The organism is Variovorax paradoxus NBRC 15149 (assembly GCF_001591365.1).
Taxonomy (GTDB): Bacteria; Pseudomonadota; Gammaproteobacteria; order Burkholderiales; family Burkholderiaceae_C; genus Variovorax; species Variovorax paradoxus.
The window spans coordinates 1-111,304 of record NZ_BCUT01000001.1 but is presented as its reverse complement, the minus strand read 5'-3'; the positions used below and the strand labels follow the sequence as shown (position 1 = coordinate 111,304).

Genomic DNA, 111,304 nt, shown 5'->3' with positions numbered 1-111,304 from the left:
GCATGCGAGGGCAGGCCCAGGCCCGCATCGACCAGCATCGGCACGCTGAGCCGCTCGCGCAGCAACTGCAGCGCATAGGGATTGACGGGCCCGCGGCCGGTGCCGATGGGCGCTGCCCAGGGCATCACGGCCTGGCAGCCGACGTCGACCAGCCGCTGGCACAGCACGAGGTCTTCGGTGCAATAGGGCAGCACCTGGAAGCCGTCGCGGATCAACTGCGACGCGGCATCGACGAGGTTCAGCGTGTCGGGCTGCAGCGTGTAGTCGTCGCCGATCAGTTCGAGCTTGATCCACGGCGTGTCGAACAGCTCGCGCGCCATCTGCGCGGTGGCGATCACCTCCTGCACGCTGTGGCAGCCGGCGGTGTTGGGCAGCACCGGCACCGCGAGCCGGCGCAGCAGCTCCCAGAAGCCGTTGCCGCTGTCGCTTGCGCCGGGGCTGGCGGACTGGCGGCGCAGCGAGGCCGTCAGCATGGCCGGCTTGGCGCGATTCACCGCGGCTTCGAGCAGGTCCGGCGAGGGATAGCGCGCGGTGCCCAGCAGCAGGCGGCTCTGGAAGGTCTGGCCGTAGAGAACCAGCGGATCGTTGTCCGGAATTGCAGATGCGGTCGTCATGGTGCGTGTTGTCTCCATCTCTGTGGGGTGCTTGTTCAGCCGCCGGTCACGGGGCGGATCACTTCGATGCGGTCTTCGGGCTGCAGCGCGCGCGCCGCATGGGCCGAGCGCGGCACGAACTCGCGGTTCACGGCCACCGCGAACGGCGGCACGGCGTTCAGTGCGGCCAGCGCGTCGAGCACGGTGGCGCGGTCCGGCAGCGTGTAAGGCTTGTCGTTGATCAGGACATTCATCGTCATGCTTCGGATGTCTCCAGGCCGAGCTTCTGCGCGAGCGCAGAGCGGCCGTGCACGAGCAGCTCCATGGCGGCGTCGAGCACGGCGGGCGCGATCATGAAACCGTGGCGGTACAGGCCATTGATCTGCAGCACGCGCGGCTGCGGCTGGCGGATGGCGGGCAGGTTGTCGGGCAGCGTGGGCCGGCATTGGGTCGCGATCTCGAGGATGCGGGCTTCGGCGAAGCCGCTGTGCACCGCATAGGCCGCGCTCAGCAGCTCGAGTGTGGAGCGCACGCTGGCGGGCGACATGTCGTCGGATTCGATCTCGGTCGCGCCGATCACGAACACGCTGCCGGGCTTGGGTGCGATGTAGAGCGGATAGCGCGGATGCACCAGCCGCGTGGGCCGCTGCAGCGCCACCTCGGGCGCATGCACGCGGACGACTTCGCCGCGCACGCCGCGCAGCGCGTTCCACTGCGGCTTGGCGCCGAGGCCGCGGCAGTCGATCACCCAGTCGGACTGGCCCGGCGTGCCCGGAGAAAAATCGCCGGGCGTGCGCGGCGACTGCCAATGCAGCTTCACGCCGGGGCTGGCCTGCAGCGTGGCCAGCAGCGAGGCGAGCAGTGCACGGTTGTCGAGCTGGCCTTCGCCCGGAAGGAACAAGCCCTGTGCGAAGCGCTGGCCGAGCGACGGCTCCAGCGTGGCAATGCCGGTGCCGTCGAGCGTCTCCATCGGGGCGAGCTCGGGCACCTGCGTGCCGGTGCGCGCCAGCACGCGCGCGAGCCGCGCGGCCTCGGCGGCGTCCTGCCGGTGCCACAGCACCAGCGTGCCTTCGCGCTGGAAGAACACCGGCTGCGCCAGCGGCGACAGCAGCTCGGGCCAGCGGCCCAGCGCGTACTGTCCCATGCGCACGAGCGGCACCGGCGCCACGGCCGATTCGGCCAGCGGCGCGAGCATGGCGGCCGCCACGCGCGCGGCCGCGCCTTCGGCCTCGGGACTGCCCGCCTCGAACAGATCGACCTTGCAGCCGGCCCGCGCCAGCGTGACCGCGAGCAGCCGGCCCATGAGGCCCGCGCCGAGGATGGCGGCGGATTGGAATGGGAGGTTCATGGCCTTGCTCCTTCCCCTGCCGGGGGAAGGCCGGGATGGGGGTGGGCAGAGCGCTTGATGGATGCGCCGCTTGCCAGTCGCCGATAATTTTCAGCATGACCCAAGCACTTTCCGACGCGCCGCAGGCGCCCCTGCGCTATGCACGCGTGCTCTCGATCGCCGGCTCCGACAGCGGCGGCGGTGCCGGCATCCAGGCCGACCTGAAGACCTTCGCGGCGCTCGGCTGCTACGGCATGACGGCCATCACGGCGCTCACCGCGCAGAACACGCTCGGCGTGTCGGGCATCCATGGCGTGCCGCCGGCTTTCCTCAAGGCGCAGATCCAGGCGGTGGTCGAGGACATCGGCGTGGATGCGGTCAAGCTCGGCATGCTGCATGCGCCCGAGGTGGTCGAGGTGGTGGCCTGGGCCATCGATCACTACCGGCTGCCCAACGTGGTGCTCGATCCGGTGATGGTCGCCACCAGCGGCGACCGCCTGATCGCCTCCGAAACCGTGCAGGTGCTGGTGCGCGAACTGTTCCCGCGCGCCGTGGTGGTCACGCCCAATCTCGACGAAGCGGCCTTGCTGATCGGCCATGCGATCGGCGGCATCGATGCCCTCGACGATGCGGCCAACGAACTGCTGGCGCTCGGCGCGCAGGCCGTGCTGCTCAAGGGCGGGCACTTGCCGGGCGACGAGGTGGTCGACGTGCTGCTGCAGACGGGCGGCGCTCGCAAGCGGCTGGCCTCGCAGCGCATCGCGAGCCGCAACCTGCATGGCACGGGCTGCACGCTGTCGTCCGCCATTGCCGCGCACCTGGCGCTGGGGCTTGCGTTGCCCGAGGCCGTCGAGCGCGCGCGCGCCTACATCCTCGGCGCGATGGCCGCCGGCGCGCAGGTGAAGACCGGCGCGGGACACGGCCCGCTCAACCACGGTTTTGCGCCAGTGCCGACGCACCGCCTGCCGCCGTCGGCGTAGCCTTGGGCCGGCTGGCCCAGGCCAGCAGGAAGGTCGCGGCCAGTGTCGGCAGCGCCGAGCCGAATTGCGGCGCCCACTTGGCGAGCGCGTGGTAGGCCGCGATGCCCGCAATCCAGATCAGCGCAGCGCCCAGGTCAACCCGGCGCATGCCCACCGACAAGACCGCCTGGCCCGTGCCCAGCCGCCCCAGGATCACGCCGTAGAGCGGCACGAACACCGAACTCAGCATCAGCAGGAACGGCTCGAGCGTGTGCATCGGCAGCACCAGCGCGAGCGCCGTGCACAGCGCCGCGAGCAGGAGGCCCCAGCGCCGCACGCTCCAGTGCGGCAGCAGGCTGTGGGTGGACACCGAGCCCGAATACACATCGCCATACGCGTTGTCGAGCTCGTCGATCAGTATCAGGCCCAGCGCCACCAGGCCGCCTTGCGCGAGCAGCAGCGCGGTGACCAGGCCGGTGCCCGGTTCCGCCACGCTCACCACCATCACGCCGAGCGCATAGCACCAGACGTTGGCCAGCGCATAGCCGATCCAGGTGCCGCTGAAGGCGCTGCCGAGGCCACCTGCGCTGCGCTTGCCGTGGCGCGCGTAGTCGGCCACCAGCGGCAGCCACGAGACCGGCATCGCAATCACCAAGTCGAGCGCGCCGAACATGCCCATAGTGCCATCGCCGGGGCGCGCCCAGAAGGCGTCGAGGCCCTTGGCTTGCAAGCGCGTCGCGAACTGCCAGGTCAGCCAGAGCAGAGAAAGCACCACCAGCGGCAGGCCGAAGCGGCTCACGAAGCGCCGCACCAGCTTGACCATGGAGCCGGCCAGGAGCGCCAGCAGCACTGCGCCCCAGAGCAGCGTGGTGAGGGCGCCGCCCAGCGGCCCGCCGAGCGCCAGGCCGAAGGCCTGCTGGCCGATCGCCTGCGTGCCTTCGCGCATGATGACGAGCTCGAAGGTGGTCCAGCCCACCAGCTGCACGATGTTGAGCAGCACCGGCAGCCGTGCGAACGCGCTGCCGTAGGTGGCGTGCATCAGCCCGGCGCTCGCCAGGCCGCTCTCGCAGCCGATCCGCGCGGTCCAGGCCAGCAGGCCCGCGCCGAGCAGCGAGCCCAGCACGATCGCGATGGCCGCGTCGCGCGTGCCTACTGCCGGCACCAGGTAGGCGCCGATCTGCATCACCAGCAGCCCGACGCCCAGGCTGAACCAGAGCGATGCGTGGTCGTGCCAGCCGAACACGCGCTGCGATGCGGGCAGCGGCGCGAGCGCCTCGTTGGCGGAAGAAGCTTCGTTGTCGTGTGCCATCCAGTTGCTCCAGTGCAAAAGGTTTGGCAGGTGGGCGAGGCTCCGGCGGTGGAGCCATCGCGCGAGACAACGCGACAGGCCGCCGGACCAGCTTCCCTGCGCGAGGATTACCTCAGTCAGGTTCAAAGGGACTCTCTCAGTCAGCCCCGGAACGGATCCCGGTTCGACACCCCTAGCGGTGGTGCTCCGCGCCGTGGCGCAAAGCGGAAACTATTGTACGAGCCTGTGCGCCCAGCCTCCAAACCATGGATGATGGTCCGGATATGGCAATCCGCATGCCGCCACTTCGAGGATGTGTTCCATGAGCGATTCCGCAATCGACCAGTCCCTTGCCCAGGCCTTCCAGCGCTTCACCGAGGCCAACCCGGCCAGCCGGCGCCAGTTCGAGGCGCAGGTGCGCTACATGCCCGGTGCCAACAGCCGCTCGGTGCTGTTCTATGCGCCGTTTCCGCTCACCATCGCCAAGGGCGAGGGCGCTGCGCTCTGGGATGCCGACGGCCACCGCTATGCCGACTTCATCGCCGAATACACGGCCGGCGTCTACGGCCACTCGGCACCCGAGATCCGCGATGCCGTCGTCGAGGCAATGCAGGGTGGCATCAACCTCACGGGCCACAACCTGCTCGAAGGAAGGCTCGCCAAGACCATCTGCGAGCGCTTTCCGCAGATCGAGCAATTGCGCTTCACCAACTCGGGCACCGAGGCCAACCTGATGGCGCTCACGGCCGCGCTGCACTTCACGGGGCGGCGGAAGATCGTGGTGTTTTCGGGCGGCTACCACGGCGGCGTGCTCGGGTTCGGCGCCAAGCCGCTGCCGACGACCGTGCCCTTCGACTTCCTGGTGCTGCCCTACAACGATGTGCAGGCTGCGAGGGAACAGATCGAGAAGCACGGGTCGGAGATCGCCGCGATCCTGGTCGAGCCGATGCAGGGTGCGAGCGGCTGCATTCCGGGGCGCCTCGACTTTCTGCAAGCACTTCGCGAGGGTGCGACGAAGGTGGGCGCGCTGCTGGTCTTCGACGAGGTCATGACCTCGCGCCTCGCACCGAACGGCCTCGCCAACAAGCTGGGCATCCGGTCGGACCTGACCACGCTGGGCAAGTACATCGGCGGCGGCATGTCGTTCGGCGCTTTCGGCGGGCGCTCGGACGTGATGGCGCAGTTCGATCCGCGCACCGGGTCGCTCTCCCATTCGGGCACCTTCAACAACAACGTGATGACCATGGCGGCCGGCTATGCGGGCCTCACGAAGCTGTTCACGCCCGAGGCGGCAGGCAGGCTGGCCGAGCGCGGCGAGGCGATGCGTGCGCGGCTCAATGCGCTGTGTGCGAAAGAGGATGTGGCAATGCAGTTCACCGGCGTCGGTTCGCTGATGAACGCACATTTCGTGCGCGGGGAAGTGCGGCGCGTGGACGACCTGGCGGCGGTCGACGGGCGGCTGCGGCAGTTGCTGTTCTTCCACCTGCTGGGCGAGGGCATCTACGCCTCGCCGCGCGGCTTCATCGTGCTGTCTCTGCCGCTGACCGATGCGGACATCGACCGGTTCGCCGCCGCCATCGGCCGCTTCATCGGCGAATACCGCGCGCTGCTGCCTAGCGCGAAGTAGCCACGCCCAGCAGCTCGTGCAGCCGCGTGCTGGTGGTCGTGTACTGCAGCGGAATCGCCTTGCCCGGGAACACGATGGCGGTGGCGCCCCAGGCCGCCAGCGTGGCTTCGTGGAAGCCGCAGACGATGAGCTTCTTCTTGCCCGGATAGGTGTTGATGTCGCCCACCGCGAACACGCCGCGTTCGCGGGTTTCGTACTTCTCGGTGTCGACCGGCACCTGCTTGCGCTCCAGTTCCAGGCCCCAGTCGGCAATCGGGCCGAGGCGCGGGGAGATGCCCAGGCAGGCGATCAGCGCGTCGAGCGGCAGGTCGACGGTGGTTGCATCGGGCGTGGTGATCTGCAGTTGCCTGCCGTCGAAGGCGGTGGGTTGGCCGACCTTGAACGCGAGTTTGCCTTCGGCGACCAGCGCGCGCATCGAAGCGACCAGCCCCTCGTCGGCCTGGAAGCCGTCGCGGCGGTGGACCAGCGTGACCTGCTTTGCAATATCCACGAGCGCGATGGCTGTTGCCAGCGCCACGTCGTCGCCGCCATTCACCACCACCGCCTGCCCGGCAAAGCGGTCCAGCGAATCGGGGTGGTAGAAAAGCGAGCGGCCCTCGAACTGCGCAATGCCTTCGAGCGCGATGCGCTTGGGCACGAAGGCGCCGACACCGGCCGCGATGAACACCGTCCTGGCAAGGAAAGCCGTGCCGGCCGAGGTGGTCAGCAGCAGCCGCTCGTCGGCCTGCCTTTCGAGCGTGGCCACCTGCTCGCCAAAATGGAATTGGGGCCTGAAGGGTTCGACCTGCTTCAGCAGCGATTGCGCGAGTTCGCTTCCGCTGGTGACGGGCGTGCCGGGAATGTCGTAGATCGGCTTGCCGCCGTAGAGCGCCACGCACTGGCCGCCCGCGGCGGGCAGCGCATCGACGATGTGGCAGGAGATCTCGAGCAGGCCGAGCTGGAAGGCCTGGAACAGCCCGACCGGACCGGCGCCGATGATGAGCGCGTCGGTTTCGACGGGGGCTCGGCCTTCGGGGTTCAACGGACCAGTTCGCCGACCTTGTCGGTCTTGTCTTTCCATTCTTCGGCGTCGGGCAGCGCGGGCTTGCGCTTGGTGATGCTCTTCCAGCCATCGGCCACCGCGAGTTCGGCGTTGAGCTTGATGAACGCGATCTGGTTGGCCGGGAGGTCTTCCTCGGCATAGATCGCATTGACCGGGCACTCGGGGATGCAGACGGCGCAGTCGATGCATTCGTCCGGGTCGATCACCAGCATGTTGGGGCCTTCGCGGAAGCAATCCACGGGGCATACGTCCACGCAGTCGGTGTATTTGCAGCGGATGCAGGCTTCGGAGACGACGTGGGTCATTTGTCTTCTAACGTCAGTGTGAGGTCGGGGAAAACCCCAGATTTTAGGCCTTTGCGGCGGCAGGCTGCACGAGCACGGCCGCAGCGGTCTTGTGGGAGGCCGTATCGACCAGCACCAGCGAGCCCAGGGCGCGCGATTGCGTGAAGGGCAGCACCGCCAACGGCTGCTGCAGCGAAAGCACCACGTCGCCGATGGAATTGGCTTCCAGCTGCGTGGCGGGCTCCGATTCGAGCGTGGTGATGTTCACCCGGTCGACGATGCGCGCCACCTTGGCCTTGACCCAGCGGTGGCCCTGCAGCGCCCAGTAGACGCGGCCCGCGACCAGCGGCTCGTCGTCGAGCCAGGCCACGGTGGCGGTGATCTCGCGTACCGGCTCGAAGGCGCCGGGCGCCAGCAGCCAGTCGCCGCGCGAGACGTCGACTTCGCGGTCGAGCACGATGCCGGCGCTGTGGCCCGCATGCACCACCTTCGGCTGCCGCGTGTGGCTCAGCACCTGCGCGACCGTGGCGGTCTGGTTGCTCGGCAGCACGGTCACGCGCTGGCCCGGTTCCACATGGCCGGAAGCCACGCGGCCCCAGAACACGCGGCGGCCCTGCGAGGTGTCGGCCGAGGCCGAGAACTTCTCGACCCACTGCACCGGGAAGGCGAAGGGCACGTCCTCGTCTTGCGCGGTGACCGGCAGCTCCTCAAGCAGTTCGAGCAGGCTCGGGCCCTCGTAGCCGACCCAGTCGGCATGGCGCGTGGCCACGTTCCAGCCCTTGAGCGCCGAGATCGGCACGATGGCGGCCACCTGCACGCCGGCCGCTTCGGCAAAGGCGTTGAGCGCGGTCGAGATGCGCTCGAAGGCCAGGCCCGCGTCGTCGATGGCGTCGAGCTTGTTGACCGCGAACACGATCGACTGCACGCGCAGAAGGTGGCACAGCAGTGTGTGGCGGCGGGTCTGCGGCAGCAGCTCGCGCTTGACCACGGTGCCGTCTTCCACTTCGGCGGCCCAGGCCAGCTTGGTGGCATCGACCAGCACCACGGCGGCATCGGCAGCCGAGGCGGCCGTGACCATGTTGCGGGTGTACTGCTCATGGCCCGGCGCGTCGCCGATGATGAACTTGCGCTTGGCGGTCGAGAAGTAGCGGTAGGCCACGTCGATCGTGATGCCCTGTTCGCGCTCGGCCGAGAGGCCGTCGGTCAAAAGGGCCAGGTCGGTTTCGCCGCCGCGCTGCACGCCGGCGAGCTGGTCCTGCAGCACGGTCTTGCTGTCGACCAGCAGGCGGCCGATCAGCGTGCTCTTGCCGTCGTCGACCGAGCCGCAGGTGATGAAGCGCAGGGCGGTGCCGGTGTCGCCGTGGAGGGCGGTGTTGTCAAGGGTTGCCGTTGTCGTGCTCATCAGAAATACCCGTCTTTTTTGCGCTTCTCCATCGAAGCTTCCGAAGTCATGTCGTCCATGCGGGTGGCGCCGCGCTCGCTGACGTCGACGCTCAGCGTTTCGAGCACCACGTCGCCCGCATCGGCCGCCAGGCTCTCGACCGGGCAGGTGGTCGTGATGTCGCCCACGGTGCGAAAGCGCACGTCGCGCACCTGCACGGTTTCGCCATCGCGCGGCGGGGTCAGCGAGGTCACGGGCACCAGCAGGCCGCGGCGCTCGACCACTTCGCGCTTGTGCGTGTAGTAGATCGACGGCAGGCCGACGTGCTCGCGCTCGATGTACTGCCACACGTCGAGTTCGGTCCAGTTCGAGATCGGGAACACGCGGAAGTGCTCGCCCGGTGCGAGGCGGGTGTTGAACAGCGTCCACAGCTCGGGGCGCTGGTCCTTGGGCTGCCATTGGCCGAAGGAATCGCGGTGCGAAAAGATGCGCTCCTTGGCGCGTGCTTTCTCTTCGTCGCGGCGGGCGCCACCGATGAGCGCGTCGAAGCGGAATTCCTCGATCGCCTCGAGCAGCGTGACCGACTGGTGCGCATTGCGCGATTCGCCGGGGTGCGCGAGGCGCACGGTGCCGCGCGCCATCGAGTCTTCGACGCTGCGCACGATGAGTTCGGCGCCCAGTTCCTTCGCGCGCTGGTCGCGGTAGGCCGTCACTTCGGGGAAGTTGTGGCCCGTGTCGATCATCAGGAGCGGGTAGGGGATGCGGCCGGCGCCGAAGGCCTTTTCCGCGCACTTGAGCAGCACCAGCGAATCCTTGCCGCCCGAGAACAGCAGGGTGGGGCGCTCGAAGGCGGCCGCCACTTCGCGCAGGATGAAGACGGTTTCCTCTTCCAGCGCATCGAGATGGGTGTTGGACAGGCGCGCAGGAGAGTGCATGGGCGGCAGCAGCAGTTCGGTTTCGGTACGGGCGTTCATCGGGGTGGGTGCTGAATGCGGAGGATCGGCGAGGCGTGGGCGCTCAGTGCGAAAGGTGCAATCCGCACTCGCGGTTGTCTTCGCCCTTGGTCGGGTCCACGTAGTCGAAGTTGTTGGGCAGGCCATGCGCTTCGCAGTACGTGTACAGGTCCTTGGACGACCAGTGCAGGAGCGGCGCGACCTTGATCAGGCCGTCCGGATTGACGCTGACCGGGTCCATCTGCGCGCGCACGGCCGTGTCGGTGGCCCGAAGCGCGGTGAACCAGACCTGCGGCGCCGTCTCGCGCAGCGCGCGGGCAAAGGGCTCCAGCTTCACCTCTTCCGTGAAGGCGGCGTGGCGCGGATCGTCGAGCGCCGGGGTCGGGCCGTCCACGGCTTCGCGATGCGCACACGAACGGCGCGGCAGGTAGATGTGCAGGTCCAGGCCCAGCTGCTTGGTCACCTCGTCGGCAAAGCGGTAGGTGGCCTCGGTGTTGTAGCCGTTGTCCATCCAGACCACGGGAACATCGCGCTTGGCGCGCGTGACCATGTGCAGGATCACCGCCTCGAACGGGCGGAAATTGGTGGTGACGATCGCGCGCTGGCCCAGGCCGATGGCCCAGTCCACCAGGCCCTCGGCGTTGCGGCCGAGTTCGGCGTTGATGCGTGCGAAGTCGATGTTCGTGGCGATGCTCATGTCGATGGTTCCGTGCGGGCTCAGGTGCCGGCCGCGAAGTGCGGCGCGGGCTTTATTGCATCGCCCTGGTAGAAGGCCGAGAAGCGGTCGAACTGGCGCTGCGCGTCGGTGGCGTCCACGCCTTCCTTGAGCACGGCGCTCGAGAAGCCGGTGCGTTCCATCTGCACCAGCTGGTCGATCAGCACGTCGCCGGTGGCGCGGATGTCGCCCTTGAAACCGAGCCGGCGGCGCAGCAAAAAGGCCTGGCTGTAGGCGCGGCCATCGGTGAACTTCGGAAAGTTCAGGTCGATGCGCTCGATGTCTTCCAGGCACACCTCGATGGCGAGCGGATCGGCATCGTTGGGCAGCTGCAGCACCTTCGGGTCGCCGTCGTCGACATGCTCTTCGGCGGCAAGGATGTTGAGGCGCCGGTTCATGCTGCTTCCTCCACCTTGAAGCGCGCACCGTTGGCCGCGGCCTTGAACGGGTCGTGGCCGACGCGGCGCAGCGTGTCGATGAAGGTCTCGCCGCCTTCGCGGGTGTCGCGGTAGGTGGTGAGCACGGCCTCGATCACGCCCGGCACTTCGGCCGCCGAGAACGAGGGGCCGACCACCTTGCCGGCCTGCGGCGTGCCGCTGAGGGCCGAGCCGTCGGAGCCGCCAAGGGTGACCTGATACCACTCCTTGCCGTCCTTGTCGACGCCCAGGATGCCGATGTGGCCGCTGTGGTGGTGGCCGCAGGAGTTGATGCAGCCGCTGATGTGCAGGTCGATCTCGCCCAGGTCGTCGAGCTCGTCGAGGTCTTGATACCGCTCGGTGATGGCTTCGGCAATGGGAATGGAGCGCGCATTGGCCAGCGCGCAGAAGTCGCCGCCGGGGCAGGCGATCATGTCGGTCAGCAGGTGCACGTTGGCGCTGGCAAAGCCGGCCGCGCGGGCGGCAAGCCACAGCGCATGCAGGTCTTCGGCATGCACCCAGGGCAGCACGATGTTCTGGTCGTGCGTCACGCGGGCTTCGCCGGCCGAGAAGCGGTCGGCCAGTTCGGCGAGCGTGTCGAGCTGGTCGGCCGAGGCGTCGCCGGGCGCCTGCTTCAGGCGCTTGAACGAGAGCGTCACGGCACGCAGCGCGGGGTTCTTGTGCGCGGCCACGTTGCGGGCCAGCCAGCGCGCGAACATGACGTCGTCGGCGGCGTGGGCACGCAGCTCGGCGTCGGTCTTCTCGGCGCTTTGCAGCACCCGGGTGGCGAGCGTCGGCGGCACGAAGGAGGCGGCGACGCGGTCGAACTCTTCCTGCGTGATGGTGTGCGGCGCGCCGTCGTGCTCGATGATCTGCTTGTACTCGGCCTCGACATCGTCGATGTAGCGCTGGCCTTCGGCCTTCACGAGGATCTTGATGCGCGCCTTGTAGATGTTGTCGCGGCGGCCATAGCGGTTGTAGACCCGGATCACCGCTTCGAGGTAGTTCATGATCTGCTGCCACGGCAGGAACTCGCGCAGCACGGTGCCGATGATCGGCGTGCGGCCCATGCCGCCGCCCACCTGCACGCGGAAGCCGATCTCGCCCGCTTCGTTCTTCACGAGCTTCAGGCCCACGTCGTGCCAGCCGGTGGCGGCGCGGTCTTCGGCGGCGCCGGTGATGGCGATCTTGAACTTGCGCGGCAGGAACGCGAATTCAGGATGCAGCGTGCTCCACTGGCGCATGATTTCGGCGTAGGGGCGCGGATCGGCGATCTCGTCGACCGCGATGCCGGCGCGCTCGTCGCTCGTGATGTTGCGGATGCAGTTGCCGCTGGTCTGGATGCCGTGCATGTCGACCGAGGCCAGCAGGTCCATCACGTCGGCCGACTTCGACAGCGGAATCCAGTTGTACTGGACGTTCTGGCGCGTCGAGAAATGGGCGTAGTGCGTGGGCAGCTTGTGGCTGCCGAGCAGGCCCTGCGTCTCGACGGCCTTGCGGTAGACCTCGGCTTCGGGCTCGTCGTACTCGCGGGCGATGCGGGCGAGCACGCGCAGCTGGCGGCTCGAAAGCTCGCCGTAGGGCACGGCCACGCGCAGCATCGGCGCATAGCGCTGCACATACCAGCCATTTTGCAGCCGCAGCGGACGGAACTCGTCTTCGTGCAGGCGGCCCTTCTGCCAGCGCTCGAGCTGGTCTCTGAACTGGGCAGCCCGTTGATGGACGAACTGGCGATCGAATTCTGTGTATTGGTACATCGTGCGTGTGATCTTGAAGAAGTGCGGTGCCGCACGTACAACGGGGCGCCCCAGCAAGAAGCGGAGATTCTGAAACCGGGGCTTATGGAAGCAAACTATTTTTTGGTTCGGGCTTTATGCGGATAAGCTTATTCTTCAGTGTTCATGCGGGTTTGCGGGCGGTTGGATGCTTATTCTGGATAAGGGCGATAGGGGTTTTTTTGGGGCGACGTGGGTTGATTTTTTTCCGGGGCCGGGTCTCGCCCCGGCGGGCGACCTACTTTTCTTTGCTTCGCCAAAGAAACGTAGGCAAAAGAAAGGCGACCCCACTGTCTGCGACCTCCGCTTCGCTGCGGGCAACCTGCGGTGCTCGCGTTTCGCGGGGTCTCGCCCAAACTCGCTTCGCTCAAACAAGGGCGAGCCCTGATCCGCGAAACGCTGCGCTCCTCGGCGCATACAGAGGGGCTTGGGAACCGAACGGGCCTTTGCTTCGCTCGGCCACCAAGCCACTGCGGCGCTGCGCGCCGCAGTGGTTGGGATTGGCTGCTGGTATTGGCTGTTGGTATTGGGGCCGAGCGAAGCGAAGGCCGCCCGCTCCCACCCCTTCTGTATGCGCCGAGGAGCGCAGATGGAGGCGGGATCAGGGCCGCAGCTGTTTGAGCGAAGCGAGTTCTGCGGACCCCCGCCGGAATCGAGCACCGCAGGTTGCCCGTAGCGAAGCGGAGGGACGCAGACAGTAGGGTCGCCTTTCTTTTGCCTACGTTTCTTTGGCGAAGCAAAGAAAAGTAGGTCGCCCGCCGGGGCGAGACCCGGCCCCGGGAAAAAAACACCAGGCAAGCGTCAAGAAGACCGAGGAAGCCGAATCAACCAGCCGACCTCTCCACCAGATCATCATCAATATGCGGATCAGCCGGCTGCCCCCGCAGCTTCCGCACCGTCCGCCGCATCCAGTGCTCGATGTCGTCCACATAAGTGAACACCGCCGGCACCACCAGCAGGCTCAGCACGGTAGAAGTAATCAGCCCGCCGATCACCGCCATCGCCATCGGCGAGCGGAAGCTTGAATCCGCGGTGCCAAGGCCCACCGCAATCGGCAGCATGCCGGCGCCCATGGCCAGCGTGGTCATGATGATGGGCCGCGCGCGCTTGTGGCAGGCGTCGCGCAGCGCGTCCCAGCGGCTCATGCCGTGGTCGCGGCGCGCCACGATGGCGTATTCCACCAGCAGGATCGAGTTCTTGGTGGCAATGCCCATCAGCATGATCAGGCCGATCAGCGAGGGCATCGACAGCGCCTTCTGCCCGATCAGGAGGCCCACGAAGGCGCCGCCGAGCGCCAGCGGCAGTGCGCAGAGGATCGTCACCGGATGCAGGAAATCCTTGAACAGCAGCACCAGCACGATGTAGATGCACAGCACGCCCGTGAGCATCGCAAGGCCGAAGCTGTTGAACAGCTCGGTCATCACCTCGGCGTCGCCCACCTCGGTCACGCGCACGCCGGGCGGCAGCTTCTGGATCGAGGGCATCGCCGTGACCGCGGTCTTGGCATCGCCCAGGCCCACGCCCGACAGCTCGATCTCGAAGTTGACGTTGCGCGAGCGGTCGTAGCGGTCGATGACGGCGGGGCCGCCTTCCATCGTGAGCGAGGCCACCTGGCTCAGCATGACCGGGCCGCGCGCGCCGGGCACCGAGAGGCGGCCGAGCAGGTCGAGGTTCTGCCGCGCCGAGTCCTCCAGCTTCACCACGATCGGCACCTGCCGCTGCGCGAGGTTGAGCTTGGCCAGCGCCTGGTCGTAGTCGCCCAGCGTGGCCACGCGCAGCGTCTCGGCGATGGCCGAGCTGGTCACGCCCAGGTCGGCGGCGCGCGCGAAGTCGGGGCGCACGGCAATCTCGGGGCGGATCAGGCTTGCGGTGGAAGTGATGTTGCCGAGGCCGGGCACCGTGCGCAGGTCTTTCTCGACTGCGCTGGCGGCGCTGGCCAGCGCGGCGGGGTCTTCACCCGTGAGCGCGAGGATGTATTTTTCGCCCGAGCCGCCCAGGCCCACGGTGCTGCGCACGCCGGGCAGCGTTTCGAGCGCGGCGCGGATCTGGTTCTCGATCACCTGCTTGCGCGGCCGGTCGCCGCGCTCGTCGAGCTTGATGGTGAGCGTGGCCTTGCGCGTCTCGGGCGTGCCGAAGTTGGCGAACGGATCGCCGCCCGCGCTGCCGCCGGCCACGGTGGTGTAGACGCTGCGCACATGGTCGATCTTCATCACGCGGTGGCGCGTTTCCTCCGCGGCCGCGGTGGTCTGCGCGAGCGTGGAGCCGGGCGCGAGCGACAGGTAGATCTGCGTCTGCGAGTTGTCGTCGGGCGGAATGAAGCCGGTCTTCAGCAGCGGAATCATCGCCAGCGAACCGAAGAAGAAGAGGGTGGCGAGCACCATCGTCTTGAAGCGGTGGTGCGTGCTCCATTCCACCGCGCGCATGTAGGCCGTGAGCCAGCGCGGCTCCTTTTCGGCACCGACCACGGGCTTGAGGATGTAGGCCGCCATCATCGGTGTGAGCACCCGCGCCACCACCAGCGAAGCGAACACCGCCAGCGAGGCCGTCCAGCCGAACTGCTTGAAGAACTTGCCGGCCACGCCGCTCATGAAGGCGGTGGGCAGGAACACCGCGATCAGCGTGAAGGTGGTGGCGATCACCGCCAGCCCGATCTCGTCGGCCGCCTCCATGGCCGCCTCGTAGGGCGACTTGCCCATGCGCAGGTGGCGCACGATGTTCTCCACCTCCACGATGGCATCGTCCACCAATATCCCGACCACCAGCGAGAGCGCGAGCAGCGAGATCACGTTGACCGAAAAGCCCAGCAGGTGCATGCCGATGAAGGCCGGTATCACGGACATGGGCAGCGCCACGGCCGAGACGAAAGTGGCGCGCCAGTCGCGCAAAAACAGCCACACCACGATCACGGCCAGGATCGCACCCTCGTACAGCAGGTGCAGCGAGCCTTCGTACTCTTCTTCCACCGGCTCGACGAAATTGAAGGCCTCGGTCAGCTCGATGTCGGGGCGCTGCGCGCGCAGCTCGGCCAGCGCCTTCTGGATCGCGCGGCCCACCTCGACCTCGCTCGCGCCGCGGCTGCGCGCCACTTCGAAGCCGACCACCGGCTTGCCGTTGAGCAGCGCCGCGGCGCGCGGCTCGGCGATGGTGTCGCTGATGCGCGCCACCTGGTCGAGCCGGATGCGGCGGCCATCGGAAAGCGCGATCTGCATGTCGGCCAGCTGGTCGGCCGACTGCACGGTGGCCAGAGTGCGCACCGGCTGCTCGCTGCCGCCCAGGTCGATGCGGCCGCCCGCGCTTTCGGTCTGCACCTGGCGCAGCTGGCGCGAGATGTCGGCCGCCGACGCGCCCAGCGCCTGCAGCTTGGCCGGATCGAGGTCGACGTGCACCTGGCGCGTGACGCCGCCCACGCGGTTCACCGCACCCACGCCGGGCAGCGCGAGCAGCTTCTTGGTGATGTCGTTGTCCACGAACCAGCTCAGCGCCTCGGCGTCCATGCGCGACGAGGCGATGGTGAAGGCCAGCACCGGCTGCGCCGCGAAGTCGAGCTTGGTGACCACCGGGTCGCGCACGTCGGCCGGCAGGTCGGCGCGCACGCGTTGCACTGCGGAGCGCACGTCGTCCACGGCTTCCTGCACCGGCTTCTCGAGGCGGAACTCGACGATCAGCGTGGCGGCGCCGTCCTGCACCTTGGTGGTGATGTGCTTGAGGCCCTGCACCGTGGCAATGGAGTTCTCGAGCTTGCGCGCGACGTCGGTCTCCAGCTGCGAAGGCGCGGCGCCGGGCAGCGAGGCCGAGACGGTCACGGTCGGCAGGTCGATGTCCGGAAAGTTCTGCACCTTCATGGCGTTGAAGGACAGCAGCCCGCCGAAGGAGAGCAGCACGAACAGCATCACCGCCGGAATCGGGTTGCGGATGGACCAGGCGGAGACGTTCATGGGCGTGCCCTCGTTTCGCCGTTGCCCTGGCCACGCGCGGCGGCCGAGGCCGGCGCTGCGGCGGGCCGGGCGCCTGCGGCTGCCGGCGCCGGCGGCGCCACCACGCGCACCAGGTCGCCGTCGTTCAAAAAGCCCGCGCCCTGCACCACGATCTGCGCGCCCTCGGGCAGCGCGCTGGTGATCTCCACGCGCTCGCCGACGCGGCGGCCGGTCTGCACCTTCAACTGCACCACGCGGTTGTCGGGCTGCAGCACGAAGACGTTGTTGAAGCCGTCGCGCGGAACGATAGAGCTCTGCGGCACGGTGGGTGCGGAGCTGCGCCCCAGTTCGAAGTCGCCGCGCGCGAACATGCCGGCCTTGATGCCGGTGTTCTGCTGCACGTTCGGCAGGTCGACATAGACCAGCGCCGCGCGGGTCTGCGGATCGACCGTGGGCGCGATGCTGCGCACCTTGCCGCGCACCTGTGCGCCGCTCGCGCTCACCACGAAGGCGGTGGTGCCCACGGCAATGCGGCTGAGCTCGGCCGAGGTGACTTCGGCGCGCCATTCGAGCCGGCCCTGGCGGATCAGGCGGAACAGCTCGGTGCCGGCGGGCACCACGCTGCCGACCGTGGCGGTGCGCGAGGAGATCACGCCGTCGTCGGGCGCCAGCACCTGCGTGTTGCGGCCGCGCACTTCCTGCGCGGCAAGCACGGCTTCGGCGGCCTCGACGCGCGCCTTGGCGGTCTGCTCGGCCGTCTGGTACTGGTTGATCTGCTGCTGGCTCAACGCGCCGGTGGCCTGCAGCGTGCGGGCGCGCGCCGCGTTGCCCGCGGCATCGGCCGCGGTGGCCCTGGCCTCGGCGAGCGAGGCGCGCGATTGCGCGATGTCCGCGCGTACCGTCTCGGGCGAGAACACGGCCAGCAGCTGGCCCTTCTTCACCACGTCGCCCACGTTCACGCGCACCTCGGCAAGCCGGAGGCCGCTGGACTCGGAGCCCACGCTGGCCTCCTGCCAGGCCGCCACGTTGCCGTTGGCCGCGAGCGTGAGCGTCAGCTCGGTGGCTTCGGGTTTGGCCACGGTCACGGTCAGCGTCGGCCGGGAGGCGGGCGTGGCGGCCTTGCCCTTGGCGGCGGCCGGCGTGCCGGCTTCGTTCGCGGGCTTGCGGGTCAGCCACACGGCCGCGGCGACGATGACGACCAGCGCCAGCAGCGCGATGGCAAGGGTGGAGCGTTTGATTCTTTTCATGGCGACGTCGCGACCTTGGCGGCCGGGTTGGAAGTCATTGAGGGCGATTCGGGGCGGGTCCAGCCGCCGCCCATGGAGCGGTACAGCGCCACCCAGGCTTCGGTGCGCTCGCGCTGCAGCGAGACGCGCGCGGTCTGCGCGGCAAAGAGCGTGCGGCGTGAATCCTCGAGCTCGAACAGGCTGGCCAGGCCGCTCTGGTAGCGCGCCTGGGTGGCGTCGAACGAGGCCTGGTAGTTCTTCACCGCAGCATCGGCATCGGCTGCGCGCGCATCGGTGGCCTCGAGGTTGACCAGCGCTTCCTCCACCTCGCGCACCGCCTGCCGCACGTTCGCGCGGTAGAGCGACACGGCCTCGGTGTAGCGTGCCTTGGCCGCGTCGCTGTTGGCCGCACGGGCACCGCCGTCGAGCAGCGGCACGGTGAGTGAGACCGGTCCGATGGTCCAGGTGTCGAGCGACTCGCGGAAGCCGCTGGTGCGGATCTGCATGCGGCCGATCGAGCCCGAGATGCTGAGCCTGGGATAGCGCTCGGCCTCGGCGGAGCCCACGTCGGCGCTGGCCGACGCCACGCCGAGTTCGGCTGCGTACACGTCGGGCCGCTGCGAGATCGCCTCGGCCGGCACGCTGGCGATGCTGCCAACCGCGGGCAGCGTGCGCTGCGCGGGCGAGGCGGCGAGCTTGCGTTCAAGCGTGGGTTCGTCGATGCCGCTGAGCGCCACCAGCGCCTTGCGCTGCACCGCGCACACCGCGCGCTGCTGGGTCAGGCGGCCCGAGGCGTCCGAGGCGCTGGCGCGTGCGAGCGCGGCATCGGCCGGCGCGGTGAAGCCGGCGCGCGCCGACAGGTCGGTGAGGCGTGCGGTTTCGCCGCGCGACTTGGCGTCGGACTCGGACACGCGCAGCTGCTGCTGGCAGGCGCGTTCGGCGAAGTAGGCGTTGGCCGTTTCGGCCGCGACGGCCACGCGGGCCTCGTGCCACTTGGCGGTGGCGCTGCTCAGCTTCTGCTCGGCCGAATCGCGGTCGGCACGCAGGCGGCCGAACAGGTCGATTTCCCATTTGGACTGCAGGCCGGCCTGCAGCGTGGTGAGTGGCGCGATGGCAGCCGTGCTGCTGCTGGACGAGGAAGCCGCGCCCCCCGAGCCGAAGGAGGAGCCCGAGACGCCGCGGCTGGCTGATGCCGTAGCGTCCAGGTTGGGCAGCAGCGCCGCGCCGGCCTGCACGCGCGTGGAGCGCGCCTCGGCCACGCGCGCCGCGGCGCTGGCGAGGTTGGGGCTTGCGGCCTCGGCCGCGGCAATCAGCTCGACCAGCAGCGGATCGTCCAGCTGGCGCCACCAGTCGGCCAACGAGGCCAGCGAACCGCCGTGCGGCAGCGGTGCATGCCATTGGGCCGGGAAGGGCGCCTCGACCGCAGCCGGCGGACGCGTCAGGCCGCAGCCCGCAAGGCCGAGACCCAGGCCCAGCGCCAGGCCAAGGGCGGCAATCGATCGGAGTCGTCTCATGTCTTCTTTCTCCCGGAACGGGCGGGCGCGGCCGCGGGCTTGGCGGCGGTTTGGCGGCGCAGGGCTTCGGCCTCGACCAGTGCAACGGCATAGCCCGTGAGGCGCTGCGCCCAGGTGTCCACGCTGCGCGGCGTGTTCAGCAGCGAGGGGCGTATCGCCTCGACGAGGTCCTGGCTCACGAAAAGCTGCATCGCCAGGCCCGTGATGGCAAAGCTCAGGCGGTGCACGTCGTCGTCGGGCCGCGCGAGGCCCAGGCGCCGGCACAGGATGCGCGCAATGGCATTGTGCGGACCCTTGATGTCGCGCTCCATCTCCTCGGCCCACTGGCTGGTCGGCTCGAGCATTTCGCGCAGGTGCAGCTGGATGCACTGGCGCACGATCTCTCCCTGCTTGAGCGGCTCGATCATGCGCGTGAAGAAGATCTGCAGCGCCTCTTCCAGCGGCAGCTCGGGCGCGGCATAGAGCGAGATGAAATCGCCCGCATTGCCGCCCATCGGCTCGCCGAAGGTGGCGGCATACAGCCCGGCCTTGTCGCCGAAGTAGTAGCTGATGGCCGAGATGTTCACGCCCGCGGCGCGCGCGATCTCGCGGGTCGAGGTCTTGGCGAAGCCGTTGGCGGCGAACAGCGCGAGGGCGGCGTAGAGCAGGCGCTGGCGTGCTTCGACGCCGTCGCTGCGCGGTGCGCGGGCGGAAAGTGCTTGCAGGGCGGAGGCGCTCATGCCGGCGATTAGACCATGCAGCAAATCAAACGTTTGATTTACTTATGGCGGGATGAGGGCTTTCTTCGCATGGGCGGCGAATGTGCTTTTGACGCATTTCCGCCGGCCGCATCGATGCCGCCGCAAGCGGCCCCGGCGAGCGGCCGAATGAGGCGCGCTACGATCCGCCCATGTCCGCCGTTCCGCCCGCCGCCGCGTCGCCCGCCCTGCCTCTGGATGCCGAAAGCATTCTTGCGCTGGCCGCGCGCTCGATGTTCCATCTGTTCTCGAGCATCAGCCAGGGCATGTTCCTGGTGGACCGCAGCGGGCGCATCGTGTGGGTCAACGAAGGCTATCGCCGCTTCCTGCCGGCGCTGGGTTTTTCGTCGATCGACCAGTTCCTGGGCCACATGGTCGAGGACGTCATTCCCAACACGCAGATGCGGCGCGTGCTCGAGACCGGCGAGCCGATCCTGGTCGACCTGCTCGACAACAAGGCGGGCACCTTCGTGGTCAGCCGCATTCCGCTGCGCGCCGAGAGCGATGGGCGCGCGGGGCAGGCGGGCGAAGTCATCGGCGCCATCGGCATCGTGCTGTTCGACCAGCCCGAGACCACGCTGCAGCCGCTCATCAGCAAGTTCGCGCTGCTGCAGCGCGACCTCGACGACGCGCGGCGCGAGCTCGCCACCCAGCGCAACAACCCGCTCTACCAGCACGCGGCCGACGGGCAGCGCCGCTCCAAGTACACCTTTGCCAGCTTCATCGGCAGCAGCCCGGCCGCGGTGGAAGTCAAGCGCCATGCGCGCCGCGCCGCGCAGTCCACGAGCCCGGTGCTGCTGCTGGGCGAGACGGGCACCGGCAAGGAGCTGCTTGCGCATGCGATCCATGCAGCCTCGGCGCGGGCCAAGGGGCAGTTCGTCAGCGTCAACATCGCGGCCGTGCCGGACACCTTGCTGGAGGCCGAGTTCTTCGGCTTCGCGCCGGGTGCCTTCACCGGCGCCGACAGGCGAGGGCGCGAGGGCAAGTTCAAGCTGGCCGACGGCGGCAGCCTGTTCCTCGACGAGATCGGCGACATGCCGCTCGGCCTGCAGGCCAAGCTGCTGCGCGCATTGCAGGAGGGCGAGATCGAACCGCTCGGCTCCAACAAGCTGGTGCCCTTCGATGCGCGCGTGATCGCAGCCACCTCGCGCGACCTGCCCGAGCTGGTGCGCCGCGGCCAGTTCCGGGAAGACCTGTACTACCGCCTCAACGTGCTGCCCTTGCGCGTGCCGCCGCTGCGCGAGCGGCGCAGCGACATTCCGGCGCTGGTCGAGGCGCTGGGCGAAGACATGGCGCTGCGCAGCGGCGAGGCGCCGCCCGAGCTCACGCCCGATGCGCTCGCGCTGCTGGCCGGCCAGCACTGGCGCGGCAACATCCGCGAGCTGCGCAACGTGCTGGAGCAGGTCACGATGCGCAGCGACTCGCAGCGCATCGACGCCGCGCAGCTCGAGCGCATCCTGCGCGAAGCCGGGCTGGAGCAGATCGAATTGCCCGCCACGCTGCAGAGCGCGCACGACGCCGACGAAGAGGCGCTGCTGCTGCGGCCGCTCGCGCAGCAGGTGGCCGAGCTGGAGCGCAAGGCGATTGCCGCGGCGCTCACGGCCACCGGCGGCAACAAGCTGGCCACGTCGAGGCTGCTCGGCATTTCGCGCGCCACGCTCTACGAGCGCATGACGAACCAGGAGCGGCCGGCGTGAAGCCGCCGAGCCTCGCGCGCCGCATCGGCCCGGAGCGAGCGAACCCGTGAGCGTGCGCGCCCTGCGTTCCACCTTCGGCCCCAACTGCCATTGGTGCGGCTTGGCCATGGACTTCGAGGAACCGCACGGCCGGCCCGAGTCCGCGACCATCGAGCACCTGGTCGATTCGACGCTCGGCGGCGTGCGATCGCAGAAGCACCGCCGGCTCGCGCATGCCGCCTGCAACCATGCGCGCAACGAGTTCCGCATGCAGGCCGAACGCCAGTTCCAGAGCTGGATCGCGGCGCGCCAGGCCTCCGAGAAAACCCTGACCGATAAATAGACAGTTGATTGAAATTCATACACTCCAAGTGTTCTGAATTCAGTCGAAAGGCGCATCTTCCCAATGAAGAAGCGTTTGGTATCAAGGGGTTAGCAGATGGCACGAAGTGTGCAATATTCAGTCACCTATTTCAGGAGACACAGAATGAACCGTCGCCACCTCGTCGCCCTGGCTGCACTCGCCGCCGGCGCCGCCGCAGCCCCCGCCTGGGCCCAGTCCAACGAAATCCGCATCGCCCACATCTACAGCAAGACCGGTCCGCTCGAGGCCTACGGCAAGCAGACCCAGACCGGCCTGATGATGGGCCTGGACTACGCCACCGGCGGCACGATGATGGTCAACGGCAAGAAGCTCGTGGTCATCGAGAAGGACGACCAGGGCAAGCCCGACCTGGGCAAGTCGCTGCTCGCTGCCGCGTACTCCGACGACAAGGCCGCGCTGGCCGTGGGCCCCACGGCTTCGGGCGTGGCGCTGGCCATGCTGCCGGTGGCCGAGGAATACAAGAAGATCCTGGTCGTGGAGCCCGCGGTGGCCGACTCGATCACCGGCGACAAGTGGAACAAGTACATCTTCCGCACCGGACGCAATTCGAGCCAGGACGCGATCAGCAACGCGGTGGCCATCGACAAGCCCGGCGTGACCGTGGCCACGCTGGCGCAGGACAACGCCTTCGGCCGCGATGGCGTGAAGGCCTTCGGTGCCGCGCTCAAGAAGGCGAAGCTGGTGCACGAGGAGTATCTGCCGCCCGCCACCACCGACTTCACGGCCGGTGCGCAGCGCCTGATCGACAAGCTCAAGGACCAGCCGGGCCGCAAGATCATCTGGATCGTCTGGGCCGGCGCGGGCAACCCGTTCAAGATCGTCGACCTCGACCTGAAGCGCTACGACATCGAGATTGCCACCGGCGGCAACATCCTGCCGGCCATGGCGGCCTACAAGAACCTGCCCGGCATGGAAGGCGCGGCCTACTACTACTTCGGCATCCCGAAGAACCCCGTCAACGAGGCGCTGGTGGCCGCGCACTACAAGCAGTTCAAGGCACCGCCGGACTTCTTCACGGCCGGCGGCTTCTCGGCCGCAATGGCGGTGGTCACAGCGCTCAAGAAGACGGGCGGCGACACCGGCACCAACAAGCTCATCGGCGCCATGGAAGGCATGAGCTTCGACACGCCCAAGGGCAAGATGACCTTCCGCAAGGAAGACCACCAGGCGATGCAGTCGATGTACCACTTCAAGATCAAGGCCGACCCGGCCTTCGCCTGGGGCGTGCCGGAGCTCGTGCGCGAGATCAAGCCTGAAGAGATGGACATTCCCATCAAGAACAAGAGGTAGGGCTCGCCCTTTCAATTCGTGCGAATTCGCCCCGGCATGGCCGCCGGGCGAAGCGCCAGCCTGCGCGCCCAGTGGCCGATTCGTCAGCAATCCAGCAAGCGTTCGATAGACCTACAACAGAAGGAGACAGCGATGATGCGATGGAAAAACTGGAAGGGATGGGCCGCGGCTGCGGCGATCACGATGGCGGCAGGGCAGGCTGCGACGGCGGCGGTGCCACTGCCGTCGCTGGGCGCCAACCCGGCGGAGGTGAGCGTGTCCGGCCTCTCGGCGGGCGGCTTCATGGCCGTGCAGCTGCACGTGGCCTATTCGGCCACCTTCAAGCGCGGTGCCGGCGTGGTGGCCGGCGGACCGTACTACTGCGCCGAAGGCTCGGTGCTCAACGCCACCGGCCGTTGCATGGCGCACGGCAGCAGCATTCCGGTGTCGACACTGGTCAGCACCACCAACAGCTGGGCCGCCAGTGGCGCGATCGACCCGGTGTCGAACATGGCGGGCTCGAAGGTGTACCTGTTCTCGGGCACTTCGGACAACACCGTCAAGCCCGCGGTGATGGACGACCTCAAGACCTACTACCAGAGCTTCGTGCCCGCGGCCAACACGGTCTACCGGAACAACATCGGCGCCGGCCACGCGATGGTCACCGACGACTATGGCGGCGCCTGCAGCACCACCGCCGCGCCCTACATCAACAACTGCGGCTTCGACCTGGCGGGCGAGATCCTCACGCAGCTCTACGGTCCGCTGAACCCGCGCAACAACGGCACGCTGGGCGGCAGCTTCACCGAGTTCAACCAGTCGGAATTCATCACCGGCCACGGCGTGGCGGCCACCGGCTGGATCTACGTGCCGCAGGCCTGCACCACCGCGTCATGCCGCGTGCACCTGGTGCTGCATGGCTGCAAGCAGAACTACACCGACGTGGGCGACCAGTACGTGAAGAAGACCGGCTACAACCGCTGGGCCGACACCAACAACATCGTGCTGATCTATCCGCAGACCAGCACCGCCGCCACCAACAGCTGCTGGGACTGGTGGGGCTACGACAACGCGAACTACGCAAAGAAGTCGGGCCCGCAGATGGCGGCGCTCAAGGCCATGGTCGACCGCGTGACCGGCTCCGGCGGCGGCTCGTCGCTGCCCGCGCCCACCGGCGTAGGCACCTCGGGCGCGACCAGCAGCAGCATGGTGATCGGCTGGGCTGGCGTTTCGGGTGCGAGCGGCTACAACGTCTACCGCGGCGGCAGCAAGGTCAACGCGGCGCCGGTGGCCGGCACCAACTACACCGACACCGGCCTGGCCCCGTCCACCACCTACAGCTGGACCGTGGCGGCGCTGGACGCCGGCAATGCGCAAGGCGCGATGTCGGCCGCGGCCACGGGCACCACGCTCGCTGGCAGCGGTGGCGGCGGAACCTGCTACACCGCCAGCAACTACGCGCACACCGTGGCGGGCCGCGCCTATGCGCTGTGGGGCCTCACCTATGCCTATGGCTCGGGGCAGTCGATGGGCCTGTGGAACGTCTACGTGACCACCACGCTCAAGCAGACCGGCCCCGACTACTACGTGATCGGCACCTGCTGAGGCCGATCCGCACTACCTTTCTTATTTGCCATGACCCACGATGCTTGAGACCAAAGACCTGACCATCCGCTTCGGCGGGCACGTGGCCGTCAACGGCGTGAGCTGCGCCTTCGCGCCCGGCACGCTGACGGCCATCGTCGGCCCCAACGGCGCGGGCAAGACCACCTACTTCAACCTGATCTCGGGCCAGCTCAAGGCGAGCGCGGGCACGGTGTCGCTCGACGGCCAGCTGCTGTCGGGCCTGTCGCCATCGGCGCGCACGCACGCGGGGCTGGGGCGGGCCTTCCAGCTCACCAACCTGTTCCCGAACCTCACGGTGCTGGAGAACGTGCGCCTCGCGGTGCAGGCCACGCGGGAGGGCGCGCACCGGCGCGGCCTCAACCTCTGGAGCATCTGGAGCGACCACAAGGCACTGACCGAGCGCGCCGACCAGATCCTCGCGGACGTGGCGCTGAAGTCGCGCGAGCACGCGACGGTGGCGAGCCTGCCGCACGGCGACCAGCGCAAGCTCGAGGTGGCGCTCCTGATGGCGCTCGAACCCAAGGTCTTCATGTTCGACGAGCCCACGGCCGGCATGAACGCGGCCGAGGCGCCGGTCATCCTGGACCTGATCCGCAGGCTCAAGCAGGACAAGACCAAGACCATTCTCCTGGTCGAACACAAGATGGACGTGGTGCGCGAACTCGCGGACCGCATCATCGTGCTGCACAACGGCACGCTGGTGGCGGACGGCGAACCGGCCGAGGTGATTGCCTCGCCGGTGGTGCAGGAGGCCTACCTGGGCATTGCGAAGGAGGCCGCGGCATGAAGACAGCCCTGATGAATTTCTCCCTCCCCTCCCGGGGGAGGGCAGGGGTGGGGGCTCGCGGCCCTGACACCGCTGCCGCCTTCCAAGCACCGCTCGCCCCCATCCCAACCTTCCCCCGGAAGGGGAAGGAGCAAGACCGATGAGCACTCAGAATCTCCTGACCCTCGACGGCGTGCACACGCACATCGGGGCGTACCACATCCTCCATGGCGTCGACCTGGCGGTGCCGCGCGGCCAGCTCACCATGCTGCTGGGGCGCAACGGCGCGGGCAAGACGACCACGCTTCGGACCATCATGGGCCTGTGGCATGCGTCAGAGGGCCGGGTGCGCTTTGGCGACAAGGACATCGCTGCGATGCACACGCCGCAGATCGCCGAACTCGGCATTGCCTACGTGCCCGAGAACATGGGCATCTTCTCCGACCTCACGGTGAAGGAGAACATGCTGCTGGCCGCGCGCGGGGCCAAGAACGCGGCGCAGATCGGCGACACGCGCCTCAAGTGGATCTTCAAGCTGTTCCCGGCGGTGGAGAAGTTCTGGAACCATCCGGCCGGCAAGCTCTCGGGCGGACAGAAGCAGATGCTTGCGGTGTCGCGCGCGATCGTCGAGCCGCGCGAGCTGCTGCTGATCGACGAGCCCAGCAAGGGCCTGGCGCCCGTGATGATCAACAACATGATCGACGCCTTCGCCGAGCTCAAGGCCAGCGGCGTGACGATCCTGCTGGTGGAGCAGAACATCAACTTCGCCCAGCGCCTGGGCGACAACGTCGCGGTGATGGACAACGGCCGCGTGGTGCACAGCGGCTCGATGGCGGCGTTTTCCGCGGACGCGCAATTGCAGCAATCTTTATTGGGTCTCGCGCTATGACGTATTCGATGTCTTGTCCCCTCTCCCGCTTGCGGGAGAGGGCTAGGGTGAGGGCAGGCGGCCTGCGCAAAGGCCATGCCCTCACATCGGCGCTGCCGGCCCTCACCCCAACCCTCTCCCGGAGGGAGAGGGAGCAAGAAAGGAAAGCGCAGAAATGAAAGCACTCGACTTCGACTGGAAGCCGCTGCTTCTCGCCCCCATCCTCGCACTGGCCGCGCTGCCGCTCACGGGCTCGTTCTCGACCTGGCTCACGCTCACGGTCGCGGGGCTGGCGATGGGCATGATCATCTTCATCATCGCCTCGGGCCTCACGCTGGTGTTCGGGCTGATGGACGTGCTCAACTTCGGCCACGGCGTGTTCATTGCGCTCGGCGCCTTCGTGGCCAGCAGCGTGCTCGGCCTGATGGGCGACTGGACCGGTTCGGGCGAGCTGTGGCGCAACCTCGTTGCCGTGTTCCCCGCGATGCTGGTCGCCATGGCGGTGGCCGGCGCGGTCGGCCTCGCGTTCGAGCGCTTCATCGTGCGGCCGGTGTACGGCCAGCACCTGAAGCAGATCCTCATCACCATGGGCGGCATGATCATCGGCGAGGAGCTCATCAAGGTGATCTGGGGCCCGGCGCAGATTCCGCTGCCGCTGCCCGAGGCGCTGCGCGGCTCGCTGTTCGTGGCGGACGCGGCCATCAGCAAGTACCGGCTGCTCGCGGTGGCGGTGGGCGTGGTGGTGTTCGGCCTGCTCGCATGGACGCTTGCGCGCACCAAGATCGGCCTCCTGATCCGCGCCGGCGTGCAGGACCGCGAGATGGTCGAGTCGCTGGGCTACCGCATCGGCCGGCTGTTCGTCGGCGTGTTCGTGGTGGGCAGTGCGTTGGCGGGCCTGGGTGGCGTGATGTGGGGGCTGTTCCAGCAGAACCTGGTGCCGCAGATGGGCGCGCAGGTCAACGTGCTGATCTTCATCGTGATCATCATCGGCGGGCTCGGCTCGACGGGCGGCGCGCTCATCGGTGCGCTGCTGGTGGGGCTCATGACCAACTACATCGGCTTCCTGCTGCCCACGCTCACGCAGTTCGCGAGCATCCTGCTGATGGTGGCGGTGCTGCTGTGGCGCCCGCAGGGCGTATACCCGGTGGCGAATCGCTGAGGAAGAAGAGCCCGTCATGTTCCTGAAACGACTTCTCTCCAACGACATGCCCCGCAGCCGCCTGCTGGCGCTGCTGCTGGTGGCGCTGTTCATCGCGCTGGCCTTCGCGCCGTTCATCTTCCCGGGCGTGAAGGCGCTCAGCGTGGCGGCCAAGGTCCTGGTGTTCGTGGTGCTGGTCGCGAGCTTCGACCTGCTCCTGGGCTACACCGGCATCGTGAGCTTCGCGCACACCATGTTCTTCGGCATCGGCGCCTATGGCATTGCCATCTCGGCGTCGCGGCTCGGGCCCAATTGGGGCGCGGTGCTGCTCGGGCTCGCGGCATCGCTCGCGGTCTCGCTGGTGCTCTCGTTCGCGATCGGGCTGTTCTCGCTCAGGGTGCGCGCGATCTTCTTCGCGATGATCACGCTGGCCGTGGCCTCGGCCTTCCAGACGCTGGCCTCGCAGCTGTCGGACTTCACCGGCGGCGAGGACGGCCTGACCTTCAAGCTGCCCGAACTGATCTCGCCGAGCTTCGAGTTCTCCGAGGAGCCCTTCCTCGGCGTCTCGCTCGACGGCCGGCTGCTGTGCTACTACCTGCTCTTCGTGGCTGCGGTGGTGCTGGTGCTCGCGCTGCTGCGCATCGTGAATTCGCCCTTCGGCCGCGTGCTGCAGGCCATCCGCGAGAACGAATTCCGCGCCGAGGCCATCGGCTACCGCGTGGTGGTGTACCGCACCACGGCGGCCGTGCTGTCGGCGCTCTTTGCCACGCTGGCCGGCGCCATGCTCGCGATCTGGCTGCGCTACAACGGGCCCGACACCTCGCTGAGCTTCGAGATCATGATCGACGTGCTGCTGATCGTGGTGATCGGCGGCATGGGCACGATCTACGGCGCGGCCATTGGCGCGGTGCTGTTCGTGGTGGCGCAGAGCTATCTGCAGGACCTGCTGCGCGTGGGCAGCGAGGCCGCGAGCGGGCTGCCATGGCTCGCGGCGCTGCTGTCGCCCGACCGCTGGCTGCTGTGGCTGGGCGTGCTGTTCGTGCTCTCGGTCTATTACTTTCCGACCGGCATCGTCGGCAAGCTTCGGGCGAGGGCCGCGCGATGAGCAGCGATCTTCCGGTTCCGTCTTCCCACTACGCGCAGCTTGCGGGCCGCGAGATCCATTGGCTCGACTGGGGCGCACCGGACGCGCCGGTGGTCATTGCCTGGCACGGCCTCGCGCGCACCTGCCGCGACATGGACGAGTTGGCGCAGCACTTTGCAGCGCGCGGCTTCCGCGTGATCTGTCCCGACACCATCGGCCGCGGCCTGAGCCAGTGGAGTCCGCTGCCCGACGAGGAGTACCAGCTCTCGTTCTATGCGCGCATGGCCGGTGCGCTGTGCGACGAGCTGCGGCTGGACCGCGTGCACTGGGTCGGCACCTCGATGGGCGGCGCCATCGGCACGGTCTGCGCGTCGGGCCTGTTCGAGCCACGCATGAAGGCGCGCATTGCGAGCCTCACGCTCAACGACAACGCACCGCAGCTCGCGCAGGCGGCCATCGAGCGCATCCGCGCCTATGCCGGCGAGCCGCCCGCCTTCGGCACGGTGGCCGAGCTGGAGGCGTTCTTCCGCACGGTCTACAAGCCCTATGGCTGGCTCAGCGATGCGCAGTGGCGCCGCCTGACCGAAAGCTCCACGCGCCGCCTGCCCGACGGCCGCGTGACGCCGCATTACGACCCGGCGATGGTCCGGCAGTTCAGCGCGCACGACAACGACTACCTGATCTGGCCGCACTACGACGTGATCGAGGCGCCGGTGCTGTGCCTGCGCGGTGCCGAGTCGGACCTGGTGCTGCCCGAGGTAACGCAGCAGATGCAGCAGCGGGGGCCGGGCGCCGCCGGGCTGCTGAAGGTGGTCGAAATCCAGGGGTGCGGCCACGCACCCGCGCTCAACGTGCCCGAACAACTGCAGCTGATCGAAGGGTTTATCCGGTCCGCCGGCCGCTAGGCGCGCGTCGGCGAGACAATCGCCGCCGATTTCCAACCACAAGGATCCACGCCATGGCGCTTTCGATGTACGACCTTTCCGTGCCGGTCTTCTCCCGCGGACTCGGCCAGCTCACCCACCTGCTCGAGAAGAGCCTGGCGCACGCCAGGGCCAACGACATCGATCCGGCCACGCTGGTGGACGCGAGGCTCGCACCGGACATGCTCACGCTCGCCGGCCAGATCCAGCGCGCGAGCGATGCCGCGAAGCTCGGCGTGGCGCGCATCGCGGGCATCACGGCGCCGAGTTTTCCCGACGAGGAAAAGACCTATGACGATCTGCTGGCCCGCATCGCGAAGACGCAGCAGTTCCTCGCGACCGTAGAACGCACGCTGGTCGATGGCCAGGAGGAGCGCCCCGTGACCATCAAGACGCGCGAGGGCGAGGCGCATTTCACCGCGCAGCGCTACCTGCTGCAGTTCGCGCTGCCCAACTTCTTCTTCCATGTGACCACCGCCTACGACGTGCTGCGCCACAAGGGCATGCCGATCGGCAAGATGGACTATCTGGGCAAGCTCTGAGCGCTGGCGGCGGGCCGGGTGGGCCAGCCCGCGAGGTTGCGCTCGGCAATGCCCGCCAGCGCGGTGATCCACGCCGGGCTGTCGTTGAGGCAGGGGATGTAGCTGAAGGTCTGGCCGCCCGCATGCAGGAAGGCTTCACGGCCTTCCATGGCAATTTCTTCGAGCGTCTCGAGGCAGTCGGCCGGAAAGCCTGGGCACACCACGTCGACACGCTTCACGCCGCTTGCGCCGAGCTCGCGCAGGGTCGGCTCGGTGTAGGGCTCGAGCCACTTGGCGCGGCCGAAGCGCGACTGGAAGGTCACGCGGTATCCCGTCGCCGCAAGGCCCAGCCGCGCCGCGAGCAGGCGCGCGGTTTCGAGGCACTGCACCTGGTAGGGATCGCCAAGCGCGATGTTGCGCACCGGAATGCCGTGGAAGCTCATCAGCAGCAGCTCGCCGCGGCCCTCGCGCTTCCAGTGCGCTTCGATGCCGAGCGCCAGTGCCTCGACGTAGGCCGGATCGTCGTGGTACTGGTTGACGAAGCGGAACTCCGGAATGCGGCGCTGGCGGCGGCTCCAGTCGTTCACCGCATCGATCACGCTGGCCGTGGTGGTGGCCGAATACTGCGGATAGGCCTGCAGCACCAGCACGCGCGTGGCGCCTTCGGCCTGCAGCGCATCGAGCCGCGAAGCGATCGACGGGCTAGCGTAGCGCATGGCGTCCTGCACCGCCACGCGGTGGCCGCGCTCGCCGAGCCAGCCGGCGAGCAGCGTGGCCTGCTTGCGGGTCCACACCTTCAGCGGCGAACCCTCGGCCATCCAGATGCTCGCGTACTTGGCGGCTGATTTGGCGGGCCGCACGCGCAGGATGATGCCGTACAGGATCAGCGCCCAGAGCAGCCTGGGAATCTCGACCACGCGCGGATCGCCGAGAAACTCCGCCAGGTAGGGCCGCACGGCGGCCGCGGTCGGGGCATCGGGCGAGCCCAGGTTGCACCAGAGGATGGCGGTGCGTTCGATGGCGGGTTGGGGGTCGATGGAACCGCGGTTCCCGTTGTCTTGAGGCATGCGATATTCTCGGGCATGACCTCCGCTTCCACGGCGCCGGCAAGCGCCGCGCCCCTCGACATCAAGCGCATCTCGGCGATCTCGCTCGACCTGGACGACACCCTCTGGCCGATCTGGCCGACCATCGAGCGCGCCGAGACCGTGCTGCAGCAATGGCTGCTGCGCGAGGCACCCAAGACCGCCTCGCTGCTGCTCACGCCGGGCGTCTTGCGCGAGCTGCGCGAAGCCACCGCCAAGGAGCGCTCCGACCTGGCGCACGACCTGAGTGCGTTGCGCCGCGAGTCGATCCGCGCGGCACTCAGGCACGCGGGCGAAGACCCGGCGCTGGCCGATCCGGCCTTCGATGCCTTCTTTGCCGAACGCCAGCGCGTGACGCTCTACGAAGACGCGCTGCCGGCCCTCAAGTGGCTCAGCGAGCGCTATCCGCTGGTGGCGGTGTCGAACGGCAATGCGGACATCCACCAGACCGGCGTCGGCCGATGGTTCCGCACCGCGTTCAACGCGCGCGCCTTCGGCAGCGGCAAGCCGCATGCGCCGATCTTCCGCGCCGCGGCCGCATCGGTCGGCCTGTTGCCCAAGGACGTGCTGCACGTGGGCGACGACGCCGAGCTCGACGTGGTCGGCGCGCTCAACGCCGGCATGCAGGCGGCCTGGCTGGTGCGCGACGAGCGCCCGTGGGTGCATGGCGCGCGGCCCCAGCTGATCGTGCCGAACCTGCACGCGCTGTGCGTGGCGCTCGGCGCTTGAACTACGAAAAGACCGGCCGGAAGAAGCTGCGCTCGTAGCTCAGGATGCACCGGGTGTCCTCGGCGTACCTGAAGGCAGCCTGGCAGTCGGCGTCCTGCATCGAATCGCAGCGGTACTGCTCGTAGGCGGCCAGGCTCGGAAAGCTGAACATCGCGAGCGCCACGTTGTTCGCGCCTTCCGACGGCAGGAAGTAGCCATGGTGCTGGCCGCCGAACTTCTCGACCAGCGGAATCCACAGCTTGCCGTAGTGCTCGAATTCCTTGAGCTTGTAGGGATCGACGATGTAGCGCAGGTAGCAGGTGACCATGGTTCTTTCCTTGGAAACAGGCAGGCTTCAGTCCAGGCCGAAGTGCGCGCGCAGCGCGGCGCAGAAATCTGGCGTGCCGCTGAGCGAGAAGGTCACCGTGTCCAGCTCCGGCGCCTCGCGGGTCTGCTGCAGGTCGAAGTCCCAGGCCGCCCCGTCGTCGAGCGCGCCGCGCGCATCGGGAAAAGTGGCATCGGCCCAGGCCAGCACCCGCGCGATCTCGGCCAGCACTTCGTGTGTTCTTGTGGGCACGGTCGAGGCCATGGCATCGAAGGTGCCGTGGCCCTCGGTGTCTTCGCTGTAGTCGAAATCCAGGTAGCGCAGTTCGGTCATGGTGTTGTCGATGCCTTGGCGGCGGCCAGTCCGCTCAGGACCGCGCCTTCGAGTGTCGCAGGGTAGGGGCCTTCGGTGTAGTCGCCGCAGGCCTGCAGGCCCGGCGCGATGCGCATCGGCGGCCGCGCGAGCGCGGGCGTGCAGGCGAAGGTGGCGCGCTTTTCGACCACGGTCTGCACGATGTGCAACGCCGCCTGGCCGAGCTGCACGGCGGCTTGCGCAAGCGCCTGCTGCTCCAGCGTTTCGCGCGGCGTTTCGTTCGCGCTCACCACCATGGCGAGCACGCCTTCGGGCCCGCCGAGCTGGCCGCGATCGAACACGAATTGCGCCGGCGCGGTGGCGGGATGGCTGCGCAGCGCGAGCATCGGCTGCGCGAGCGGCGTGGCGCCGCGCACGTAGATGGTGGCAATGGCCTCGAAGCGCAGGGCCTCGGTGCTTTCGCACCAGCGCTGCGCGGCCACGCCGGACGCGCGCACGAGCCGAGCCGCGTCCCAGGGGGCGCACGCCAGAACGACCTGATCGAAGCGCTCGCCGTCGACCCGCCATGCCGCGCCCTCGGGCGAGATGGCGAGCACGCGCGTGCCGATGCGCAGCGTTGCGTCGTGCTGCGCGAGCCATGCCAGGGCCGCGTCGGGAAAGAGCGCGCCCAGGTCGACGCGCGGCAGCAGCAGGTCCGCGCCGCCGCTGCCGCTGAAGAGCGCATCGTGCAGCACGCGCAGGAACACCTCGCCACTCGACTGGTCGACCGGCGTGTTGAGCGCGGAAACACACAGCGGCTCGATCAGTTCCTCCATCACGCGCGGCGTGAGGCCGCCACAGAGCGCGGCCACGGTGGTGCCGGCGGCGCAGCGGAATCCGGCGAGGCGCCATTGCACGGCGGTGCGCAGCAAAGTGGACTTGTCCCGCCACGACCAGCCGCGCGCCGTGAAGATGCCGGCCAGCAGGTCGAGCGGTGCAGGCAGCCGCGGCAGTTTCAGGCCGCCGCCATCGGCAAAGCGCAGCGAAAGAGGCAGCCGCAGCAGCGCCTGGCCGGCATCGATGCCCACTTCGCGCATCAGCCTGAGCGTTGCGGCGTAGGCACCGATCAGGATGTGCTGCCCGTTGTCGAGCACCAGCCCGTGCATGTGGTCGACCCGCCGCGCGCGCCCGCCCGCCATGTGCGCTGCTTCGTACAGCGTCACGGCATGGCCGAGCCGCGTGGCTTCGACGGCGCAGGCGAGGCCGGCCCAGCCGGCGCCGACGATGGCTGTTCTCAAATGCGCCCCAATGCCTGGACTTTCCACGCCAGCCAGAACTTGCGCACCGGCGTCAGGCTCACGCGCTGGTTCAGCACCTGGAAGTTGTCGCGCTCGATCTCGCGCAGCAGCGTGCGGTAGATGCTGGCCATCATGAGACCGGGCTTCTGCGCGCGGCGGTCGGGGGCGGGCAGCAGGGCGAGGGCTTCGTCGTATGCCGCATGCGCGCGTTCGGCCTGGAACTTCATGAGCGCGACGAAGCGCTCCGAATGCACGCGGTTGAGAATCTCGTGCGCCTTGACGTCGAATTTCTGCAGCTCGTTCACGGGCAGGTAGATGCGGCCGCGCAGCGCGTCCTCGCCAACGTCGCGAATGATGTTGGTGAGCTGCAGCGCCAGGCCCAGCTTGTGCGCATAGGCGGTGGTCTGCGGATCGGTCTGGCCGAAGATGCGCGCCGCGACTTCGCCCACCACGCCGGCCACCAGGTGGCAGTAGCGCGCGAGGCCGGGAAAGTCGAGGTAGCGGGTTTGGTCGAGGTCCATCTGGCAGCCGTCGATCACCTCGTTGAGCTGGGCGGGCTCGATGCCGTAGGTGGCGGCATGCGGCACCAGCGCCTGCATCACGGGATGGCGCGGCGGTCCCGCAAAGGACTGCGCGACCTCGGTGCGCCACCAGGCGAGCTTGGTCGCGGCCACGCCGGGGTCGCTGACCTCGTCGACCACGTCGTCGATCTCGCGACAGAAGGCATAGAAGGCCGTGATCGCGGCGCGCCGCGGCTTGGGAAGGAACAGAAACGCGTAATAGAAACTGCTGCCCGAGGCGGCGGCCTTGTCCTGTACGTATTGCTCGGGAGTCATCGGAGGGGCGCTTTCATGGGCCGCAATTGTCTCCGCATCCGAAGGGCGCGCCAGGCCAGCAGCGGCGCATCGGCCTTCCCGATTTTCGGGCGCTGCGAAAAGGTGTCGAAGCCCAGGTCCTCGATCTTGTCGAGAATGCGCAGGCCGCCCTGCACGACGAAGCGCAGCTCCCAGCCGGCGCGGCCGGGCAGGCGATGGACCAAGGGCGCGCCCTCAGCCATCAGCTCCCGCGCCCAGGCGCTTTCGACGGCGATCAGGTTGATGGCTTCCTGCGGCGGCGGGGCTTCGGCCAGCGGCATGAAGACCTTGAAACTCTCGCGCGTCAGGCCGCGCCGGGCACAGTCGGCCAGCGGCGGATAGAAGCGGCCGCGCGGCAGGTCCACGCTCGGGTCCTGCCAGAAATTGATGAGTTGCAGCGCGCTGCAGATGGCGTCGCTTTGCGCCAGCGCCTGTGCATCGTTCACGCCGTAGAGGTGCAGCAGCAGGCGGCCGACCGGGTTGGCGGAGCGGCGGCAGTAGTCGAGCAGTTCGGCGCGGTCGGCGTAGGTTCCGCCGTCGCGGGTCTTCTCGATGTCCTGCATGAAGGCGCTCAGCAGGTCGGCGAGCAGTTGTTCCGGAAGCTTGAACTGCGCGATGCTGTGGGCGAGCGGGCCGAACACCTGAGGCCAGCGCGAGGAGGGTGCCACCTGGCCGCGCGCGGCGGCTGCCAGTTCTTCGCGGTAGGCACGAAGATCGGCCAGCCGCTGGCCGGGCGAGGCATCGCCTTCGTCCGCGATGTCGTCCGCGGTTCGCGCGAAATGGTAGATCGCTGCAATCGGCGGCCGCAGATGCGGCGGGCACAGCCAGGAGGCCACGGGGAAATTCTCGTAATGCGCCGGCGGCGCGGCAATATGGGGTGGTGCAGGCACGCCGCGATTGTCCGCGACACGCGGCGCGGACTATGCTCGCGGCGTCGCCAACATCTCACTTCCTTTTCATTCATGAATGCACCCACGCAGGCTCCCGCCGTCCCGAGTCCCGCGCCAGGCGAGGCGCCACATGCGGCGGGGCCGGGCCTGATGATCGCGGCGCTCGGGGTAGTTTTCGGCGACATCGGCACCTCTCCGCTCTACGCCTTCAAGGAAACGCTCAATCCCGAGCACGGCGTGGCGTTCACGCCCGATGCGGTGCTGGGCCTGCTTTCGCTGATCTTCTGGGGCCTGATGTTCGTGGTCACGCTCAAGTACGTGGTGTTCGTGCTGCGCGCGGACCACGACGGCGAGGGCGGCATCCTGGCGCTGCAGGCCCTCGCACGCAATGCGGTGGCGGGCCCGCGGACCCGGCCCTGGGTGCTGAACGTCATTGCGGGGCTCGGCCTGGTCGGCGCGGCCATGTTCTATGGCGACAGCCTGATCACGCCGGCGATCTCGGTGCTGTCGGCGGTCGAGGGGCTGGAGGTGCAGGCGCCGGTGCTGCAGCGCGTGGTGATCCCGATCACCATCCTGATCCTGCTCGGGCTCTTCGCGGTGCAGCGCAAGGGCACCGGCGCGGTGGGCAAGGTGTTCGGGCCGGTCATGCTGCTGTGGTTCCTGGTGCTGGCCGTTGCGGGCGGCTGGCAGGTGCTGCAGCATCCGCAGGTGCTGGCGGCGCTCGATCCGCGCCGGGCCGTCGCTTTCCTGGTCGAGCACCGGCTGCAGTCGCTGGCGGTGCTGGGGGCGGTGTTTCTTGCCTTTACCGGCGGCGAGGCGCTGTATGCCGACATGGGGCACTTCGGCGCGCGCTCGATCCGCTTCGCCTGGCTCTTCATCGCGCTGCCCGGGCTGGTGCTGAACTACTTCGGCCAGGGCGCGCTGGTGCTGGCGGAGCCGGCGGCGGTCGACAACCCCTTCTTCCGGCTCTTTCCTCCATGGGGCGTCGTGCCGATGGTGGTGCTGGCCGCGATGGCGACCGTCATTGCGTCGCAGGCCGTGATTTCGGGCGCGTTTTCACTGACTGCTCACGCGATGCGCATGGGCTACCTGCCGCGCATGCGCGTGGTGCAGACCTCGGGCTCGGCCATCGGCCAGATCTACGTGCCGGTCGTCAACTGGATGCTGATGACGGGCGTGCTGCTGCTGGTGCTGGGCTTTCGCAGCTCGGGGGCGCTGTCGGCGGCCTACGGCATTGCGGTATCGGTCACGATGGTGACCACCACGCTGCTGGCGGGCGTCGTGGCCTGGGGCCTCTGGCGCTGGAACAAGGTGGCGGTGGTCGTCGGGGTGGTGGCTTTTGCTGCCGTCGACCTGACTTTCGTGGCGGCCAACAGCCTCAAGATCGCCGAGGGCGGCTGGCTCACGCTGGCCGTGGCGGTGGCGGTGATGCTGCTGTTCACCACCTGGGCCAAGGGCCGCCGGCTGGGCCTGGAGGCCCTCGCGGCCGAGAGCATGCCGCTCAAGACCTTCGTCGAATCGCTGGCGCTCCACATGCCGCATCGCGTGCGCGGCACGGCCGTGTTCCTGAACGCCGATGCCACCGCCGTGCCCCATGCGCTGCTTCACAACCTCAAGCACAACCAGGTGCTGCACGAGCAGGTGATCGTGCTGCGGGTGCTGGCCTGCGACACGCCGCGCGTGGACGCGCGCCAGCGCATCGAGGCCGAGCAGCTGACGGACGGCATCTGGGTGGTCACCGCGCGCCACGGCTTCATGGAACGGCCCGACGTGCCCGAGTTCATCCGCATCCTGGCCTACCAGAAGACGCTGGCCATCGATTCGATGACCACCTCCTACTTCGTCTCGCGCGCCTCGGTGGGGGAGGAGCACCTCCCCGGCATGAACCCCGTGCGCCGCGCGCTCTTCGGCTGGCTGCAGCGCAATGCGGGCCGGGCGTCCGACTATTTCGAGCTGCCGGACAACCGGCTGGTCGAAATGGGCCAGAGGACCTGACAACCCCCGAATCTCGATTGACAGTCCCTGAGGTTTACCCTAAATTACTAACCAGTGGGTCAGTAATGACCGGGTTCGACCTTTCTAGGGTGTCTCATGACTGCCTCCTCCGGCTTTTCTCCTCTTGCCCGCAGTGCCGCCTGGCTGCTGCTCCCCGCCTTGTTCCTGGCCGGCTGTTCGCAGTCGAAGCCGGCCGAGGAACCCGTGCGCGCCGTCAAGCTGGTGACCGTGGGCACCAGCGATTTCGAGGCCCAGCCCGAGTTCTCGGCCGAGGTCCGGGCGCGCGTCGAATCGCGGCTGGGCTTCCGCGTGGCGGGCAAGATCACCAAACGACAAGCCGAGCTCGGCCAGCATGTGCAGGCCGGCCAGGTGCTGGCCCAGCTCGATCCGCAGGACTACCGGCTGGCCGCTGAAGCGGCGCGCGCGCAGCTGGCGGCAGCCCAGACCAACCGCGATCTCGCAGCGGCCGATCTCAAGCGCTATACCGAACTGCGCGCGCAGAACTTCATCAGCGGCGCCGAGCTGGAGCGCCGCGAATCCACCTGGAAGGCCGCGCAGGCGCAACTCGAGCAGGCGCAGGCCCAGCTTTCGTCGCAGGGCAACCAGGCCAGCTACACCACGCTGGTGGCCGACGTGGCCGGCATCATCACCGCCATCGAGGCCGAGCCCGGGCAGGTGGTGCAGGCGGGCACGCCGGTCGTGCGCATTGCGCAGGACGGCGCGCGCGACGTGGTGTTTGCGGTGCCCGAAGACCGCGCCGCGCTCATCAAGCCCGGATCGCCGGTCATGGTGCGCGGCTGGTCGGGCGGCAGCGAGCTGCAGGGCGAGGTGCGCGAAGTGGCGGCCAGCGCCGACGCAGTCACGCGCACCTACGCGGTCAAGGTGGCGATCGATGCCGCCACCTCGCCGGCGCTCGGCGCCACCGTGTATGCCCGCCCGCAGGCGCTGGCACGCACCGGCGGCGCGGTCATGAAGCTGCCGACCAGTGCCTTGCGCCAGGAAGGCAAGGGCACGGCGGTCTGGGTGCTCGACAAGTCGACCATGACGGTGCGCTCGCAACCGGTGCAGGTGGCCACGGCCGACGGCAACGAGGCCGTGATCGGCGCTGGCCTCGCGCCCGGCATGATGGTCGTGGCCGCGGGCGTGCATGTGCTCTCGCCGGGGCAGAAGGTCACCATCTACCAGTCGAAGGAGGCTGCCGCGGCAGCCGCCAACGCGAAGGAATCGGCGCAGCCGGTCGAGGCCGTGGCGGCCTCGAAGAAGGAGATCGCTGCAGGTGCTTCCAAATGACGGAAGGCGCAGCTACCACCGCCAAGCCCGCCGGCTTCAATCTTTCCAAATGGGCGCTGGACCACGCGCCCCTCACGCGCTACCTGATGGTGGTGCTGATGGTGCTGGGCGCCTTCGCGTACTTCCAGCTCGGCCAGGACGAAGACCCGCCGTTCACCTTCCGTGCCATGGTGGTTCGCACCTTCTGGCCCGGCGCCACTGCCCAGCAGGTGGCCGAGCAGGTCACCGACAAGCTCGAGCGCACGCTGCAGGAGGCACCGTACGCCGACAAGATCCGCAGCTACTCGAAGCCGGGCGAGTCGCAGATCATTTTCCAGATCAAGGACTCGTCCAAGGCCGCCGACGTGGCCAACGTCTGGTACACGGTGCGCAAGAAGGTCGGCGACATGCGCAACACGCTGCCGCCGGGCGTGCAGGGGCCGTTCTTCAATGACGATTTCGGCGACGTCTATGGCGTGATCTACGCGCTGGAGAGCGAAGGCTTCAGCCAGGCCGAGCTCAAGACCTTGGCCGACGAGGTGCGCCAGCAGCTGCTGCGCGTGAAGGACGTGGCCAAGGTCGACCAGTTCGGCGTGCAGGACCAGAAGGTCTACATCGAGATCTCGCAGAAGCGCGTCGCGCAACTGGGGCTGGACTTCAACGCGGTGCTGGCCCAGCTCGGCTCGCAAAATGCGATCGAAAGCGCGGGCACGATCCAGTCGCCGCTGGACGTGGTGCAGGTGCGCGTGGGCGGGCAGTTCACCAACGTGGAGCAGCTGCGCGAGATGCCGATCCGCGGCAGCTCGGGCAACCAGCTCAGGCTCGGCGACATCGCCGAGATCCATCGCGGCTACATCGATCCGCCGGCCGTGAAGGTGCACCACCAGGGCAAGGAAGTTGTCGCGCTCGGCGTTTCCATGGCCAAGGGCGGCGACATCATCGCGCTGGGCAAGGCGCTGCGCGCCACCACCGCGGAGATCGACCAGCGCCTGCCGGCCGGCGTGAAGCTTGCGCAGGTGCAGGACCAGCCGGTGTCGGTGTCCAGCTCGGTCAATGAATTCGTCGGCGTGCTGATCGAGGCGGTGGCCATCGTGCTGGCCGTGAGCATCATCTCGCTGGGCCTGCACAAGGGCGGGCGCTTCGGCTGGTACATCGACATCCGGCCCGGGCTGGTGGTGGCCATCACGATCCCGCTGGTGCTGGCCGTGACCTTCCTGGCCATGAACTACTTCGGCATCGGGCTGCACAAGATATCGCTGGGCTCGCTGATCATCGCGCTCGGCCTCCTGGTGGACGACGCGATCATCGCGGTCGAGATGATGGTGCGCAAGATGGAGGAGGGCTACGACAAGGTGCGCGCCGCCACCTTCGCCTACGACGTCACGGCCAAGCCCATGCTGACCGGCACGCTCATCACGGCTGCGGGCTTCCTGCCGATCGGCATCGCCAAGTCGGTCACGGGCGAATACACCTTCGCGATCTTCGCGGTGACGGTGATCGCGCTGGTGCTGTCGTGGATCGTCTCGGTGTACTTCGTGCCCTACCTGGGCACGCTGCTGCTCAAGGTCAAGCCGCACGACCCCGATGCGCCGCCGCACGAGCTGTTCGACACGCCGTTCTACAACAACTTCCGCGGCGCGGTGAACTGGTGCGTGCAGCACCGCTGGCTGACCATCGGTGCCACGGTGCTGATCTTCGCGCTCGGCATCTTCGGCATGGGCAAGGTGCAGCAGCAGTTCTTCCCGGATTCGAGCCGGCCGGAGATCATGGTGGACATCTGGTTCCCCGAAGGCACCTCGTTCGCGGCCAACGAAGAAGTCGCCAAACGCGTCGAGCAGCGCATCATGAAGGAAGAGGGCGTGAAGACGGTCAGCACCTGGATCGGCTCCGGCGTGCCGCGCTTCTACCTGCCGCTGGACCAGGTCTTTCCGCAGACCAACGTCTCGCAGCTCATCGTGCTGGCCAAGGACCTGAAGGTGCGGGAGACCCTGCGCATCAAGCTGCCCGCGCTCCTGGCGCAGGAGTTCCCCGAAGTGCGCGGCCGCGTGAAGCTGCTGCCCAACGGGCCACCGGTGCCGTATCCGGTGCAGTTCCGCGTGATCGGTACCGACCCTGCCCAGCTGCGTGGGCATGCCGACGAGGTCAAGGCCGTGCTGCGCGAGAACGCCAACATGCGCGGCGTGAACGACAACTGGAACGAATCGGTCAAGGTGATCCGTCTGGAGGTCGACCAGGCCAAGGCGCGCGCGCTCGGCGTCACCAGCCAGGCGATCGCCCAGGCTTCCAAGACCATGTTCTCCGGCACCACCGTGGGCCAGTACCGCGAGAACGACCTGCTGATCGACATCGTGCTGCGCCAGTCGGCCGACGAGCGCGAGGCCATCTCGGACATCGGCAACGCCTACCTGCCCACCACCTCGGGCCGCTCGATTCCGCTGACGCAGATCGCCCGGCCGGTGTTCAGCTGGGAACCCGGCGTGATGTGGCGCGAGAACCGCGACTACGCCATCACCGTGCAGGGCGACGTGGTCGAAGGCCTGCAGGGCGCCACGGTGACCGAGCAGCTGCTGCCGAAGCTGCGCCAGCTCGAGGCCGGCTGGCACGCGGCCGGCGAGGGCGGCTACCGCATCGAGGTGGCGGGCGCGGTCGAGGAAAGCAGCAAGGGCTCGGCCTCCATCGTGGCGGGCGTGCCGATCATGCTGTTCCTGGTGTTCACGCTCCTGATGCTGCAGCTGCACAGCTTCAGCCGCTCGCTGCTGGTGTTCATCACCGGACCGATGGGCATCGCCGGCGTGGCCGGTGCGCTGCTGCTGCTGAACCGGCCGTTCGGCTTCGTGGCGCTTTTGGGCGTGATCGCGCTGATGGGCATGATCCAGCGCAACGCGGTGATCCTGATCGACCAGATCGAGAGCGACCGCGAGGCCGGCGTGCCGGCCTGGGACGCGATCGTGGAATCGGCCGTGCGGCGCCTGCGGCCGATCGTACTGACGGCGGCCGCGGCGGTGCTGGCGATGATTCCGCTCTCCCGCAGCGTGTTCTGGGGGCCGATGGCCGTGGCCATCATGGGCGGGCTGATCGTGGCGACCGTATTGACCCTGCTGGCGCTGCCGGCAATGTACGCCGCCGCCTTCCGCGTCAAGCGGGAGCCGAAAGAGCTCCCGATTAGCGCTTAAAATACGCGGTTGACCGATTTCAGGCGGACGGTCTTTGGGCGGCGGGCATCCGGCAATCGGGGGTCCGCGGCACCAGGGCCGTCCGCCTTTGCATTCACCTGAAAAATTTGGCAAGCGCGGGTGGCGAAATTGGTAGACGCACCAGGTTTAGGTCCTGACGTTCGCAAGAACGTGCCGGTTCGAGTCCGGCCCCGCGCACCAGCCACACCCCTCACAAGGAAGACACCATGACCGTGACCGTTGAAACTCTCGAGAAGCTCGAACGCAAGATCACGCTGACCCTGCCGGTCGGCACCATCCAGTCCGAAGTCGATTCGCGCCTCAAGAAGCTCGCGCGCACCGTCAAGATGGATGGCTTCCGTCCCGGCAAGGTGCCGATGAACGTCGTGGCCCAGCGCTACGGCTACTCGGTGCACTACGAAGTCATGAACGACAAGGTCGGCGAAGCCTTCTCGCAGGCCGCCAACGAAGCCAAGCTGCGCGTGGCCGGCCAGCCCCGCATCACCGAGAAGGAAGAGTCGCCCGAAGGCCAGCTCGCCTTCGACGCGGTCTTCGAAGTGTTCCCCGAAGTCAAGATCAACGACCTGTCGAACGCCGAAGTCGAGAAGCTCTCGGCCGAAGTGGGCGACGACGCCATCGACAAGACGCTGGACATCCTGCGCAAGCAGCGCCGCACCTTCGCGCAGCGCGCCCAGGACGCCGTGGCCCAGGACGACGACCGCGTGACGGTCGATTTCGAAGGCAAGATCGACGGCGAGCCCTTCCCGGGCGGCAAGGCCGAAGACTTCCAGTTCATCGTCGGCGAAGGCCAGATGCTCAAGGAATTCGAAGACGCCGTGCGCGGCATGAAGGCCGGCGACAGCCGCACCTTCCCGCTCTCGTTCCCGGCCGACTACCACGGCAAGGACGTGGCCGGCAAGCAGGCCGACTTCATGGTCACCGTGAAGAAGATCGAAGCCTCGCACCTGCCCGAAGTCAACGAACAGCTCGCCAAGTCGCTCGGCATTGCCGAAGCCACGGTCGAGGGCCTGCGCGCCGACATCAAGAAGAACCTCGAGCGCGAAGTGAAGTTCCGCCTGCTGGCGCGCAACAAGAACGCCGTGATGGACACCCTGGTGGCCAACGCCGAGCTCGACCTGCCCAACGCGAGCGTGCAGTCCGAAGTCAACCGCATGGTCGAAGGCGCCCGCGCCGAGCTCAAGCAGCGCGGCATCAAGGACGCCGACAAGGCGCCGATCCCCGACGAAGTGTTCCGTCCCCAAGCCGAGCGCCGCGTGCGCCTGGGCCTCGTGGTGGCCGAGCTGGTGCGCGCCAACAACCTGCAGGCCAAGCCCGAGCAGATCAAGGCCCACATCGACGAGCTGGCCGCCAGCTACGAAAAGCCGGCCGACGTGGTGCGCTGGTACTTCAGCGACAACAATCGCCTGGCCGAAGTCGAAGCCGTGGTCATCGAGAACAACGTGACCGATTTCGTGCTCGGCAAGGCCAAGGTCAATGAAAAGTCGGTGTCGTTCGACGAACTGATGGCGCAACAAGGCTGATCCACTGCCGCCTGCGACGCCAATGGGGCTTGTGCTTTGCGGCACGAGCCCCATTTCACTCAGGCGTACAGTAAATTCGAACAGCGAACGAACCCTTTTCCGGAGAGCAATTCAATGAGCGCACAGGAAATCAAAGGCCTCGGCATGATCCCGATGGTCATCGAGCAGTCGGGCCGCGGCGAGCGGTCCTACGACATCTATTCGCGCCTCCTCAAGGAGCGCATCATTTTCCTGGTGGGCGAGGTGAACGACCAGACCGCCAACCTCGTGGTGGCGCAGCTGCTGTTCCTCGAGAGCGAGAACCCGGACAAGGACATTTCGTTCTACATCAACTCCCCGGGCGGCAGCGTGAGCGCCGGCATGGCCATCTACGACACCATGCAGTTCATCAAGCCCGACGTTTCCACCATGTGCATCGGCTTTGCGGCCAGCATGGGCGCCTTCCTGCTGGCGGCCGGAGAAAAGGGCAAGCGCTTCTCGCTGCCCAATTCGAAGATCATGATCCACCAGGTGCTCGGCGGCGCGCGCGGCCAGGCCACGGACATCGAGATCCATGCCCGCGACATCCTGCGCACCAAGGACCAGATGAACCGCATCCTGGCCGAACGCACGGGCCAGCCGCTCGAAAAAGTCAAGTCGGACACCGAACGCGACTATTTCCTCACGGCCGATGAAGCCAAGGACTACGGCCTGGTGGACCAGGTCATTGCGAAGCGCAGCTGAGGCATTGAGCCCCTGCCGCGGCGCCGGCGGCGCCAAAAAGGCAAAAACCGGCGTTTTCCACACGGGAAACGCCGTTTTTGTTTAGTTATCATTGTCCCCACCCCTTTACGAGGCACCTGTCCATGGCCGAAAAAAAAGGCTCCTCCAGCGAAAAAACGCTTTATTGCTCGTTCTGCGGCAAGAGCCAGCATGAGGTCAAGAAGCTGATCGCGGGCCCTTCGGTCTTCATTTGCGACGAGTGCATCGACCTTTGCAACGAAATCATCCGCGACGAGCTCCCGGCCGGTGAAGAGGCGCGCGAGGCGCGCAGCGACCTGCCCACGCCGCTGGAAATCAAGACCAACCTCGACAACTACGTGATCGGCCAGGAGCCGGCCAAGCGCATGCTGTCGGTGGCGGTCTACAACCACTACAAGCGCCTGCGCCACAAGGAAAAGGCCAAGGGCGACGACGTCGAGCTCAGCAAGAGCAACATCCTCCTGATCGGCCCCACGGGCTCGGGCAAGACGCTGCTCGCGCAAACGCTCGCGCGCATGCTCGACGTGCCCTTCGTGATGGCCGACGCCACCACGCTGACCGAAGCCGGCTACGTGGGCGAGGACGTCGAGAACATCATCCAGAAGCTGCTGCAGAGCTGCAACTACGAAGTCGAGCGCGCCCAGCGCGGCATCGTCTACATCGACGAAATCGACAAGATCTCGCGCAAGTCGGACAACCCGTCGATCACGCGCGACGTGTCGGGCGAGGGCGTGCAGCAGGCGCTGCTCAAGCTCATCGAAGGCACCATGGCCAGCGTGCCGCCGCAGGGCGGGCGCAAGCACCCGAACCAGGACTTCCTGCAGATCGACACGACCAACATCCTGTTCATCTGCGGCGGCGCCTTTGCCGGCCTCGAGAAGGTCATCGAGAACCGCACCGAGGCCTCGGGCATCGGCTTCGGCGCTTCGGTCAAGAGCAAGGCGCAGCGCAGCATCACCGAGGTGTTCCGCGAGGTCGAGCCCGAAGACCTGATCAAGTTCGGCCTGATCCCCGAACTGGTGGGCCGCATGCCCGTGGTGGCCTCGCTGGCCGAGCTCAGCGAAGACGCGCTGGTGCAGATCCTGACCGAGCCCAAGAACGCCGTGGTCAAGCAGTTCACCAAGCTGCTGCAGATGGAAGGCGTCGACCTGGAGATTCGTCCCGCGGCGCTCAAGGCCATTGCACGCAAGGCGCTGGCCCGCAAGACCGGCGCGCGGGGCCTGCGTTCGATCCTCGAACAGTCGCTGATCGACACCATGTTCGAGCTGCCGAATGCCACCAACGTCGACAAGGTTGTGGTCGAGGAATCCACAATTGATGAAAACAAGCCGCCGCTGCTCGTGTACCGCGAAGCGGCCAAGAAGGCCTGAGTGAACGCGGCGCCGGCACTTTCCAGCAAGGCGTCCGGCGCCTTCGACAAAGACCGGGTGCACGGGCTTGAAATGCCCGAACACCCATCCATCTTTGCCTGATCAATCAAAGGATATTCATGTCCGGTCATACCCCCCTGCCTGCCGACGCGATCGACCTGCCGCTGCTGCCGCTGCGCGACGTGGTCGTGTTCCCTCACATGGTGATCCCGCTGTTCGTGGGTCGCCCCAAGAGCATCAAGGCGCTCGAACTGGCCATGGAGGCCGAGCGCCGCATCATGCTGGTGGCCCAGAAGGCCGCCGCCAAGGACGAGCCCTCGGTCGAGGACATGTTCGAGGTGGGCTGCGTCTCGACCATCCTGCAGATGCTCAAGCTGCCTGACGGCACCGTGAAGGTGCTGGTCGAAGGCCAGCAGCGCGCCCGCGTGAACCGCATCGACGACGGCGAGACCCACTTCTCGGCCAACGTGACGCCCGTCGAGGCGGCCGCGAGCAGCGAGAAGGGCACCGAGGTCGAGGCGCTGCGCCGTGCCGTGATGCAGCAGTTCGACCAGTACGTCAAGCTCAACAAGAAGATCCCGCCCGAGATCCTCACGTCGATCTCCAGCATCGACGATCCGGGCCGCCTGGCCGACACCATCGCCGCGCACCTGCCGCTCAAGCTCGACAACAAGCAGGCCGTGCTCGACCTGGACGACGTCAAGTCGCGCCTGGAGAACCTGTTCGGCCAGCTCGAACGCGAGGTCGACATCCTCAACGTCGACAAGAAGATCCGCGGCCGCGTGAAGCGCCAGATGGAAAAGAACCAGCGCGACTTCTATCTCAACGAGCAGGTCAAGGCGATCCAGAAGGAGCTCGGCGAAGGCGAAGAGGGCGCGGACATCGAGGAGATCGAGAAGAAGATCAAGCTCGCCAAGATGCCCAAGGAAGCGCTCAAGAAGGCCGAGGGCGAGCTCAAGAAGCTCAAGCTGATGTCGCCCATGTCGGCCGAGGCCACCGTGGTGCGCAACTACATCGACGTGCTGGTCGGCCTGCCCTGGAGCAAGAAGACCAAGATCAAGCACGACCTGGCCAATGCCGAGGCGGTGCTCAATGCCGACCACTACGGCCTGGAGAAGGTCAAGGACCGCATCCTCGAATATCTCGCGGTGCAGCAGCGCGTCGACAAGGTCAAGGCGCCGATCCTGTGCCTCGTGGGCCCGCCCGGCGTGGGCAAGACCTCGCTCGGGCAGTCGATCGCCAAGGCGACCGGCCGCAAGTACACCCGCATGGCGCTGGGCGGCATGCGCGACGAGGCCGAGATCCGCGGCCACCGCCGCACCTACATCGGCGCGCTGCCGGGCAAGGTGCTGCAGGGGCTGAGCAAGATCGGCACGCGCAATCCGCTGTTCCTGCTCGACGAGATCGACAAGCTGGGCACCGACTTCCGCGGCGACCCGTCGAGCGCGCTGCTCGAGGTGCTCGACCCGGAGCAGAACCACACCTTCGGCGACCACTACGTCGAGGTCGACTTCGACCTGTCCGACGTGATGTTCGTCGCCACCTCGAACTCGATGAACATCCCGCCGGCGCTGCTCGACCGGATGGAAGTCATCCGCCTCTCGGGCTACACCGAGGACGAGAAGACCAACATCGCGATCAAGTACCTGCTGCCCAAGCAGATGAAGAACAACGGCGTCAAGGAAGACGAACTGCTCGTCACCGAAGAGGCCGTGCGCGGCATCGTGCGCTACTACACGCGCGAAGCCGGCGTGCGTTCGCTCGAGCGCGAGCTTTCCAAGATCTGCCGCAAGGTGGTCAAGGGCCTGCTGCTCAAGCAGATGACGCCCAAGGTCACGGTGGATGGCTCCAACCTCAACGACTTCCTGGGCGTGCGCAAGTACAGCTTCGGACTGGCCGAGAAGCAGAACCAGGTGGGGCAGGTGGTCGGCCTGGCCTGGACCGAGGTGGGCGGCGACCTGCTCACCATCGAGGCGGTCACCATGCCCGGCAAGGGCGTGATCAGCCGCACCGGATCGCTGGGCGACGTGATGAAGGAATCGGTCGAGGCTGCGCGCACCGTGGTGCGCAGCCGCTCGCGCCGCCTGGGCATCAAGGACGAGGTGTTCGAGAAGCGCGACATCCACATCCACGTGCCCGATGGCGCAACGCCCAAGGACGGCCCGAGCGCGGGTGCCGCAATGACCACGGCCTTCGTGTCGGCGCTCACGGGCATTCCCGTGCGTGCAGACGTTGCCATGACGGGCGAGATCACGCTGCGCGGCGAGGTCACGGCCATCGGCGGCCTGAAGGAAAAGTTGCTGGCCGCATTGCGCGGCGGCATCAAGACCGTGTTGATTCCCGAGGAAAACGCGAAGGACCTGCAGGACATTCCCGAGAACGTGAAGAACGGCCTCGAGATCGTGCCCGTGAAGTGGATCGACAAGGTCCTGGAGATCGCGCTCGAGAAGATGCCCGAGCCGCTGTCGGACGAGGAGGTTGCCGCCTCCGCGGCCGCCGTGGCCGAGCTGGCCAAGCAACGTGCGGGCACGCCGGCTTCAGAGGGTTCCGTCAAACATTGATCGGCAGAACTTGCCGAGCCCCGAAAAAGTGTTCTATAATTCGAGGCTCGAAACGCGGGAATAGCTCAGTTGGTAGAGCGCAACCTTGCCAAGGTTGAGGTCGAGAGTTCGAGACTCTTTTCCCGCTCCAGTTTTGAAAAAGGGAAGCACTGCTTCCCTTTTTTTCGCGAATTCGATTTCGTTTTCAGCAGCGTGGCGCGATAGCAAAGCGGTTATGCAACGGATTGCAAATCCGTCTAGCCCGGTTCGACTCCGGGTCGCGCCTCCACCCTCTCCCTCTCTGATCAAGCTCGATCCGCCCTCCACCGAAAAAACCAGCCCCGCCAACCTGCGTTGCCGGGGCCCGTTTCGTTTGGGTTATCGTCGATGTTCAACCCGAGGCCCGGATGGTGAAATTGGTAGACACATCGGACTTAAAATCCGCCGCTTCCTTAATCGGGGCATACGGGTTCGACCCCCGTTCCGGGCACCACATTTAGACAAGGGAGCACTCCATGCCTCGTTACAACGCTCCATTTGAAATCCATGTGCACGGCGACGTGCCCTTGCGCTCCGACGTCGGCTTCGACCAGATCCAGGAAGCGCTCAAGCCGCTGTGGGCCTACGCAGGCGCCAAGTCGCTGGCCGACGGCGCGACCAGCACCTACGAAGAAGAACCCGGCATCCGCTTCGAGCAGAAGGACCACATGCTCCAGATCTGCTGGACGGTGCCGGGCGACGAAGACTTTCGCCAGGCGCTCGACGAGATGTGCATGGCCCTGAACGAACTGTCCGAGCGCGGCGCCGCCATCGAGGTCACCTTCTACGACACCGACTTCGACGAGGAAGAGGGCGACCCCGACGAAGAGTCGCGCGACGATTTCCTGATGCTGTTTGTCGGCCCCAATCCGGCCGCGATCATGCAGGTGCAGCGCGACCTGCTGGTGGAAGACGTCGTCAACCTGATGGAGCGCCACTTCGATGGCGCCGAGCTCGGCGGCGTGGTGTCCGAGATCGACCGCCTTTTCAGCGACCGCTTCGATGCGCTCGTGAATTCGCTCGAGATCGGCAAGCGCCCGCGGGGCACCGGCGGCAGTGGCAGCGGCGGTGGGCATGGCGGCGGCCGCCGCCCGCGCCACCTGCACTGATCCGATCGGGCCAAGGCTGCGTCCGGCGCCCGGTCGATCATCCGTCGCCGCATGGCGCTGTTTCCGTCATCTGCCCTGAACGCCGGCGTGCGCAAGCGCGAGGTGTTCGGCTGGGCCATGTACGACTTTGCGAATTCCGGCTACACCACGGTCGTCATCACGGCCGTGTTTGCCGCCTACTTCGTGGGCGGCATCGCCAAGGGGGCGCCGTGGGCCGCATTTGCCTGGACTGCGGCGCTCAGCGCGTCCTATGCCGTCGTCATGCTTTCGATGCCCGCGATCGGCGCCTGGGCCGACCGGCGTGCCGCCAAGAAGCGCGTGCTCGCCGTGGCGACGCTGGGCTGCGTACTTGCCACGGCGGCGCTCGCATTCACGCCGAGGTTCTCGGGGGCCATGGGCGTTGCGGTTGCCATGGCGCTGATCATCGTCTCCAACACCTTCTATTCCTACGGCGAGTCGCTGACCGGCGCCTTCCTGCCTGAACTCGCGACCGCCGAGGGCATGGGCAAGGTCAGCGGATGGGGCTGGAGCTTCGGCTACGTCGGCGGCATGCTGGCGCTCGGGCTGTGCCTGGCCTACGTGCTGTCGGCCCAGGCCAAAGGCCTGCCTGCATCGCACTTCGTCCCGGTCACGATGCTGATCACCGCGGCCATCTACGGCGCAGCCGCCTGCGCCACCTTCGCGCTCCTGCCCGAGCGTGCGCAGCCCCGTGCGGCCGGCAGCGCAGTGGGCGCATGGCAGCAATTGCGCGCCACCTTCGGGCAGGCCCGCGCCTACCGCGATTTCATGCAGCTGCTGGTCTGCACCGTCTGCTACCAGGGCGGCGTGGCAGTGGCCATCACGCTCGCCGCCATCTATGCCGAGCAGGTCATCGGCTTCGTGGCGAGCGAGACCATGGTGCTGATCTTCGTGCTCAACATCGCGGCCGCTGTCGGCGCCTTCGGCTTCGGCTACGTGCAGGACCGCATCGGCCACAAGATCTCGCTGGCCGGCACGCTGGTGGCCTGGATCGCGGTCTGCGTGATTGCCGCGATGGCGACCACCAAGGGCACCTTCTGGTGGGCTGCCGCCATTGCAGGGCTTGCGATGGGCTCGAGCCAGTCGGCCGGCCGCGCGATGACGGGCTTCCTGGCGCCGCCGCGGCAGCTTGCGGAGTTCTTCGGGCTCTGGACCTTTGCCACGCGGCTCGCGGGCATCATCGGTCCGCTGATGTTCGGCGCCATCACCTGGGCCGCGGGCGGCAACCAGCGCATTGCGATTCTCTCGACCGCGGCGCTGTTCATTGCGGGGCTGCTGCTGTTGCTGCCGATCGACATGGCGCGCGGCAGGGCGGCCGCGCTGCGCGGCGCCTGAACCGGCCGGCTCAGGGCGGCTGCTGGCGCAGCGACTTGGGCACGCGGTAGCGCTCGCCGTCGTAGCGCAGCGTCACGGTATTGAAGCGCGCGGGCATGGCCTTCTCGGTGCAGCTCTGGTCTTCCTGCATCTGCGCGCGGCTCTGCACCAGCGTGCGCGACAGCTGCAGATCGGCATAGCCGTTGCTCGCCGACTTGCCGACCGAAAGCATGGTGCGAAGCTGCTCGAAGCGGCCGGTGCAGCTGCTGTCCCATTCGCCGCTGTCGTGGTCGAGCTCGACTTCCTGCAGCACCTCGCGCAGCTTGCTGCCGTGGTGCACGTAGAGGCGGATGGTTTCGCTGGCCACCGTGCTGCCCGGCGCCGTGCCCCGGTAGCGCACGCGCAGCCCGAAGGCGCGCGTGTCGGACGACAGCACGTAGCGCGAGGTGTCGATGCGGATGTCCTGGATGGCGGTGGCGGCGTCTTCGTCGAGCGCCTCGGGCTGGAAGATGCGGCCGATCACCGTGTCGCGCTCGGTGTTGCCGTTGTCGGGCCGCTGGATCAGCAGCAGCTCCAGGTCGAAGACCTTGGCGCCCGTGCTGCTGGTTTCGCGCGGCACGGGCAGCACCACGATGCTGCGGCCCGGAAAGGCGGGCCAGGGCTTGCAGGCGGCCAGGCGCTCGTCGAGCGGGCGGTTCGGATGGAGCTTGGCATGCATGCGCTCGGCAAGGCCGCTCTCGCAGGCCGCATGGCCGAGGCCTGCTGCCGAGAGGCCGAGCAGCAGCAGGGCGCAGCGCAAAAGACGAAGACGCATGTTGTTGTCGGATCGGCTTCAGGCAGCGGTTGCGGCAGCAGCCGGAGCAGCTTGGGGCTGTTGCAGCCAGTGCGCGGCGGCGGCTTCGAGCACGGCCGCATCGCCGCTGCCCTGCAGGACCAGCCCGCCTTCGCCGCTGTCCGCGAGGCGGCCGAGCGAAGCCAGCACGCGCCGGGCCTGCTGCGCGACCGGCGCGCCGGTGTCGATGAAGCGCAGCGCGGGCGGCGCATGGCGCTGCAGCTCGTTCTTCACGAGCGGGTAGTGGGTGCAGCCGAGCACGACGGTATCGACCTGGCCGGGTGCGTCGCCGAAGGGGCCGGCTTCGGCCATGTAGCGGGCGCAGAGTTCGGTGATGGCTGCGGTGTCGAAGCCCTCGATCGCCTTCACGAGCCCGTCGCAGGGCACGGCACGCACATTGGCTGTTCCTGCGAAGGAGTCGCGCAGCGCCGCGTATTTGGCGCTGGCCAGCGTTCCGCGCGTGGCCATCACCGCGATGTGGCCGGTGCGGCTGGTCGCCACGGCGGGCTTGAGCGCAGGCTCCAGGCCGACGATGGGCAAGGCCGGATGCTCGGCGCGCAGCAGGTGGATCGCGGCCGTGGTGGCCGTGTTGCAGGCCACCACCAGCGCCTTGATGCCGTGCTCGGCCATCAGTTGCTCCGCCACCTTGCGCGAGCGCTCGATCACGTAGGCATCGCCGCGCTCGCCATAGGGCGCGAACGCGGTGTCGGCAAAGTACACGAAGCGCTCGTGCGGCAGCTCGGCGCGCAGCGCGGCCAGCACGCTGAGCCCGCCGACGCCGCTGTCGAAGACGCCGACCGGGTTGTTCAAGCCTCTTCCATCATGATGGTCTTGAACTCGCCGCTGGCAATGCGCTTCTGCCACTCGGCCGGGCCGGTGATGTGCGCGCTGGTGCCGCCGGCATCGACCGCCACCGTCACCGGCATGTCGACCACGTCGAATTCATAGATGGCTTCCATGCCCAGGTCCTCGAAGCCCACCACCTTGGCGGTCTTGATCGCCTTGCTCACGAGGTAGGCGGCACCGCCCACGGCCATGAGATAGGCGCTCTTGTGCTTCTTGATCGCCTCGATGGCGACCGGGCCGCGCTCGGCCTTGCCGATCATCGCGATCAGGCCGGTCTGGGCCAGCATCATTTCGGTGAAGCCGTCCATGCGCGTGGCGGTGGTCGGGCCGGCCGGGCCCACGGCCTCGCCGCCGACCGGATCGACCGGGCCGACGTAGTAGATGACGCGGTTCGTGAAGTCCACCGGCAGCTTCTCGCCCTTGGCCAGCATGTCCTGGATGCGCTTGTGCGCGGCATCGCGGCCGGTGAGCATCTTGCCGTTGAGCAGCAGCGTGTCGCCGGGCTTCCAGCTCGCCACTTCGGCGGGCGTGAGCTTGTCGAGGTCGACGCGCTTGCTCTTCTTTTCATCGGGCGTCCAGTTGACGTCGGGCCAGAGGTCGAGCGAGGGCGGGTCGAGGTAGACCGCGCCGCTGCCGTCCATCACGAAGTGCGCATGCCGCGTGGCCGCGCAGTTGGGGATCATTGCCACCGGCTTGCTGGCCGCGTGCGTGGGGTACATCTTGATCTTGATGTCGAGCACGGTGGCCAGGCCGCCCAGCCCCTGCGCGCCGATGCCCAGCGCATTGACCTTCTCGTACAGCTCGATGCGCAGCGCCTCGACCTTGCTGAGCTCGGCGCCCGAGGCCTTCTTGGCCTGCAGCTCGTGCATGTCGAGGTCGTCCATCAGGCTTTCCTTGGCCATCAGCGCGGCCTTCTCGGCCGTGCCGCCGATGCCGATGCCCAGCATGCCGGGCGGGCACCAGCCGGCGCCCATGGTCGGCACGGTCTTGAGCACCCAGTCGACCACGCTGTCGCCGGGGTTCAGCATCACGAGCTTGCTCTTGTTCTCGCTGCCGCCGCCCTTGGCCGCGACCGTCACCTCGACCGTGTTGCCTGGAACGATCTCGGTGAAGATCACCGCGGGCGTGTTGTCCTTGGTGTTCTTGCGGTCGAACTGCGGATCGGCCACGACCGAGGCGCGCAGCGTGTTGTCGGGGTGGTTGTAGCCGCGGCGCACGCCTTCGTTGATGGCGTCGTCCAGGCTGCCGGTGAAGCCGCCCCAGCGCACGTCCATGCCCACCTTGAGGAACACGTTGACGATGCCGGTGTCCTGGCAGATCGGGCGGTGGCCCGTGGCGCTCATCTTGCTGTTGGTCAGGATCTGCGCGATGGCGTCCTTGGCGGCGGGGCTCTGCTCGCGCTCGTAGGCGCGGGCCAGGTGGGCGATGTAGTCGGCGGGATGGTAGTAGCTGATGTACTGCAGCGCGGCGCTGATCGATTCGATCAGGTCGGCCTGCTGGATCGTGGTCGTCATGGTGGGGGGTGTTTTTTGGAGTGTGAAAACGCCCCCCGATTATCTCAGCCGCCGCGTTCTACCTTGCGGCGGCCCGGGCTTGCTCGATCCAGCCGTCGAACAGCGGCCGGTGCGCCCGGATCCAGCCGTCAGTGTGGCGCTCCAGGTCTTGCTGCGTGTTGGCGCCCTGGCTCATGCGCAGGTTCTGGGCGTTGATGTCGCCGATCGGCAGTTTCATCACCTCGAACAGCCGGCCGGCGGCCGGGTTTTTCTCGACGAAGGCCCGGTTGGCGACGATCTGCTCCTGGTTGGCCTGGAAGCCGTAGTTCTTGCCGTTGGGAAGCTGCGTGTCCGCGTTGCCGCCCTGGGAGGACGAGAAGGGCACCTGCAGCCACACCACGTCCGCACCGGGCCGCAGCACCGCGCTGACCCAGTAGGGCGTCCAGGTGTAGTACAGCACCGGCTTGTCCTGCTTGAAGCGGGCGATGGTGTCGGCCATCAGCGCGGCATAGCTGCCCTGCTTGTGCGTGACGGTGTCGCGCAGCTGGTAGGCCGTCAGGTGGTTCTCGATCGCCAGTTCGCAGCCCCAGCCCGGGTTGCAGCCCGTCAGGTCGGCCTTGCCGTCGCCATCGGCATCGAACAGCCTGGCGATGGCCGGGTCCTTCAGCTGCGCGATGCTGCTGATGTTGTACTGCTCGGCCGTCTTGCGATCGATCAGGTAGCCCTGCACCGCGCCGTCCGAGTACACGCCCTTGCGCCACAGCTTGGCGTCGCCGCCGCTGTTCTTGTAGAAGTCGGCGTGCAGCAGGCTCCAGTGGTTGGCCATGAAAGTGGCGTCGCCATTGGCGATGGCCAGGTGCTCGGTGGCGGGTTCGAGGTCCTTCATGGGCTCCACCGTGTAGCCGAGCTTCTCGAGCGCGCGCATCACGAGCAGCGTCTGGAACGCCTCTTCGGCAAGCGAGCTCTTGAGCGGCTGCACGGTGATGCCCTGGCCGGGCAGGTCATTGGCGGCCTGTGCGCCCATGCCGAAGGCGGCGAAACCGAGGGCCAGCAGGCCGCGGACAAGGACGAGACTGGTTTTCTTCATGCGTTGATTTCCTGCGTGACGGCTCATTGCGCTTGCGTAGCGAGGGCGGGAACGGGCTCGTTCGCACCGTCACCGCGGGGCGGCGTGCCCACGAGGCGCTGCAGCAGGCGCAGTGCCAGGCCGGCCGGGCCGGTGTGCCACCAGCGGCGCCCGGCGCTGCGGCGCGACTTGCCCATGGCCTGCGTGAGCCGGTCGAGCGAAATCGCCAGCAGCACGATGCCCAGGCCGCCCACGGTCGCGAGACCCATGTCGAGCCGGCCGATGCCGCGCAGCACCATCTGGCCCAGGCCGCCGACAGCGATCATCGAGGCGATCACCACCATCGACAGCGACAGCATCAGCGCCTGGTTGATGCCCGCCATGATCGAGGGCATGGCCAGCGGCAGCTGCACCTTCACCAGCATCTGCCAGGGCGAGGCGCCGTAGGCACGCGCGGCCTCGATCAGGTCGGGCCGCACCTGGCGCAGGCCCAGGTTGGTCAGGCGCACCAGCGGCGCCAGCGCGAAGATGATGGTCACGATCACGCCGGGCACGTTGCCGATGCCGAACAGCATCACCACCGGCACCAGGTAGACGAAGGCGGGCGTGGTCTGCATCGCGTCGAGCACCGGGCGCATGAGGCGCTGCGCGCGGTCGCTGCTGGCCAGCAGCACGCCGAGCGGCAGGCCGATGATCATGCAGAACACCAGCGAGGTCAGCACCAGCGACAGCGTCACCATGGCTTCGGGCCAGATGCCCAGCATGGCCACGAGCAGCAGCGCCACCGTGGTGCCGATGGCGAGCGCACGGCCGGCGAACTGCCAGGCGAAGAGGCCGATCAGCGCGATCATCGCGAGCGTCGGCAGGCCGGTCAGCAGGCTCTGCACCCAGTTCAGCGTGCTGTCGATGGGCAGGCGCACGGTCTGGAAGAAGGGGCGGAAATGTTCGACCACCCAGCCCAGGCCCTGGTTGATCCAGGATTCGACGGGCAGGGAGCCGTCCCACAGGCGGTGCAGCTGCAAGCCGCTGGCCGTGGCATCGGCCGAGCCGGCCAGCTGATGGGCGGTGTCGGCGGGCGCGTCGAGCCAGGCGCTGGTGGTCGAGGTGTCGGGCGCGGCCGAGAGCGCTTCCCACGGATCGGCGAAGGCGGGAGTTGCGGGGGTGCTCAGGTCGGAAGGAAGTGTGTTGTCGTTCATCGTTCAGGGGGCCTTCGTGAATTCTTCAGTGCGGCTCGGCGGCGAGCGCGGGTGCGGCGTTGGGCGGGACGGGCTCGATCGGCGGCGTGTCGCGGTCGAGGAACTTGAGCAGCGTCGTCTTGCTGATCGCACCGCAGAAGCGGCCGTCGTTCGCCACCACCGGCAGCGCGCACGGCGCCTGCGCGAGCTGGCCGATCAGGCCTGCCACCGGAGCTTCGGCATCGATGCGCGGCAGGTCGCCGATGAATGCATGCTGCAGCCCCAGCGAGCCCGAATGCCCTTCGAGCGCGCCGCGCAGCGTGTCCGCCGACACCACGCCGAGGAAGCGCTTGTTCGGGCTCGTCACGTAGGCGAAGTCGCGGTCCTGGTCTTCCAGCAGCTTGAGCGCCGCGCGCGCACCGCGCTCGGGGTGCTCGCACACCACCGTGAGCGACTTGCGCGCGATGTCCGCCGCCTTGAACACGGCCGCCGCATCGACGCCGCGCACGAAGCTGCGCACGTAGTCGTCGGCGGGGCTGCGCAGGATCTCGTCGGGCGTGCCGACCTGGATCACCTGGCCATCCTTCATGATCGCGATGCGGTCGCCGATGCGCATGGCCTCGTCGAGGTCGTGCGAGATGAAGACGATGGTGCGCCGCTGCTCCTTCTGCAGCCGCAGCAGTTCCGACTGCATCTCGGTGCGGATGATCGGGTCGAGCGCCGAGAAGGCCTCGTCCATCAGGAGGATCGACGGGTCCGAGGCCAGCGCGCGCGCGAGGCCCACGCGCTGCTGCATGCCGCCCGAGAGCTCGTCGGGGTAGCTGTCGCCCCAGCCCGCGAGGCCCACCTGCGCGAGCGCCAGGTCGGCCTGCGCGAGGCGTTCCTTCTTGCTGGTGCCCGACAGTTCGAGGCCGAAGGCGGTGTTCTCGCGCACCGTCATGTGCGGCATCAGCGCGAAGGACTGGAACACCATGCTGATGTCCTTGCGGCGCAGCGCGCGCAGCCTGGCGTCGGAATGCTCGTTGATGTCCGCGCCGTCGATCACGATGCGCCCGGCGGTCGGCTCGATCAGCCGGTTCAGCAGGCGCACCAGCGTCGACTTGCCCGAACCCGAGAGGCCCATGATGACGAAGATCTCGCCGGCCTGGATCTCGAAGGTGGCATCGAACACGCCGATCGACTGGCCCGTTTGCGCAAGGATCTCCTTCTTCGAAAAACCTTGGCGGACGAGTTCGAGCGCCTGTTCGGGCGCGTCGCCGAACACCTTGAAGACATGGTCGATGAGAATTCCTTTGGCCATACGCCGGGGCTCCTTGTGTGAAGGTTGGACACAGCGCCGCTGCGACAAAGCGCGAAGCGGCAATGGTCACGCCATCAGCCGACAGGCTGCGAACACAGAGCGCGAGCGAACGCGTGCAATGGCCCGGCGAGCCCTGGAGGCTGCCGGCAGGCACTGAAGACGACGTGGCGACGAAACCAGTGCCCGCCGAAAGGGTGGCGTGGCAGTGGGGCCGGAACGATCCGGCCGGTTCGCCGGACAGGGCCCGGCGGGGAGAACCTCGCACCGCGACGGGATTCGGAGATCCGCGAGTAGTGCAGGGCCGACCAACCATGATTTACATGACTTGTTGGTCGTCTGAAGCTCACAATTATAACTTTTTGACATGACGCGAGTCAACCCGACGGGCGTAACGTGATGTCGGCGGCGGCTCAATGGCCCCGTCAGATGCGAGCTATTCTTGTTGGCCGATACTCGGGCCCGCGCCCGATCAGGCGGCGCGACCATCCAAGACTGCGGAGTTTTTTCACATGACGACTTCCCCCAAGACCCGTGCCGAGCGCGATACCTTCGGACCGATCGACGTGCCGGCCGACAAGCTGTGGGGTGCGCAGACGCAGCGCTCGCTGCAGAATTTCGACATCTCCGGCGAGCAGCAGCCGCGCGAGATCATCAAGGCGCTGGCGCAGGTCAAGCGCGCCTCGGCCGTGGTCAACCACGCGCTGGGCTTGCAGGATGAGAAAAAAACCAAGGCCATCGTGGCCGCGGCCGACGAGGTCATTGCCGGCAAGCACCCGGGCGAGTTTCCGCTGGTGGTGTGGCAGACCGGCTCGGGCACGCAGACCAACATGAACGTCAACGAGGTGCTGGCCAACCGCGCGAGCGAACTGCTCGGCGGCGAGCGCGGGGAAGGGCGCCTCGTGCACCCGAACGACGACGTGAACCGCAGCCAGTCGAGCAACGACGTGTTTCCCACCGCCATGCACGTGGCGGCGGTCGAGGCCATCACGCACAAGCTGCTGCCGGCCATCGCCAGGCTGCGCGGCACGCTCGAACAGAAGTCGAAGGACTTTGCCGACATCGTGAAGATCGGCCGCACCCACCTGCAGGACGCCACGCCGCTCACGCTGGGCCAGGAGTTCTCGGGCTATGTGGCGCAGCTCGCGCATGGCGAGGCGCATGTGCGCGCCGCGCTGCCGCACCTGTGCGAACTGGCGCTGGGCGGCACGGCCGTCGGCACCGGGCTCAATGCGCCCAAGGGCTATGCCGAGCAGGTGGCGGCCGAGCTGGCCAAGCTCACGGGCCTGCCGTTCGTGACCGCGCCCAACAAGTTCGAAGCCATGGCCAGCGTCGACGCGCTGGTGCATGCCCACGGCGCGCTCAAGACACTTGCCGCCAGCATGAACAAGATTGCCAACGACGTGCGCTGGCTCGCGAGCGGCCCGCGCAGCGGCATCGGCGAACTGAGCATTCCGGAGAACGAACCGGGCTCGTCGATCATGCCGGGCAAGGTCAACCCGACACAGAGCGAAGCCGTCACGATGCTGGCCGCGCAGGTGTTCGGCAACGACGTGGCCATCAACATCGGCGGCGCCTCGGGCAACTTCGAGCTGAACGTGTTCCGCCCGATGGTGGCGCACAACTTCCTGCAGAGCGTGCGCCTCTTGGCCGACGGCATGGTGAGCTTCAACGACCACTGCGCGGTGGGCATCGAGCCGAACCGCGAGCGGATCACCGAACTGGTTCAGCGTTCGCTGATGCTCGTGACCGCACTCAACACGCACATCGGCTATGACAAGTCGGCCTACATCGCGAAGAAGGCGCACAAGGAAGGCACCAGCCTGCGCGAAGCCGCGATTGCCTCGGGCCACCTCACGGCCGAGCAGTTCGACCAGTGGGTGGTGCCGGAGAACATGACCGGCCGTTGATCAGTAGCCGATGGTGTAGCGCTGGCGCGAGTGCGCCGGTTTTTCGAGCTCGTCGATGAACGCGATCGCGTAGTCCTCGAAGGTGATCCAGCTGCGGCCTTCGGCGCTCACGAGCAGGTCGTCCTTGCCCAGGCGGAACTTGCCCGTGCGCTCGCCTTCGACGAACTCGGCCGAGGGCGAGAGAAAAGTCCAGTCGAGTTCCTTCTCGTTGCGCAGCGCCTCCAGGAACACGCCGCCGGCCGTGGCCTCGGCCTTGTAGGCCTCGGGGAAGTTCGGCGTGTCGATCACCTTCAGGCCCGGCGCCGCGAACAGGCTGCCGGCGCCGCCGACCACCAGCAGGCGCTTCACGCCTGCGCGCTTGGCCGGCTCGATGATGGCCGCGGGCGGCACGGTGGAGAAGTGCGCGGCGCTGAAGACGGCGTCGTGGCCGGCCAGCGTCTTTTCGAGCGCGGCGCTGTCGAGCACGTCGAGGTCGACCGCCTTCACGTTGGCGCGGCCCGAGAGTTTTTCGCTCGCCTTGCGCGCAATGGTCGTCACGGTGTGGCCGCGGCGCAGGGCCTCTTCGAGAAGGCGGCCGCCGGCGCGTCCGGTGGCGCCGATGATGGCGATGTGGCTCATGGAATGGCTCCAGAAAGTGGTTGGGATGAAGCGCATCTTAGGTTTCTGCTTTCGAAAGAAATACCTCGAATTGCGCGCTTGTTTATTCCTAAAATCGTTCGAATGGACCGATTGAATGCAATGCGCGTGTTCGTCACCGTGGTGGATGCGGGCAGCCTTTCGGCCGCGGCCGACAAGCTCGACCTCTCGCGCCCGGTGGTCACGCGCTACGTGGCCGAGCTCGAGCAATGGACCGGCGCGCGCCTCTTGCACCGCACGACGCGCCGGCTGAGCCTCACGGCGGCGGGCGAGGAACTGCTGCCGCGCTGCCGCCAGGTGCTGGAGCTCGCGGGCGACATGCAGGAGGCCGTGCGGCAGCCGGCCGAGGCGCCGCGCGGCCAGCTGCGCATCACGGCCAGCACCTCGTTCGCACAGGCGCAGCTGGCCGATGCGGTGGCCGACTACGTGCGGCTCTATCCCGGCGTGGCGGTCGACCTGGTGCTGCTGGACCGGGCGGTGAACCTGGTGGACGAGCGCATCGACCTGGCGATCCGCGTGGCGGTGGAGATCGATCCCAACCTCATTGCGCGGCGGCTCACCGATTGCCGCTCGGTGGTGTGCGCATCACCCGGCTACCTGAAGGAGCAGGGGCGGCCGCTGCGCGTGGAGGAGCTGGCCCAGCGCAACTGCCTCACGCACTCGTACTTCGGGCGCAGCCTCTGGAATTTCACGCGCAAGGAAGACGGCACGCCCGTTTCGGTGGCCGTGGGCGGCAACGTGTCGACCAACGATGCCGCGAGCCTGATGCACCTGGCGCGGGCCGGGGCCGGCATCGCGATGCTGCCGACCTACCTGACCGCCGGCCTGCTGCAGGCCGGCGAGCTGGTGCGGCTGTTCCCGGAATTCGAGCCGCAGGTGGTCGGCATGTATGCGGTGTATGCCTCGCGCAAGCACATGCCTGCCACGCTGCGCACGATGCTCGACTTTCTTGCCAGGCGTTTCACCGGCGTGCCCGCCTGGGACCTGCCGCAGGCAGGCCCGGCGCTCAGTGCGAACCGCCGCCCTGCGGCACGGCGGGCGCCATGAGCCTGTCGGTGTAGGCGATGGCCATGGCCGAGAACAGGAAGGCGATGTGGATCACGGTCTGCGCAATCAGCACGCGGTCGGTGTAGTTGTCCGCGTTGATGAAGGTCTTCAGCAGGTGGATCGAGCTGATGCCGATGATGGCGGTGGCCAGCTTGACCTTGAGCACCGAGGCGTTCACATGGCTCAGCCACTCGGGCTGGTCGCGGTGGCCTTCGAGGTCCATGCGGCTCACGAAGGTTTCGTAGCCGCCCACGATCACCATGATCAGCAGGTTGGAGATCATCACCACGTCGATCAGCGCCAGCACCACCAGCATGATCACTGTTTCGTTGAGCGTGCCCACCGGCGCGGTGGTCTTGTAGCCGATGCTGGTGATCAGCGCCTGCAGCGCGTCCTTGCTGCCGAAGGCTGCCTCCACCAGGTGCAGCAGCTCGACCAGGAAGTGCACCACGTACACCGCCTGCGCCACGATCAGTCCCAGGTAGAGCGGCAGCTGCAGCCAGCGGCTCGCGAAAATCAGCTTGGGCAGCGGCCGCAGCGGCGAGCCGCGGGCTGGAACAGGCGTATTCGGGCGGTCGAAGGATTCGGGTGCGGACATGGAGAGGATGGTTGGAAACGACCGGCGATTCTAGAGGTGCCCCCATGTCCGACTCGTGATAACCCTGCGAACTAACATCGCAACCGTCAGTGGCCCGTAAGTGGGCCCGCCGACATTACGGCCGCACCTAGATCAAGGAGACAAGAAAATGAGCAGCAGCGCATCGAAGAACATCGAATCCGTCCTGGTCGAGAACCGCGTGTTCCCTCCCGACGCCCGCGCCAGCGCCGGCGCGCGCATTGCCGGCATGGCCGCCTACGAGGCCCTGTGCCAGGAAGCCGAACAGGACTTCGAAGGCTTCTGGAGCCGCCTGGCGCGCGAGAACCTGGACTGGACCCAACCCTTCAGCCGCACCCTGGACGAATCCAAGGCGCCGTTCTACGAGTGGTTCGGCGACGGCGAACTCAACGCCAGCGCCAACTGCCTGGACCGCCACATCGGCACCCCCATCGAACACAAGACCGCCATCGTCTTCGAGGCCGACGACGGCGCCGTCACCCGCGTCAGCTACAAGGAACTGCTCGCCCGCGTGAGCCAGTTCGCCAACGCCCTGAAGGCCGCCGGCATCGGCAAGGGCGACCGCGTCATCATCTACATGCCCATGACCATCGAGGGCGTGGTCGCCATGCAGGCCTGCGCGCGCATCGGCGCCACCCACAGCGTGGTGTTCGGCGGCTTCTCCGCCAAGGCCCTGCAGGAGCGCATCATCGACGCCGGCGCCGTGGCCGTCATCACCGCCAACTACCAGCTGCGCGGCGGCAAGGAACTGCCCCTCAAGGCCATCGTCGACGACGGCATCGCCCTGGGCGGCTGCGAATCCATCCGCACCGTCTTCGTCTACGAACGCACCGCCAGCGCCTGGGCGCGTGTCGAAGGCCGCGACAAGACCTTCGCCGAAGCGCTCCAGGGCCAGAGCACCGACTGCCCGCCCGTGCCCGTCAATGCCGAGCACCCCCTCTTCATCCTCTACACCTCCGGCTCCACCGGCAAGCCCAAGGGCGTGCAGCACGCCACCGGCGGCTACCTGCTGTGGGCCCGGCTCACCATGGACTGGACCTTCGACATCCGGCCCGAGGACGTCTTCTGGTGCACCGCCGACATCGGCTGGATCACCGGCCACACCTACGTCGCCTACGGCCCGCTCGCCGCCGGCGCCACCCAGGTCGTGTTCGAGGGCATCCCCACCTTCCCGCACGCCGGGCGCTTCTGGCAGATGATCGAGCGGCACCAGGTCAGCGTCTTCTACACCGCCCCCACCGCCATCCGCTCGCTCATCAAGGCCGCCGAATCGGACGAGAAGGTGCACCCGAAGAACTGGAACCTGGACAGCCTGCGCATCCTCGGCTCGGTCGGCGAGCCCATCAACCCCGAAGCCTGGATGTGGTACCACCGGAACATCGGCCATGAGAAATGTCCGATCGTCGACACCTTCTGGCAGACCGAGACCGGCGGCCACGTCATCACGCCCTTGCCGGGCGCCACGCCGCTGGTGCCGGGCTCGTGCACGCTGCCGCTGCCGGGCATCATGGCCGCCATCGTGGACGAGACCGGCAAGGACCTGCCCAACGGCGCGGGCGGCATGCTGGTCATCAAGCGGCCCTGGCCCTCGATGATCCGCACCATCTGGAACGACCCCGAGCGCTTCAGGAAGAGCTACTTCCCCGAGGAGATGGGCGGCACCATCTACCTGGCCGGGGACGGCGCGGTGCGCAGCGAAGACCGCGGCTACTTCCGCATCACCGGGCGCATCGACGACGTGCTGAACGTCTCGGGGCATCGCCTGGGCACGATGGAGATCGAATCGGCGCTGGTGTCCAAGACCGACCTGGTGGCCGAGGCGGCGGTGGTGGGGCGGCCCGACGACGTGACGGGCGAGGCGGTGTGCGCCTTCGTGGTGCTCAAGCGCGGGCGCCCGAGCGGCGAGGAGGCCAAGCAGATCGCCAACGAACTGCGCGCCTGGGTGGCCAAGGAGATCGGCCCGATCGCCAAGCCCAAGGACATCCGCTTCGGCGAGAACCTGCCCAAGACGCGCAGCGGCAAGATCATGCGGCGCCTGCTGCGCAGCATTGCCAAGGGCGAGGCCATCACGCAGGACATCTCGACGCTGGAAAATCCGGCGATCCTGGAGCAGTTGTCACAGACCAACTGATTCGATCTGTAGGACATGGCCGTAAGTGGGAAGCAGGGGCCATGGCGGCCCGCGGCCTGAGGTAAAACCGGCGCAGTTGCCATGCACCTCGACGTGCATGGCGGGTTCACTGTGTTCGATCTTTACGAAGGAGGCCCCCATGGGCGTGAGATCTGCTTTCCTTTTCGCCATCCTGCTGCTGATCGCGGCGCTCGCCGCGCTCAACTGGGGCACGCTCTCGGCACCGGTGCCGGTGTCGCTGGGCTTCATGACCGTGTCGGCGCCGCTGGGCCTCATGATGCTGGGCCTGACCGTGGCCCTGGGCGTGTTCTTCCTGGTCTACGTCCTGTACCTGCACAGTTCGGTGCTGCTCGATGCCAAGCGCCACAACAGGGAAATGCAGGTGCAGCGCGACCTGGCCGACAAGGCCGAGGCCTCGCGCTTCACCGAGCTGCGCAATTTCCTCGAAGCGCAGGAAACCAAGCACATGGCGCAGAACGCCGATCGGCATGCCGCGCTGCTGACGCGGCTGGGGCAGCTCGAGAGCGTGATCCGCCAGCGCTCGGAGCAGTCCGACAACACCGTGGCCGCGCACATCGGCCAGCTCGAAGACCGCATCGAGCGCAAGCCGCTGCCCACGGACATCGATCCGCGGATCTGACGAGCCGCCGCGTCAGCGCGCCAGCAGCACCCAGGCCGCGAGCTTCTTGGCGTCGGCTTCGCTCACCTGGGTGTTGGCCGGCATCGCCAACGGCCCCCACACGCCCGAGCCGCCCTTGATGATCTTTGCCGCCAGCATGTCGACGGCACCGGCGTTGCCCTTGTACTTGGCGGCCACGTCCTTGAAGGCGGGGCCGAGCACCTTGCGGTCCACCGCGTGGCAGCTCATGCAGTTCTTCGACGTCGCCAGTGCCAGGTCGGCAAAGGCGGGCGCCGCCAGGCCGAGGCCGAGAACCGCGAGTGACAGGAGTCTTTTCATGGGGCTTTGTTCGTAATGGCTGGGTTACATTCGATGCAACGCGATTGTAGGTAGCGCCGTGGACCGGCGTCCGGAAGCGTTGCCAACAAAAACCCGGAGGGATTCGCGATGCTTTTTCTGCTGTTGGGCCTGCTCGGCGTGGGCCTCAAGTATTTCGAGGTGGGCATGGTGGCCGGCTGGAGCTGGTGGATCGTGCTGTCGCCCTTTGCCATGGCCGTGGCGTGGTGGGCATGGGCCGACTCGTCGGGCTACACCAAGCGCAAGGTCGTCGAGCGCGAAGAGGCGCGCAAGCAGGCACGCATCGACCGCCAGCGCAGCAACATGGGCCTGCCCGGCAGCAAGGGCCAGCGCCCCAAGCGCTGACCCGGCAGGCGCTGGCCGGCCTCAGAACTTGTCGAGCACCGCGCCCGAGCTGGCGCTCGAGGCATTGAACGCGAACTTGGCCTGCACGCCGCGCGTGTAGCGCGGCGCCGGCGGCTTCCAGCCTTCGCGGCGCTTGGACAGCTCGGCTTCGGGCACGTTGAGTTCGAGCACCAGCTTGTGCGCATCGATGGTGATCGAGTCGCCCTCGTTCACGAAGGCGATGGTGCCGCCCGCGGCTGCTTCAGGCGCGACGTGGCCCACCACCATGCCCCAGGTGCCGCCCGAGAAGCGGCCGTCGGTGATCAGGCCCACGCTTTCGCCGAGGCCCGCGCCGATCAGCGCGCCCGTGGGTGCCAGCATCTCGGGCATGCCCGGGCCGCCCTTGGGGCCGAGGTAGCGCAGCACCATCACGTCGCCGGCCTTGATCTTGCCGTCCAGGATGGCCTTGAGCGCCGACTGCTCGTCGTCGAACACGCGCGCCGGGCCGGTGATGACCGGGTTCTTGAGGCCGGTGATCTTGGCGACCGCGCCTTCGGGCGACAGGTTGCCCTTGAGGATGGCCAGGTGGCCTTCTTCGTACATCGGCTTGTCGATCGGGCGGATCACGTCCTGGTCGGCGCGCGGCACGTCGGGCACGTCCTTCAGCACTTCGGCGATTGTCTGGCCGGTGATGGTGATGCAGTCGCCGTGCAGCAGGCCCGCGTTCAGCAGCACCTTCATGACCTGCGGGATGCCGCCGGCCTGGTGCAGGTCGACCGCGAGGTACTTGCCCGAGGGCTTCAGGTCGCACAGCACCGGCACCTTCTTGCGCATGCGCTCGAAGTCGTCGATGGACCACTCGACGCCGGCCGCATGCGCAATGGCCAGGAAGTGCAGCACCGCGTTGGTGGAGCCGCCGGTGGCCATGATCACCGCCACCGCGTTCTCGATGGCCTTCTTGGTGACGATGTCGCGCGGCTTGATGTCTTTCTTGATGGCCTCGATCAGCACCTTGGCCGATTCCTTGGCCGAATTGGCCTTCTCGTCGTGCGGGTTGGCCATGGTGGACGAGTAGGGCAGCGAGATGCCCAGCGCCTCGAATGCGCTGGACATGGTGTTGGCGGTGTACATGCCGCCGCAGGAGCCGGTGCCGGGAATGGCGCGCTTCTCGATCTCGTGCAGGTCCTCGTCGCTCATGTTGCCGGCGGCGTTCTGGCCCACGGCCTCGAACACGCTCACGATGTTGAGGTCCTGTCCCTTGTAGCGGCCCGGCAGGATGGTGCCGCCGTAGACATAGATGGCCGGCACGTTGGCGCGCAGCATGCCCATGAGGCCGCCCGGCATGTTCTTGTCGCAGCCGCCGACCACCAGCACGCCGTCCATCCACTGGCCGCCCACGCAGGTCTCGATGCAGTCGGAGATGACCTCGCGGCTCACCAGCGAGTACTTCATGCCTTCGGTGCCCATGGCCATGCCGTCGGAGATGGTGGGGGTGCCGAACACCTGCGCGTTGCCGCCGGCTTCCTCGATGCCCGCGATGGCCGCGTCGGCCAGCTTCTGCAGGCCCGAGTTGCACGGCGTGATGGTGCTGTGGCCATTGGCGACGCCGACCATCGGCTTCTTGAAGTCGGCCTTTTCGTAGCCCATGGCATAGAACATCGAGCGGTTGGGCGCGCGGCTCTTGCCTTCGACGATGTTGGCGCTGCGGCGGTTGATCTGGATTGGCTTGGTGTCCATGGTGTCTCTTGTGTCGTGGGGAGATCGAGGGGAATTCCAAGTATCGGACTTCTCATTGATTCATTCCAATCCATTCTTGTGCGCCGATTGATATGCTTGGCATATGAAAGATGCCTTGATCGACCTGCGCGCCTGGCGCCAGTTCGTGGCCGTGGCCGAGGAGCTGCACTTCGGCCGCGCCGCGCTGCGGCTGCACATGACCCAGCCGCCGGTCACGCAGGCCATTGCCCAGCTTGAAAAGACACTGGGTGTCGTGCTGTTCGACCGCACGCGCCGGCGCGTGGCGCTCACGCCGGCCGGCGAGGCGCTGCTGCCCGACGTGCGCGAGCTGCTGGCGCGCGCCCAGGCGCTGCCGGCGCGGGCCCGTGCGGCGGCGGCGGGGCAGGTGGGGCGCGTGCGCATCGCCTTTGTCTCGACTGTCGGCTTCGAGCAGCTGCCGGCCTGGGTGCGCGAGTTCCGCGTGCGCTGCCCGGAGGTGGCGCTCGAACTGGTCGAAGCCACGGGCGACGTGCAGCTCGAGGCTTTTGCGCGCGGCGAGATCGATGCCGGCCTGATGCTGCATTCGCCGGGCGCCGCGCCGCCCGGGCTCGCGCGCCTGCCGGTGGAGGAGGAAGCGCTGGTGCTGGCGCTGCCGTCGCAGCACCGGCTCGCGCGTGCGCGGCCCGTGCCGCTGGCCGAGGCGCTGGCCGAGCCGCTCGTGATCTTTCCGCGCCGCATCGTGCCGTCGCTGCACGATGCGGTCTTCGACCTCTATCACGCGGCGGGGCGCACGCCGCAGGTGGCGCAGGAGGCGATCCAGATGCAGACCATCGTCAACCTCGTCTCCGGCGGCATCGGCGTGGCCTGGGTGCCGCACAGCGTGATGCAGTTCCGGCGCGCCGGGGTGGTCTATCGGCAGGCCGGCGAGTTCAAGGGCACGGGCCGGCGCCGCGTGGCGCTGCCAGCCTGCGAAACCAGCCTCGTGTGGCCCGCGCAGGCCGCGCATCCGGCGCTCGCGCGCTTCGTGGAATTCGTGCGCGAGCGCACGGGGCGGGCAACGTAGGGCCGCCTACCTGCGCGGCGTTCGTGGGCCGGCCGGCCGCGGTGCTGCGGGCGTATCGAGCGAGGCGGCGAGCAGCGTCTCGAGCCAGCCCGCGAAGGCTTGCATGCGGCGCGAGAGATTGCGCCGGTGCGGATAGACCAGGTGCACCGGCAGCGGCTGGGCGCGTGCCTCGGGCAGCACCTCGGCCAGCTCGCCGGCCGCGAGGTGTTCGCGCACGTCGTAGGCCGGGATCTGGATCAGCCCGAGGCCTGCCAGCGCGCAGGCGATGTAGGTCTCGGCGTTGTTTGCGCTGACCTGGCTGCGCATGCGCAGTGTCGCGGTCTCGCCGTCGCGCTGCCACTCCCAGGGCGCCGCGCGGCCGCTGGTCGGGGAGGCGTAGTTGACCGCGATGTGCTCCGGCAGGTCCGCCGGCGTGCGCGGCGTGCCATGGCGCGCCAGGTAGGCCGGGCTCGCGCAATTGATCAGCGTGAAATGCCCGAGCGGCCGCGCGACCAGGCTGCTGCTGGCCAACGGACCCACGCGCAACGCGCAATCGACACCTTCGAGCACCAGGTCCACCGCACGGTCGCTGGAGCCGAGCTCGAGCTCGATCGCCGGGTAGCGCTCGAAGAAATCCGGCAGCGCCGGCGCGATGAGCCGCCGCGCGATGCGGCTTGGCACATCGATCTTGAGCCGTCCGCTCACCTGGCTGCGCGAGGGCAGGAACTGCTGCTCGATGTCTTCCATGTCGGCCACGAGCGTGCGGGCGCGTTCCAGCAGCACCTCGCCGTCGGGCGTGAGGCCGACGCGCCGCGTGGTCCGGTGCAGCAGGCGCGAGCCCAGCTTCGCCTCGAGCTGCTGCACCGCCGTGGAAATGGTGGCGCGCGGCAGCGCGAGCCGATCGGCCGCACGCGTGAAGCTGCCGGTTTCGGCCACGCGCAGGAACACCTTGAGAAGGTCGATGCGGTCCATGCGTGCCAGTCGAATTGTTCGTGGTTCTACGAACAGTCTAGCGCCGGATTGTTGATTTATTCCGGAACTTGCCATCAATAGACTGAAGCTTCCCGATTCACATCAACGCTCTTCAGCAGGAGGCCATTCCATGTCTGCACGCACTCTCCAGAACAAGGTCGCCGTCATCGCCGGCGGCGGCAAGAACCTTGGCGCGCTCATCGGCCATCAACTGGTCGACGGCGGCGCCCGCGGCATCGCCATCCACTACAACAGCGATGCCTCGCGCAAGGAGGCCGAGAAGACCGCCGCCGAGCTCGAGGCCAAGGGCGCCGGCACGCTGCTGGTGCAGGGTGACCTTGCCGTGGTGGAGAACAACGTCCGGCTGTTCGACCAGGCCGTGAAGCACTTCGGGCAGGTCGACATCGCCATCAACACCGCGGGCGTGGTGATCAAGAAGCCGATCCTCGATGTCACCGAAGCCGACTACGACAAGAGCTTCGACGCCAACGCCAAGGCCGCGTTCTTCTTCATCCAGCAGGCCGGACGCACGCTGGCCGATGGCGGCAGCATCGTGTCGCTGGTGAGCTCGCTGCTGGCGGCCTACACGCCGTTCTACGCGATCTATCCGGCCTCGAAGGCGGCGGTGGAGCACTACACGCGCGCGGCCTCCAAGGAGTTCGGCGAGCGCGGCATCTCGGTCAACGCGATCGGCCCCGGACCGATGGACACGCCGTTCTTCTACGGCCAGGAAAGCAAGGAAGCCGTCGAATACCACAGCAGTGCGGCGGCGCTCAGCAAGTTCTCGAAGAAGGGCCTGACCGACATCGAGGACATCGCGCCCATCGTCCGCTTCCTGGTCACCGAAGGCTGGTGGATCACCGGCCAGACCATCTTTGCCAACGGTGGCTACACCACGCGCTGATCCAGCCGGATCGCGCTCGGGGCCGGCTGCTCGGCGGGGTTTCGGGCACTGACATCGCCCTGAACGCCCCCGTGCCGGCCGCGACATTCGGGCCGGGCACAATCCGCGGATGCTCATGTATCCGCAGATCAATCCTGTCGCCCTGCAACTCGGGCCCGTGGCCATCCACTGGTACGGCCTGACCTACCTGGCCGCGTTCGCGCTGTTCTATTTTCTCGGCACCCGCCGGCTGCACCACGAACCGTACCGCTCGCTGGTCGGGCAGGGCGCCTGGCAGCGCAAGGACATCGAGGACATCCTCTTCCTGGGCGTGATGGGCGTCATCGTGGGCGGGCGGCTTGGCTATTGCCTGTTCTACAAGCCCGAGTTCTATCTCTCGCATCCGCTCGAGATCCTCTACGTGTGGCAGGGCGGCATGAGCTTCCATGGCGGCCTGCTGGGCGTGATCGGCGCGATGGTCTGGTTCGCGCATTCGCGCGCGCGGCCGTTCTGGCAGGTGATGGATTTCGTCTCGCCCTGCGTGCCCACGGGCCTGGCGGCGGGGCGCGTCGGCAACTTCATCAACGGCGAGCTCTGGGGCCGCTTCAGCAGCCCCGACCTGCCCTGGGGCATGGTGTTTCCGCAGAGCGGCTCGATGCTGCCGCGCCACCCCTCGCAGGTGTACCAGTTCCTGCTCGAGGGGCTTCTGCTGTTTGCCATCATGTGGCTGTACGCCCGCAAGGAACGCAAGCAGGGGCAGGTGGCCGCGGTGTTCCTGATCGGCTACGGCGTGCTGCGCTTCATTGCCGAGTATTTCCGCGAGCCCGACGATTTCCTGGGCCTGCGCGCGCTGAACCTGAGCCAGGGGCAGTGGCTCAGCGTGCCGATGGTGATCTTCGGCATCGGCCTGTGGACCTGGGCCGCGCAGCGCCGCCAGCCGGCGAGCGCCTGAGCATCGCGTCCTCAGGGTAAGCACGGGCCGCGCAGGGGATGCGCGGCCTTGCGGCTCCTTCGGGCGCGCCTCACAATTACGCGTAATTACAGAAAATTACGCGAGCCGGATTTCCTCCAACCGCCATGCGCCTGGTCCCCAACTCCCTGCACGACGAAGTCGCCGCCACGCTGCGCGAGCAGATCTTCGCGGGCGCGCTGGTGCCGGGCAGCTTCCTGGACGAGGCCGCGCTGTGCGAGCGGCTGTCGATCTCGCGCACGCCCTTGCGCGAGGCGCTCAAGGTGCTCACGGCCGAAGGCCTGCTGCGCCACGAGCCGCGGCGCGGCTGCTTCGTGCGCGAGGTGACGGAGCGCGATCTGGACGAGATATTTCCCGTCATCGCGCTGCTCGAAGGCCGCTGTGCCTACGAGGCAGCGCGCAACGCCAGCGATGCGGAACTCAGCGAGCTCGACGTGCTGCACGAACGGCTGGTGCGCCACGCCAAGGCCAAGCGCATCAACGACTACTACGCCACCAACCACCAGATCCACGAGGCCATCATCCAGCTGGCCGATAACAAGTGGCTGGCGCAGGTGATTGGCGATCTGCGCAAAATTCTCAAGCTGGCGCGGCTTCAGCAGCTGCATGCGCCGGGCCGGCTCGAGCAGAGCCTGTCGGAGCACCTGGCGGTGTTCGCGGCGCTCAAGGCGCGCGACAGCGAGGGCGCGGACGCGGCCATGCGCACGCACCTGACGCGCCAGCGCGAGGCGCTGCGCGCGGTGGCGCGGCAACAGAAATCCAGGGTGATGTCGTGAACCGCCTGAAAGAAGACGGCATTCCCGCAGCCCACAGCATTGGAGCTTGTCGATGAGTGCGACCGAGTGGTTCCAGGCGCGACTGCGCTCTGGCGAGAAGTCCGGCGAAAAGGCCGCAGCCAAGGTGCCCGTGGCATCCGACGGCGCGGCCCGCGGCGCACCCAGGACGGCCGCAAAACCCAGCATGCGATCGACCGCCGAGCGGCTGCAGGCCACGCTGCGCAAGGCCGACGAGGCCCTGTCGCCGCGCGCGCTGCGCCGCGTGCTCACGGCCCTACAGGCGGTGATCGATCCGCGCGTGAGCGAGGTCGAGGGCGGGCGCCGGGCCCATGCCATTGCACGCGAATATGCCGCCGCCACGCCCGAGGAGCGGCGCGACTACTGGGCGCTCATGAGCGAGCATTTCGCGGCCGATCCGCACAAGCTCAAGTCCGCGCGCGACCAGCACCAGGCCGCCGTGGGAACGCCCGACGAAGGACAGGCCGAACTGCGGCTGAGGCGCGCGCTGGTGTCGCCGCGCATGCGCCTCTTGCAGCGTTTTGCAGTCGAGCCCGAGGGCATGCGCTTCCTGGTCGACCTGCGCGCCGAGCTGCTGCCGTTCCTCAAGTCGGACAAGCGGCTGCTCGCGCTCGATGCCGAACTGGAGCACCTGTTCTCCACCTGGTTCGACGTCGCCTTCCTTGAACTGCGCCGGATCGATTGGCATTCGCCGGCGTCGCTGATCGAGAAGCTGATCCGCTACGAGGCCGTGCACGACATCAAGAGCTGGACCGACGTGAAGAACCGGCTCGACGACAGCGACCGCCGCTGCTACGGCTTCTTCCATCCGCGGCTGCCCAACGAGCCGCTGATCTTCGTCGAGGTGGCGCTGGTCGACCGCATCAGCGATGGCATCACGCCGCTGCTCGATGAGGCCGCCGTGCCGATCCAGCCGGCCAAGGCCACCACCGCCATCTTCTATTCGATCAGCAACACGCAGACCGGGCTGCGCGGCGTGAGCTTTGGCGATTCGCTCATCAAGCGCGTGGTCGAGACGCTGCGGGAAGAGCTGCCGCGCCTGAAGACCTTTGCCACGCTGTCGCCGATCCCGGGCTTTCGCAGCTGGCTCGCCCGGAATGCCGCCGAGCTGCTGCCGCGCCTGGATGAAAAGCGCGAGGCCGAGCTCGGCCGCCTCGTCGGATCGCTGCCGCCGACCGCCGAGCGGCTGCTTGCCGCGGTGGAGGCGCCGGCCACGCTCGATGCCAAGTCGCCGCTGCGCCAGTGGCTCTTGCAGGCCGCGGCCGAATACCTGGGCCGCACGCTGGTCGACGGCACGCCGGCCGATCCGGTGGCGCGTTTTCACCTGGGCAACGGCGCGCGCGTGGAGCGCCTCAACTGGGCCGGCGATCCTTCGCCCAAGGGGCTGAAGCAGTCCTACGGCCTGATGGTCAATTACCTCTACGATCTCAAGCGCCTCGACAAGCATCGGGCATGGATCGCCGAGGGCAAGGTGGCGGTTTCGGGGGATGTGGAAAGCCTGTTCTTCAAAAAAGGCTGAGTTCTGGAAAGAAGTCCGGCGCGTGCTGCGCCGGCCCGCATGGTGCGGCAATCTACAACGACAGGAGATGACAGATGACTCAGAGTTTTCAGCGACGCGAGGTGCTGCGCCTGGCCGCGGCCGGTGCCGCCGTTCTGTGCGGCGGGGCAGGGGCGCAGGGAGGTAATTGGCCGACGCGGCCGGTCAACATGGTGGTGCCGTTCCCGGCCGGCGGCGGCACCGACGCCTTCGCGCGCCCGCTCTCGGCCCAGTTCGCCAAGGTCACCGGCCAGACGCTGGTCATCGACAACCGCGGCGGCGCGGGCGGCACCGTGGGGGCCAGCATCGCCGCCAAGGCCCAGCCCGATGGCTACACGCTCTTCATGGGCGCGGTGCACCACGCAATTGCGCCGTCGATCTACCCCAAGCTCGACTACGACCTCGAGAAAGACTTCGTGCCGCTGATGCTGCTGGCCAACGTGCCGCAGGTGGTGGTGGTCAACCCGCGCCGCGTCACGGCCAATACGCTGCAGGAACTCGTGGCCGCCGCCAAGCGCAGCCCCGGCAAGCTCAACTACGGCTCGGCCGGCGCAGGCACCTCGCACCACCTGGCGGGCGAGCTGTTCAAGCTGCAGACCGGCACCTTCATCACGCACATTCCCTACCGCGGCGCGGGGCCGGCGCTGTCCGACCTGATCGCCGGCAACGTCGACCTGATGTTCGACGGCCTCGGCTCCTCGGCCCAGCACATCAAGGGCGGGCGCATCAAGGCGCTGATGGTTGCCGGCAGCAAGCGCAACCCGGCGTTCCCCGACGTGCCCTGCGCGGCCGAGGTCGGCCTGCCCGACTACACGGTCACCACCTGGTACGGCCTGTGGGCGCCCAAGGGCACGCCGGCCGAGCTGCAGGCACGCATCGTCGACAGCATGAAGAAGGCCCTTCAGAGCGACGAGCTCAAGGCCATCTGGGCCCAGAATGGCTCCGAGATCCCGAACCTTACCATGGCCTCGTACGGCGGCTTCGTGAATTCCGAGATCAAGCGCTGGGCCTCGGTGGTGAAGGCCTCGGGCGCCAAGCTCGAGTAGCGGGCGGCAGCCAGCCTCCACGTCACACCGAATATCCGAAGCACCTGCCCGATGAAGACGAAAGCCAATTCCAACCTGTTCGCCGCCCTGCGCGCGGCCTTTCCCGCCGAACTCGGCCGCACGGCCGTGGAAACCGACAACGGCCTGTTCTATTCGTGGCAGGACCTCGACCGCGCCAGCGCGATGATGGCCAACCTGTTCGGCGCGCTGGGGCTCGCGGAGGGCGCCCGCATCGCGGTGCAGGTCGAGAAATCGGTCGAGGCGATGATCCTCTACCTCGCCACGCTGCGCGCCGGCTACGTGTTCCTGCCGCTCAACACCGCCTACCAGAGCGCCGAGATCGAATACTTCATCGGCAACGCCGAGCCGGCCGTGGTGGTGTGCACCAGCCGCAATGCCGCGTGGGTCGGACCGATCGCGAGTGCGGCGGGCACCCGGCATGTGTTCACGCTGGACGACGACCGCACCGGCACGCTGCTGGAGCTTGCCGCGCAATGCAGCGACCGGCATGAAGCGGCGCGCAAGAACGCAGGCGACCTGGCCGCCATCCTCTACACCAGCGGCACCACCGGCCGCAGCAAGGGCGCGATGCTCACGCATGGCAACCTGCTGTCGAACGCCGAGGTGCTCAAGGACTACTGGGGCTGGACGGAGGGCGACGTGCTGATCCACGCGCTGCCGATCTTCCATGTGCACGGCCTCTTCGTTGCGCTCCACGGTGCGCTGCTCAACGGCAGCAAGATGATCTGGTTCTCCAGGTTCGACCCGAAGCGCGTGGTCGAGAAGCTGCCCGAGGCCACCGTGTTCATGGGCGTACCCACGCTCTATGTGCGCCTGCTGGCCGAGCCCGGCCTCACGCGCGAGGCGGTGCGCGGCATGCGGCTGTTCATTGCCGGTTCCGCGCCGCTGCTCATCGAGACCTTCGACGAATGGCGCGAGCGCACCGGCCACACCATCCTGGAGCGCTACGGCATGAGCGAAACCGTCATGCTCACCTCCAACCCCTACAACCCTGCCCAGGGCGAGCGCCGCGGCGGCACCGTCGGCTTTGCGCTGCCGGGCGTGCGGCTGCGCGTGCGCGACGACGCCGGCCGCGACTGCACCACTGACGAGATCGGCAACATCCAGGTCAGCGGCCCGAACGTGTTCGCGGGCTACTGGCGCATGCCGGAGAAGACGAAGGAAGAATTCACCGCCGATGGTTTCTTCAAGACCGGCGACGTCGGCAAGATCGACGGCCGCGGCTACGTCACCATCGTCGGACGCAGCAAGGACCTGATCATCAGCGGCGGCTACAACGTCTATCCCGCCGAGATCGAGGGCTACATCAACGAGCTGCCGGGCGTGGCCGAAAGCGCGGTAGTCGGCGTGCCGCACCCCGACTTCGGCGAGGTGGGCGTGGCCATCGTCATTGCCAAGGGCAATGGGGCGCTCGACCCCGATGCCATCGTGGCGGAGCTCAAGTCGAAGCTCGCGAACTTCAAGATTCCCAAGCGCTGCTTCGTCGTGCCCGAGCTGCCGCGCAACACCATGGGCAAGGTGCAGAAGGCGCTGCTGCGGGAGCAGCACAAGGGGTTGTTCGGCTAGGCCTCGCGATCCTCGCCCCCCGGAGCGAGGGGCCCGCTACACCTCGCCCAGCCCGTTCATGAGCCCGCTGCCCGCATGGCAGTTGATGTATTCGTAGCTCTGTTCGTCGGCCTTCAGCACCGACACCTCGTGGTACACGCGCAGCTGCAGCTGGAAGTTCAGTGCCTGCACGTAGCGCATGAAGCTGCCGAAGATCGCGACGTGCGTGGGATGCGATTCGGCCCAGCGCTCCATGTCGGCGAGCGAGTGCCAGAAGCTCAGGCCGAAGGATTTCTCCAGCGGCGCCCCCTTGGCATCGAGGTGCTGCATGTAGCGGTTGCTGTAGCAGCCGATGCGAAGGCCCTGGTCGCGCAGGAAGTCCATGCCTTCGCGCAGCACGGGTTCCATCTCGCCGAGGTAGAGCGTGCGTTCCTGTCCCGTGGTGTCGGCCCATTCCTGGCCGGAGCGGATCATGGCGATGTTCTCGTGGCCTGCGATGCGCACGCGCTGGCCGGGTGCCGGCGCGCCGGCGTTGACGGCGCGCGTGCCCGAGGGCGCCATGGCGTCGGTCTGCGACAGCGGAATGCGGTCGCGCATCGAACCCCAGTAGCCGTGCTCCTGCAGTTCGCCGCTCACGCCGCCCATCACCACGCCCACGCCTTCGAGGCGGTCGGGCGTGTTGAACATGGTCTCGAAGTGCTCGGCGCGCGGCGCAACGATTTCGCGGAAGTAGCCGAGGCCGTCCGCCAGCCGCTCGTCGGAGCGCCACCAGGCATCGACCTCGGGCGCCGCGCACCAGCGCGCATGGGCCGCAGGGTCGCTCCAGTAGGCGATGGCGACCATGTTGTCGCAGCCGGCGGCGTCGACATGGTGCGCGAAGTCGTGGTGGCCGGGCCCGTCGGGCAGCGCAAAGCCGGCGGCGATCTTCATCAGCGCCGCGCATGCGCGGCCCTGCATCCCGGCGCCGCGCGACTGCACGCCGAAATAACCCATCACGACCTGCCGGACCGCGCCCGGCGCGCGCGCCGACCATGCGGGGTAGGGTGGCGCGTAGTCGTCCTCCACGCGGCGATGGCGCGTGCGAGGGCACTTCAGGTGCTCGGCAATGGCGGATTCCATGGCGTGGCTCCGGTGCTTCAGGCCGCCAGCGGCTGTTGGCGCGCGTCTGCCGCTGCCGGCTCGGGTGGGGCGACGATGGCCTCGAAGGCACCGCGCTCGACCTCGGGCGCACGCTGCAGCACCACGGGTTCGCGGCGCGTCTTGTTGAACAGCAACTGCGTGACGTCGGGCCGCGAGTAATGGCCGCTCGGGTCGGCGGCCGCCTTGGAGAGCGCGATCATTCCCAGGTCGATGTCGGCGATCACGAGGCCCTCCTGGTCTTCGGCCAGCGGCGTGCCCAGCGGCGAACCGTCGGGCGCATAGATGCGTGCAAAGCCGCCGCCCACGCGCAGCATCTGCTGCTTGCCGGCGTCGGTGCACATCAGCTCGCTCATCGCCTGGGAAACCGTGGCGCACGGTGCAATCACGAAGCACTGGCCCTCGGCCGCGTACACCTGGCTCGCGGCGTTGTTGAGTTCGGGGCCGAGCGCATAGGCCGCGCCGCGGTAGAGCGAAAAGCTCGGCCAGGCGCCGCAGTGGATCTGCTCGTTCTGCGCATACATCGCGTACTTGCTGAGCGGCTGAAGATGCTCCCAGCACGAGAGCGATCCGATGTTACCGATGGGCGTTTCGACCACGGCCAGGTCCGAGCCGTCGCCCTCGCCGAACACGGTGCGCTCCACATGCGTGGGCTTGAGCTTGCGGCGCGTCTGCACCGTGAGGCCCTGGTCGTCGATCAGCGCCTGCGCAATGTAGAGGCTGCCCGCAGCCTTTTCGCTGTATCCGAGCGAAACCCAGATCTTGTGCTTGCGCGCGGCCTCCCGGACGCGGTCGAATTCGGCCGAGCCCACGACCAGCGCGTTGTCGTGGTAACGCTGCACGAACTGCATGCCCCAGGCCGGCGAGTCGAGCCAGATCCACCACGGGTAGCCGGGCATCCAGGTCTCGGGAAAAGCGATGAGCTTCACGCCCTGGCCGGCGGCCTGGGCCATGAGGTCGATGGTCTTGTCGATGGTGCCGTCGAGATCGAGGAACACGGGCGCTGCCTGCACGGCGGCAACGCGGAGCTTGGGGTGAACGGTGGCGGGCATGGCGGCGGGTCTCCGGAAGCAGGGGTTGAAAGAAACAACTTCGCACACCTCGCACCGGGTTTGCGTGGTGGCATGCGGGTTGCTTCAAGCGTAGATTCGCCGCCGCGAAACGCCTTGACCCGAACTTGCGGCGTTCTTGTTCCAGCGTTGCATGCCGACTTCCGAAGGAACCCCGATGACCCCGTTGCTCAGCACCGATGCCGTTCCGCGCGGCCAGCGGCTCGCCTACTGGACCGACATGATCTGCAACGTCTACGTGCAGCTCGGATGCGATCCGGTGCGCGAAGGCGATAGCGGCAATTTCGAAGGCAGCATCCGCCAGCACACGCTGCCGAGCCTGGACGTGTCGGTGGTCAGGTCGGGGCCCCAGAAGGTGATGCGCACGCCGGGCCACATCTCGCGCTCGGGCGACGACTGCTTTCTGGTCAGCATCCAGGCGCGCGGCCAGGGCGTGGTGCGGCAGGATGGGCGCGACGCCGTGCTGGCGGCGGGCGACTTCGCGCTGTACGACAGCACGCGGCCCTACCAGCTGCTGTTCGACGACAGCTTCGAGCAGATCGTGCTCAAGCTGCCGGGCGAGCGCCTGCGCAGCGAGCTGCACGACACCGAAGCGCTGACGGCCACCACCGTGTCGGGACGCGAGGGTGCGGGGCACCTGCTGCTGGGCATGATCCGCACGCTGCGCGAGGACATCGACACCTTGCAGCCCGCGTCGGCCCTGGCGGTGGCCAACGGCGTGCAGAGCATTCTCGTGGCCGGGCTGCAGACGCTGCCCGCGGCGCGCTCACCGGGCCTGAGCAGCCTCACGGCCTACCACCTGGCCCGCGTGAAGCGGCGCATCGACGAGCAGTTGGCGGATCCTTCGCTGTCGGTGGGAAGCCTCGCGGCGCAGTTGGGCGTTTCGGCGAGCCACATCCACCGCGTCTTCAAGAGCGAGCCGCTCACGCCTTCGCAGTACATCTGGGAGCGCCGGCTCGAAGCCTGCAGCCGCGACCTGCTCGAGGCGCGCCTGGCCGGCCGGCCCGTGGCCGAGATTGCCTACGGCCGCGGCTTCAACGACGCGGCGCATTTCAGCCGCGCGTTCCGCGAACGCTTCGGCTGCTCGCCGCGCGAATGGCGGCAGCAGCGCGTGCAATAAAAAGGGGAAGAGAAAAACCCGGCTACTGCACCAGCAGCACCGAGGTGTCGGTCTCGGAGATCACCTTGGTGGCCACCGAGCCCATCAGCGCGCGGCCGATGATGCCGTGGCCATGGGTGCCGAGCACGATCAGCTGCGCATGCGCCGCAGCCGCCGACTTGAGGATTTCCTCGGCCGCATGGCCATGGCGCTTGTCGATCGTGTAGTTGCTCACCTTGTTCTGCGCGAGCAGGGCCGCCACGGGGTCGAGCACCTTGGCGTTTTCCTCGGCGTAGTAGTCGGCGATGACCTCCTTGCTGAGGTGGCGCGCCACGTGGCCCGAGATGCCGGTGCAGACATGCACGATGACCAGCTCGTGGCCATCCACGAACATCGCGCGGTTGGCCAGCAGGTAATTGAGCGCCTTCTGCGTGTAGGCGCTGCCGTCGACAGCAATGAGGATTTTCATGCGCCCGTTATACGGCCGGCGCCGCGGCCTCGCAACGGATCCCACCCGGCCGCCGAGGGGCTTTCAACGCACTCGGCTGCTCAGCCCTGCAGGCCCTTCCAGAGCATGTAGGCAGCCAGCAGGTACAGGATGCTCGCGAACACGCGCTTGAGCTTCTTCACCGGCAGGTTGTGCGCCGCCTTCGCGCCGAGCGGCGCAGTGAGCACGCTGCACAGCGCAATGACCACCAGCGCGGGCAGCCAGATGTAGCCGAACGCGCCGGCCGGAAGTCCCTGCACCGACTGTCCGCTCACCACGTAGCCCAGCACGTTGGCCACCGCAATCGGAAAGCCGAGCGCGGCGCTGGTGGCCACGGCGTTGTGGATGGAGATGTTGCACCAGGTCATGAACGGCACGCTGACAAAGCCGCCGCCCGCGCCGACCAGGCCCGAGATGAATCCGATGGCGCCGCCCGCCGACAGCTGCCCCGCGGTGCCCGGCATCTGGCGCGTGGGCTTGGGCTTGCGGTCGAGGAACATCTGCGTGGCCGAGAAGCCCACGAACAGCGCAAAGACGATGGCCAGCACCGTGCCCTTGAGCAGCGCGAACACGCCCAGGCTGCCCAGCAGGCTGCCGATGACGATGCCGGGCGCCAGGCGCCGCACGATGTCCCAGCGCACCGCGCCGCGCTTGTGATGGGCGCGCACGCTGGACACCGAGGTGAAGATGATCGTGGCCATCGAGGTGGCGATCGCCATCTTCACGGCCAGATCGGAAGCCACCCCGCGGTGCCCCATGATGATCGTGATGAACGGCACCATGAGCATCCCGCCGCCGATGCCCAGCAGGCCCGCCAGGAAACCGGTGCCCAGGCCGAGCGCGGCCAGTTCGGCGATCAGGAGGGGGTCGAGCAGGGAAGTCACGCAGCGGAGCCTTGAAAAAAAGCAACGGCCCCGTGCAGCGCATGCAGGGGCCGTATGAACGGAAAAAGGTGTCTGCAAGTGGGCGCCGAACCCGCATCCTGAACCAGGGTTCAGGTGGGCGAGGGCAGCAAGACTTCGGGTTCATCTGACGCGAGATGATCACACCCGTCAAGCGATGTACCAAGCCCGGCTCCGGAGAGCATTGGAACAAGGAAATATTAAGCCCGACGCGCACCGCAGACAGTTCGGATTTTACGCCCCGGACGGGCCGGGTGCTTCCGCTCAGAGTAAATGGTCATCGCCCGCAAGGGCTTGATCGAGTTTCTGAATGAGCTGGGCGGCCTTGGCATCGGCGTCGCCGCCCTCTGCCGAGGAGGCCGCGGCCACGGGAGCCGGCGCGGCCGCGGCGGCCGCCTGCTGGGCCGCCAGGTCGAAAGCCAGGTTGAGCGAAGCGAGCACCGCGATGCGGTCGCGCGCCTTCACCTTGCCCGCATCGCGGATCTTGCACATGGCCGCGTCCACGCGCTCGACGGCGTCGCGCAGCTGCGCCTCGCCGCCTTCGGGGCAGCCGAGCAGATAGCTCTGGCCCATGATCTGAACTTCAATCTGCTTCATGCGGGGGAATCTTGGGAAGGTGGTTCGGCCGGCAGCCGCTCGAGCAGCGCATCGAGGCGCGTGCGGGCCGCGGCCAGCCGCGACTTCAGCGCGTCGCGCTCGCGCGTGAGCGCTTCGACCTGCTCCTGCAGCAGCGCATTGGTGCGCTGCACCTCTTCATGACGCACGAGCAGGCGTTCCACACGCTCGGCGATCTGGTCGATGGGGCTGGAGGCGGGCATGGTTGGCGATTGTAGTTTCCCCGGCGGACGGCAGGCGGCGCAACTTTTGGCTTACTGCGCTGGCCCAGGCCCTAAAATCCTGCGCGTTGGTGCCTGCGGCGTGGTTCACACGCCGCGGTTCAACGGGAAGCAGGAGTGAACGCCCCCTGAAACGGAACAGGGCCGAAGCCGCCTGCGCTGCCCCCGCAACGGTCAAGCAGTCGACGCCGCAAGCGTCAACCTCATCCATCAAGCCACTGGGTGCCCTGAAACAGGCGCCTGGGAAGGCGGTGGGGTCGCACTGCCAGCCCGGATACCGGCCAACAAGGCGGCTGCCGCATGCGCGATCGATTGTCGATTCGGCGCGCAAGGCAGCCATTGCGCCCAAGCGCCGGCGGGGAAGCCGGCGACGGGCATAGACGTTCGTTCGCTCCATTCATGACTTCCTGTGGTTTCCTTTCCCTCGGCCGTGCGCCTGCGCGCCGCCGCCTTGCCTGCCTGCCGCTCGCGCTGGCCTCTTCTTTCGGCGGCATGGCGCTGCTTCAACTGCCGGCCGTCGCGCATGCCCAGCAGGATGCGCCGGCACTCGGCGAAACCGTGGTCACCGCCAACCGCACGCCGCAGCCGCTGTCGGACCTCGTGGGCGACGTGTCCGTGGTCGACCGCCAGACCATCGAGCGCAGCGGCGCGGTCGGCGTGGCCGACGTGCTGGCGCGCCTGCCGGGCATCGAGATCACGCGCAACGGCAGCGTGGGCAACACCACCAGCCTCTACATCCGCGGCGCCGAGACGCGCTTCACGGCCGTCTACGTCGACGGCGTGCGCGTCGATTCGCAATCGACCGGCGGTGCCGGCTGGGAAAGCATTCCGCTCTCGCAGATCGACCGCATCGAAGTGCTGCGCGGCCCGGCCGCCGCGGTGTACGGCTCCGATGCCGTGGGCGGCGTGATCCAGCTCTTCACCAGGCGCGGCGAAGAAGGCGTGGCGCCCTACGCGGGCATCGGCTTCGGCAGCCACGGCCTGCGCAAGGCGGAGGCGGGCGTGAGCGGTAAGTCGGGCGCCTTCGACTATTCGCTGGGCGCGGCGCACGAGGAAAGCCGGGGCTTCAACGTGCTGCCGATGGACAAGCGCACGCCCTCCAAGGACGGCTTCACCAGCCCCGACCGCGACGGCTACCGCAGCAATTCCGGCAACCTGCGCCTGGGCTACCAGCTCACGCCGAACCAGCGGCTGGAAGCCACGCTGCTGTACAGCGACATGGAAGCCGGCTACGACCCGCCGGTGAGCTTCAGGACCAAGCCGCCGATCCTCTTCCGGAACGACATCTCGAACAACACGCTGCGCACGGCCGGGCTCTCGTGGTCGGCCAAGTGGAACGACATCTACAGCACGCGCGTGCAGGTCACCGATTCGCAGTCGGTCTACAAGACCCAGCCTTCGTTCTACCGCACCGAAACCAATCTGCGCGGCTACCTGTTCCAGAACGAATTCCGCTTCGGCCCGCACCTGGTGACGGCCACGCTCGAGCGCCGCGAAGACGCGCTCGAGAATGCGCCCACCACCAGCAGCGGCCTGCTCTCGAGCAAGCGTTCGCAGGATGCGGTCTCGCTCGGTTATGGCTTCGTGCAGGGCGCGCATTCGCTCCAGTTGCATGTGCGCCATGACGACGACAGCGAATTCGGCGGCAAGGCCACCGGCAGCGCCGCCTACGGCTACGCGATCACGCCGCGCCTGCGCGCCACCGTCTCGGCCGGCACCGCCTTCCGCGCGCCCACGCTCTACCAGCGCTTCAGCGAATACGGCGTGGCCAGCCTCAAGCCCGAGTCGAGCCGCAACGTCGAACTCGGCCTGCAGTACACCGACGGCGGCACGCATGCGGGCATCGTCGTTTACCAGAACCGCGTCGAGAACCTGATCGTGTTCGACGGCTCGGCCACCAACTGCCGCTCCGGCTTCGGCTGCTATGCCAGCACCGCGCGCGCCCGCTACCAGGGCGTGACACTGTCGGGCGGGCACCGCATCGGCGACGTGAGCCTGCGCGCATCGCTCGACTTCCAGGACCCGCGCGACCTGGACACCGACCACCTGCTGGCCCGCCGCGCGCGCCGCCACGGCACGCTGGGCGCCGACTGGCGCATTGCCGGCTGGACGCTGGGCGCCGAGCTGCAATCGTCGAGCAAGCGCTTCGACGAAGCGGCCAACACCCGCACGCTGGGCGGCTACACCGTGCTGAACCTGGTGGCCAGCACGCAGATCACGCGCGACATCGGCCTGGTGGCCCGCGTCGACAATGTGGGCGACAAGGACTACACGCTTGCACGCGGCTACGCCACCGGCGGCCGCAACGCATACATCGGCCTGAAGTGGACACCGCAATAAGCCAGCCCCGCAACAACGGCGAACCGATCGCCGCGCACAGCTGCGCCGCCGTGCTGGTGGCGGCACCGGCTTCGGGGCAGGGCAAGACCACCGTCGCGGCCGCGCTGGCGCGGCTGCACGCGCGCCAGGGCCGGCGCGTGCGGGTCTTCAAGTGCGGGCCCGACTTTCTCGACCCGTACTGGCTGGCGCTTGCCAGCGGCGCGCCGGTGCATTCGCTCGACCTCTGGATGACCGGCGAGGCCGACTGCCGCCGGCGGCTGCATGCGGCCGCGGCCGAGGCCGACCTGCTGATCGTCGAGGGCGTCATGGGCCTGTTCGACGGCAGCCCCAGCGCGGCGGACCTGGCCGAGCGCTTCGGCCTGCCGGTGCTGGCCGTGATCGATGCGCAGGCCATGGCCGGCACCTTCGGCGCGCTGGCCTACGGCCTGCAGAACTTCCGTCCCGCGCTGCCCTGGGCCGGCGTGCTGGCCAACCGCGTGGCCGGCGAGCGCCATGCCGGCATGCTAAAAGCGGCCTTGCGCGAACCGGCGCAGTGGCTCGGCAGCCTGCCGCGCGGCGCCGGTTTCGAACTGCCCGAGCGGCACCTGGGGCTGGTCGCTGCGCATGAACTCGGCGACGCGACGGCACGGCTCGATGCGGCGGCCGACGCGATGGCCGCCACGCCCCTGGGCAAGCGGCCGCTTTCCGATTGGCCGCAGGTGCGCTTCGAGGCTGCCGCGGCCGAGCCGCCGGCGCGCATCGATCCGCTGCTGCAGGGGCGCACCATCGCGGTCGCGCGCGATGCGGCCTTTGCCTTCATCTATCCGGCCAACCTCGACGTGCTTGCGGCGCTGGGCGCGCGGGTGGTGTTCTTCTCTCCGCTCGCCGGCGATGCGCTGCCCGCATGCGATGCGCTCTGGCTGCCCGGCGGCTACCCCGAGCTGCATGCGAAGGCGCTGTCCGCCAGCGATTCCCTGCGCGCGTCGCTGGCTGCGCATGCCGCCGCGGGCAAGCCGGTATGGGCCGAGTGTGGCGGCATGATGTCGCTGTTCGAGCAACTGGAAACGGCCGATGGCGCATCGCACGCGCTCTGGGGGCTGCTGCCGGGCCGGGTCGCGATGCACAAGCGGCTGTCCGGCCTCGGGCCGCAGCAGCTCACACTGGGTGCCCACACGCTGCGCGGCCACACCTTTCACTATTCGAGCTGCGAAACGCCGCTGGTGCCGGCGGCCTTCACCGGCAGGCCCGGCGCGGACGCCCGCGCCGGAGAGGCCTTCTATGTGCACGGCCCGGTGCGGGCGAGCTATTTTCATGCGTGGTTCGCGTCCAGCCCCGAAGCCACGGCCAGGCTGTTCGGCGCGATGCCGATCGAGCTCGAACACGAAACCCCGGAGGCCGATGCGCATGCGCGTTGAACACGAATTCATCCTCGGCGGCCAGAAGAGCGGCAAGTCGCGCCGCGCCGAGCAGCGCGCCGCCGACTGGCTGGCCGAGGCGCCCGCCATGCGGCGCGCCGTGCTGATTGCCACCGCCCAGGCGCATGACGAAGAGATGCAGGAGCGCATCGTGCGCCACCAGGCCGACCGCGCCCGCCGCGTGCCCGCCATGCGAACCGTGGAAGAATCCGTCGAGCTGGCGCGCGCCATCGTCACCCAGAGTTCGCCCGACACGCTGGTGGTGGTCGACTGCCTCACGCTCTGGCTCACCAACCTGCTGATGCCGCTGCGCTCCGAGACCGCGCAGCCGGTCACGCGCACGCCGGCTGCCCATGCCGCGATGCTGCTCATGGCGCTGCGCGAAGCGCGCGGGCCGGTGGTGCTGGTCGGCAACGAGATCGGGCTGGGCGTGATTCCGCTCGGCCGCGAAACGCGCGCCTTCGTCGATGCGCTGGGCCGCATGAACCAGGACGTGGCAGCCGCCTGCGACCGCGTCACGCTGATGGCGGCCGGCTTGCCGCTGACCCTGAAGGCACCCGCATGACCGCCCGCTGGATTCGGTGCTTGTCCGCGGCGCTTGGCCTCGGCCTCTTCGCGCTGGCCGCGCATGCCCTCGACGTGGTCGACGAGCGCGGCGTGACGGTGAGCCTGCCGCAGCCGCCGCAGCGCATCGTCACGCTGCTGCCGTCGCTGACCGAAGGCGTCTGCGCGCTCGGTGCCTGTTCGCGGCTGGTGGGCGTCGACAACTATTCCAACTCGCCGAGCGCGGTGCGTGCCTTGCCGCAGTTGGGCGGCGGGCTCGACCCGAACGTCGAAGCCATCGTGGCGCTGCGGCCCGATGCGGTGCTGCTCGCCAAGTCCTCGCGCGTGACGCAGCGGCTCGAGGCGCTGGGCCTCAAGGTGCTGGTGCTCGAACCCAAGAGCCATGCCGACGTGCGGCGCGTGCTCGACAAGCTCGACCAGGTGCTCGGCACCCGCGAGGCGCCAAACATCTGGCGCGCGATCGATGCCGGCGTGTCGGCCGCGGCGCAGTCGCTGCCGGCCAGTGCCAGGGGCCAGCGCGTCTACTTCGAGGTCAACAGCGCGCCCTATGCGGCCGGCGAGTCGTCTTTCATCGGCGAGACGCTCGCGCGCCTGGGCATGAAGAACATCGTGCCGGCTTCGCTCGGGCCCTTTCCCAAGCTCAACCCCGAATACGTGGTGCGCGCCAATCCCGATCTCATCATGGTCAGCGTGCGCAGCGCGGCAGGCATGGAGCAGCGCCCGGGCTGGAGCGGCATCCGCGCGGTGCGCGAAGGGCGCATCTGCCGCTTCGACGCCGCGCAGTCGGACGTGCTCGTGCGCCCCGGCCCGCGCATGGACGAGGCCGCGCGGCTGATGGCGCGCTGCATCGCCGAGAAGGCCGGCTGAGCCCGGGTGGACTTCATGCACACACGCCATCAGCGCCGCGTCTGGCTCTTCGGCATCGCCTTGCTGGTGCTGGGCGGCGCGCTGGCGGCGCTCGGCCTGGGTATCGGCAGCACCGGCTTCGAAAGCCTGGTCGCGGCATGGCGCGATCCGGTGGCGCTGCGCATCGTCTGGGACATCCGGCTGCCGCGCACGCTGGGCGCGTGGCTCGCGGGCGCACTGCTCGGGCTCGCGGGCTCGGTGGCGCAGGGGCTGTTCCGCAATCCGCTGGCCGATCCTTATCTGCTGGGCAGCGCCTCGGGGGCCTCGCTCGGCGTGGCGGTGGCGCTGCTGCTGTTCGGCGGCTCGGCCGCCAGCACGCAATGGGCGATGCGCCTGGGGCTCACGGGCGCGGCCTTCGTGGGCGCGGTGCTCGCGGTGATGCTCACGCTGGTGCTTGCGCGCGGCGTGCAGCAGACGCTGCGGCTGCTGCTCGCGGGTGTGATCGTCGGCGTGGTGCTCGGCGCCGCCAAGGACCTGATCACCATCGCCTCTGCCGACATCCTGCAGGCCATCCAGGGCTTCATCCTCGGCAGCACAGGCCTGGTCGGCTGGAGCGCATGCGCGGTGATGGCCGCGGTCGGTGCGGTGTGCCTGCTGCTGGGCTGGGCGCTCGCGCCGGTGCTCGACGGCCTTGCGCTCGGCGAAGCGACGGCCCGCAGCCTCGGCCTGCCGCTGGGCGCGATGCGCGCCACGCTGGTGGTGGTGCTCGCGCTGGCCACGGGCGCGGCGGTGGCGCAGACCGGGCTCATCGCCTTCGTCGGCCTGGCCGCGCCGCACCTCGTGCGTTCGGTGGTCAAGACCACGCATGCCGGGCTGATCGTGCTGTCGGCCGCAATGGGCGGCCTGCTGCTGATGGCGGCCGACCTGCTGGCGCGCTGGCTCATCGCGCCGCAGGAACTGCCCGTGGGCGTGCTCACGGCGGTGCTCGGCGGCAGCTACCTGCTGTGGCTGATGCACAGGCGCAGCGCGCGGGGCGGGGTGGCATGAGCCAGGAGATCCCCGCACTCGAAGCCCGCGGCCTGGGCGCCACGCTCGGCAACACCGAGGTGCTGCACGGCATCGACCTGAAGCTCGGCGCGGCGCGCTGGACCAGCCTGGTCGGGCCGAACGGGGCGGGCAAGTCGACCCTGCTCAAGGCGCTCGCGGGCCTGCTCGCGCACCGCGGCGAAGTCTTTCTTTTTGGCGAACCGTCGGCCAAGGTGCCGGGCCGCCTTCGCGCGCAGCGCCTGTCGTGGCTGGGCCAGAGCGGCGCGGCGGGCGAGGGCAGCGCCGACGACCTGATGGTCTACGACATCGCCATGCTCGGCCGCCTGCCCCACCAGCGCTGGCTCGCGGCGCCGAGCACGGCCGACCGCGCAGCGGTGGAGCGTGCCTTGCGCAGCACCCAAGCGTGGGACTGGCGCGAACGGCCGCTCGGACAGCTCTCGGGCGGCGAGCGCCAGCGCGTGCTGCTGGCGCGCTCGCTCGCGGTCGAGGCCGAGCTGCTGCTGATGGACGAGCCGCTCGCCAACCTCGACCCGCCGCACCAGGCCGACTGGATGCAGACCACGCGCGCCCTGGTGGCCGAAGGCCGCACCGTGGTCAGCGTGCTGCACGAGCTGCCGATGGCGCTGGCCGCCGACGAGCTGGTGGTGATGAACCACGGCCGCGTGGTGCACCACGGCGGCAGCAGCGACCCGGCCACCCACGCCGCGCTCGAACAGGTGTTCGACCACCGCATCCGCGTGCACCGCGTGGCCGACCAGTGGATCGCGCTGCCGAACTGACCGCCCCCCATCAACACGGAGCCCGCCTCATGCAAATCGAAACTCCCCCCAGCGAGAAGCCGTACGACAAGGCCGAAGGCGAACGCCGCGGCATCGTCATCGTCAACACCGGCGACGGCAAGGGCAAGAGCACCGCGGCCTTCGGCCTGGCGCTGCGCGCGCACGGCCGCGGCAAGGCGGTGAAGATCTACCAGTTCATGAAGGTGCCTTCGGCGCGCTTCGGCGAGCACCGCATGTTCGAGCAGATCGGCATTCCGATCGAGGGGCTGGGCGACGGCTTCAGCTGGAAGAGCCAGGACCTCGAACACTCGGCCCAGCTCGCGCGCGATGGCTGGGAAAAAGCCAGGGCGGCCATTCTTTCGGGCGAGTTCTTCCTGGTGGTGCTCGACGAGATCACCTATCCGCTGATCTACGGCTGGCTGCCGCTCGAGGGCGTGCTCGAAACGCTGCGCACGCGGCCCAAGCACGTGCACGTGGTGCTCACGGGCCGGCGCTGCCCGCCCGAGATCGTCGAGCTGGCCGACACCGTGACCGAGATGGCGATGGTCAAGCACGCATTCAAGGCCGGCATTCCGGCGCAGCGCGGCATCGAGGACTGATTTCGATGTCGCAAGCCTTCGCGGCCGACGAGGTGAGGGCGGTGTACCGCGCCATCCATGAGCGGCGGGACATGCGTCACTTCGCCGGGGGGCAGGTGGCGCCCGAGTTGCTGCGCCGGCTGCTCGAAGGGGCGCATCACGCGCCCAGTGTCGGATTCATGCAGCCGTGGCGGTTCATTCGCATTCGCGACGGTGCCTTGCGTCAGCGTCTGCACGATGTGATCGAGCGCGAACGCGTGCTGACGGCCCGCGCCCTCGGCGAGCGCGAAGACGCGTTCATGCGGCTCAAGGTGCAGGGCGTGCTCGATGCGGCCGAACTGCTGGCCGTGTCGCTGGCCGACGGCCGTGAGCGGCATGTGTTCGGCCGGCGCACCTTGCCGCAGATGGACCTGGCCTCGGCGTCCTGCGCCATCCAGAACCTCTGGCTTGCGGCGCGTGCCGAAGGGCTGGGCATGGGCTGGGTCTCGCTGTTCGATCCCGCCGAGGTGTCGGCCCTGCTGGGCCTGCCCGAGGGGGCGGAGCCGATCGCGCTGCTGTGCCTGGGCCCGGTGCACGATTTTTACGAAGAGCCGATGCTGCAACGCGAACGCTGGGCCCGGCGCGAGCCCTTGTCGGCGCTGGTGTTCGACGAACGCTGGGGCCAGCCGTCGGACCTGTTTCCCACCCCGTCTTCGCGAGAATGACGGCTCCCATGCCCCCCTTTCCCCTCGAACACGCCCTGGCCCTCGCCGCCGCGCTGTGGCTTGCGCTTGCCATCGACTGCTGGCTGGGCGAACCCGCCGCGCGCTGGCATCCGGTGGTGTGGATGGGGCAGTACCTCGGCTGGATCGGCATGCGCATCGCACCGCCGGTGGCCAAGGTGAAGCCGCGCGACCTGTCGCTCTTCTCGATCGGGGCGCTGGCGTGGTGCGTGGGCGCGATGTGCGTGGGGGTGGTCGCCGCCGGCGTGCAGGCTGCGATGGTGCAATGGCTGCCCGCATGGGTGCTGGCGTTGGCGATGGCCCTTGCGCTGAAGCCGCTCTTCGCATGGCGCATGCTGCGCGCCGAAGTGCTGGCCGTGGAGGCGGCGCTGGCGGTGTCGCTGGACGCAGGCCGCGCGCAGCTCGCCCGGCTGGTGAGCCGCGATGTTTCCGTGCTCAGCGAACGCGAGGTGCGCGAAAGCGCGATCGAGTCGCTGGCCGAGAACCTCAACGATTCGCTCGTGGCGCCGCTGTTCTGGTTCGTGCTGCTGGGCTTGCCGGGCGCGGCGGTCTACCGCTTCGCCAACACGGCCGATGCGATGTGGGGCTACCGCGGCGAACGCAACGGCCGCGACTGGAACTGGTTCGGCAAGTGGGCCGCGCGCGCCGACGACCTGCTCTCGTGGCCGCCGGCGCGGCTCACGGCGCTGCTGCTTGCGCTTGCGGCATGGCGCTGGCCGCGCGGCGTGGCAGGCGAGGCGCGGCGCACGCCGTCGCCCAACAGCGGCTGGCCGATGGCGGCGATGGCGCTGCTGCTCGGCGTGCGGCTTGCCAAGCCTGGCATCTATGCCTTGAATGCCGAAGGACGGCCCGCCGATGCGGCCGATACCCAGCGGGCCGCGCGATGGGGCGGCAGGGCGGTGCTGGCCACGGCCGCTTGTGCATCATTGGCCATCTTCTTCGCGGCAACCGACTGGGCATGACACCGGAACACACGACATCCACCGGCCTGTTGCATGGCGGGCCCGACGCCACCGGCACCGCCTGGCACGATTTCTCGACCAACGGCAATGCCACGGGCTCATGCCCCGCTGTGCTTGCCGCACTGCGTGCAGCCGATGCGGCGCACTACCCGGACCCGGGCTACACGGCGCTGCGCCGAGCATTGGCAGGCTTTCACGGCGTGGCCGCCGAACGCATCGTGATCGCGGCCAGTGCCAGCGAATTCATCCACCGCATCAGCGCCGCTTTTGCGCAGGGCGGCGGCCGGCAGGTGGTGCTGCCGGCGCACAGCTATGGCGACTACGAGCGCGCGGCATCGGCCTGGGGTTTGCAGGTGCTGCGGCCGCCAGCGCCGCATGACGGAGCAGCGCTGCGCTGGTGCTGCGAGCCGTCGAGCCCGCTGGGCCAGGCCGAGGCCGATCTCGCGCTGCACGCCGCGGCCGGCGGCCCCTGCGTGCTCGACCTGGCCTACGAGCCGCTGCGCCTCGAAGGCGCGGCATCGCTCGACGCGGCGCAGCGCCACCGCGTCTGGCAGCTGTGGACGCCCAACAAGGCCATGGGCCTGACCGGAATCCGCGCCGCCTATGCCATTGCGCCCGAAGGCGATGCCGCCGCATTGCTGAAGCAGCGCCTCGAGCGGCTGGCCCCCTCGTGGCCGGTGGGCGCGCATGGCGTGGCGCTGCTCGAAACCTGGATCGGCGAGCCCGCCCAAGCCTGGCTTGCCCGAAGCCTGCGCACCCTGCGCGAATGGAAGGCGCAGCAGCGCGCCCTTTGCGAATCCATGGGATGGCAGTGCCTGCCGAGCGAGGCCAACTTCTTTTGCGCGCGCACCGATGCGCCTTACCAGCAGCGGGCCGCCCGGCTGCGCGCCGAAGGCATCAAGCTGCGAGACTGTGCATCATTCGGCCGGCCGGGCCATGTGCGGCTCGGCGTGCTGCCGCCGCAGAGCCAGCAGGCGCTGAAAGAAGCCTGGATGCGCGCGGCGGCTTCGGCCGAATCTTGAAAGCCAGGACATCCGCATGCTCTACGCCATCACCACGCTCTTTCTTTGCCAGCTGGCCGGCGAACTGCTCGTGCAGTGGCTGGGCCTGCCGATTCCCGGTCCGCTGATCGGCATGCTGCTGCTGTTCATCGTGCTGCTCGTGCGCGGCGGCGTGCCCGAGGCGCTGAACGAGACCTCGGGCCATCTGCTGCGCAACCTCATGCTGCTGTTCATTCCCGCGGTGACCGGCGTCATGCTGCATTTCGAACGGGTAGGGCGCGAATGGCTTCCGTTCCTTGCGGCGGGCATCGTGGGCGCGGCCTTCACCATGGCCGTGACCGCGCTCACCTTGCGCTGGATGATCCGCATCACCGGCAAGGACGCCGAATGACCCCGCCCGCCAAGCTGTCCGAGATCTGGGTCTTCCTGGCGCAGTCGCCGCTGCTGTGGCTGTCGCTCACGCTGCTGGCCTACCTGGGCGCGCTGTGGCTGCACCGGCGCAGCGGCGCCAACCCGGCGGTCAATCCGGTGCTGGTGTCGGTGGTTGTCATCGTGGGCGTGCTGCTCGCCACGCGCACGCCCTACGACACGTATTTCGAAGGCGCCAAGTTCGTGCACTTCCTGATCGGGCCGGCCACCGTGGCACTGGCCGTGCCGCTCTATGGCCAGCTCGGGCGGCTGCGGCGCCTGTGGCTGCCGATCGGCGTGGCGCTGCTGGTGGGCTCGGTGGCGGCCATCGTGTCGGCCATCGGCATTGCCTGGGCGCTGGGCGGATCGCACGAGCTGCTGATGTCGCTCGCGCCCAAGTCGGCCACCATGCCGATCGCGATGGGCGTGGCCGAGAAGATCGGCGGGCTGCCGTCGCTGGCTGCGGTGGCGGCCGCCGTGGCGGGCATCTCGGGCGCCATCATGGCCACGGGTCTCCTGAACCTGCTGCGCATCAAGGAGCCCGCGGTGCGCGGCTTTGCCGTGGGCATGGCGGCGCACGGCATCGGCACCGCGCGGGCCATCCAGGTGAACGAAACGGCGGGCGCCTTCTCCGCGCTGGCGCTGGGGCTGAATGGCATCGCGACGGCGCTGCTGGTGCCGCTTTTGATCAGGCTCGCCGGCTTCTTCTGACGCAGAATGGCGCCTCCTCTTTTGGCTCTGGAGAGCAAGGCATGGCCCAGTACACCGCAGAAATCCTCTGGCAGCGAGGCGACCAGGACTTCCTCGGCAACAGCTACAGCAGAAGGCATTCGCTGCGCTTCGATGGCGGCGCGGAAGTGCCGGGCTCCTCGTCGCCGCACGTGGTGCCGCTGCCGTTTTCCGATGCGGCGGCGGTCGATCCTGAAGAGGCCTTTGTCGCGTCGCTCTCGAGCTGCCACATGCTGTGGTTCCTCACCATGGCGGTGAAGCGCAAGTTCATTGTCGACCGCTACTTCGATGCGGCGAGCGGCGTCATGGAAAAGAACGCCGAGGGCAAGCTTGCGATGACTGTGGTCACGCTGCGTCCCGAGGTCACGTTCTCCGGCGAGAACCTGCCCACGCGCGAGCAGGTCGAGCACATGCACCACCGCGCGCACGAAGAGTGCTTCATCGCCAATTCGGTGAAGACCGAGGTGCGCTGCGAGCCGGTGTTCGCTCCGGCCGGTTGAGGCGCGTCAGGCGCAGTTCAGCGCCGCTGCAGCCGCGGGTTCTTCGCGAACAGCTCCGCCGCCCAGTCCACGAAGGCCCGCACCTTCGCGCTCAGGTGGCGGTTGGGCGGATAGACCACGTGGATCGGAAGCGGCTCGCGCTGCCAGTCGGGCAGCACCTCGATCAGCTCGCCGCTTGCGAGCAGCGGCTCGGCCATGAAGGTGATGCACTGCGAAATACCGAAGCCGCCGAGCACCGCCGCCATGTGGGCGTTGCTCTCGTTGACCGACACGCGGTAGGGACCGTTGAGCTCGATGTATTCGTCGCCCTTCCTGAACTCGTGCGGATAGATGCGCCGCGTGGTGCCCGAAAAATAGCTCACCACGTGGTGGCGCTTCTCGATGTCGTTCGGATGCTGCGGAATGCCGTAGCGCTTGACGTAGGCGGGCGATGCCACGGTCACGAAGTGCAGCGTGCCGATGCGCCGGGCCACCAGCGACTGGTCGCTCAGCTCGCCGGCGCGGATCACGCAGTCGACGTTGTCGCTGATGAGGTCGACCGTGCGGTCGCTCACGCCCAGGTCGACCTGGATCTCGGGGTAGCGGTCGCAGAAGGTGGCCAGCGCGGGCAGGATGATCTGCCGCGCCACCGAGGTGCCGACGTCGATGCGCAGCCGCCCCGTGGGATTGGCCTGCGCGTTGGTCATGCTGGCCTCGATGTCGTCGAAGTCGTTCAGCAGGCGCGCCGCGCGTTCGTAGTAGGCCGCGCCGTCCGGCGTCACGGTCACTCGCCGCGTGGTGCGATTGAGCAGCTTCACCCGCAGGCGCGATTCCAGCGCCTGGATCTGCTTGGTGACCGTTCCCTTGGGCAGGGCGAGCGAGTCCGCCGCCCGGGTGAACGTGCCCGCTTCCACCACGCGGACAAAGATCCGCATTGCCTGGATTTGATCCATTGATGACTGTTCCTGGGAGCCCGGCCATTGCCGGGAGGACGCGGATTCTCACACAAGGTGACAATCCCCGGCGTTTCCTGGATTGTTAGCTGTTTGGAAACAGAGTAGGGGCAGCTTGCCTGTTTAACGCCACACTGGCCGCCTTATATTTCGACTATCGCCAATCCTCCTGAGGTTGCCTCCATGTCACCGCGCCCATCGTCCCGCTCTGCCGAAGCCGCTGCTCTCGCCGCGGCGCAAGGCGTGGAAGCCGATCTGTCGATCGAGCTGCCCGGCCGCGAGCCCGTGGGCGCCCGGGTCTACGGACAGCGCCCGCGCGGCGAGACGGTGCCGCTGGTGCTGCACTTCCATGGCGGCACCTTCATCTGCGGCAACCTGGACAACGGGCGCAACGTGGCCCGGCTGCTGGCCGGCGCGGGCGCAGTGGTGGTGTCGGTGGACTATCCGCTGGCGCCCGAGTCGCCTTTCCCCGAGCCCATCGAAGTGGGCTATGCCGCGCTCGAATGGCTCTACAAGCAGCGCGTGAAGCTCGGCGGCAAGGGCGCCCAGGTGTACCTGGCCGGCGAAGAGGCCGGCGGCAACCTGGCCGCCGGGGTGGCGCTGATCGCCCGCGACCGGGCGCATCCGCCGCTGGCCGGGCAGATCCTGCTGTCGCCCATGCTCGACCCGTGCGCGGGCACGGCGTCGCTGCGCAAGGCCACCAACGACTCGGCCGAATGCCGCTGGGCCACGGGCTGGGAAAAGTACCTGAGCTGCCCGTCGAACGCGATGCACCCTTACGCGGTGCCGAGCGGGTCGCTGCGGCTGTCGTCCCTGGCGCCGGCCCTGGTGCTGGTGGGCCCCGATGACGCCATGCGCGACGAGGCAATGACCTTTGCCGGGCGCCTGCGCGCAGCCGGCATCGACGTCACCAGCAGCGTGCTGCCCGGTGCCGCCAACTGGCCCAGGGCGCTGTACGACCCCGAGCCCTCGGGCTGCAAGGCCTGCGAAGCCAGCGTGCAGCAGCACTTCCGCGAATTTTTCAGTGCCACCACGCCGCCCCCGGTAGCACCCAAGCCCAGCTAGGCGGGCCGGTCGCGGCAGCCCTCTGCTGACGACGCGACGCCGCCCCTCGGCCCACCGGTAACCCCGGTCATTTTCGAGTTCCGCCTCCTGGCGCCAAAAGCGCCGGGATGGCCTGTTGCATCCCAAGAAGTCATCGAGAAGGACGAACCATCATGTCGAACAACAAGCAAAACCTTTCTTCCGCCGCCCGCAAGGGCCTGTGGCCCGCAGTGACCGGCCTCACCGCACTGCTGGCGGTGGCCGCCGCGGTGCTCGGCATGCACAGCTTCAAGGCGGAGGCCACGGCACCGGCCGCGGCGCAGCAGGGCACGCCGGTCTCGGTGGCCACCGTGGCTTCGAGCGAGATCAACGCCTGGGACGAGTTCTCGGGCCGGCTCGAGGCGGTGCAGCGCGTCGACGTGCGCTCCCGCGTGGCGGGCGCCGTGCAGTCGGTGCACTTCCGCGAAGGCGCGCTGGTGAAGCAGGGCGACCTGCTGATCACCATCGACCCCGCACCGTACGCGGCCGAAGTGGAGCGCGCCGAAGCGCAGGTGGCCTCGGCCCAGGCCCGCCAGGCCTTCAGCCGCAGCGAGCAGGAGCGCGCCAAGCGCCTGTGGGACCAGCAGGCCATCGCCCAGCGCGAATACGACGAACGCGTGAACGCCGCCCGTGAAGCCGAAGCCAACCTGCGTGCCGCGCAAGCGTCGCTGCAGTCGGCGCGGCTGAACCTGGGTTACACCCAGGTGCGGGCGCCGGTGGCGGGCCGCATCGGCAAGCTCGAAGTGACGATGGGCAACCTGGTGGCCGCCGGCCCCGGCGCGCCGGTGCTGACCACGCTGGTGTCGGTGAGCCCGATCTACGCGAGCTTCGATGCCGACGAGCAGGTGATCACGCGGGCCCTGAAGGACCTGCCGAGCGGCGCCAGCGCCCGCGGCCAGATCGAGAGCATTCCCGTGCAGATGGGCACCGCCGGCCTCGAAGGCACGCCCTTCACCGGCAAGCTGCAGCTGATCGACAACCAGGTCGATGCGCGCAGCGGCACGGTGCGTGTGCGGGCCTCGTTCGACAACAAGGACGGCGCCCTCATTCCGGGCCAGTTCGCCCGCATCCGCATGGGCCAGGCGCGCAGCGACTCGGCCCTGCTGGTGAGCGAGCGCGCCATCGGCACCGACCAGAACAAGAAGTTCGTGATGGTGGTGGGCGAGGACAACAAGGCCACGTACCGCGAAGTGACGCTCGGCGCATCGATCAACGGGCTGCGCGTCGTGAGCAAGGGCCTGAAGGCCGGCGACCGCGTGGTGGTCAACGGCCTGCAGCACATCCGCCCCGGTGCGCTGGTGGTGCCGCAGACCGTGACGATGGACGCCAAGGCCGACACCAAGCAACAACAACCGGAACGCGTCGCGGAAGCCGCGAAGTCCTGAACTCGGTGGGGAGCGCATTTGCGCTCGCCGGAGAAACAACATGAATCTCTCTAAATTCTTCATCGACCGGCCGATCTTTGCCGGCGTGCTGTCGCTATTGATCCTGATAGCCGGCCTGATCGCGCTGCGCGGGCTGCCGATCTCGGAGTACCCGGAAGTTGCGCCGCCCTCGGTGGTGGTGCGCGCCCAGTACCCGGGCGCCAACCCGAAGGTGATCGCCGAAACCGTGGCCACGCCGCTCGAAGAGCAGATCAACGGCGTCGAGGGCATGCTCTACATGGGCAGCCAGGCCACCACCGACGGCGTGCTGACGCTCACCGTCACCTTCCGCCTCGGCACCGACCCGGACAAGGCGCAGCAGCTGGTGCAGAACCGCGTCTCGCAAGCCGAGCCGCGCCTGCCGGAGGAAGTGCGCCGCCTCGGCATCACGACCGTCAAGAGCGCGCCCGACCTGACGATGGTGGTCCACCTCGTCTCGCCGAACAACCGCTACGACATCAACTACCTGCGCAACTACGCGGTGCTGAACGTCAAGGACCCGCTCGCGCGCATCGAAGGCGTGGGCCAGGTGCAGATCTTCGGCGGCGGCGACTATTCCATGCGCGTCTGGCTCGACCCGCAGAAGGTCGCGCAGCGCGGCCTCTCGGCCAGCGACGTGGTGGCTGCGATCCGCGGCCAGAACGTGCAGGCCGCGGCCGGCGTGGTCGGCGCATCGCCGGGCCTGTCGGGCGTGGACATGCAGCTCTCGATCAATGCGCAAGGGCGCCTGCAGAGCGAGGAAGAGTTCGGCGACATCATCGTCAAGAGCGGCACCGACGGCGCCGTGACCCGCCTGCGCGACATCGGCCGCCTCGAGATGGGCGCCGCCGACTACTCGCTGCGTTCGCTGCTCAACAACGACCCGGCCGTCGGAATGGGCGTGTTCCAGGCGCCGGGCTCCAACGCGCTCGACATTTCGTCGAACGTGCGCAAGACGATGGCCGAGCTCAACAAGAACATGCCCGAAGGGCTGGAGTACCGCATCGCCTACGACCCGACGCAGTTCGTGCGCGCATCGATCGAATCGGTGATCCACACGCTGCTCGAAGCCATCCTGCTGGTGGTGCTGGTCGTGATCCTGTTCCTGCAGACCTGGCGCGCGTCGATCATTCCGCTTTTGGCCGTGCCGGTGTCGGTGATCGGCACCTTCGCGGTGCTGCACGTCCTCGGCTTCTCGATCAATGCGCTGAGCCTGTTCGGGCTGGTGCTGGCGATCGGCATCGTGGTGGACGACGCCATCGTGGTGGTGGAGAACGTCGAGCGCAACATCGAGGCGGGGCTCACGCCGCGCGAAGCCACGTACCGCGCGATGCGCGAAGTGTCCGGCCCCATCATCGCGATCGCGCTGGTGCTGGTGGCCGTGTTCGTGCCGCTGGCCTTCATCAGCGGTCTCACGGGCCAGTTCTACCGCCAGTTCGCGGTGACGATTGCGATCTCGACGGTGATCTCGGCGATCAACTCGCTCACGCTGTCCCCCGCGCTCGCCGCCTTGCTGCTGCGCGGCCATGACCAGCCCAAGGACGCATTGACGCGCGGCATGGACAAGGCCTTCGGCTGGCTGTTCCGCGGCTTCAACAAGCTCTTCAGCCGTGGCGCGGAAGCCTACAGCGGCGGCGTCAAGGGCGTGATTTCGCGCAAGACGCTGATGCTGGTAATCTACCTCGCGCTGATCGGCGTGACCTTCGGCCTGTTCAAGGCCGTGCCCAGCGGCTTCGTGCCGGCGCAGGACAAGCAATACCTGATCGGCTTTGCCCAGCTGCCCGACGGCGCCACGCTCGACCGCACCGACGAAGTGATCCAGCGCATGGGCGAGATCATGAAGAAGAACCCGAACGTGGAAGACGCCATCGCCTTCCCGGGCCTGTCGATCAACGGCTTCACCAACAGCTCGAACTCGGGCATCGTGTTTGCCACGCTCAAGCCCTTCGACCAGCGCAAGCGCGCCGACCAGAGCGGCGGTGCGGTGGCCGGGCAGCTCAACGGCGCCTTCGCGAGCATCCAGGACGCCTTCATCGTGATGTTCCCGCCGCCGCCGGTGGCGGGCCTGGGCACCACGGGCGGCTTCAAGCTGCAGATCGAAGACCGCGCCTCGGTCGGCTACGACCAGATGGACGCGGCGGTGAAGGCCTTCATGGCCAAGGCCTATGCCGCGCCGGAGCTCACGGGCATGTTCACGAGCTGGCAGGTCAACGTGCCGCAGCTGTATGCGGACATCGACCGCACCAAGGCGCGCCAGCTCGGCGTGCCGGTGACGGACATCTTCGACACCATGCAGATCTACCTCGGCAGCCTGTATGCGAACGACTTCAACAAGTTCGGCCGCACCTACAGCGTGCGCGTGCAGGCCGATGCGCCGTACCGCGCCCGCGCCGAAGACGTGGGCATGCTGAAGGTGCGCTCGACCACGGGCGAGATGGTGCCGCTGTCGGCGCTGATGAAGGTCAATTCGACCTTCGGGCCGGAACGCGCCATGCGCTACAACGGCTACCTGGCGGCCGACATCAACGGCGGCCCGGCCCCGGGCTATTCGTCGGGCCAGGCGCAGGACGCGATCACCAAGATCGCGGCCGAGACGCTGCCCAAGGGCGTGAGCTTCGAGTGGACCGAGCTGACCTACCAGGAAATCCTGGCCGGCAACTCCGCCTTCCTGGTGTTCCCGCTGGCCATCCTGCTGGTGTTCCTGGTGCTGGCCGCGCAGTACGAGAGCCTGACGCTGCCGATCGCGATCATCCTGATCGTGCCGATGGGCATCCTGGCCGCGATGACCGGCGTATGGATATCGGGGGGTGACAACAACGTCTTCACGCAGATCGGGTTGATCGTGCTGGTGGGGCTGAGTGCGAAGAACGCGATTTTGATCGTGGAGTTTGCGCGCGAGCTCGAGTTCGCCGGGCGCACGCCGATCCAGGCCGCGATCGAAGCCAGCCGCCTGCGCCTGCGCCCGATCCTCATGACCTCGCTGGCCTTCGTGATGGGTGTGCTGCCCCTCGTGCTGTCGACCGGCGCGGGCTCGGAGATGCGCAAGGCCATGGGCGTGGCGGTGTTCGCCGGGATGATCGGCGTGACGGCCTTCGGCCTGTTCCTCACGCCGGTGTTCTATGTGCTGCTGCGCCGCCTGGCGGGTAACCGCGCGCTCAAGCTGCATGGCGAAGTGCCGCATGGCGAGGAGTTTGTCTCGGCGGGCCATCCGGTCGCTGCGGCACCCTCGTCGCACGGTGGTTCGGGCGGCGGCGGGCTGCACCCGGTGCCGGCCTCGCCGCGTCCTTCGCATGACTGATCGCCTGGTCGATCAAGAAGAAAGTTCATCATCATGAAATTCGCATTTCAACCCTGGGCCCGCACTGCCTTGCTGCCGCTGGTCGCAGCCCTGGTGCTGGCCGGCTGCGCGAGCGTGCCCTCCGGCGTGCCCGAGATCCAGACCACCGCCGAGTTCAAGGAGCAGGGCGCCGCCCCGCCCGCGGGCTGGACGCGTGCCGTGCCCTCCGAAGCGCAGGCGCGCGGCGCCTGGTGGCTGGCGTTCAACGATCCGGTGCTCAATGCGCTGGTCGAGAAGGCCGACGTCAGCAACAACAACATCCAGGCCGCGGCGGCGCGGCTGGCCGAGGCCCGCGCGCTGGCGCGCAGCGCCAATGCCGACCGCATGCCGCAGATCGGCCTGGGCGCGGGCGCCAACCGCGGCGCCGGCCTCGACAAGGCCACGGCCAGCACCCGGCCGGCCACCATGACCAACATCGGCGCCACCTTCTCGTACGAGGTCGACCTGTTCGGCCGGCTTTCGGGCGCGAGCAATGCGGCCAAGCTCGATGCGCAGGGCCGCGAGGCCCTGCTGCAGAGCACGCGCCTCGCGGTGCAGGCCGAAGTGGCCCAGACCTACCTGCAGCTGCGTGCGCTCGACGCCGAGCGCGCGCTGGTGCGCGAGCAGGTCGAGGCCTACCGCGACACGCTGCGCCTCTCGCAGCGCCGGCAGCAAGCCGGCGACATCGCCGAGCTCGACGTGGCGCGCGTGCAGACCGAGGTCTCGTCCACCGAGTCGGACGCGCTCGCGCTCGACCGGCAGCGCGCCCAGGTCGAGCATGCGCTCGCGGTGCTGGTGGGCGACTCGGCCTCGAGCTTCGGCCTGCGCACCGACGACTGGGCCACCGCGCTGCCGTCCGTGCCGCCCGGCGTACCGGCCACGGTGCTGACGCGCCGCCCCGACGTTTCGGCCGCGCAGAACGCGGTGCTCGCAGCTCAGGCCCGCGTGGGCGTGGCGCAGGCGGCGTGGTTCCCGGACATCTCGCTGACCGGCGCGGCCGGCTATGCATCGCCCGAGATCGGCGACCTGTTCAAGTGGTCGGCCCGCTCGTGGGGCGTGGGTGCGCTGCTCTCGCTGCCGATCTTCGACGGCGGCCGCCGCGAAGCCGGCGTGCAGGGCGCCAACGCCCAGCTCGACGGCGCGCTCGCGAACTACCGCAACCAGGTGCTGGTGGCGTTCCAGGAGGTCGAAGACCAGCTGTCCGCGATCCGCATCCTGCAGGAGCAGTCGGCGGTGCAGGCGCAGGCCGTCACCTCGGCGCAGCGCGCGACCAGCCTGTCGGACACGCGCTACCGCAACGGCTACATCAGCCAGCTCGACCTGCTCGACGCCCGCCGCAGCGAATTGCGCAACCGGCGCCAGGCGCTGCAGGTGAAGTCGGCGCAGTACCAGGCGGCCGTGGGGCTGATCCGCGCCATCGGCGGCGGCTGGGAGGTGCCGGCGGCCACCGCAAAGGCGCCGCCCCAGGACGGGGCAGCCGCGGTACAGACCGCGGCGCGCTGAAAGAAAAACCAAGGGGCGCAAGCCCCTTTTTCTTTGCCTCTTCGCGGCTGCCGCAAGAGGGCTGCGGCGACAACGGACAATAGCCGCATGACAACCCGATGCGTGATGGTTCTCGGCACGACCAGTGGCGCCGGCAAGAGCTGGCTGACCGCCGCGCTGTGCCGCTGGTACGCGCGCCAGGGCCTCAAGGTGGCGCCCTTCAAGGCGCAGAACATGAGCAACAACGCCCGCGTGGTCGACGGCGGCGAAATCGGCAGCGCGCAGTATTTCCAGGCACGGGCTGCCCGTGCCGTGCCCGACGTGCGCATGAACCCGCTGCTGCTCAAGCCCGAGCGCGACACCCACAGCCAGGTGGTGCTGATGGGGCAGGTGAGCGCGGAGCTCACGGCCATGCCTTGGCGCGGGCGCAGCGAGCGCGTCTGGCCGCGGATTGCAGAGGCGCTCGACGCGCTGCGCGCCGAGAACGACGTGGTGGTGATCGAAGGCGCAGGCTCGCCGGCCGAGATCAACCTGATGGCCAGCGACATCGTCAACCTGCGCGTGGCCCGCCATGCGGATGCGCGCTGCCTGCTGGTGACGGACATCGACCGCGGCGGCGCCTTCGCGCATCTGTACGGCACCTGGGCATTGATGCCCGAGAGCGACCGCGCGCTGCTGCGCGGCTTCGTGCTCAACAAGTTCCGCGGCGATGCCTCGCTGCTGGCGCCGGCGCCGCAGCAATTGCAGGCGCTGACGGGCATCGCCACCGTTGCAACGCTGCCGATGTGGCGGGAGCACGGCCTGCCGGAAGAAGACGGCGTGTTCGACGACAGAAGCCACGCGAGCGGGCCTGTCACGCGCACGGTTTGCGTGGTGGCCTACCCGCGCATCAGCAATCTCGACGAGTTCCAGCCGCTCAAGAACGTGCCGGGCATCCGCCTGGTCTGGGCGCGCACGCCGGCGGAGCTGGCCGGCGCCGACTGGATCGTGCTGCCCGGCTCCAAGCACACCAGCGGCGATCTCGCATGGCTGCGCGCGCAGGGGCTGGACCGTGCCATTGCCGCGCACGCGGCCGGCGGCGGTGCCGTGCTGGGCGTCTGCGGCGGCCTGCAGATGCTGGGCGAGGCGCTGGTCGATCCGCACGGCATCGACGGCAATGCGCCCGGCCTGGGCCTGCTGCCGCTGGTGACGGTGTTCGAGCGCGAAAAGACCGTGCGCCACCGCACGGCCGTCTTCGGCCAGCTGGGCGGCGCATGGGCGTCGCTCTCGAACGTGCCGGTGGCGGGCTACGAAATCCATCACGGCCAAACCGCCATCCACCCGCAGATGGCGCAGGACGGCCATGCCGTGATGCCCGGGGGTTTGGCCTGGCAGAACGCGCGCGGCAACGTGCTGGGCCTCTACCTGCACGGCCTGTTCGAGGACGCGGCCGCGCTCCACGCACTCTTCGGCGCCGCGGCACCCACGCTCGACGCCACCTTCGACGGCCTGGCCGATTTCATCGACAACCACTTCGAGGCCGGCGTACTGCAGGGCCTGATCGCATGACCGACAGCAACCAGACCATTCCTTCCATCCCCGACATCCATGACGGCGCCCTTGCGGCGCGCCTGCAAAGCGCGCTCGACAACAAGACCAAGCCGCTCGGCGCGCTCGGCCGGCTCGAGAGCCTGGCTTTGCGGATCGGCCTCGTCCTGGGCAGTGAAACGCCGGTGCTCGAAGCACCGCAGATGCTGGTGTGCGCGGCCGACCATGGCCTGGCGGCGCGCGGCGTCTCGGCCTTTCCGAGCGACGTGACCTGGCAGATGGTCGAGAACTTCCTGGCCGGCGGCGCGGCCGTCAGCGTGCTGGCGCGCCAGCACGGCCTCGCGCTCACCGTGGTCGACTGCGGCGTGCGGCGCGACTTCCAGGCCCGCCCCGGGCTGGTCTCGCGCCGGATCGCCGCGGGCACTGCCGATGCATCGGTTGGCCCTGCCATGACGCCGTCGCAGTGCGCGCAAGCCATCGCCAACGGGCGCGAGGTGGTGCGCGCGCTGCCGGGCAATGCCTTGCTGCTCGGCGAAATGGGCATCGGCAACAGCTCGGCCGCGGCGCTGCTGCTTGCGCGGCTCGCGGGGCTGGACATCGACGGCTGCACCGGCTCCGGCACCGGCCTCGACGCCGCGGGGCTCGCGCGCAAGCGGGAGGTGCTGCGCGAGGTGCTGGCGCTGCATGCGGCTGCGAGCGAGCCGCTCGATGCACTCGCTGCGTTCGGCGGCTTCGAGATTGCCACGCTGGTCGGCGCGGTGCTGCAGGCGGCGCAGGAGCGGCGCGTGATCGTGGTCGATGGCTTCATCGCGAGCGCCGCGGTGCTGTTGGCGCAGGCGCTGCAGCCGCATGTGGCGCAGCGCTGCGTGGCCGCGCACAGCTCGGCGGAACCCGGGCATGCGCTGCTGCTGAAGCACCTCGGCCTTGAGCCCTTGCTGAACCTGGACCTGCGCCTGGGCGAAGGCTCGGGCGGCGCGCTGGCCTGGCCGCTGCTCGAATCGGCCTGCCGCATCCTGCGCGAGATGGCCAGCTTCGAAGCCGCCGGCGTGTCGCGCAAGGACAGTTGAACCCATGAACGGTGTCCGCCACTACCTGCTGGCGCTGCAGTTCTTCACGCGCGTGCCGGTGACCGGCCGTCTCGCCGAATGGATCGGCTTCAGCCCACAGATGCTGCGCGCAAGCGCGGCGCATTTTCCGGGCGTGGGCTGGCTCGTGGGTGGCGTGGGCGCAGCTGTTTTCGTGCTCGCGCTGCGGGGCTTGCCCGGTGTGGCCGGCGCGCTGGCCGCGGCGCTGCTGAGCATGGCCGCAACGGTGCTGCTGACCGGCGCCTTTCATGAAGACGGACTCGCCGACGTTGCCGACGGCCTGGGCGGATCGGCCGACCGCAGCCGCGCGCTCGAGATCATGAAGGACTCGCGCATCGGTGCCTTCGGCGCCATTGCGCTGGTGCTGGCGCTCGGCCTCAAGGCCGCGCTGCTCGCGTCGATGGCGGGGCAGGGCGCGCAGGCGGTGGCCGGTGCCATCGTCGGCGCGCATGTGCTGTCGCGCCTGGCGCCGCTGTTCCTGATCCGCTGGCTGCCGTATGTGGGCGACAGCGGCGCGAGCAAGGCCAAGCCGCTGGCCGATGCGATCGGCGGCGGTGCCTTGCTGGTCGGCGTGCTCTGGTCGGTGCCCGCTGCCCTGCTGATGCTGGCGACGCAGGGCCCCGCACGAACGATCGCCATGGCGGTGGCATGCGCCCTGGCGGCGCTGGTCATGGCGCGCATGTTCCGGCGCCGGCTGCAGGGATTCACCGGCGACGGGCTCGGCGCGACGCAGCAGCTGTGCGAGCTCGCCATCTACCTGGCGCTGGCGTGGCAGGCATGAAGCTGTGGCTGGTGCGCCATGCGCAGACAGACGCCGCGCCGGGCCTTTGCTACGGCCGCACGGATGTGGGCGTGCCGGCCGAGGCGACGCTGGCGGTGGCGCATGCGGTGGCTTCGCGCCTGCCCGCGGACCTGGCGCTGGCGCACTCGCCCCTGCGGCGCTGCGCCGAACTCGCGCAGACCATCGGCAGGCTGCGTCCGGACCTTGCCACGCGCGCCGATCCGCGCCTCGCCGAGATGGATTTCGGCGCCTGGGAAGGCCGGCCCTGGTCGTCGATTGCCCGCGCCGAGTTCGAGGCGTGGACCTGCAATTTCGCCGAAGGGTGCCCGGGTGGGCATGGCGAAAGCACGGCCCGCTTCATGCAGCGCATCGGCACGGCCTTCGATGAATGGCGCGCGTCGGGGCAGGACGCGGTGTGGGTCACGCATGCGGGCGTGATGCGGGCGGTGGAGCTGCTGCATCGCGGCGTGCGGCGCGTCGACGATGCCGCGCAGTGGCCGTCGGCGCCCATTGACTATGGGGCGTGCCAGCTGATCGAATGCAGCTGATGCACGGCGGCACCCGCTGCCGCGCGCCACGGTCCGCCAACGCGATGCCGACACTGCCCAAGAACGAACGCTTGTACCTGCGCCTCGACGACGACCCCTTGCACGGGCCGGAGGCCGGCATGCCCGCGGACACGCTGCGCGCCTTTTCGGTCGCCGAGCCGCTGCGGATGCACGTTGCGCACATTCTTCTCTACAGGGAAACGCTGCCCGAGGGCCGCGAGGTTCTGGAGCGCGTGCTGCCCGATGGGGCGGTGCGGCTGGTCTTCAACCTGGGCGATGCGCCCTCGGCGGGCGAGAGCGCCGGACATGCGGTCGAGGCCATCGGCGCGTCGGCGGCGCCGGCCCTCGTGCGCCTCTGCCGGAAGATGGAAGGGCTGTCGGTGACCCTGCGCCCCGGCGCGGCCGCGGCGCTGCTCGGAAGGCCGGCCAGCGAGATCGCAGGCACTGCCGTGCACCTGGACGAACTGTGGCGCGGCCGCGGCGCCGAACTGCTGGAGCGCATCGCGCTGCAGCCGGATGACGCGTCGCGCGTGTCGGTGCTGTGCGCGGCCCTGCAGCGCCGGCTCGCCGATGGCGACGGCGCCGTCCACGCGGCGGCCATGCGCGCGGCGCAACTGATCGCCACGTCGGGCGGGCGGCGCCCGCTGCGCGAGGTGGCGGCTGCCGTCGGCCTTGGCGAGCGGCGGCTGCAGCAGGTCTTTCGGCAGCAGGTGGGGCTGTCGCCGCGGGCCTGGAGCCGGCTCGCGCGGCTGCATGCCTGCGTGCGCGCCTTGCGCCTGCAGCGCGAGCCCGCCTGGGCCAGCCTTGCGCTGGATGGCGGTTTCTATGACCAATCGCACCTCATCAACGAGTTCCAGGCGCTTTGCGGCCTCACGCCTACGGAGTTTCTGGGTCGCGCGATTTCGGGTTCTTCCAAGACGGCGGATTGACGCGGCTCTACCGTCGCTTCTCACTCGCAACGAAAGGACAGGACGATGCCATCTGAAAGCAGGGAGCGACAGTTGAAGGGCTGCGTGGCCGTGGTGACCGGAGCGAGCCGCGGCGCCGGCCGCGGCATTGCGCTGGAACTGGGCGCCGCGGGCGCCACCGTGTACGTCACCGGTCGAAGCACGCGCGGGCAGCCGGCAAAAAGTTATGGCCAGCTGCTCGTGCTCTCGGAGCTCGAAGCCCTGCCGGGCAGCATCGACGAAACTGCCGACGAGGTCGCGCGCCTGGGTGGACGCGGCATTGCGGTGCGCTGCGACCACACGCAGGAAGACGAGGTGCAGCAGCTCTTTGCGCAGGTGCAGCGCGAGCAGGGCCGCGTGGACCTGCTCGTCAACAACGCCTGGGGCGGCCACGAAACTTTCACCGGCGTCTTCGAGGCGCCGTTCTGGGAGCATCCGCTTTCCAACTGGGACTCGATGTTCGACCGCGGCGTGCGCAACCACCTGCTGGCCAGCCGCTTTGCCGCGCCGCTGATGGTGGCGCAAAAGAGCGGGCTGATCGTGACCACCACCTTCTGGGACCGCGGCAACTACCTGCGCGGGAACCTGTTCTACGACCTCGCCAAATCGGCCATGACCCGGCTGGCCTTTGGCATGGCGCAGGAGCTTCGTCCGCACGGCGTCGCTTCGCTGGCCGTGTCGCCGGGCTGGATGCGCACCGAGTTCGTGCTGGCGGCCCACAAGACCGACGAGGCGCATTGGCGCGAGCACCCGGCCTTGGCGCGGACCGAGTCGCCGCGCTATCTCGGCCGCGCGGTGGCCGCGCTCGCGGGCGACGCGCGGGCGCTCGAGAAAAGCGGCGGCGTGCATCGCGTGGCCGACCTGGCGCGCGAATACGGCTTCACCGACATCGACGGCCGGCAGGTCGAGGCATTCGAGCTGTAGCTGGGGAACAGGCCGGGCTCAGTACGGCCTCAGGCCGACTTGGGCCGCGGCGTCTTCGGCTTGTAGTCGCAAAAGGGTGCCACCGCGCATTCCCAGCACTTCGGCGTGCGTGCCACGCAGATGTAGCGCCCATGCAGGATGAGCCAGTGGTGCGCATGCAGCCGGAATTCGAACGGCACGCGTTTCTCCAGCTTGAGCTCCACTTCGAGCGGCGTCTTGCCCGGCGCGAGCCCGGTGCGGTTGCTGACGCGGAAGATGTGCGTGTCCACGGCGATCGTCGCCTCGCCGAACGCCACGTTGAGCACCACGTTGGCGGTCTTGCGGCCGACGCCCGGCAGCGCCTCGAGTTCGGCGCGCGTGCGGGGCACCTCGCCGCCATGCTTCTCCACCAGGATGCGGCAGGTCTCGATCAGGTGCTTGGCCTTGCTGCGGTACAGCCCGATGGTCTTGATGTAGTCCTCCAGGCCCTCCACGCCCAGCCTGAGGATCGCCTGCGGCGTGTTCGCCACCGGAAACAGCTTGCGCGTGGCCTTGTTCACGCCCACGTCGGTCGCCTGCGCCGAGAGCAGCACGGCGGCCAGTAGCTCGAAGGGCGTGGCGTATTCGAGCTCGGTTTCGGGGGTGGGGTTGGCCGCCTGCAGGGTGGCAAAGAAGAGGGGGATGTTGTCTTTTTTCATGGGGTTCCGGGCAAGGCGCCCAATATATCGCCGGCGGCCCAAAGCCGACCGCGGCGCATGCCGCCGCACTTTCGCCACAATAGCGACCCAGAAAGTGAGACTTCCCATGCAATTCGCCTCCCGCCTCGACAACGTCGAAACCTCCGCCATCCGCGAACTCTTCAAGCTGCTGGGCAAGCCCGGCATCATCAGCTTTGCGGGCGGCTTCCCCGACAGCGCCATGTTCGACGTGGAGGGCCTGAAGGAGGCGAGCCAGAAGGCGCTGACCGAGGAGCCCGGCGGCGCGCTGCAATACGGCGCCACCGAAGGCTACGAGCCGCTGCGCACGCAGCTGGGCGCCTTCATGAAGACCAAGGGCGTCGACGTGGACCCGAGTGGCCTGATCGTCACCACCGGCAGCCAGCAGGCGCTCGACCTGCTCGGCAAGACCATGATCTCGCCCGGCGACAAGGTGATCGTCGAGGGCCCGACCTTCCTGGCCACCATCCAGTGCTTCCGCCTCTACGGCGCGCAGCTCATCAGCGCGCCCATCGATGCCAACGGCGTGAAGACCGACGAGCTCGAAAAGCTCATCGCCGAGCACAAGCCCAGGTTCGTCTACCTGATTCCCACCTTCGGCAACCCGAGCGGCGCCATGCTGAGCCTGGAGCGCCGCAAGAAGGTGCTCGAGCTGGCCGTGAAGTACCAGACGCTGATCGTCGAGGACGATCCCTACGGCGACCTCTACTTCGGCGAAGCGCCGCCGCCCTCGATCCTGGCGCTGAGCAAGGACGTGCCGGGCAGCCGCGAGCTGCTCGCGCACTGCGGCAGCCTCAGCAAGGTGCTGAGCCCGGGCCTGCGCATCGGCTGGATGATCGCGCCGGCCGAACTGCTGGCCAAGGCGACGATGTGCAAGCAGTTCAGCGATGCGCACACCAGCACCTTCTCGCAGGCCACGGCCGCGCAGTACCTCAAGAGCGGCCGCATGCCGGCCACGCTCGCGCACGTGCGCGAGGTGTACGGCCAGCGCGCGCAGGCCATGGGCGCGGCGCTCGAGCGCGAGCTGGGCGATGCGGTGAGCTTCACGCAGCCGCAGGGCGGCCTGTTCTTCTGGGCCCGCCTCACGGGCGCCAACGGCAAGCTGGCCGATGCCAACGAATTGGCCAAGCGCGCCATCGAGAAGCTCGTGGCCTTCGTGCCCGGGGCGCCGTTCTTTGCGGAGAAGCCCGATGTCGCGACGCTGCGCCTGAGCTTTGCGACGGCCGACGTGGCCAAGATCGAAGAGGGCGTGAAGCGCCTGGGCCAGGCCCTGTAGGCCTCCCGACTCAGGGCGAGCGGTGCAGGCGCGGCGCCGCCAGCAGCGCGAGGTTGTCCGCAATGGCCGCATCCACGTTCGGATAGCGGCCTTTCATTTTCGATAGCGTCATGATGGTCTGCAGCGCCTTCAGGTCCTTGACCGAGGGTGCGACCTTGATCTGCGCGATGGCCGCCGATGCGTTGCCGCCGTTGACCAATGCCATCACCTTGCTTGCCCAGTCGTTTGCGCGCGCCATGTCTTCACCTGCTTTCGTTTGAACCACCGCCGACTGTACACAGGCCGCGGGTTAGGATCGACCATGAGAAAAACCTTTCAGCTTCAGGTCGAGGGCAAGCACCCCGACCGACTCCTCGAAGCCATCAAGCACGAGATCCGCAAGTACATCAAGCGCGAGCGCCGCCGCGTCCTGCCAGAAGGCGCGGACTTCTGGGACTTCGACTGCAGGTTCGGCGCCTCCGAAGAAACCGCCGAGGCCGTGCACCTGTCGGCCATCACGGGCCTGATCGACGGCATTGCCAAGGAAGGCGGCAAGCAGTTCTACGTCGAGGTCGTCGCCAAGCCCGGCAAGCGCAAGCCGCGCGCAGCCGGGGAGCCGGCGCAAGAAGAGCCGCCCGAAGAAATCTAGCCAGCTATCTCAGAGCAGCGCCTGCGCAAGGCGCAGCCCGTGGCGCTGCTCCGCATCCTGCAGCGACCGCGCGATCGACGGGTGCAGCCGCACCCCGTTCTTCGACTGCGCATCGCGGCGCTTCAGGCCGCCTTCGCCCGGCAGCCGCACGGGCCTGGCCGGATCGATCGGCCGGTTGTTGCGGCACTGCGCCGCCACATGGTCCATCTGGCGCAGGAAGGCTTCCTTGCCGCCGAAGGCATGCAGATCGTGCAGCGTGACGTGCACCGTCGCGCCCCAGCCCTCGGGCGGGTCGGCGCGGCCATGTCCGGCGAGGCCGGCCGTCAGCGTCTCGACCAGCAGCGCCATGCCGTAGCCCTTGTGCCCATGGCTCAGTCCGCCCACGGGCAGCAGCGTGCCGGGCGGCTGGTCGAACAGCACCTGCGGGTTGTTCGACGGCTTGCCGGCGGCGTCGATCAGCCAATCCTCGGCAAAGGTTTCGCCGGCGGCGCGCTTGCGGTTGCTCATGCCGTTGGTGGTGATGGAGGCCGAGATGTCGACCATCACGCCGCCTTGCGAGAGCGGAAAGCCCATGGCCAGCGGATTCGGCGTGAACACCGCCTGCGTGCCGCCGAAGGGCGCGACGCTGGCGGTGTTGGGGTCGGAGCAGGCGAGCAGCATCAGCATGTCTTCCTCGAGCGCGCGCAGCATGTACACGGCGAGGCAGGCGATGTGGTGGCTGCGGCGGATCACGAGCGAGGCGGTGCCGAGTTCGCGGGCGCGCGGAACCAGCAGGTCCATGCCCTGTTCCATGAGCCAGGGGCCGGGCAGGCGCTTGCCGTCCCAGAGCACGGCGGCCGGGCGGTCCGACAGCACCTCGGGCGCGCCTTCCCGCGTCATGCCGCCGGATTCGAGTTCCTTCACATAGCCGGCCAGCAGCGCGAAACCGTGCGTGTCGTGGCCCAGCAGGTCGCCTTCGACGAGGGTGCGGGCGACGCTGTCGGCCATCGGAGCGGCGAGGCCGGCCTTCTGCAGCAGGGCGCTGGCGTAGTCCTTGAGCGCCTCGGCGCGGTAGAGGGGGGCGGTGGTGTCGGTCATGTCATGTCTCCTTCAAGCTGCTTGTTGCGGGTTTGCTTGGGCTTGTATTTATGGGTGTGTGTTCGTTTGGGCCGCTGTTGCTCAGGGCGCGTGCACAGGCCACCGGGTACTCCCCTCCGCGAATGTCCCCCGGCCTTCGGCCTCCTCCTTGTACCGGGACTTCTCGCGCAGTCAAGCACGGGTTTGGGTTGGTTTTTCTGCCAAGCTGTATCGCTTGCGAGGCATTGAGGATCGAGGCGCAACGAAACGAGGAACAGACTGCACATCTACCGACGGTCTTGTTGCACTGGCACGTGGCCGTGCGGACCCAGATACGAACCGCTCAGCGGGGCTCCATTCATTTCTCGTGATGCCCACTACAACCGGCATCACCAAGGAGGAGTCGAGCTTGCCCGCTGCCGGTCTGACCTGTTCATTGCATCTTCGAACTCACGTCTGGCAAGCAAATAAACAACAACAAAGGGTATCCGAACGGCTGGCGCTACGTCGCGATCACCGCGACGATGACGCCTGGTGGTTTGGTACTGACGTGGTGCGCATCGAAGGGCCGGCCCCGTGCGAACACGGCCCACAGAATGCGTGCGTTCTTGTTGGCCAACGCCACCACGGCCTTCTGCCAGCCGCAGCGCTCGCGCAAGGCCTGCACCCAGCGCGAGATCGGGTCGTCGCGCCTGTGCGCCGTCAGCACTATCGACTTGGCCCCCTGGATCAGCAGCGTGCGCAGGTACGCGTCGCCGCGCTTGGTGATGCGCCCCCA

Annotated in this window: 102 protein-coding genes, 4 tRNA genes, 1 pseudogene and 2 riboswitches (1 of these 109 cut by a window edge); of the genes and pseudogenes, 64 read left to right on the top strand and 43 right to left on the bottom strand. The window is 68.3% G+C overall.

Annotation, left to right across the window (positions count from 1 at the left end; genetic code table 11):
* The 3 genes in view from VPA02S_RS00535 to VPA02S_RS00525 are tightly spaced (at most 35 nt apart) and all read right to left on the bottom strand, a layout consistent with a single transcriptional unit that may run on beyond the window.
* Positions 1-614: the 5' portion of a thiazole synthase gene (locus tag VPA02S_RS00535; protein ID WP_018906082.1), read on the bottom strand. Its footprint begins 208 nt before the window's first position; 614 of the gene's 822 nt are visible here — the first part of the coding sequence; it begins with the start codon at positions 612-614; its stop codon lies off the left edge, out of view.
* Between the two features lie 35 nt (positions 615-649).
* Positions 650-853: a sulfur carrier protein ThiS gene (gene thiS, locus VPA02S_RS00530; RefSeq protein WP_018906081.1), complete on the bottom strand. Its 204-nt coding sequence runs from the start codon at positions 851-853 to the stop codon at positions 650-652.
* Positions 850-1,941 carry an FAD-dependent oxidoreductase gene (locus VPA02S_RS00525; protein ID WP_018906080.1) on the bottom strand — a complete coding sequence of 364 codons (1,092 nt, stop codon included), beginning with the start codon at positions 1,939-1,941 and terminating at the stop codon, positions 850-852. Before VPA02S_RS00525 ends, thiS begins: the two co-directional genes overlap by 4 nt.
* A gap of 95 nt (positions 1,942-2,036) precedes the next feature.
* Here VPA02S_RS00525 and thiD point away from each other — a divergent pair, with 95 nt between their 5' ends.
* The gene (thiD, locus tag VPA02S_RS00520) at positions 2,037-2,900 is read left to right on the top strand and encodes a bifunctional hydroxymethylpyrimidine kinase/phosphomethylpyrimidine kinase (RefSeq protein WP_018906079.1); all 864 of its coding nucleotides are present in this window, start codon (positions 2,037-2,039) and stop codon (positions 2,898-2,900) included.
* Here thiD and VPA02S_RS00515 read toward each other — a convergent pair.
* Positions 2,848-4,188, bottom strand: a complete 1,341-nt coding sequence (locus tag VPA02S_RS00515) for a purine-cytosine permease family protein (protein WP_018906078.1) — start codon at positions 4,186-4,188, stop codon at positions 2,848-2,850. The two genes, thiD and VPA02S_RS00515, sit on opposite strands and share 53 nt — an antisense overlap.
* A gap of 76 nt (positions 4,189-4,264) precedes the next feature.
* Positions 4,265-4,372, bottom strand: a riboswitch (TPP riboswitch).
* Between the two features lie 117 nt (positions 4,373-4,489).
* Here VPA02S_RS00515 and VPA02S_RS00510 point away from each other — a divergent pair.
* Positions 4,490-5,794, top strand: a complete 1,305-nt coding sequence (locus tag VPA02S_RS00510; protein ID WP_062361479.1) for an aspartate aminotransferase family protein — start codon at positions 4,490-4,492, stop codon at positions 5,792-5,794.
* Here the strand turns inward: VPA02S_RS00510 and VPA02S_RS00505 are convergent.
* From VPA02S_RS00505 to VPA02S_RS00455, 11 genes are all read right to left on the bottom strand, one after another.
* On the bottom strand, positions 5,781-6,854 hold the full coding sequence (locus tag VPA02S_RS00505; RefSeq protein WP_062361476.1) for an NAD(P)/FAD-dependent oxidoreductase: 1,074 nt from the start codon (positions 6,852-6,854) through the stop codon (positions 5,781-5,783). The genes VPA02S_RS00510 and VPA02S_RS00505 overlap by 14 nt on opposite strands.
* On the bottom strand, positions 6,812-7,141 hold the full coding sequence (gene fdxA, locus VPA02S_RS00500; protein ID WP_012747513.1) for a ferredoxin FdxA: 330 nt from the start codon (positions 7,139-7,141) through the stop codon (positions 6,812-6,814). The genes VPA02S_RS00505 and fdxA overlap by 43 nt, the downstream gene beginning before the upstream one ends.
* A gap of 43 nt (positions 7,142-7,184) precedes the next feature.
* Positions 7,185-8,522, bottom strand: a complete 1,338-nt coding sequence (locus tag VPA02S_RS00495; protein WP_018906075.1) for a sulfate adenylyltransferase subunit 1 — start codon at positions 8,520-8,522, stop codon at positions 7,185-7,187.
* The gene (gene cysD / locus VPA02S_RS00490; RefSeq protein ID WP_062361475.1) at positions 8,522-9,475 is read right to left on the bottom strand and encodes a sulfate adenylyltransferase subunit CysD; all 954 of its coding nucleotides are present in this window, start codon (positions 9,473-9,475) and stop codon (positions 8,522-8,524) included. Before cysD ends, VPA02S_RS00495 begins: the two co-directional genes overlap by 1 nt.
* Positions 9,476-9,518: 43 nt before the next feature.
* Positions 9,519-10,151 carry a phosphoadenosine phosphosulfate reductase domain-containing protein gene (locus VPA02S_RS00485; protein ID WP_062361472.1) on the bottom strand — a complete coding sequence of 211 codons (633 nt, stop codon included), beginning with the start codon at positions 10,149-10,151 and terminating at the stop codon, positions 9,519-9,521.
* Positions 10,152-10,171: 20 nt separating this feature from the next.
* Positions 10,172-10,567 carry a DUF934 domain-containing protein gene (locus tag VPA02S_RS00480; protein ID WP_062361470.1) on the bottom strand — a complete coding sequence of 132 codons (396 nt, stop codon included), beginning with the start codon at positions 10,565-10,567 and terminating at the stop codon, positions 10,172-10,174.
* Complete coding sequence (locus tag VPA02S_RS00475) at positions 10,564-12,342, bottom strand: nitrite/sulfite reductase (protein ID WP_018906072.1); 1,779 nt, start codon at positions 12,340-12,342, stop codon at positions 10,564-10,566. Before VPA02S_RS00475 ends, VPA02S_RS00480 begins: the two co-directional genes overlap by 4 nt.
* Before the next feature lie 842 nt (positions 12,343-13,184).
* The gene (locus tag VPA02S_RS00470) at positions 13,185-16,295 is read right to left on the bottom strand and encodes an efflux RND transporter permease subunit (RefSeq protein ID WP_018907315.1); all 3,111 of its coding nucleotides are present in this window, start codon (positions 16,293-16,295) and stop codon (positions 13,185-13,187) included.
* Positions 16,292-17,521, bottom strand: coding sequence for an efflux RND transporter periplasmic adaptor subunit (locus VPA02S_RS00465; RefSeq protein WP_018907314.1), 1,230 nt, complete (start codon positions 17,519-17,521; stop codon positions 16,292-16,294). Before VPA02S_RS00465 ends, VPA02S_RS00470 begins: the two co-directional genes overlap by 4 nt.
* A complete protein-coding gene (locus tag VPA02S_RS00460; RefSeq protein WP_012747522.1) occupies positions 17,518-19,014 on the bottom strand; it encodes an efflux transporter outer membrane subunit in 1,497 nt (498 codons plus the stop codon). The genes VPA02S_RS00465 and VPA02S_RS00460 overlap by 4 nt, the downstream gene beginning before the upstream one ends.
* Entirely contained in the window at positions 19,011-19,733 is a 723-nt protein-coding gene (locus VPA02S_RS00455) for a CerR family C-terminal domain-containing protein (protein WP_012747523.1), read from the bottom strand. Before VPA02S_RS00455 ends, VPA02S_RS00460 begins: the two co-directional genes overlap by 4 nt.
* Positions 19,734-19,903: 170 nt before the next feature.
* Between VPA02S_RS00455 and VPA02S_RS00450 the strand changes: the two genes are divergently transcribed.
* The 10 genes from VPA02S_RS00450 (at position 19,904) to VPA02S_RS00405 (ending at position 30,028) form a co-directional block, all read left to right on the top strand.
* The gene (locus VPA02S_RS00450) at positions 19,904-21,448 is read left to right on the top strand and encodes a sigma-54 interaction domain-containing protein (RefSeq protein ID WP_018907313.1); all 1,545 of its coding nucleotides are present in this window, start codon (positions 19,904-19,906) and stop codon (positions 21,446-21,448) included.
* 46 nt (positions 21,449-21,494) lie between these two features.
* Complete coding sequence (locus VPA02S_RS00445; RefSeq protein WP_018907312.1) at positions 21,495-21,770, top strand: hypothetical protein; 276 nt, start codon at positions 21,495-21,497, stop codon at positions 21,768-21,770.
* Between the two features lie 144 nt (positions 21,771-21,914).
* Positions 21,915-23,102, top strand: coding sequence for a substrate-binding domain-containing protein (locus tag VPA02S_RS00440; RefSeq protein WP_062361467.1), 1,188 nt, complete (start codon positions 21,915-21,917; stop codon positions 23,100-23,102).
* A gap of 135 nt (positions 23,103-23,237) precedes the next feature.
* Entirely contained in the window at positions 23,238-24,686 is a 1,449-nt protein-coding gene (locus tag VPA02S_RS00435) for an extracellular catalytic domain type 2 short-chain-length polyhydroxyalkanoate depolymerase (protein WP_026284325.1), read from the top strand.
* Between the two features lie 40 nt (positions 24,687-24,726).
* Positions 24,727-25,494 (top strand): ABC transporter ATP-binding protein, encoded by a 768-nt coding sequence (locus tag VPA02S_RS00430; RefSeq protein WP_012747527.1) that lies wholly within the window; start codon positions 24,727-24,729, stop codon positions 25,492-25,494.
* Positions 25,495-25,633: 139 nt separating this feature from the next.
* Positions 25,634-26,362, top strand: a complete 729-nt coding sequence (locus VPA02S_RS00425; RefSeq protein ID WP_018907308.1) for an ABC transporter ATP-binding protein — start codon at positions 25,634-25,636, stop codon at positions 26,360-26,362.
* A gap of 154 nt (positions 26,363-26,516) precedes the next feature.
* Entirely contained in the window at positions 26,517-27,500 is a 984-nt protein-coding gene (locus VPA02S_RS00420) for a branched-chain amino acid ABC transporter permease (RefSeq protein WP_018907307.1), read from the top strand.
* Between the two features lie 16 nt (positions 27,501-27,516).
* Positions 27,517-28,584, top strand: coding sequence for a branched-chain amino acid ABC transporter permease (locus VPA02S_RS00415; RefSeq protein WP_018907306.1), 1,068 nt, complete (start codon positions 27,517-27,519; stop codon positions 28,582-28,584).
* Positions 28,581-29,468 carry an alpha/beta fold hydrolase gene (locus tag VPA02S_RS00410; protein ID WP_018907305.1) on the top strand — a complete coding sequence of 296 codons (888 nt, stop codon included), beginning with the start codon at positions 28,581-28,583 and terminating at the stop codon, positions 29,466-29,468. The genes VPA02S_RS00415 and VPA02S_RS00410 overlap by 4 nt, the downstream gene beginning before the upstream one ends.
* Before the next feature lie 53 nt (positions 29,469-29,521).
* Positions 29,522-30,028 carry a DUF1993 domain-containing protein gene (locus tag VPA02S_RS00405; RefSeq protein WP_018907304.1) on the top strand — a complete coding sequence of 169 codons (507 nt, stop codon included), beginning with the start codon at positions 29,522-29,524 and terminating at the stop codon, positions 30,026-30,028.
* On the opposite strand, the gene hemH is transcribed toward VPA02S_RS00405, so the two are convergent.
* Positions 30,010-31,074: a ferrochelatase gene (gene hemH, locus VPA02S_RS00400; RefSeq protein WP_018907303.1), complete on the bottom strand. Its 1,065-nt coding sequence runs from the start codon at positions 31,072-31,074 to the stop codon at positions 30,010-30,012. The two genes, VPA02S_RS00405 and hemH, sit on opposite strands and share 19 nt — an antisense overlap.
* 15 nt (positions 31,075-31,089) lie before the next feature.
* Here hemH and VPA02S_RS00395 point away from each other — a divergent pair, with 15 nt between their 5' ends.
* Entirely contained in the window at positions 31,090-31,821 is a 732-nt protein-coding gene (locus VPA02S_RS00395) for an HAD family hydrolase (protein WP_012747610.1), read from the top strand.
* Between the two features lies 1 nt (position 31,822).
* Here VPA02S_RS00395 and VPA02S_RS00390 read toward each other — a convergent pair whose 3' ends face one another.
* From VPA02S_RS00390 to hpnC, 5 genes are read right to left on the bottom strand one after another with little or no spacing between them, the layout of a single operon-like run.
* Positions 31,823-32,128 (bottom strand): NIPSNAP family protein, encoded by a 306-nt coding sequence (locus VPA02S_RS00390; RefSeq protein ID WP_018907302.1) that lies wholly within the window; start codon positions 32,126-32,128, stop codon positions 31,823-31,825.
* 27 nt (positions 32,129-32,155) lie between these two features.
* On the bottom strand, positions 32,156-32,458 hold the full coding sequence (locus VPA02S_RS00385; RefSeq protein ID WP_018907301.1) for a hypothetical protein: 303 nt from the start codon (positions 32,456-32,458) through the stop codon (positions 32,156-32,158).
* Positions 32,455-33,714 carry a hydroxysqualene dehydroxylase HpnE gene (gene hpnE, locus VPA02S_RS00380; protein WP_062361465.1) on the bottom strand — a complete coding sequence of 420 codons (1,260 nt, stop codon included), beginning with the start codon at positions 33,712-33,714 and terminating at the stop codon, positions 32,455-32,457. Before hpnE ends, VPA02S_RS00385 begins: the two co-directional genes overlap by 4 nt.
* Positions 33,711-34,550 carry a presqualene diphosphate synthase HpnD gene (gene hpnD, locus VPA02S_RS00375; RefSeq protein WP_018907299.1) on the bottom strand — a complete coding sequence of 280 codons (840 nt, stop codon included), beginning with the start codon at positions 34,548-34,550 and terminating at the stop codon, positions 33,711-33,713. The genes hpnE and hpnD overlap by 4 nt, the downstream gene beginning before the upstream one ends.
* Positions 34,547-35,404 carry a squalene synthase HpnC gene (gene hpnC / locus VPA02S_RS00370; RefSeq protein WP_018907298.1) on the bottom strand — a complete coding sequence of 286 codons (858 nt, stop codon included), beginning with the start codon at positions 35,402-35,404 and terminating at the stop codon, positions 34,547-34,549. The genes hpnD and hpnC overlap by 4 nt, the downstream gene beginning before the upstream one ends.
* A gap of 204 nt (positions 35,405-35,608) precedes the next feature.
* Here hpnC and VPA02S_RS00365 point away from each other — a divergent pair, with 204 nt between their 5' ends.
* The 13 genes from VPA02S_RS00365 to VPA02S_RS00305 all read left to right on the top strand — a co-directional run bounded on the left by VPA02S_RS00365 (position 35,609) and on the right by VPA02S_RS00305 (position 50,588).
* Positions 35,609-37,453 carry a potassium transporter Kup gene (locus VPA02S_RS00365; RefSeq protein WP_018907297.1) on the top strand — a complete coding sequence of 615 codons (1,845 nt, stop codon included), beginning with the start codon at positions 35,609-35,611 and terminating at the stop codon, positions 37,451-37,453.
* Between the two features lie 96 nt (positions 37,454-37,549).
* Positions 37,550-38,743, top strand: coding sequence for an efflux RND transporter periplasmic adaptor subunit (locus VPA02S_RS00360; RefSeq protein WP_028254239.1), 1,194 nt, complete (start codon positions 37,550-37,552; stop codon positions 38,741-38,743).
* Positions 38,740-41,895, top strand: coding sequence for an efflux RND transporter permease subunit (locus tag VPA02S_RS00355; protein ID WP_018907295.1), 3,156 nt, complete (start codon positions 38,740-38,742; stop codon positions 41,893-41,895). Before VPA02S_RS00360 ends, VPA02S_RS00355 begins: the two co-directional genes overlap by 4 nt.
* Positions 41,896-42,009: 114 nt before the next feature.
* Positions 42,010-42,096: transfer RNA gene (locus VPA02S_RS00350), tRNA-Leu, on the top strand.
* Positions 42,097-42,122: 26 nt separating this feature from the next.
* On the top strand, positions 42,123-43,436 hold the full coding sequence (gene tig / locus VPA02S_RS00345) for a trigger factor (protein WP_018907294.1): 1,314 nt from the start codon (positions 42,123-42,125) through the stop codon (positions 43,434-43,436).
* Between the two features lie 114 nt (positions 43,437-43,550).
* Positions 43,551-44,159 (top strand): ATP-dependent Clp endopeptidase proteolytic subunit ClpP, encoded by a 609-nt coding sequence (clpP, locus tag VPA02S_RS00340; RefSeq protein WP_012747620.1) that lies wholly within the window; start codon positions 43,551-43,553, stop codon positions 44,157-44,159.
* Between the two features lie 122 nt (positions 44,160-44,281).
* Positions 44,282-45,547 carry an ATP-dependent Clp protease ATP-binding subunit ClpX gene (gene clpX / locus VPA02S_RS00335; protein ID WP_012747621.1) on the top strand — a complete coding sequence of 422 codons (1,266 nt, stop codon included), beginning with the start codon at positions 44,282-44,284 and terminating at the stop codon, positions 45,545-45,547.
* Positions 45,548-45,666: 119 nt separating this feature from the next.
* Positions 45,667-48,108: an endopeptidase La gene (gene lon / locus VPA02S_RS00330; RefSeq protein ID WP_012747622.1), complete on the top strand. Its 2,442-nt coding sequence runs from the start codon at positions 45,667-45,669 to the stop codon at positions 48,106-48,108.
* A gap of 54 nt (positions 48,109-48,162) precedes the next feature.
* Positions 48,163-48,238 (top strand) — tRNA-Gly (locus tag VPA02S_RS00325).
* Positions 48,239-48,302: 64 nt separating this feature from the next.
* A tRNA-Cys gene (locus VPA02S_RS00320) sits at positions 48,303-48,376 on the top strand.
* Positions 48,377-48,488: 112 nt separating this feature from the next.
* Positions 48,489-48,580: transfer RNA gene (locus tag VPA02S_RS00315), tRNA-Leu, on the top strand.
* A gap of 22 nt (positions 48,581-48,602) precedes the next feature.
* Complete coding sequence (locus tag VPA02S_RS00310; protein ID WP_012747623.1) at positions 48,603-49,235, top strand: DUF6806 family protein; 633 nt, start codon at positions 48,603-48,605, stop codon at positions 49,233-49,235.
* A gap of 51 nt (positions 49,236-49,286) precedes the next feature.
* On the top strand, positions 49,287-50,588 hold the full coding sequence (locus VPA02S_RS00305; protein WP_012747624.1) for an MFS transporter: 1,302 nt from the start codon (positions 49,287-49,289) through the stop codon (positions 50,586-50,588).
* Between the two features lie 10 nt (positions 50,589-50,598).
* Here VPA02S_RS00305 and VPA02S_RS00300 read toward each other — a convergent pair whose 3' ends face one another.
* From VPA02S_RS00300 to proV, 6 genes are read right to left on the bottom strand one after another with little or no spacing between them, the layout of a single operon-like run.
* Positions 50,599-51,381 carry a PA3715 family protein gene (locus VPA02S_RS00300; protein ID WP_018907292.1) on the bottom strand — a complete coding sequence of 261 codons (783 nt, stop codon included), beginning with the start codon at positions 51,379-51,381 and terminating at the stop codon, positions 50,599-50,601.
* An 18-nt stretch (positions 51,382-51,399) separates the two neighbouring features.
* Entirely contained in the window at positions 51,400-52,209 is an 810-nt protein-coding gene (gene murI, locus VPA02S_RS00295) for a glutamate racemase (protein WP_018907291.1), read from the bottom strand.
* Positions 52,206-53,759 carry a fumarate hydratase gene (locus tag VPA02S_RS00290; protein WP_018907290.1) on the bottom strand — a complete coding sequence of 518 codons (1,554 nt, stop codon included), beginning with the start codon at positions 53,757-53,759 and terminating at the stop codon, positions 52,206-52,208. Before VPA02S_RS00290 ends, murI begins: the two co-directional genes overlap by 4 nt.
* 58 nt (positions 53,760-53,817) lie before the next feature.
* On the bottom strand, positions 53,818-54,825 hold the full coding sequence (gene proX, locus VPA02S_RS00285) for a glycine betaine/L-proline ABC transporter substrate-binding protein ProX (RefSeq protein WP_018907289.1): 1,008 nt from the start codon (positions 54,823-54,825) through the stop codon (positions 53,818-53,820).
* Positions 54,826-54,848: 23 nt separating this feature from the next.
* Positions 54,849-56,000, bottom strand: coding sequence for a glycine betaine/L-proline ABC transporter permease ProW (gene proW / locus VPA02S_RS00280; RefSeq protein ID WP_018907288.1), 1,152 nt, complete (start codon positions 55,998-56,000; stop codon positions 54,849-54,851).
* Between the two features lie 25 nt (positions 56,001-56,025).
* Positions 56,026-57,279, bottom strand: a complete 1,254-nt coding sequence (gene proV, locus VPA02S_RS00275) for a glycine betaine/L-proline ABC transporter ATP-binding protein ProV (RefSeq protein WP_018907287.1) — start codon at positions 57,277-57,279, stop codon at positions 56,026-56,028.
* 509 nt (positions 57,280-57,788) lie between these two features.
* On the opposite strand from proV, the gene fumC reads away from it, so the two are divergent.
* The gene (gene fumC / locus VPA02S_RS00270; protein WP_018907286.1) at positions 57,789-59,186 is read left to right on the top strand and encodes a class II fumarate hydratase; all 1,398 of its coding nucleotides are present in this window, start codon (positions 57,789-57,791) and stop codon (positions 59,184-59,186) included.
* On the opposite strand, the gene VPA02S_RS00265 is transcribed toward fumC, so the two are convergent.
* Positions 59,187-59,804 carry an NAD(P)-dependent oxidoreductase gene (locus tag VPA02S_RS00265; protein WP_026284323.1) on the bottom strand — a complete coding sequence of 206 codons (618 nt, stop codon included), beginning with the start codon at positions 59,802-59,804 and terminating at the stop codon, positions 59,187-59,189.
* Positions 59,805-59,906: 102 nt separating this feature from the next.
* Between VPA02S_RS00265 and VPA02S_RS00260 the strand changes: the two genes are divergently transcribed.
* Positions 59,907-60,869, top strand: a complete 963-nt coding sequence (locus tag VPA02S_RS00260) for a LysR family transcriptional regulator (RefSeq protein ID WP_018907284.1) — start codon at positions 59,907-59,909, stop codon at positions 60,867-60,869.
* Here VPA02S_RS00260 and VPA02S_RS00255 read toward each other — a convergent pair.
* A complete protein-coding gene (locus VPA02S_RS00255; protein WP_012747634.1) occupies positions 60,829-61,467 on the bottom strand; it encodes a YqhA family protein in 639 nt (212 codons plus the stop codon). The genes VPA02S_RS00260 and VPA02S_RS00255 overlap by 41 nt on opposite strands.
* A gap of 148 nt (positions 61,468-61,615) precedes the next feature.
* Between VPA02S_RS00255 and acs the strand changes: the two genes are divergently transcribed.
* Positions 61,616-63,616 carry an acetate--CoA ligase gene (acs, locus tag VPA02S_RS00250; RefSeq protein WP_062361462.1) on the top strand — a complete coding sequence of 667 codons (2,001 nt, stop codon included), beginning with the start codon at positions 61,616-61,618 and terminating at the stop codon, positions 63,614-63,616.
* Between the two features lie 139 nt (positions 63,617-63,755).
* On the top strand, positions 63,756-64,256 hold the full coding sequence (locus VPA02S_RS00245; protein WP_012747636.1) for a hypothetical protein: 501 nt from the start codon (positions 63,756-63,758) through the stop codon (positions 64,254-64,256).
* Between the two features lie 12 nt (positions 64,257-64,268).
* Here the strand turns inward: VPA02S_RS00245 and VPA02S_RS00240 are convergent, their stop codons facing one another.
* Positions 64,269-64,574 (bottom strand): c-type cytochrome, encoded by a 306-nt coding sequence (locus tag VPA02S_RS00240; RefSeq protein ID WP_018905076.1) that lies wholly within the window; start codon positions 64,572-64,574, stop codon positions 64,269-64,271.
* 108 nt (positions 64,575-64,682) lie between these two features.
* Here VPA02S_RS00240 and VPA02S_RS00235 point away from each other — a divergent pair, with 108 nt between their 5' ends.
* Positions 64,683-64,937: a TIGR04438 family Trp-rich protein gene (locus VPA02S_RS00235; RefSeq protein WP_012747638.1), complete on the top strand. Its 255-nt coding sequence runs from the start codon at positions 64,683-64,685 to the stop codon at positions 64,935-64,937.
* Positions 64,938-64,958: 21 nt separating this feature from the next.
* Here VPA02S_RS00235 and ilvD read toward each other — a convergent pair whose 3' ends face one another.
* Positions 64,959-66,653, bottom strand: coding sequence for a dihydroxy-acid dehydratase (ilvD, locus tag VPA02S_RS00230; protein WP_062361459.1), 1,695 nt, complete (start codon positions 66,651-66,653; stop codon positions 64,959-64,961).
* A gap of 103 nt (positions 66,654-66,756) precedes the next feature.
* Here ilvD and VPA02S_RS00225 point away from each other — a divergent pair, with 103 nt between their 5' ends.
* Positions 66,757-67,695, top strand: a complete 939-nt coding sequence (locus VPA02S_RS00225; protein WP_012747640.1) for a LysR family transcriptional regulator — start codon at positions 66,757-66,759, stop codon at positions 67,693-67,695.
* A gap of 6 nt (positions 67,696-67,701) precedes the next feature.
* Here the strand turns inward: VPA02S_RS00225 and VPA02S_RS00220 are convergent, their stop codons facing one another.
* Positions 67,702-68,646, bottom strand: coding sequence for a LysR family transcriptional regulator (locus VPA02S_RS00220; protein ID WP_018905074.1), 945 nt, complete (start codon positions 68,644-68,646; stop codon positions 67,702-67,704).
* Positions 68,647-68,776: 130 nt separating this feature from the next.
* On the opposite strand from VPA02S_RS00220, the gene VPA02S_RS00215 reads away from it, so the two are divergent.
* The 6 genes from VPA02S_RS00215 (at position 68,777) to VPA02S_RS00190 (ending at position 75,463) form a co-directional block, all read left to right on the top strand.
* Entirely contained in the window at positions 68,777-69,550 is a 774-nt protein-coding gene (locus tag VPA02S_RS00215; RefSeq protein ID WP_012747642.1) for an SDR family oxidoreductase, read from the top strand.
* A gap of 109 nt (positions 69,551-69,659) precedes the next feature.
* On the top strand, positions 69,660-70,481 hold the full coding sequence (gene lgt / locus VPA02S_RS00210) for a prolipoprotein diacylglyceryl transferase (RefSeq protein ID WP_018905073.1): 822 nt from the start codon (positions 69,660-69,662) through the stop codon (positions 70,479-70,481).
* Positions 70,482-70,606: 125 nt separating this feature from the next.
* Entirely contained in the window at positions 70,607-71,275 is a 669-nt protein-coding gene (locus VPA02S_RS00205) for a GntR family transcriptional regulator (protein WP_012747644.1), read from the top strand.
* A gap of 52 nt (positions 71,276-71,327) precedes the next feature.
* Positions 71,328-72,812, top strand: a complete 1,485-nt coding sequence (locus tag VPA02S_RS00200; protein WP_062364356.1) for a malonyl-CoA decarboxylase — start codon at positions 71,328-71,330, stop codon at positions 72,810-72,812.
* A gap of 74 nt (positions 72,813-72,886) precedes the next feature.
* Positions 72,887-73,876: a Bug family tripartite tricarboxylate transporter substrate binding protein gene (locus VPA02S_RS00195; protein ID WP_018905071.1), complete on the top strand. Its 990-nt coding sequence runs from the start codon at positions 72,887-72,889 to the stop codon at positions 73,874-73,876.
* 51 nt (positions 73,877-73,927) lie between these two features.
* Entirely contained in the window at positions 73,928-75,463 is a 1,536-nt protein-coding gene (locus VPA02S_RS00190; protein ID WP_018905070.1) for a malonate--CoA ligase, read from the top strand.
* 36 nt (positions 75,464-75,499) lie between these two features.
* Here VPA02S_RS00190 and VPA02S_RS00185 read toward each other — a convergent pair whose 3' ends face one another.
* Positions 75,500-76,561, bottom strand: a complete 1,062-nt coding sequence (locus VPA02S_RS00185) for a phenylacetaldoxime dehydratase family protein (RefSeq protein ID WP_018905069.1) — start codon at positions 76,559-76,561, stop codon at positions 75,500-75,502.
* Between the two features lie 17 nt (positions 76,562-76,578).
* Entirely contained in the window at positions 76,579-77,631 is a 1,053-nt protein-coding gene (locus VPA02S_RS00180; RefSeq protein WP_018905068.1) for a carbon-nitrogen hydrolase family protein, read from the bottom strand.
* Between the two features lie 175 nt (positions 77,632-77,806).
* Between VPA02S_RS00180 and VPA02S_RS00175 the strand changes: the two genes are divergently transcribed.
* Entirely contained in the window at positions 77,807-78,769 is a 963-nt protein-coding gene (locus VPA02S_RS00175; protein WP_018905067.1) for an AraC-like ligand-binding domain-containing protein, read from the top strand.
* A 22-nt stretch (positions 78,770-78,791) separates the two neighbouring features.
* Here VPA02S_RS00175 and VPA02S_RS00170 read toward each other — a convergent pair whose 3' ends face one another.
* The 4 genes from VPA02S_RS00170 to VPA02S_RS00155 form a co-directional block, all read right to left on the bottom strand.
* Positions 78,792-79,217: a universal stress protein gene (locus VPA02S_RS00170; protein ID WP_018905066.1), complete on the bottom strand. Its 426-nt coding sequence runs from the start codon at positions 79,215-79,217 to the stop codon at positions 78,792-78,794.
* Positions 79,218-79,297: 80 nt separating this feature from the next.
* A complete protein-coding gene (locus VPA02S_RS00165) occupies positions 79,298-80,119 on the bottom strand; it encodes a sulfite exporter TauE/SafE family protein (protein ID WP_018905065.1) in 822 nt (273 codons plus the stop codon).
* Positions 80,120-80,401: 282 nt separating this feature from the next.
* Positions 80,402-80,734, bottom strand: a complete 333-nt coding sequence (locus tag VPA02S_RS00160; protein ID WP_018905064.1) for a cell division protein ZapA — start codon at positions 80,732-80,734, stop codon at positions 80,402-80,404.
* Positions 80,731-80,955 carry a hypothetical protein gene (locus VPA02S_RS00155; RefSeq protein ID WP_012747655.1) on the bottom strand — a complete coding sequence of 75 codons (225 nt, stop codon included), beginning with the start codon at positions 80,953-80,955 and terminating at the stop codon, positions 80,731-80,733. The genes VPA02S_RS00160 and VPA02S_RS00155 overlap by 4 nt, the downstream gene beginning before the upstream one ends.
* A 71-nt stretch (positions 80,956-81,026) precedes the next feature.
* Positions 81,027-81,273: riboswitch (cobalamin riboswitch) on the top strand.
* A gap of 99 nt (positions 81,274-81,372) precedes the next feature.
* Between VPA02S_RS00155 and VPA02S_RS00150 the strand changes: the two genes are divergently transcribed.
* The 13 genes from VPA02S_RS00150 to VPA02S_RS00090 are packed head-to-tail and all read left to right on the top strand — an operon-like array spanning position 81,373 to position 92,843.
* Positions 81,373-83,313, top strand: a complete 1,941-nt coding sequence (locus VPA02S_RS00150) for a TonB-dependent receptor domain-containing protein (RefSeq protein WP_062361457.1) — start codon at positions 81,373-81,375, stop codon at positions 83,311-83,313.
* The gene (locus VPA02S_RS00145) at positions 83,298-84,707 is read left to right on the top strand and encodes a cobyrinic acid a,c-diamide synthase CobB (RefSeq protein ID WP_062361454.1); all 1,410 of its coding nucleotides are present in this window, start codon (positions 83,298-83,300) and stop codon (positions 84,705-84,707) included. The genes VPA02S_RS00150 and VPA02S_RS00145 overlap by 16 nt, the downstream gene beginning before the upstream one ends.
* Positions 84,697-85,272, top strand: coding sequence for a bifunctional adenosylcobinamide kinase/adenosylcobinamide-phosphate guanylyltransferase (locus VPA02S_RS00140; RefSeq protein ID WP_062364354.1), 576 nt, complete (start codon positions 84,697-84,699; stop codon positions 85,270-85,272). The genes VPA02S_RS00145 and VPA02S_RS00140 overlap by 11 nt, the downstream gene beginning before the upstream one ends.
* Positions 85,269-86,138 (top strand): ABC transporter substrate-binding protein, encoded by an 870-nt coding sequence (locus VPA02S_RS00135; protein ID WP_062361449.1) that lies wholly within the window; start codon positions 85,269-85,271, stop codon positions 86,136-86,138. The genes VPA02S_RS00140 and VPA02S_RS00135 overlap by 4 nt, the downstream gene beginning before the upstream one ends.
* A gap of 15 nt (positions 86,139-86,153) precedes the next feature.
* Complete coding sequence (locus VPA02S_RS00130) at positions 86,154-87,164, top strand: FecCD family ABC transporter permease (protein WP_026284069.1); 1,011 nt, start codon at positions 86,154-86,156, stop codon at positions 87,162-87,164.
* Positions 87,161-87,943, top strand: a complete 783-nt coding sequence (locus VPA02S_RS00125; protein WP_062361446.1) for an ABC transporter ATP-binding protein — start codon at positions 87,161-87,163, stop codon at positions 87,941-87,943. Before VPA02S_RS00130 ends, VPA02S_RS00125 begins: the two co-directional genes overlap by 4 nt.
* Positions 87,944-87,972: 29 nt before the next feature.
* Positions 87,973-88,542 (top strand): cob(I)yrinic acid a,c-diamide adenosyltransferase, encoded by a 570-nt coding sequence (gene cobO / locus VPA02S_RS00120; protein ID WP_012747662.1) that lies wholly within the window; start codon positions 87,973-87,975, stop codon positions 88,540-88,542.
* A 5-nt stretch (positions 88,543-88,547) separates the two neighbouring features.
* Positions 88,548-89,225: a 5,6-dimethylbenzimidazole synthase gene (gene bluB, locus VPA02S_RS00115; protein ID WP_062361443.1), complete on the top strand. Its 678-nt coding sequence runs from the start codon at positions 88,548-88,550 to the stop codon at positions 89,223-89,225.
* A gap of 8 nt (positions 89,226-89,233) precedes the next feature.
* A complete protein-coding gene (cbiB, locus tag VPA02S_RS00110; protein ID WP_374987759.1) occupies positions 89,234-90,205 on the top strand; it encodes an adenosylcobinamide-phosphate synthase CbiB in 972 nt (323 codons plus the stop codon).
* Positions 90,202-91,227 carry an aminotransferase class I/II-fold pyridoxal phosphate-dependent enzyme gene (locus tag VPA02S_RS00105; protein WP_062361437.1) on the top strand — a complete coding sequence of 342 codons (1,026 nt, stop codon included), beginning with the start codon at positions 90,202-90,204 and terminating at the stop codon, positions 91,225-91,227. The genes cbiB and VPA02S_RS00105 overlap by 4 nt, the downstream gene beginning before the upstream one ends.
* A gap of 16 nt (positions 91,228-91,243) precedes the next feature.
* The gene (locus VPA02S_RS00100; protein ID WP_012747666.1) at positions 91,244-91,597 is read left to right on the top strand and encodes a CidA/LrgA family protein; all 354 of its coding nucleotides are present in this window, start codon (positions 91,244-91,246) and stop codon (positions 91,595-91,597) included.
* Positions 91,594-92,325 carry an LrgB family protein gene (locus VPA02S_RS00095; RefSeq protein WP_018905054.1) on the top strand — a complete coding sequence of 244 codons (732 nt, stop codon included), beginning with the start codon at positions 91,594-91,596 and terminating at the stop codon, positions 92,323-92,325. Before VPA02S_RS00100 ends, VPA02S_RS00095 begins: the two co-directional genes overlap by 4 nt.
* 41 nt (positions 92,326-92,366) lie before the next feature.
* A complete protein-coding gene (locus tag VPA02S_RS00090; protein WP_018905053.1) occupies positions 92,367-92,843 on the top strand; it encodes an OsmC family protein in 477 nt (158 codons plus the stop codon).
* A 17-nt stretch (positions 92,844-92,860) separates the two neighbouring features.
* Here the strand turns inward: VPA02S_RS00090 and VPA02S_RS00085 are convergent, their stop codons facing one another.
* Positions 92,861-93,775, bottom strand: a complete 915-nt coding sequence (locus tag VPA02S_RS00085) for a LysR family transcriptional regulator (RefSeq protein WP_012747669.1) — start codon at positions 93,773-93,775, stop codon at positions 92,861-92,863.
* A 183-nt stretch (positions 93,776-93,958) separates the two neighbouring features.
* Here VPA02S_RS00085 and VPA02S_RS00080 point away from each other — a divergent pair, with 183 nt between their 5' ends.
* The 10 genes from VPA02S_RS00080 to VPA02S_RS00035 all read left to right on the top strand — a co-directional run bounded on the left by VPA02S_RS00080 (position 93,959) and on the right by VPA02S_RS00035 (position 106,871).
* Entirely contained in the window at positions 93,959-94,840 is an 882-nt protein-coding gene (locus VPA02S_RS00080; RefSeq protein ID WP_012747670.1) for an alpha/beta hydrolase, read from the top strand.
* Positions 94,841-94,992: 152 nt separating this feature from the next.
* Positions 94,993-96,243, top strand: coding sequence for an efflux RND transporter periplasmic adaptor subunit (locus tag VPA02S_RS00075; protein ID WP_012747671.1), 1,251 nt, complete (start codon positions 94,993-94,995; stop codon positions 96,241-96,243).
* Positions 96,244-96,283: 40 nt separating this feature from the next.
* A complete protein-coding gene (locus VPA02S_RS00070; RefSeq protein WP_012747672.1) occupies positions 96,284-99,559 on the top strand; it encodes an efflux RND transporter permease subunit in 3,276 nt (1,091 codons plus the stop codon).
* 33 nt (positions 99,560-99,592) lie between these two features.
* Complete coding sequence (locus tag VPA02S_RS00065) at positions 99,593-101,080, top strand: efflux transporter outer membrane subunit (RefSeq protein ID WP_062361434.1); 1,488 nt, start codon at positions 99,593-99,595, stop codon at positions 101,078-101,080.
* 87 nt (positions 101,081-101,167) lie between these two features.
* Entirely contained in the window at positions 101,168-102,607 is a 1,440-nt protein-coding gene (locus VPA02S_RS00060; RefSeq protein ID WP_062361431.1) for a cobyric acid synthase, read from the top strand.
* Positions 102,604-103,653, top strand: coding sequence for a nicotinate-nucleotide--dimethylbenzimidazole phosphoribosyltransferase (gene cobT / locus VPA02S_RS00055; RefSeq protein ID WP_062361429.1), 1,050 nt, complete (start codon positions 102,604-102,606; stop codon positions 103,651-103,653). Before VPA02S_RS00060 ends, cobT begins: the two co-directional genes overlap by 4 nt.
* A 4-nt stretch (positions 103,654-103,657) precedes the next feature.
* On the top strand, positions 103,658-104,452 hold the full coding sequence (locus VPA02S_RS00050; RefSeq protein WP_062361426.1) for an adenosylcobinamide-GDP ribazoletransferase: 795 nt from the start codon (positions 103,658-103,660) through the stop codon (positions 104,450-104,452).
* Positions 104,449-105,000, top strand: coding sequence for a histidine phosphatase family protein (locus tag VPA02S_RS00045; protein WP_012747677.1), 552 nt, complete (start codon positions 104,449-104,451; stop codon positions 104,998-105,000). Before VPA02S_RS00050 ends, VPA02S_RS00045 begins: the two co-directional genes overlap by 4 nt.
* 44 nt (positions 105,001-105,044) lie before the next feature.
* Positions 105,045-105,929, top strand: a complete 885-nt coding sequence (locus tag VPA02S_RS00040; RefSeq protein WP_244883313.1) for a helix-turn-helix domain-containing protein — start codon at positions 105,045-105,047, stop codon at positions 105,927-105,929.
* Positions 105,930-105,974: 45 nt separating this feature from the next.
* Entirely contained in the window at positions 105,975-106,871 is an 897-nt protein-coding gene (locus tag VPA02S_RS00035; RefSeq protein WP_062361423.1) for an SDR family NAD(P)-dependent oxidoreductase, read from the top strand.
* 29 nt (positions 106,872-106,900) lie between these two features.
* Here the strand turns inward: VPA02S_RS00035 and nth are convergent, their stop codons facing one another.
* A complete protein-coding gene (gene nth / locus VPA02S_RS00030; protein ID WP_012747680.1) occupies positions 106,901-107,548 on the bottom strand; it encodes an endonuclease III in 648 nt (215 codons plus the stop codon).
* 106 nt (positions 107,549-107,654) lie between these two features.
* On the opposite strand from nth, the gene VPA02S_RS00025 reads away from it, so the two are divergent.
* Entirely contained in the window at positions 107,655-108,842 is a 1,188-nt protein-coding gene (locus VPA02S_RS00025; protein ID WP_062361420.1) for an aminotransferase-like domain-containing protein, read from the top strand.
* Positions 108,843-108,852: 10 nt separating this feature from the next.
* Here VPA02S_RS00025 and VPA02S_RS00020 read toward each other — a convergent pair whose 3' ends face one another.
* Positions 108,853-109,080, bottom strand: coding sequence for a hypothetical protein (locus VPA02S_RS00020; protein ID WP_012747682.1), 228 nt, complete (start codon positions 109,078-109,080; stop codon positions 108,853-108,855).
* Positions 109,081-109,143: 63 nt separating this feature from the next.
* Between VPA02S_RS00020 and VPA02S_RS00015 the strand changes: the two genes are divergently transcribed.
* Entirely contained in the window at positions 109,144-109,470 is a 327-nt protein-coding gene (locus tag VPA02S_RS00015; protein WP_062361416.1) for a DUF6172 family protein, read from the top strand.
* A gap of 9 nt (positions 109,471-109,479) precedes the next feature.
* On the opposite strand, the gene VPA02S_RS00010 is transcribed toward VPA02S_RS00015, so the two are convergent.
* Positions 109,480-110,547, bottom strand: a complete 1,068-nt coding sequence (locus VPA02S_RS00010) for an Ldh family oxidoreductase (RefSeq protein ID WP_062361413.1) — start codon at positions 110,545-110,547, stop codon at positions 109,480-109,482.
* A 481-nt stretch (positions 110,548-111,028) separates the two neighbouring features.
* A pseudogene (locus VPA02S_RS31900) lies at positions 111,029-111,304 on the bottom strand (IS110 family transposase); the annotation flags it as partial.

Excerpts from the sequence above, each read along its gene's own strand:
- clpP (WP_012747620.1), top strand. The coding sequence starts at position 43,551 with ATGAGCGCACAGGAAATCAAAGGCCTCGGCATGATCCCGATGGTCATC.
- fumC (WP_018907286.1), top strand. The coding sequence starts at position 57,789 with ATGACGACTTCCCCCAAGACCCGTGCCGAGCGCGATACCTTCGGACCG.
- VPA02S_RS00505 (WP_062361476.1), bottom strand. The coding sequence starts at position 6,854 with ATGGAAAGACAAGACCGACAAGGTCGGCGAACTGGTCCGTTGAACCCC.
- VPA02S_RS00510 (WP_062361479.1), top strand. The coding sequence starts at position 4,490 with ATGAGCGATTCCGCAATCGACCAGTCCCTTGCCCAGGCCTTCCAGCGC.
- tig (WP_018907294.1), top strand. The coding sequence starts at position 42,123 with ATGACCGTGACCGTTGAAACTCTCGAGAAGCTCGAACGCAAGATCACG.
- VPA02S_RS00215 (WP_012747642.1), top strand. The coding sequence starts at position 68,777 with ATGTCTGCACGCACTCTCCAGAACAAGGTCGCCGTCATCGCCGGCGGC.
- proV (WP_018907287.1), bottom strand. The coding sequence starts at position 57,279 with ATGGCCAAAGGAATTCTCATCGACCATGTCTTCAAGGTGTTCGGCGAC.
- VPA02S_RS00095 (WP_018905054.1), top strand. The coding sequence starts at position 91,594 with ATGACCCCGCCCGCCAAGCTGTCCGAGATCTGGGTCTTCCTGGCGCAG.
- VPA02S_RS00365 (WP_018907297.1), top strand. The coding sequence starts at position 35,609 with ATGATCGCGGCGCTCGGGGTAGTTTTCGGCGACATCGGCACCTCTCCG.
- VPA02S_RS00010 (WP_062361413.1), bottom strand. The coding sequence starts at position 110,547 with ATGACCGACACCACCGCCCCCCTCTACCGCGCCGAGGCGCTCAAGGAC.
- VPA02S_RS00310 (WP_012747623.1), top strand. The coding sequence starts at position 48,603 with ATGCCTCGTTACAACGCTCCATTTGAAATCCATGTGCACGGCGACGTG.
- VPA02S_RS00200 (WP_062364356.1), top strand. The coding sequence starts at position 71,328 with ATGAGTGCGACCGAGTGGTTCCAGGCGCGACTGCGCTCTGGCGAGAAG.
- VPA02S_RS00440 (WP_062361467.1), top strand. The coding sequence starts at position 21,915 with ATGAACCGTCGCCACCTCGTCGCCCTGGCTGCACTCGCCGCCGGCGCC.
- VPA02S_RS00470 (WP_018907315.1), bottom strand. The coding sequence starts at position 16,295 with ATGAACGTCTCCGCCTGGTCCATCCGCAACCCGATTCCGGCGGTGATG.
- VPA02S_RS00435 (WP_026284325.1), top strand. The coding sequence starts at position 23,238 with ATGCGATGGAAAAACTGGAAGGGATGGGCCGCGGCTGCGGCGATCACG.
- VPA02S_RS00220 (WP_018905074.1), bottom strand. The coding sequence starts at position 68,646 with ATGGACCGCATCGACCTTCTCAAGGTGTTCCTGCGCGTGGCCGAAACC.
- VPA02S_RS00035 (WP_062361423.1), top strand. The coding sequence starts at position 105,975 with ATGCCATCTGAAAGCAGGGAGCGACAGTTGAAGGGCTGCGTGGCCGTG.
- VPA02S_RS00195 (WP_018905071.1), top strand. The coding sequence starts at position 72,887 with ATGACTCAGAGTTTTCAGCGACGCGAGGTGCTGCGCCTGGCCGCGGCC.
- VPA02S_RS00205 (WP_012747644.1), top strand. The coding sequence starts at position 70,607 with ATGCGCCTGGTCCCCAACTCCCTGCACGACGAAGTCGCCGCCACGCTG.
- VPA02S_RS00300 (WP_018907292.1), bottom strand. The coding sequence starts at position 51,381 with ATGCGTCTTCGTCTTTTGCGCTGCGCCCTGCTGCTGCTCGGCCTCTCG.
- thiD (WP_018906079.1), top strand. The coding sequence starts at position 2,037 with ATGACCCAAGCACTTTCCGACGCGCCGCAGGCGCCCCTGCGCTATGCA.
- fdxA (WP_012747513.1), bottom strand. The coding sequence starts at position 7,141 with ATGACCCACGTCGTCTCCGAAGCCTGCATCCGCTGCAAATACACCGAC.
- VPA02S_RS00090 (WP_018905053.1), top strand. The coding sequence starts at position 92,367 with ATGGCCCAGTACACCGCAGAAATCCTCTGGCAGCGAGGCGACCAGGAC.
- cysD (WP_062361475.1), bottom strand. The coding sequence starts at position 9,475 with ATGAACGCCCGTACCGAAACCGAACTGCTGCTGCCGCCCATGCACTCT.
- VPA02S_RS00245 (WP_012747636.1), top strand. The coding sequence starts at position 63,756 with ATGGGCGTGAGATCTGCTTTCCTTTTCGCCATCCTGCTGCTGATCGCG.
- VPA02S_RS00410 (WP_018907305.1), top strand. The coding sequence starts at position 28,581 with ATGAGCAGCGATCTTCCGGTTCCGTCTTCCCACTACGCGCAGCTTGCG.
- VPA02S_RS00100 (WP_012747666.1), top strand. The coding sequence starts at position 91,244 with ATGCTCTACGCCATCACCACGCTCTTTCTTTGCCAGCTGGCCGGCGAA.
- VPA02S_RS00525 (WP_018906080.1), bottom strand. The coding sequence starts at position 1,941 with ATGAACCTCCCATTCCAATCCGCCGCCATCCTCGGCGCGGGCCTCATG.
- VPA02S_RS00495 (WP_018906075.1), bottom strand. The coding sequence starts at position 8,522 with ATGAGCACGACAACGGCAACCCTTGACAACACCGCCCTCCACGGCGAC.
- VPA02S_RS00405 (WP_018907304.1), top strand. The coding sequence starts at position 29,522 with ATGGCGCTTTCGATGTACGACCTTTCCGTGCCGGTCTTCTCCCGCGGA.
- VPA02S_RS00515 (WP_018906078.1), bottom strand. The coding sequence starts at position 4,188 with ATGGCACACGACAACGAAGCTTCTTCCGCCAACGAGGCGCTCGCGCCG.
- VPA02S_RS00070 (WP_012747672.1), top strand. The coding sequence starts at position 96,284 with ATGAATCTCTCTAAATTCTTCATCGACCGGCCGATCTTTGCCGGCGTG.
- VPA02S_RS00465 (WP_018907314.1), bottom strand. The coding sequence starts at position 17,521 with ATGAAAAGAATCAAACGCTCCACCCTTGCCATCGCGCTGCTGGCGCTG.
- VPA02S_RS00190 (WP_018905070.1), top strand. The coding sequence starts at position 73,928 with ATGAAGACGAAAGCCAATTCCAACCTGTTCGCCGCCCTGCGCGCGGCC.
- VPA02S_RS00420 (WP_018907307.1), top strand. The coding sequence starts at position 26,517 with ATGAAAGCACTCGACTTCGACTGGAAGCCGCTGCTTCTCGCCCCCATC.
- VPA02S_RS00430 (WP_012747527.1), top strand. The coding sequence starts at position 24,727 with ATGCTTGAGACCAAAGACCTGACCATCCGCTTCGGCGGGCACGTGGCC.
- VPA02S_RS00450 (WP_018907313.1), top strand. The coding sequence starts at position 19,904 with ATGTCCGCCGTTCCGCCCGCCGCCGCGTCGCCCGCCCTGCCTCTGGAT.
- VPA02S_RS00135 (WP_062361449.1), top strand. The coding sequence starts at position 85,269 with ATGACCGCCCGCTGGATTCGGTGCTTGTCCGCGGCGCTTGGCCTCGGC.
- VPA02S_RS00015 (WP_062361416.1), top strand. The coding sequence starts at position 109,144 with ATGAGAAAAACCTTTCAGCTTCAGGTCGAGGGCAAGCACCCCGACCGA.
- VPA02S_RS00480 (WP_062361470.1), bottom strand. The coding sequence starts at position 10,567 with ATGAACCGGCGCCTCAACATCCTTGCCGCCGAAGAGCATGTCGACGAC.
- VPA02S_RS00265 (WP_026284323.1), bottom strand. The coding sequence starts at position 59,804 with ATGAGCCACATCGCCATCATCGGCGCCACCGGACGCGCCGGCGGCCGC.
- VPA02S_RS00140 (WP_062364354.1), top strand. The coding sequence starts at position 84,697 with ATGCGCGTTGAACACGAATTCATCCTCGGCGGCCAGAAGAGCGGCAAG.
- clpX (WP_012747621.1), top strand. The coding sequence starts at position 44,282 with ATGGCCGAAAAAAAAGGCTCCTCCAGCGAAAAAACGCTTTATTGCTCG.
- VPA02S_RS00020 (WP_012747682.1), bottom strand. The coding sequence starts at position 109,080 with ATGGCGCGCGCAAACGACTGGGCAAGCAAGGTGATGGCATTGGTCAAC.
- VPA02S_RS00240 (WP_018905076.1), bottom strand. The coding sequence starts at position 64,574 with ATGAAAAGACTCCTGTCACTCGCGGTTCTCGGCCTCGGCCTGGCGGCG.
- VPA02S_RS00415 (WP_018907306.1), top strand. The coding sequence starts at position 27,517 with ATGTTCCTGAAACGACTTCTCTCCAACGACATGCCCCGCAGCCGCCTG.
- VPA02S_RS00185 (WP_018905069.1), bottom strand. The coding sequence starts at position 76,561 with ATGGAATCCGCCATTGCCGAGCACCTGAAGTGCCCTCGCACGCGCCAT.
- VPA02S_RS00170 (WP_018905066.1), bottom strand. The coding sequence starts at position 79,217 with ATGAAAATCCTCATTGCTGTCGACGGCAGCGCCTACACGCAGAAGGCG.
- VPA02S_RS00060 (WP_062361431.1), top strand. The coding sequence starts at position 101,168 with ATGACAACCCGATGCGTGATGGTTCTCGGCACGACCAGTGGCGCCGGC.
- VPA02S_RS00260 (WP_018907284.1), top strand. The coding sequence starts at position 59,907 with ATGGACCGATTGAATGCAATGCGCGTGTTCGTCACCGTGGTGGATGCG.
- proW (WP_018907288.1), bottom strand. The coding sequence starts at position 56,000 with ATGAACGACAACACACTTCCTTCCGACCTGAGCACCCCCGCAACTCCC.
- thiS (WP_018906081.1), bottom strand. The coding sequence starts at position 853 with ATGACGATGAATGTCCTGATCAACGACAAGCCTTACACGCTGCCGGAC.
- VPA02S_RS00150 (WP_062361457.1), top strand. The coding sequence starts at position 81,373 with ATGACTTCCTGTGGTTTCCTTTCCCTCGGCCGTGCGCCTGCGCGCCGC.
- VPA02S_RS00085 (WP_012747669.1), bottom strand. The coding sequence starts at position 93,775 with ATGGATCAAATCCAGGCAATGCGGATCTTTGTCCGCGTGGTGGAAGCG.
- VPA02S_RS00460 (WP_012747522.1), bottom strand. The coding sequence starts at position 19,014 with ATGAGACGACTCCGATCGATTGCCGCCCTTGGCCTGGCGCTGGGCCTG.
- VPA02S_RS00175 (WP_018905067.1), top strand. The coding sequence starts at position 77,807 with ATGACCCCGTTGCTCAGCACCGATGCCGTTCCGCGCGGCCAGCGGCTC.
- ilvD (WP_062361459.1), bottom strand. The coding sequence starts at position 66,653 with ATGGACACCAAGCCAATCCAGATCAACCGCCGCAGCGCCAACATCGTC.
- acs (WP_062361462.1), top strand. The coding sequence starts at position 61,616 with ATGAGCAGCAGCGCATCGAAGAACATCGAATCCGTCCTGGTCGAGAAC.
- nth (WP_012747680.1), bottom strand. The coding sequence starts at position 107,548 with ATGAAAAAAGACAACATCCCCCTCTTCTTTGCCACCCTGCAGGCGGCC.
- VPA02S_RS00455 (WP_012747523.1), bottom strand. The coding sequence starts at position 19,733 with ATGAGCGCCTCCGCCCTGCAAGCACTTTCCGCCCGCGCACCGCGCAGC.
- VPA02S_RS00360 (WP_028254239.1), top strand. The coding sequence starts at position 37,550 with ATGACTGCCTCCTCCGGCTTTTCTCCTCTTGCCCGCAGTGCCGCCTGG.
- VPA02S_RS00255 (WP_012747634.1), bottom strand. The coding sequence starts at position 61,467 with ATGTCCGCACCCGAATCCTTCGACCGCCCGAATACGCCTGTTCCAGCC.
- VPA02S_RS00390 (WP_018907302.1), bottom strand. The coding sequence starts at position 32,128 with ATGGTCACCTGCTACCTGCGCTACATCGTCGATCCCTACAAGCTCAAG.
- VPA02S_RS00160 (WP_018905064.1), bottom strand. The coding sequence starts at position 80,734 with ATGAAGCAGATTGAAGTTCAGATCATGGGCCAGAGCTATCTGCTCGGC.
- VPA02S_RS00225 (WP_012747640.1), top strand. The coding sequence starts at position 66,757 with ATGAAAGATGCCTTGATCGACCTGCGCGCCTGGCGCCAGTTCGTGGCC.
- VPA02S_RS00065 (WP_062361434.1), top strand. The coding sequence starts at position 99,593 with ATGAAATTCGCATTTCAACCCTGGGCCCGCACTGCCTTGCTGCCGCTG.
- VPA02S_RS00025 (WP_062361420.1), top strand. The coding sequence starts at position 107,655 with ATGCAATTCGCCTCCCGCCTCGACAACGTCGAAACCTCCGCCATCCGC.
- VPA02S_RS00045 (WP_012747677.1), top strand. The coding sequence starts at position 104,449 with ATGAAGCTGTGGCTGGTGCGCCATGCGCAGACAGACGCCGCGCCGGGC.
- VPA02S_RS00105 (WP_062361437.1), top strand. The coding sequence starts at position 90,202 with ATGACACCGGAACACACGACATCCACCGGCCTGTTGCATGGCGGGCCC.
- VPA02S_RS00075 (WP_012747671.1), top strand. The coding sequence starts at position 94,993 with ATGTCGAACAACAAGCAAAACCTTTCTTCCGCCGCCCGCAAGGGCCTG.
- VPA02S_RS00130 (WP_026284069.1), top strand. The coding sequence starts at position 86,154 with ATGCACACACGCCATCAGCGCCGCGTCTGGCTCTTCGGCATCGCCTTG.
- bluB (WP_062361443.1), top strand. The coding sequence starts at position 88,548 with ATGTCGCAAGCCTTCGCGGCCGACGAGGTGAGGGCGGTGTACCGCGCC.
- VPA02S_RS00305 (WP_012747624.1), top strand. The coding sequence starts at position 49,287 with ATGGCGCTGTTTCCGTCATCTGCCCTGAACGCCGGCGTGCGCAAGCGC.
- VPA02S_RS00080 (WP_012747670.1), top strand. The coding sequence starts at position 93,959 with ATGTCACCGCGCCCATCGTCCCGCTCTGCCGAAGCCGCTGCTCTCGCC.
- VPA02S_RS00385 (WP_018907301.1), bottom strand. The coding sequence starts at position 32,458 with ATGACCGAACTGCGCTACCTGGATTTCGACTACAGCGAAGACACCGAG.
- cobO (WP_012747662.1), top strand. The coding sequence starts at position 87,973 with ATGCAAATCGAAACTCCCCCCAGCGAGAAGCCGTACGACAAGGCCGAA.
- cobT (WP_062361429.1), top strand. The coding sequence starts at position 102,604 with ATGACCGACAGCAACCAGACCATTCCTTCCATCCCCGACATCCATGAC.
- cbiB (WP_374987759.1), top strand. The coding sequence starts at position 89,234 with ATGCCCCCCTTTCCCCTCGAACACGCCCTGGCCCTCGCCGCCGCGCTG.
- VPA02S_RS00125 (WP_062361446.1), top strand. The coding sequence starts at position 87,161 with ATGAGCCAGGAGATCCCCGCACTCGAAGCCCGCGGCCTGGGCGCCACG.
- VPA02S_RS00425 (WP_018907308.1), top strand. The coding sequence starts at position 25,634 with ATGAGCACTCAGAATCTCCTGACCCTCGACGGCGTGCACACGCACATC.
- VPA02S_RS00235 (WP_012747638.1), top strand. The coding sequence starts at position 64,683 with ATGCTTTTTCTGCTGTTGGGCCTGCTCGGCGTGGGCCTCAAGTATTTC.
- VPA02S_RS00290 (WP_018907290.1), bottom strand. The coding sequence starts at position 53,759 with ATGACGACCACGATCCAGCAGGCCGACCTGATCGAATCGATCAGCGCC.
- VPA02S_RS00050 (WP_062361426.1), top strand. The coding sequence starts at position 103,658 with ATGAACGGTGTCCGCCACTACCTGCTGGCGCTGCAGTTCTTCACGCGC.
- VPA02S_RS00155 (WP_012747655.1), bottom strand. The coding sequence starts at position 80,955 with ATGCCCGCCTCCAGCCCCATCGACCAGATCGCCGAGCGTGTGGAACGC.
- lgt (WP_018905073.1), top strand. The coding sequence starts at position 69,660 with ATGCTCATGTATCCGCAGATCAATCCTGTCGCCCTGCAACTCGGGCCC.
- VPA02S_RS00475 (WP_018906072.1), bottom strand. The coding sequence starts at position 12,342 with ATGTACCAATACACAGAATTCGATCGCCAGTTCGTCCATCAACGGGCT.
- lon (WP_012747622.1), top strand. The coding sequence starts at position 45,667 with ATGTCCGGTCATACCCCCCTGCCTGCCGACGCGATCGACCTGCCGCTG.
- VPA02S_RS00355 (WP_018907295.1), top strand. The coding sequence starts at position 38,740 with ATGACGGAAGGCGCAGCTACCACCGCCAAGCCCGCCGGCTTCAATCTT.
- hemH (WP_018907303.1), bottom strand. The coding sequence starts at position 31,074 with ATGCCTCAAGACAACGGGAACCGCGGTTCCATCGACCCCCAACCCGCC.
- VPA02S_RS00395 (WP_012747610.1), top strand. The coding sequence starts at position 31,090 with ATGACCTCCGCTTCCACGGCGCCGGCAAGCGCCGCGCCCCTCGACATC.
- proX (WP_018907289.1), bottom strand. The coding sequence starts at position 54,825 with ATGAAGAAAACCAGTCTCGTCCTTGTCCGCGGCCTGCTGGCCCTCGGT.
- VPA02S_RS00040 (WP_244883313.1), top strand. The coding sequence starts at position 105,045 with ATGCCGACACTGCCCAAGAACGAACGCTTGTACCTGCGCCTCGACGAC.
- VPA02S_RS00485 (WP_062361472.1), bottom strand. The coding sequence starts at position 10,151 with ATGAGCATCGCCACGAACATCGACTTCGCACGCATCAACGCCGAACTC.
- VPA02S_RS00180 (WP_018905068.1), bottom strand. The coding sequence starts at position 77,631 with ATGCCCGCCACCGTTCACCCCAAGCTCCGCGTTGCCGCCGTGCAGGCA.
- hpnD (WP_018907299.1), bottom strand. The coding sequence starts at position 34,550 with ATGACTCCCGAGCAATACGTACAGGACAAGGCCGCCGCCTCGGGCAGC.